This is a genomic window from Bdellovibrio sp. BCCA (assembly GCF_037996825.1).
In the GTDB taxonomy this organism is placed as follows: Bacteria; Bdellovibrionota; Bdellovibrionia; order Bdellovibrionales; family Bdellovibrionaceae; genus Bdellovibrio.
In genome coordinates this window covers 3,716,653-3,804,024 of record NZ_JBBNAC010000001.1, presented here as the reverse complement: position 1 = coordinate 3,804,024, position 87,372 = coordinate 3,716,653, and the positions used below count along the sequence as shown (strand labels likewise).

The 87,372-nt window shown below is 44.2% G+C and carries 84 protein-coding genes; 51 read left to right on the top strand and 33 right to left on the bottom strand.

Features of this window, described 5'->3' with window-relative positions:
• Positions 1 to 185 precede the first annotated feature (185 nt).
• The 8 genes from rpmH to rsmG all read left to right on the top strand — a co-directional run bounded on the left by rpmH (position 186) and on the right by rsmG (position 7,328).
• Complete coding sequence (gene rpmH, locus AAAA78_RS18455) at positions 186 to 335, top strand: 50S ribosomal protein L34 (RefSeq protein WP_011166211.1); 150 nt, start codon at positions 186 to 188, stop codon at positions 333 to 335.
• Positions 325 to 684 (top strand): ribonuclease P protein component, encoded by a 360-nt coding sequence (rnpA, locus tag AAAA78_RS18450; protein ID WP_340593617.1) that lies wholly within the window; start codon positions 325 to 327, stop codon positions 682 to 684. The genes rpmH and rnpA overlap by 11 nt, the downstream gene beginning before the upstream one ends.
• A 10-nt stretch (positions 685 to 694) precedes the next feature.
• A complete protein-coding gene (gene yidD / locus AAAA78_RS18445) occupies positions 695 to 916 on the top strand; it encodes a membrane protein insertion efficiency factor YidD (RefSeq protein WP_340593616.1) in 222 nt (73 codons plus the stop codon).
• A complete protein-coding gene (gene yidC, locus AAAA78_RS18440; RefSeq protein ID WP_340593615.1) occupies positions 900 to 2,525 on the top strand; it encodes a membrane protein insertase YidC in 1,626 nt (541 codons plus the stop codon). The genes yidD and yidC overlap by 17 nt, the downstream gene beginning before the upstream one ends.
• A 128-nt stretch (positions 2,526 to 2,653) precedes the next feature.
• Positions 2,654 to 3,214 (top strand): Jag family protein, encoded by a 561-nt coding sequence (locus AAAA78_RS18435; RefSeq protein WP_340593613.1) that lies wholly within the window; start codon positions 2,654 to 2,656, stop codon positions 3,212 to 3,214.
• 137 nt (positions 3,215 to 3,351) lie between these two features.
• The gene (gene mnmE / locus AAAA78_RS18430; RefSeq protein ID WP_340593612.1) at positions 3,352 to 4,782 is read left to right on the top strand and encodes a tRNA uridine-5-carboxymethylaminomethyl(34) synthesis GTPase MnmE; all 1,431 of its coding nucleotides are present in this window, start codon (positions 3,352 to 3,354) and stop codon (positions 4,780 to 4,782) included.
• 1 nt (position 4,783) lies between these two features.
• On the top strand, positions 4,784 to 6,712 hold the full coding sequence (mnmG, locus tag AAAA78_RS18425; protein ID WP_340593611.1) for a tRNA uridine-5-carboxymethylaminomethyl(34) synthesis enzyme MnmG: 1,929 nt from the start codon (positions 4,784 to 4,786) through the stop codon (positions 6,710 to 6,712).
• Positions 6,663 to 7,328 carry a 16S rRNA (guanine(527)-N(7))-methyltransferase RsmG gene (rsmG, locus tag AAAA78_RS18420; RefSeq protein ID WP_340593609.1) on the top strand — a complete coding sequence of 222 codons (666 nt, stop codon included), beginning with the start codon at positions 6,663 to 6,665 and terminating at the stop codon, positions 7,326 to 7,328. The genes mnmG and rsmG overlap by 50 nt, the downstream gene beginning before the upstream one ends.
• A gap of 16 nt (positions 7,329 to 7,344) precedes the next feature.
• On the opposite strand, the gene AAAA78_RS18415 is transcribed toward rsmG, so the two are convergent.
• On the bottom strand, positions 7,345 to 7,845 hold the full coding sequence (locus AAAA78_RS18415) for a hypothetical protein (RefSeq protein ID WP_340593608.1): 501 nt from the start codon (positions 7,843 to 7,845) through the stop codon (positions 7,345 to 7,347).
• Between the two features lie 121 nt (positions 7,846 to 7,966).
• Here AAAA78_RS18415 and AAAA78_RS18410 point away from each other — a divergent pair, with 121 nt between their 5' ends.
• From AAAA78_RS18410 to atpC, 10 genes are all read left to right on the top strand, one after another.
• Complete coding sequence (locus AAAA78_RS18410; protein WP_340593607.1) at positions 7,967 to 8,800, top strand: ParA family protein; 834 nt, start codon at positions 7,967 to 7,969, stop codon at positions 8,798 to 8,800.
• Complete coding sequence (locus AAAA78_RS18405; RefSeq protein WP_340593606.1) at positions 8,793 to 9,806, top strand: ParB/RepB/Spo0J family partition protein; 1,014 nt, start codon at positions 8,793 to 8,795, stop codon at positions 9,804 to 9,806. Before AAAA78_RS18410 ends, AAAA78_RS18405 begins: the two co-directional genes overlap by 8 nt.
• A complete protein-coding gene (locus AAAA78_RS18400) occupies positions 9,797 to 10,162 on the top strand; it encodes a bactofilin family protein (protein WP_295901217.1) in 366 nt (121 codons plus the stop codon). The genes AAAA78_RS18405 and AAAA78_RS18400 overlap by 10 nt, the downstream gene beginning before the upstream one ends.
• 91 nt (positions 10,163 to 10,253) lie before the next feature.
• Entirely contained in the window at positions 10,254 to 10,685 is a 432-nt protein-coding gene (locus tag AAAA78_RS18395; RefSeq protein WP_340593604.1) for an ATP synthase F0 subunit B, read from the top strand.
• Between the two features lie 11 nt (positions 10,686 to 10,696).
• On the top strand, positions 10,697 to 11,260 hold the full coding sequence (locus tag AAAA78_RS18390) for an ATP synthase F0 subunit B (protein ID WP_340593602.1): 564 nt from the start codon (positions 10,697 to 10,699) through the stop codon (positions 11,258 to 11,260).
• A 3-nt stretch (positions 11,261 to 11,263) separates the two neighbouring features.
• Positions 11,264 to 11,809, top strand: a complete 546-nt coding sequence (gene atpH, locus AAAA78_RS18385) for an ATP synthase F1 subunit delta (RefSeq protein WP_340593600.1) — start codon at positions 11,264 to 11,266, stop codon at positions 11,807 to 11,809.
• 2 nt (positions 11,810 to 11,811) lie between these two features.
• A complete protein-coding gene (gene atpA / locus AAAA78_RS18380) occupies positions 11,812 to 13,338 on the top strand; it encodes a F0F1 ATP synthase subunit alpha (RefSeq protein WP_295901213.1) in 1,527 nt (508 codons plus the stop codon).
• A gap of 11 nt (positions 13,339 to 13,349) precedes the next feature.
• Positions 13,350 to 14,234, top strand: coding sequence for an ATP synthase F1 subunit gamma (atpG, locus tag AAAA78_RS18375; RefSeq protein ID WP_340593598.1), 885 nt, complete (start codon positions 13,350 to 13,352; stop codon positions 14,232 to 14,234).
• Between the two features lie 12 nt (positions 14,235 to 14,246).
• Complete coding sequence (atpD, locus tag AAAA78_RS18370) at positions 14,247 to 15,653, top strand: F0F1 ATP synthase subunit beta (protein WP_295904289.1); 1,407 nt, start codon at positions 14,247 to 14,249, stop codon at positions 15,651 to 15,653.
• A 26-nt stretch (positions 15,654 to 15,679) separates the two neighbouring features.
• A complete protein-coding gene (gene atpC / locus AAAA78_RS18365) occupies positions 15,680 to 16,096 on the top strand; it encodes an ATP synthase F1 subunit epsilon (protein WP_295904287.1) in 417 nt (138 codons plus the stop codon).
• 66 nt (positions 16,097 to 16,162) lie between these two features.
• Here atpC and AAAA78_RS18360 read toward each other — a convergent pair whose 3' ends face one another.
• Positions 16,163 to 17,707, bottom strand: coding sequence for a glycoside hydrolase family 3 protein (locus tag AAAA78_RS18360; protein WP_340593597.1), 1,545 nt, complete (start codon positions 17,705 to 17,707; stop codon positions 16,163 to 16,165).
• Positions 17,708 to 17,887: 180 nt separating this feature from the next.
• Here AAAA78_RS18360 and AAAA78_RS18355 point away from each other — a divergent pair, with 180 nt between their 5' ends.
• Positions 17,888 to 18,649, top strand: a complete 762-nt coding sequence (locus AAAA78_RS18355; protein WP_340593595.1) for a hypothetical protein — start codon at positions 17,888 to 17,890, stop codon at positions 18,647 to 18,649.
• 58 nt (positions 18,650 to 18,707) lie between these two features.
• Here AAAA78_RS18355 and mfd read toward each other — a convergent pair whose 3' ends face one another.
• Complete coding sequence (gene mfd, locus AAAA78_RS18350; protein ID WP_340593594.1) at positions 18,708 to 22,250, bottom strand: transcription-repair coupling factor; 3,543 nt, start codon at positions 22,248 to 22,250, stop codon at positions 18,708 to 18,710.
• Positions 22,251 to 22,349: 99 nt separating this feature from the next.
• Here mfd and AAAA78_RS18345 point away from each other — a divergent pair, with 99 nt between their 5' ends.
• From AAAA78_RS18345 to AAAA78_RS18300, 10 genes are all read left to right on the top strand, one after another.
• Positions 22,350 to 22,718, top strand: a complete 369-nt coding sequence (locus AAAA78_RS18345; protein ID WP_340593592.1) for an NADH-quinone oxidoreductase subunit A — start codon at positions 22,350 to 22,352, stop codon at positions 22,716 to 22,718.
• Positions 22,719 to 22,728: 10 nt separating this feature from the next.
• Positions 22,729 to 23,880, top strand: a complete 1,152-nt coding sequence (locus AAAA78_RS18340; protein ID WP_340593590.1) for a complex I subunit 1/NuoH family protein — start codon at positions 22,729 to 22,731, stop codon at positions 23,878 to 23,880.
• Between the two features lie 10 nt (positions 23,881 to 23,890).
• Positions 23,891 to 24,427, top strand: a complete 537-nt coding sequence (locus AAAA78_RS18335; RefSeq protein ID WP_340593588.1) for an NADH-quinone oxidoreductase subunit J — start codon at positions 23,891 to 23,893, stop codon at positions 24,425 to 24,427.
• Positions 24,417 to 24,740 carry an NADH-quinone oxidoreductase subunit NuoK gene (gene nuoK, locus AAAA78_RS18330; RefSeq protein ID WP_295904275.1) on the top strand — a complete coding sequence of 108 codons (324 nt, stop codon included), beginning with the start codon at positions 24,417 to 24,419 and terminating at the stop codon, positions 24,738 to 24,740. Before AAAA78_RS18335 ends, nuoK begins: the two co-directional genes overlap by 11 nt.
• Positions 24,741 to 24,768: 28 nt before the next feature.
• Positions 24,769 to 26,682: an NADH-quinone oxidoreductase subunit L gene (nuoL, locus tag AAAA78_RS18325; RefSeq protein WP_445292008.1), complete on the top strand. Its 1,914-nt coding sequence runs from the start codon at positions 24,769 to 24,771 to the stop codon at positions 26,680 to 26,682.
• A gap of 3 nt (positions 26,683 to 26,685) precedes the next feature.
• Positions 26,686 to 28,239, top strand: coding sequence for a complex I subunit 4 family protein (locus AAAA78_RS18320; protein ID WP_340593585.1), 1,554 nt, complete (start codon positions 26,686 to 26,688; stop codon positions 28,237 to 28,239).
• Positions 28,239 to 29,699, top strand: a complete 1,461-nt coding sequence (locus AAAA78_RS18315; RefSeq protein ID WP_340593584.1) for an NADH-quinone oxidoreductase subunit N — start codon at positions 28,239 to 28,241, stop codon at positions 29,697 to 29,699. Before AAAA78_RS18320 ends, AAAA78_RS18315 begins: the two co-directional genes overlap by 1 nt.
• A gap of 146 nt (positions 29,700 to 29,845) precedes the next feature.
• A complete protein-coding gene (locus AAAA78_RS18310; protein WP_340593583.1) occupies positions 29,846 to 30,760 on the top strand; it encodes an AAA family ATPase in 915 nt (304 codons plus the stop codon).
• A complete protein-coding gene (locus AAAA78_RS18305; RefSeq protein WP_340593581.1) occupies positions 30,696 to 31,508 on the top strand; it encodes a DUF58 domain-containing protein in 813 nt (270 codons plus the stop codon). The genes AAAA78_RS18310 and AAAA78_RS18305 overlap by 65 nt, the downstream gene beginning before the upstream one ends.
• Positions 31,505 to 33,430 (top strand): transglutaminase TgpA family protein, encoded by a 1,926-nt coding sequence (locus tag AAAA78_RS18300; RefSeq protein WP_340593580.1) that lies wholly within the window; start codon positions 31,505 to 31,507, stop codon positions 33,428 to 33,430. The genes AAAA78_RS18305 and AAAA78_RS18300 overlap by 4 nt, the downstream gene beginning before the upstream one ends.
• Positions 33,431 to 33,474: 44 nt before the next feature.
• Here AAAA78_RS18300 and AAAA78_RS18295 read toward each other — a convergent pair whose 3' ends face one another.
• Positions 33,475 to 34,674, bottom strand: a complete 1,200-nt coding sequence (locus tag AAAA78_RS18295) for a patatin-like phospholipase family protein (RefSeq protein WP_295901838.1) — start codon at positions 34,672 to 34,674, stop codon at positions 33,475 to 33,477.
• A 363-nt stretch (positions 34,675 to 35,037) separates the two neighbouring features.
• Between AAAA78_RS18295 and AAAA78_RS18290 the strand changes: the two genes are divergently transcribed.
• On the top strand, positions 35,038 to 35,460 hold the full coding sequence (locus AAAA78_RS18290) for a hypothetical protein (RefSeq protein ID WP_340593579.1): 423 nt from the start codon (positions 35,038 to 35,040) through the stop codon (positions 35,458 to 35,460).
• An 82-nt stretch (positions 35,461 to 35,542) separates the two neighbouring features.
• The gene (locus AAAA78_RS18285) at positions 35,543 to 36,163 is read left to right on the top strand and encodes a L,D-transpeptidase (RefSeq protein ID WP_340593578.1); all 621 of its coding nucleotides are present in this window, start codon (positions 35,543 to 35,545) and stop codon (positions 36,161 to 36,163) included.
• Between the two features lie 28 nt (positions 36,164 to 36,191).
• On the opposite strand, the gene AAAA78_RS18280 is transcribed toward AAAA78_RS18285, so the two are convergent.
• The 8 genes from AAAA78_RS18280 to hemW form a co-directional block, all read right to left on the bottom strand.
• Positions 36,192 to 37,571, bottom strand: coding sequence for an HD domain-containing phosphohydrolase (locus tag AAAA78_RS18280; RefSeq protein WP_340593577.1), 1,380 nt, complete (start codon positions 37,569 to 37,571; stop codon positions 36,192 to 36,194).
• Between the two features lie 212 nt (positions 37,572 to 37,783).
• Complete coding sequence (lon, locus tag AAAA78_RS18275; RefSeq protein ID WP_340593576.1) at positions 37,784 to 40,189, bottom strand: endopeptidase La; 2,406 nt, start codon at positions 40,187 to 40,189, stop codon at positions 37,784 to 37,786.
• A gap of 141 nt (positions 40,190 to 40,330) precedes the next feature.
• Positions 40,331 to 40,702 carry a TraR/DksA family transcriptional regulator gene (locus AAAA78_RS18270; RefSeq protein ID WP_340593575.1) on the bottom strand — a complete coding sequence of 124 codons (372 nt, stop codon included), beginning with the start codon at positions 40,700 to 40,702 and terminating at the stop codon, positions 40,331 to 40,333.
• Between the two features lie 91 nt (positions 40,703 to 40,793).
• Positions 40,794 to 41,165 (bottom strand): TraR/DksA family transcriptional regulator, encoded by a 372-nt coding sequence (locus AAAA78_RS18265; RefSeq protein ID WP_295901818.1) that lies wholly within the window; start codon positions 41,163 to 41,165, stop codon positions 40,794 to 40,796.
• A gap of 108 nt (positions 41,166 to 41,273) precedes the next feature.
• Complete coding sequence (locus tag AAAA78_RS18260) at positions 41,274 to 42,944, bottom strand: penicillin-binding protein activator (protein ID WP_340593573.1); 1,671 nt, start codon at positions 42,942 to 42,944, stop codon at positions 41,274 to 41,276.
• Positions 42,941 to 43,948, bottom strand: coding sequence for a DnaJ C-terminal domain-containing protein (locus AAAA78_RS18255; RefSeq protein WP_340593572.1), 1,008 nt, complete (start codon positions 43,946 to 43,948; stop codon positions 42,941 to 42,943). Before AAAA78_RS18255 ends, AAAA78_RS18260 begins: the two co-directional genes overlap by 4 nt.
• Before the next feature lie 11 nt (positions 43,949 to 43,959).
• Positions 43,960 to 44,469, bottom strand: coding sequence for a nucleotide exchange factor GrpE (locus AAAA78_RS18250; RefSeq protein WP_340593571.1), 510 nt, complete (start codon positions 44,467 to 44,469; stop codon positions 43,960 to 43,962).
• Positions 44,470 to 44,544: 75 nt separating this feature from the next.
• On the bottom strand, positions 44,545 to 45,717 hold the full coding sequence (gene hemW, locus AAAA78_RS18245) for a radical SAM family heme chaperone HemW (RefSeq protein WP_340593570.1): 1,173 nt from the start codon (positions 45,715 to 45,717) through the stop codon (positions 44,545 to 44,547).
• Positions 45,718 to 45,733: 16 nt separating this feature from the next.
• Here hemW and AAAA78_RS18240 point away from each other — a divergent pair, with 16 nt between their 5' ends.
• The gene (locus AAAA78_RS18240; RefSeq protein WP_340593569.1) at positions 45,734 to 48,334 is read left to right on the top strand and encodes a M16 family metallopeptidase; all 2,601 of its coding nucleotides are present in this window, start codon (positions 45,734 to 45,736) and stop codon (positions 48,332 to 48,334) included.
• Here AAAA78_RS18240 and AAAA78_RS18235 read toward each other — a convergent pair whose 3' ends face one another.
• Positions 48,335 to 48,913: an HD domain-containing protein gene (locus AAAA78_RS18235; RefSeq protein WP_340593567.1), complete on the bottom strand. Its 579-nt coding sequence runs from the start codon at positions 48,911 to 48,913 to the stop codon at positions 48,335 to 48,337.
• 416 nt (positions 48,914 to 49,329) lie between these two features.
• Positions 49,330 to 50,391, bottom strand: coding sequence for a hypothetical protein (locus tag AAAA78_RS18230; RefSeq protein WP_340593566.1), 1,062 nt, complete (start codon positions 50,389 to 50,391; stop codon positions 49,330 to 49,332).
• A gap of 131 nt (positions 50,392 to 50,522) precedes the next feature.
• Between AAAA78_RS18230 and AAAA78_RS18225 the strand changes: the two genes are divergently transcribed.
• From AAAA78_RS18225 to AAAA78_RS18205, 5 genes are all read left to right on the top strand, one after another.
• A complete protein-coding gene (locus AAAA78_RS18225; protein ID WP_340593564.1) occupies positions 50,523 to 51,158 on the top strand; it encodes a hypothetical protein in 636 nt (211 codons plus the stop codon).
• Between the two features lie 18 nt (positions 51,159 to 51,176).
• Positions 51,177 to 51,482 carry a Sec-independent protein translocase subunit TatA/TatB gene (locus AAAA78_RS18220; protein WP_340593563.1) on the top strand — a complete coding sequence of 102 codons (306 nt, stop codon included), beginning with the start codon at positions 51,177 to 51,179 and terminating at the stop codon, positions 51,480 to 51,482.
• Complete coding sequence (tatC, locus tag AAAA78_RS18215) at positions 51,479 to 52,240, top strand: twin-arginine translocase subunit TatC (protein ID WP_340593561.1); 762 nt, start codon at positions 51,479 to 51,481, stop codon at positions 52,238 to 52,240. The genes AAAA78_RS18220 and tatC overlap by 4 nt, the downstream gene beginning before the upstream one ends.
• Positions 52,241 to 52,311: 71 nt before the next feature.
• A complete protein-coding gene (locus AAAA78_RS18210; protein WP_340593560.1) occupies positions 52,312 to 53,004 on the top strand; it encodes a hypothetical protein in 693 nt (230 codons plus the stop codon).
• A 219-nt stretch (positions 53,005 to 53,223) separates the two neighbouring features.
• The gene (locus tag AAAA78_RS18205) at positions 53,224 to 54,177 is read left to right on the top strand and encodes a hypothetical protein (RefSeq protein ID WP_340593559.1); all 954 of its coding nucleotides are present in this window, start codon (positions 53,224 to 53,226) and stop codon (positions 54,175 to 54,177) included.
• A gap of 76 nt (positions 54,178 to 54,253) precedes the next feature.
• Here the strand turns inward: AAAA78_RS18205 and AAAA78_RS18200 are convergent, their stop codons facing one another.
• From AAAA78_RS18200 to deoC, 7 genes are all read right to left on the bottom strand, one after another.
• Positions 54,254 to 54,781 carry an acetyl-CoA carboxylase biotin carboxyl carrier protein subunit gene (locus tag AAAA78_RS18200; RefSeq protein ID WP_340593558.1) on the bottom strand — a complete coding sequence of 176 codons (528 nt, stop codon included), beginning with the start codon at positions 54,779 to 54,781 and terminating at the stop codon, positions 54,254 to 54,256.
• A 2-nt stretch (positions 54,782 to 54,783) separates the two neighbouring features.
• Positions 54,784 to 56,286 (bottom strand): acetyl-CoA carboxylase biotin carboxylase subunit, encoded by a 1,503-nt coding sequence (accC, locus tag AAAA78_RS18195; RefSeq protein ID WP_340593557.1) that lies wholly within the window; start codon positions 56,284 to 56,286, stop codon positions 54,784 to 54,786.
• 32 nt (positions 56,287 to 56,318) lie between these two features.
• A complete protein-coding gene (locus AAAA78_RS18190; protein WP_340593556.1) occupies positions 56,319 to 57,887 on the bottom strand; it encodes an acyl-CoA carboxylase subunit beta in 1,569 nt (522 codons plus the stop codon).
• A gap of 137 nt (positions 57,888 to 58,024) precedes the next feature.
• Positions 58,025 to 59,257, bottom strand: coding sequence for a S8 family peptidase (locus tag AAAA78_RS18185; protein ID WP_340593555.1), 1,233 nt, complete (start codon positions 59,255 to 59,257; stop codon positions 58,025 to 58,027).
• A gap of 192 nt (positions 59,258 to 59,449) precedes the next feature.
• Positions 59,450 to 60,304, bottom strand: coding sequence for a purine-nucleoside phosphorylase (locus tag AAAA78_RS18180; RefSeq protein ID WP_340593554.1), 855 nt, complete (start codon positions 60,302 to 60,304; stop codon positions 59,450 to 59,452).
• A complete protein-coding gene (locus AAAA78_RS18175; protein ID WP_340593553.1) occupies positions 60,304 to 61,623 on the bottom strand; it encodes a thymidine phosphorylase in 1,320 nt (439 codons plus the stop codon). Before AAAA78_RS18175 ends, AAAA78_RS18180 begins: the two co-directional genes overlap by 1 nt.
• Positions 61,623 to 62,285, bottom strand: a complete 663-nt coding sequence (gene deoC / locus AAAA78_RS18170; RefSeq protein ID WP_340593551.1) for a deoxyribose-phosphate aldolase — start codon at positions 62,283 to 62,285, stop codon at positions 61,623 to 61,625. Before deoC ends, AAAA78_RS18175 begins: the two co-directional genes overlap by 1 nt.
• Before the next feature lie 59 nt (positions 62,286 to 62,344).
• Between deoC and AAAA78_RS18165 the strand changes: the two genes are divergently transcribed.
• Positions 62,345 to 62,716, top strand: coding sequence for a hypothetical protein (locus AAAA78_RS18165; RefSeq protein ID WP_340593550.1), 372 nt, complete (start codon positions 62,345 to 62,347; stop codon positions 62,714 to 62,716).
• A gap of 4 nt (positions 62,717 to 62,720) precedes the next feature.
• Here AAAA78_RS18165 and AAAA78_RS18160 read toward each other — a convergent pair whose 3' ends face one another.
• A complete protein-coding gene (locus tag AAAA78_RS18160; RefSeq protein WP_295903473.1) occupies positions 62,721 to 63,824 on the bottom strand; it encodes a type IV pilus twitching motility protein PilT in 1,104 nt (367 codons plus the stop codon).
• A 142-nt stretch (positions 63,825 to 63,966) separates the two neighbouring features.
• Here AAAA78_RS18160 and AAAA78_RS18155 point away from each other — a divergent pair, with 142 nt between their 5' ends.
• The 7 genes from AAAA78_RS18155 (at position 63,967) to AAAA78_RS18125 (ending at position 70,794) form a co-directional block, all read left to right on the top strand.
• Complete coding sequence (locus AAAA78_RS18155) at positions 63,967 to 65,484, top strand: Rne/Rng family ribonuclease (protein WP_340593548.1); 1,518 nt, start codon at positions 63,967 to 63,969, stop codon at positions 65,482 to 65,484.
• Between the two features lie 201 nt (positions 65,485 to 65,685).
• Entirely contained in the window at positions 65,686 to 67,092 is a 1,407-nt protein-coding gene (locus AAAA78_RS18150; RefSeq protein ID WP_340593547.1) for a hypothetical protein, read from the top strand.
• A gap of 207 nt (positions 67,093 to 67,299) precedes the next feature.
• Positions 67,300 to 67,866 carry a 50S ribosomal protein L21 gene (gene rplU / locus AAAA78_RS18145; RefSeq protein WP_340593546.1) on the top strand — a complete coding sequence of 189 codons (567 nt, stop codon included), beginning with the start codon at positions 67,300 to 67,302 and terminating at the stop codon, positions 67,864 to 67,866.
• Positions 67,867 to 67,896: 30 nt separating this feature from the next.
• Positions 67,897 to 68,157 carry a 50S ribosomal protein L27 gene (rpmA, locus tag AAAA78_RS18140; protein ID WP_284607521.1) on the top strand — a complete coding sequence of 87 codons (261 nt, stop codon included), beginning with the start codon at positions 67,897 to 67,899 and terminating at the stop codon, positions 68,155 to 68,157.
• 104 nt (positions 68,158 to 68,261) lie between these two features.
• The gene (gene obgE, locus AAAA78_RS18135; protein WP_340593545.1) at positions 68,262 to 69,293 is read left to right on the top strand and encodes a GTPase ObgE; all 1,032 of its coding nucleotides are present in this window, start codon (positions 68,262 to 68,264) and stop codon (positions 69,291 to 69,293) included.
• Entirely contained in the window at positions 69,290 to 70,321 is a 1,032-nt protein-coding gene (gene nadD / locus AAAA78_RS18130) for a nicotinate (nicotinamide) nucleotide adenylyltransferase (RefSeq protein ID WP_340593544.1), read from the top strand. Before obgE ends, nadD begins: the two co-directional genes overlap by 4 nt.
• Before the next feature lie 2 nt (positions 70,322 to 70,323).
• Entirely contained in the window at positions 70,324 to 70,794 is a 471-nt protein-coding gene (locus AAAA78_RS18125; RefSeq protein ID WP_340593543.1) for a 23S rRNA (pseudouridine(1915)-N(3))-methyltransferase RlmH, read from the top strand.
• Positions 70,795 to 70,826: 32 nt separating this feature from the next.
• Here AAAA78_RS18125 and AAAA78_RS18120 read toward each other — a convergent pair whose 3' ends face one another.
• Complete coding sequence (locus tag AAAA78_RS18120) at positions 70,827 to 71,636, bottom strand: protein-glutamine glutaminase family protein (RefSeq protein ID WP_340593542.1); 810 nt, start codon at positions 71,634 to 71,636, stop codon at positions 70,827 to 70,829.
• A 743-nt stretch (positions 71,637 to 72,379) separates the two neighbouring features.
• Between AAAA78_RS18120 and AAAA78_RS18115 the strand changes: the two genes are divergently transcribed.
• Both AAAA78_RS18115 and rimO read left to right on the top strand, forming a co-directional pair.
• Positions 72,380 to 73,030, top strand: coding sequence for a LolA family protein (locus AAAA78_RS18115; RefSeq protein WP_340593541.1), 651 nt, complete (start codon positions 72,380 to 72,382; stop codon positions 73,028 to 73,030).
• Complete coding sequence (rimO, locus tag AAAA78_RS18110; protein WP_295902391.1) at positions 73,027 to 74,400, top strand: 30S ribosomal protein S12 methylthiotransferase RimO; 1,374 nt, start codon at positions 73,027 to 73,029, stop codon at positions 74,398 to 74,400. Before AAAA78_RS18115 ends, rimO begins: the two co-directional genes overlap by 4 nt.
• On the opposite strand, the gene AAAA78_RS18105 is transcribed toward rimO, so the two are convergent.
• Entirely contained in the window at positions 74,397 to 75,620 is a 1,224-nt protein-coding gene (locus AAAA78_RS18105; RefSeq protein ID WP_340593540.1) for a tetratricopeptide repeat protein, read from the bottom strand. The two genes, rimO and AAAA78_RS18105, sit on opposite strands and share 4 nt — an antisense overlap.
• A gap of 100 nt (positions 75,621 to 75,720) precedes the next feature.
• Here AAAA78_RS18105 and AAAA78_RS18100 point away from each other — a divergent pair, with 100 nt between their 5' ends.
• The 3 genes from AAAA78_RS18100 (at position 75,721) to AAAA78_RS18090 (ending at position 78,617) form a co-directional block, all read left to right on the top strand.
• Positions 75,721 to 76,512: a hypothetical protein gene (locus AAAA78_RS18100; RefSeq protein WP_340593539.1), complete on the top strand. Its 792-nt coding sequence runs from the start codon at positions 75,721 to 75,723 to the stop codon at positions 76,510 to 76,512.
• A 123-nt stretch (positions 76,513 to 76,635) separates the two neighbouring features.
• Complete coding sequence (locus AAAA78_RS18095; RefSeq protein WP_340593538.1) at positions 76,636 to 77,001, top strand: DUF2203 domain-containing protein; 366 nt, start codon at positions 76,636 to 76,638, stop codon at positions 76,999 to 77,001.
• Positions 76,998 to 78,617 carry an NAD+ synthase gene (locus tag AAAA78_RS18090; protein ID WP_340593537.1) on the top strand — a complete coding sequence of 540 codons (1,620 nt, stop codon included), beginning with the start codon at positions 76,998 to 77,000 and terminating at the stop codon, positions 78,615 to 78,617. Before AAAA78_RS18095 ends, AAAA78_RS18090 begins: the two co-directional genes overlap by 4 nt.
• Positions 78,618 to 79,041: 424 nt before the next feature.
• Here AAAA78_RS18090 and AAAA78_RS18085 read toward each other — a convergent pair whose 3' ends face one another.
• A complete protein-coding gene (locus AAAA78_RS18085; RefSeq protein ID WP_295902377.1) occupies positions 79,042 to 79,662 on the bottom strand; it encodes a 3'-5' exonuclease in 621 nt (206 codons plus the stop codon).
• Between the two features lie 69 nt (positions 79,663 to 79,731).
• Here AAAA78_RS18085 and AAAA78_RS18080 point away from each other — a divergent pair, with 69 nt between their 5' ends.
• Positions 79,732 to 80,049 carry a 2Fe-2S iron-sulfur cluster-binding protein gene (locus tag AAAA78_RS18080; RefSeq protein WP_340593536.1) on the top strand — a complete coding sequence of 106 codons (318 nt, stop codon included), beginning with the start codon at positions 79,732 to 79,734 and terminating at the stop codon, positions 80,047 to 80,049.
• Here AAAA78_RS18080 and AAAA78_RS18075 read toward each other — a convergent pair.
• From AAAA78_RS18075 to AAAA78_RS18040, 8 genes are all read right to left on the bottom strand, one after another.
• Positions 80,039 to 81,247 carry a hypothetical protein gene (locus AAAA78_RS18075; protein WP_340593534.1) on the bottom strand — a complete coding sequence of 403 codons (1,209 nt, stop codon included), beginning with the start codon at positions 81,245 to 81,247 and terminating at the stop codon, positions 80,039 to 80,041. The genes AAAA78_RS18080 and AAAA78_RS18075 overlap by 11 nt on opposite strands.
• Positions 81,244 to 82,560: an ArnT family glycosyltransferase gene (locus tag AAAA78_RS18070; RefSeq protein ID WP_340593533.1), complete on the bottom strand. Its 1,317-nt coding sequence runs from the start codon at positions 82,558 to 82,560 to the stop codon at positions 81,244 to 81,246. Before AAAA78_RS18070 ends, AAAA78_RS18075 begins: the two co-directional genes overlap by 4 nt.
• Before the next feature lie 2 nt (positions 82,561 to 82,562).
• Positions 82,563 to 83,708, bottom strand: a complete 1,146-nt coding sequence (locus AAAA78_RS18065) for a helix-turn-helix domain-containing protein (RefSeq protein WP_340593532.1) — start codon at positions 83,706 to 83,708, stop codon at positions 82,563 to 82,565.
• Complete coding sequence (locus AAAA78_RS18060) at positions 83,708 to 84,478, bottom strand: tetratricopeptide repeat protein (RefSeq protein WP_340593531.1); 771 nt, start codon at positions 84,476 to 84,478, stop codon at positions 83,708 to 83,710. The genes AAAA78_RS18065 and AAAA78_RS18060 overlap by 1 nt, the downstream gene beginning before the upstream one ends.
• A gap of 23 nt (positions 84,479 to 84,501) precedes the next feature.
• A complete protein-coding gene (locus AAAA78_RS18055) occupies positions 84,502 to 85,683 on the bottom strand; it encodes a class I SAM-dependent RNA methyltransferase (protein ID WP_340593530.1) in 1,182 nt (393 codons plus the stop codon).
• Between the two features lie 25 nt (positions 85,684 to 85,708).
• Complete coding sequence (gene ndk, locus AAAA78_RS18050) at positions 85,709 to 86,134, bottom strand: nucleoside-diphosphate kinase (RefSeq protein WP_340593529.1); 426 nt, start codon at positions 86,132 to 86,134, stop codon at positions 85,709 to 85,711.
• Between the two features lie 12 nt (positions 86,135 to 86,146).
• On the bottom strand, positions 86,147 to 86,449 hold the full coding sequence (locus AAAA78_RS18045; protein ID WP_340593528.1) for a hypothetical protein: 303 nt from the start codon (positions 86,447 to 86,449) through the stop codon (positions 86,147 to 86,149).
• A gap of 85 nt (positions 86,450 to 86,534) precedes the next feature.
• Complete coding sequence (locus tag AAAA78_RS18040; protein ID WP_340593526.1) at positions 86,535 to 87,299, bottom strand: hypothetical protein; 765 nt, start codon at positions 87,297 to 87,299, stop codon at positions 86,535 to 86,537.
• Positions 87,300 to 87,372: the final 73 nt, after the last annotated feature.

Sequence of the window (87,372 nt, the reverse complement as noted above, 5' to 3'; positions counted from 1 at the left end):
CAGATTCCCCTCAAGTGCAGGGTCCTCTTAACAAGGGGAGCTGAAGTTTTCAACAGTTGACCTTCTTGCCGCAACGTGCTTTATTAGTGCCCCACGTATCTAGTTGTGAACAACTTTGTGGGGATACATATATAGGTGTCACTGACGTCATTTAGCGTCGTAAAAATATTCCGGGGAGAAGAGTAATGAAACGTACATACCAACCATCAAATAAACGTCGTAAAACTACACACGGTTTCCGCGCTCGTATGGCTACAAAAGCTGGCCAAGAAGTTCTTAATCGTCGTCGCGCTAAAGGAAGAAAGCGTTTGACGGTTTCTACAGGTGGAAAATAGTTCTCCACACGTAATTAAGCGAAGCTCTGAATTTCTCTCTCTAAAACAAACGGGAAAAAGATATTGGCCTACAAAATGGTTGCTTCTGAATTATCAGAAGAACTCTGTAGGTCAGTTGCGTTTTGGAGTAACTGCAAGTCGTAAAATCGGCTCTGCTGTTGTTCGAAACAAATTGAAACGTTGGGCGCGAGAATATTTTAGGGCTTCTCTAGTAGCGGGAAAAACTATTGAAGCCGACATCAACATCATCTTTAAACCTATGGATGCCAACTTTTACAAAGGCCTCGCGCATGAGGAATTTGTCAAAGCTTTGGATCGGGGTTTGGAAGTTCTACGAAAAAACATTTAAGACTGTTCTTATGTTTTTCGTAGCGGCTTACCGAACCTTGGGGACTACTCATTTGGGTGGTTCTTGTCGCTTTGAACCCAGTTGTTCTGCCTACGCTGTTGAAGCTATCAAAACTCATCACACACATAAAGCTCTGTGGTTAATCACCAAAAGAGTATGCAAATGTCGTCCGGGCGGGCCTTATGGTTACGATCCGGTCCCTGGAGGGAAAATCGATGCAACAAAAGAATGACAACCCATCCTTCTTTGATCCGAAAACAATCATTGCTGTGGCCGCGGTCGCTCTTATTTATTTCGGATGGCAAACGTACTTAGGAAAAAAATATCCTAACTACAACAAACCAAAAGACGCGCAAACTCAAACAACACCAGCGTCAGATGCTGCAAACCCTGCAGCTGCTTCAAGTCCCATCGAGACAAAATCTTCTGACGTCGCTACGGCTCCTGCCGCTCAAGAACAAAGTTTCAATTTCTCTAACGATAAAGTTTCTTTCACTCTTACAAATCGCGGAATGGGTCTTAAAAACTTCACCGTGAATAACTACCAAGATAAAGAAAAGAACAACATCAAGCTTGGCGCTTCCGATGTTGATGGTCTTTTTGAAATGCGTTGGGCAGGGGATGTTAAACCTCTTCTTTTCAATGTGACTGAGCAAGCTCCAGGTCACTTTGTTGGAACGGCTCAAGTTGGTGAGACAGTTGTAAAAAGAGAATTAAAATTCAACGCGGAAAATTCTTCTTTCACAAACACTGTGACTGTAACGAATCCAACAGAGGAATTTAAAAAAGGTTTCTCTTTGATGATTCCAGAAAAGATCCACGTTAAAGGTTCTTCTTCTATTTTCTTTCCTTCTTATGAACACCAAGATTTCTTCGTGATTCACAATGGTGGAAAGCACGAAACTGTGAACTTTAGCGGCGCTAAAGAAAACGTTTCTAAAGATTTCACTTCGACCTCTATTCTTTCTGTAAGTTCTCAATATTTCGCAGCGGCGATTCTTGATAAATCAGATATTATTCCTGACGTTAAAGTGGCTTCTTCTGTGAATGACAAAACAGCTTTGGCTGAGTTGGTTTATAAACCTGTGCAAGTAAAACCAGAGATGAATTTCTCTGAAGTTTTCTATGCGGGTCCTAAATCTATCGATGCTTTGAAATCTGTAGACCCTGAACTTGCGAACATCATCGACTTTGGTTTCTTCGGATTTATCGCAAGACCATTGTTGTACGTGATGAAGGCCTGCCACTCTGTTGTGGGTAACTGGGGTCTTGCAATCATCATGTTGACTCTTCTTGTTCGTCTTTGCGTTCTTCCTTTTAACATCATGTCTTTCAAGTCAATGAAAGCGATGCAGAGGGTTCAACCAATCATTCAGTCTTTGCGTGAAAAGTACAAAGACGATCCAATGCGTTTGAATCAAGAGATAATGGCCGTGATGAAACAAAACGGAGCAAACCCTGTTGGTGGTTGCCTTCCGATGTTGCTTCAAATTCCGGTATTCTTTGCGTTGTACCGTGTGATCGGTTCTAGTATCGAGCTTTACAACTCGCCATTTGCGGGTTGGATCCACGATCTAAGTGCGCACGATCCATTCTATGTATTGCCGATCTTGATGGCGGTCTTCATGTTCATCCAACAAAAGATCACTCCATCAACAATGGATCCTACTCAAGCAAAAATCATGGCGTTCTTGCCAGTGGTCTTCTCATTGTTCATGTTGCAATTGCCATCAGGTCTTACACTTTACATGGTTGTGAGCACTTTGTTCGGTATCATTCAACAATACTTGATCATGAGAGAAAGAAAGCCGTCTGTGCCAGTAAAGGCAGCGAAGGCTTAAGCCGCGCACGCGGGCAGTGCGCGCGTGAGCGCAGGATGCTGGAGCGCCTGTGGTGCGCAAGCTGGACTAGTTCCGGTTTTATAAAAGTCTCCAGAGTTTGATTTAATTTTTAATACCTAGGAGGTAACATGGGTTTTTTCAGTAAGCTTTTCGGGGGGAAAAGCAAGGGTGCTAATAGCGAAGTAGAAGCACTTGTTCAAAAGACCTTAGAGGGGATCATCGAGAAAGCGCAATTCGATCTTACTTTCGATATCAAAACTGAGAAAGAAGAAGACGGAAGTGCGACTTTGGCTGTTGAGTTCAACGGTTCTGACGAAGAGATCTTGAAAGATAAAAAAGGTCAAATGTTGGATGCTTTCCAACTTTTCCTTAAACGCGTTATCCAACACAACTTCCCAGATGACAAAACAAACGTCACGGTGGATTGCGGTGGTTACCGTGATGAATCTGCAAATGCTTTGATTGAGCGCGCAGAAAACCTAAAAGCAATTTGCATCGAACAAGGTAAGTCTGTGTACTACCGCGCTTTGCCTCCAAAAGATCGCAAAGTTGTTCATCAATATTTGGCAAAAGATCCACGCGTAAAAAGCCGCTCACTAGGTGATGGCCTTTACAAAAAGATCAAAATTTATCCAGCAAAAGGACAAGCTCAAGGAAACTCTTCCGAAGAGACTATGTCGAACGACTAAAAACAACGGGCATATCTTGAAAAAAGGATATGCTTTGCTCTGACGCCCAGGAAGGGCGGCAGAAAGGCCGCACAGGATGGCCACAATAGCTCGATTACCAGAGCTGCTGTGCGAAGCCGATAATAAGGAAAGTTACTATGTATCGTGGAGATCGTGATCAAGACACTATTTGTGCGGTCTCCACTCCTCACGGAGTGGGTGGAATCTCTGTTATCAGAGTGAGTGGTCCAAAAACTCTCTCTTTCGTTTCTCAAATCTGCAAATTTTTGCCTGAACATCCTGAATCTCATAGAGCGTACTTTGGATCTCTGAAAGATCTTTCGTCGCACGATGAAATTGACGAAGTTTTAGCAACGTACTTTAAACACGGAAAATCTTTTACCGGAGAAGAAGTCATCGAGATTTCTTGTCACGGAAGTCCGGTGATTTGTCAGAGTATTTTGCATCAGCTTGTTCAATTAGGAGCGCGTCCCGCCGATCGCGGTGAATTTACTTATCGTGCGTTCATGAATGGAAAGTTAGATTTGGTTCAAGCTGAAAGTGTTCTTTCATTGATTGAAAGCCAAAGTCAGCAAGCGGCTAAACTCGCTCTTCGCCAGCTGAAAGGTTCCGTCTCTCAAAAACTTGAAGATATTGAAAATGATATGACTTGGATTTTGGCGCACGCTGAAGCCGGTATTGATTTTTCAACTGAAGGAATCAAGGTTGTTGAAAACGACATCGTTTTAAATCGTCTCGATAAAATCGAAAAAAGCCTGGAAGAATTGGTAGGCACTTTTAAAGTGGGCCGCCTTTTGAAAGACGGTTTTCGCGTAGTTTTGACGGGTCTTCCAAATGTGGGTAAATCCAGTCTTCTAAATCTTTTTCTAGAAGATGAAAGAGCCATCGTTACAGACATTCCTGGAACCACTCGCGATGTGATTCACGGGGATACAAGCTTTAAAGGTGTGAAGTTCACATTCTTAGATACAGCAGGTCTTCGTGAATCCGTGTCAGATCTAGTTGAAAAAATCGGAATCCAAAAAAGCCGTGAGGCGACTGGGGAATCAGACTTTGTTTTCTTCGTTTTTGACGTGGAAAAAGGTCTTTCAGCAGAAGAAATCGCGATTTTAGACGGATTAGACCCGCAGAAAACGTATATATTGGCCAATAAAACAGATCGTTTAGCTCAGACTCCTGAGGTTTTCGCTGTCGAAGAGGCTTTACAAAACAGTAAATTTTTCCAAAAAATCGGGGACTTAGAGAGCTTCCGCAAAAGAAGAGTGTTCTTTGTGAGCGCTCTTGATAAAAAGGTGCGTTCTCGTGTCCTTGAAGATCTAGTGAAGGAATTCGGCGATTTGCAGTTGGAAAACACCGTTCTTATTTCCAACTCTCGTCATCTTGAAAACCTTACGCGAGCTCTTGAGAACACACGCCGTTCAAAGTCAGTCGTGGAAGATGGATTGGGCGAAGAATTCTTAGCCATTGAATTCAAAGAAGCCTTGATCGCTATCCAAGAAACTTTGGGCAAACGATTCGATGATCAAATCATGGATCGTGTTTTTAAAGAGTTTTGTATCGGGAAGTAATATGAACACAAAAAAGTATGATGTGATTGTCGTCGGGGCAGGACATGCAGGCGTTGAAGCTTGTTTGGCTTCCGCTCGCCTGGGTCTTCAAACTTTGATGGTGACTTCAAACATCAGTCGTATTGCTTACATGAGTTGTAACCCGTCTATCGGTGGACTTGCTAAGGGTCACATGGTTCGTGAGATCGATGTGCTTGGCGGTCAAATGGGTATCGCCGCCGATGAAACTTGCATTCAGTATAAACGTTTAAATTCTTCTAAGGGTCCCGCAGTTCGCGGAACTCGCGTGCAAAACGATAAACATCTTTATTCGCAATTTCAAACGGACGCTCTTAAGAACCAACCAAATCTCGATATACTAGAAGGCGAAGTAAAACGTCTGATCCTAGAAAAAGATTTGTGCGTGGGTGTGGTTCTTCAAGATGGTTCAGAAATTTTCGCAAAAGCGACAATCATCACTACGGGAACCTTCATGAACGGAGTGATGCATATCGGTCTTCGCCAAGAGGCGGGTGGCCGTGTCGGTGATAAACCTTCTATCGGTTTGTCAGATCAATTGGCGCAATTTGGTTTTGAAGTAAAAAGACTTAAAACGGGAACTCCGGCGCGTCTTCATAAAGACAGCATTGATTGGTCAAAGACGATTCCTCAAGGTGGCGATGAAAAAGTTTATCCTTTTAGCTATCGTTCCTCTGAGAAATTAAAACTTCCGCAAGTTCTTTGCTATCTCACTCGCACTTCAGAAGAAACGCATGAGATTATTCGCAACAACTTAGATAAATCTCCAATGTTTTGCGGAATCATCGAAGGCACGGGTCCTCGTTATTGTCCTTCGATCGAAGATAAGATCACTCGCTTTGCTGATAAAACAAGTCATCAAACTTTCTTAGAACCTGAAGGTCTCAGCACAGACTTGATTTATCTTCAGGGGATTTCGACAAGTCTTCCGGAAGAAGTTCAGGATCAATTTCTAAAAACGATTCCAGGTCTTGAGAACGTGAAAGTCGTTCGTTACGGTTATGCGGTTGAGTATGACTATATCGAGCCGACACAAATCTGGCATCGCTTAGAAACTCGCACGATCCGTCAGCTTTTCTTGGCTGGACAAATCAACGGAACTTCTGGTTATGAAGAAGCGGCCGCTCAAGGTTTTGTTGCCGGAGTAAATGCCGCTCACAGTATTTTGGGTCGTGACGAATTTATCTTGGGTCGCGATGAAGCCTATATTGGTGTGTTGATCGATGATCTTGTGACAAAAGGAACTCGTGAACCGTATCGCATGTTCACGTCTCGTGCAGAACACCGTTTGGTTTTGCGAGAAGATAATACTATCGACAGGTTAGGTGCTATCGCACAAAGAATTGGTATTGTTTCTGAAGCTTCAATGGAAATTCTTGCGAACCTTCAGGCAAAACGTAAAAACTTGCTTGAAAGACTGCGCACAGAGAAGATTTATCCAACTAAAGATGTGCAGGAGTTGCTCGCAACAATTCCGACTCCAGAACTAACAAAGTCGTTAACATTCGAAGAGTTGCTGCGCCGACCTGAAATTTCTTGTTCGCACTTAGAGATGTTTAAATTCGCCGTTGATGCCGATCCAAACATCAATGAACCTGTCGAAATTGAAGTGAAGTATTCAGGCTACGTGAAAAGACAGATGGAACTCATCAATCAATCCAAAAGATTGGAAGAAATGGTGCTTCCGGAAGATCTTATCTATGCAGATATCAGAGGCCTCTCTAATGAAGAGCGAGATAAGCTGCAACGCGTTAAGCCACGTACCTTAAGCCAAGCTCAACGCATCAGTGGTGTTAATCCTTCTGCAATTCAGGCTATAATGATCCATCTTAAAGGTCATAAAAAAATCAAGGAGATGGGGCTTGAAGGACAACAAGGAACAGGAAGCGCCGATAATATTTTACCGCATTGATGAGTGGTTCCCGGATCTAAGTCCTGAGGTCAAAACTCGACTTAAGACCTATCACGAAGATTTGATTAAATTTAATCGTACGGTGAATCTCATCACACCAAAAACAGTTTTTGTGGCTGATGCTCTTCACTTTGCGGATTCTATCTTAGCATCTCGTACAATTTATAAATCCAATCCCGGCATGGACAAGATCTACGATCTTGGAAGTGGTAACGGTTTTCCGGGCCTGGTGTTTGCTGTCCTTTACCCGCAAGTGCAAGTGGTCCTTGTTGAGGTCGATCAAAAGAAGTGCGAGTTCCTCCGTCATATGGCAGGGATTCTAGATCTTAAGAATGTGACGGTCGAAAATAAAAATGCCGATGCTTTTCCAGACGGATCTATGAAATTCGTCATGGCTCGGGGACTGGCTTCAATTTCAAAAGCTATTATGCTTGCACGCAAAACTGTCGCTAAAGGTGGTGTTTTCTATCATCTAAAAGGGGAAGAGTGGGGTATTGAGGTGGGAGAAATTCCAACACAGCTTTGTTCTATCTGGAGCCCCTCGCTCGTGGGAGAATATAAACTTCCAGTGGGTGCTGTGAAGTTTGCGGTAGTGAAAACAGACAAAATTGCCTAATGTTCCACGTGGAACATCATTCATGGCCCCCGGCCGACGGTGCGGGGGTTTTTTCTTGCCCAAAACCTGTTTCTTTCAGACGTTCTTTAACATCCCAGGTTCTTTTTGCATTTCTAAGCTTCTTTTCTGTCTGATAGGACTCCCACTCTTTGGGATCAGGCCAGGTTTCGCCCTTTTTGAAAGCCTGCATATAGGATTTCTTCGATAGTTTCTTGCGGGCTTCAATTTTCAATTCCAGATATTGTTTTTCTTGCTCAAGGCGAGTGATTTTATCTCTGGATTCATCGACACGCTTTTGTGCGTATTTGATTTGTCCTGTTTGGGGAACAACATCTTTCAAAGCTTGCTCGTGACCCGCGAGAGTTTTCTTTTCATTCTCCAAAGCAGAAGATGTCGCTGCAAGCGAGGCAGTAAGATCAGAATATATAGGATCTTTGAGCTCCGGATGTGGATCGGGCTTATTGCATGCAGTGAGTGCGAATAGAATGATGGTTACGCTGAGTAGTCTTCTAAACATAGTTGTTCCACGTGGAACATCGGCAAAATGAGCGAAAAACATAAGGTGTGGCGCGAAAAACTGGTCTTTATTCTTGCAAGTTTTTCGAAAAAGGCAGATTTTTGAAACTCAAGGAGGAAAAATGGCAAAAACGATCTGCATAGCTAACCAAAAAGGTGGTGTTGGTAAGACAACGACGTCTGTAAACCTCTCCTCAGCGCTGGCTACTCTCGGGAAAAGAGTTCTTTTGATCGATATGGATCCTCAAGGTAACGCTTCCAGCGGCTTGGGTATCAAAAGATATGAAAGCCAAGATTCGAATAGCTACCACGTACTCATCGGCGAAAAAACATTGACCGAGGCTACTCAAAATACAGCAAATCCAAATCTGAAAATCTCAACGGCGAATCCTGACCTTGTTGGTGCAGAGATTGAGCTTGTTGATATGCCGCAGCGTGAATATCGCCTTAAGCAAGCGATTGCAACAGTGGCTGATCAATATGATTTCGTATTGATTGATTGTCCTCCGTCTTTAGGTCTTCTGACTTTGAATGCATTGAATGCGGCAGACAGCTTCCTTGTGCCTCTTCAATGTGAATACTATGCCCTTGAAGGTTTGAGTCAGCTACTCAACACAGCAGGGCTCATCAAGAAGAATTTGAATCCTCAATTACACATTGAAGGAATCGTTCTTACTATGTTTGACGTTCGTAACAACCTCAGCCACCAAGTAGTGACTGAGATTAAAAATCATTTTGGCGATAAAGTTTTTAACGCCATCATTCCAAGAAACGTACGCCTCAGTGAGGCACCAAGCCACGGTCAATCCATCCTCGAATACGACAGCAAATCCGTTGGCGCGGTTAGATACTTGGAGCTAGCAAAAGAAGTTGTCGCTCGTTCAGAGCAAAAAACAACGACTGAAGCGGCTCCGCAGACACAACAAAGCGCTTATGAAGGGGAAGTAAATGTCTGATTTTGCTGTTGAATCTTCGAACAAAAAGAAAGGTCTTGGCCGTGGATTGGGTTCGCTTTTAGGTGGACCAGCTCCGACGGAAATTCCTACCAAAGCTCCTTCCCAAGCGGCAACTAATAATAATGTTAATACAGCGTCGGCTCCTACTGTTTCAGCGAGCTCTCAACAAGCGACACCCGTCGCCCCTCCCGTAGATCCTGAGAGCAAAATCTGGAAAGTAGGAATCGATAAACTTTCTCCGGGCCAATATCAGCCGCGCCGTCAATTTGATAAAGAGCCTCTACAAGAGCTGGCTCAGTCTATTAAAGAGAACGGAATTCTTCAGCCGATCGTGGCTCGCCGTACGACTTCTGGAAAATTAGAAATCGTAGCCGGTGAACGCCGTTGGAGAGCAGCTCAACTTGCGGGCCTTCATGAAGTTCCGGTTATCCTTAAGAGTTACGATGACAAACAAGCGTTGGAACTTGCGATTGTTGAGAATATTCAACGTGAAGATTTGAATCCCATTGAAGAGGCGGAGGGTTATTCACGCCTTATTTCTGAATTCAAATTGTCGCAACAACAAGTGGCTGAAAAAGTAGGTAAGGACCGTGCGACGGTAGCGAATGCCGTTCGTCTTCTTTCTTTGCCAAACGAAATCAAAGAAATGATTTCTGGAAATGAATTGTCCGTCGGTCACGCGAAAGTTCTTTTGGCTTTACCTGAACCGAAGAAACAAATCGAATTTGCGAAAAAAGTGATCAACGAAAAGATCGCAGTTCGTAAACTCGAAAAAATGGTGCAGGCCGTTGTAAAAGGTCACGAGGATAAAGAGGAAGAAGCGGCAGGCTTTGACTCCAATGTCACTCAGCGCCTGATCTCAGGTCTAAGCGATGAGCTTCAAAAAATGCTCGGCACCAAAGTGAACATTGATTATTCCAATTCAAAGGGTAAAATCAGTATTCATTTCTATTCTGACGACGAACTTACAAATTTAGTAGATAGGCTTAAAGAAGGATGGCAGTAGCATTTCCTCCCTCATTACAAGAAGATCTCCTCTCTGGTCACGTAACAGCGATTCTTGACCAGGGAACGCATTTCGAAGGAAAGCTCAGCTTCGAAGGCACCGTGCAAATCGGCGGGGACTTTAAGGGAGAAATCTTTACTAAAGATACCATCGTGATCAACGAGGGCGCGTCTGTGACAGCCCAAATTGAAGCCGATACTATTGTTATTTCCGGCCGGGTGGAGGGAAATCTCTTTGCCCGCCGCAGAGTTATCATGCACCCACCCGCTGTGTTTAAAGGCACAGTAACATCTCCTAGTTTACGTATTGATGAAGGGGTTGTCTTCGAGGGTGCGTCCTACATGCCTAAGTCTTAGGCAGCAACATTATCAACTAGAAATTCGCCTTGACCGTCCATTGCCCAGCAGGTAAATCCGAAGCTCAAAAACTAGTAGGGATTTCAACTAAATGGACATTTTTGGACAATTAGGTATTAATACCACCGCAGCCTTTCAGTTCGTACTATTTGCTATCGCTTTGATCTTTTTGAGCAAAGTTGTATTCGCTCCGTATGCGCATGCACTCGATGAGAGACAAAGAAGAACTAAAGGGGGCGAAGACCTCGCTCTTGAATATCAAAATAAATCCGTAGAGTTGCACAGCGAATACGAGGTTAAAACTCGTGAACTCAACAGCCAAATTAAAACGGTTGTTGATGCTGCAAAATCTCAAGCCAACAAAGACTATGAAACTATGGTTTCTAAGGCTCGCACTGAGGCAGAGAAACTTGTTCAAGACAATCGCACAAAAATCACTTCTGCAGTTCAAGCAGCATCTGCTGATTTGAAATCTCAAACAAATGCAGTCGCAATGGCGATCACAACTAAGTTGTTAAAATAAGAGAGTAAGACATGAAGTTGCTTTTGAATCTATTTATTATCTTGGCTCCTGCGCTTGTGATGGCGGCAGGTGGTGAGCATGGTGCTGCACACGGTGAAGCAGGTGTTCCTAAAGTTGTTCTATATCAATTGATCAACGTGACGATTCTTGTTGTGGGTCTTGTGTACTTCACAAAAGACAGCATCGTGACTTTCTTCTCTGGAAGAAAAGCAGCTTATCTTGAAGCAGCTCAAAAATCTGCGTTTGCTCGTGAGCAAGCAGAGAAAGAATTCGTCGATATCAAGCAAAAGATTTCTAATCTCGATGCCACTCGTGAAGAAGCTTTGAAGAAAGCTCACGCCCACGCAGAAGACATGAAAAAACAAATCTTGGACGAAGCTCAAGACGTGACAAAACGTATTCGTGAAGATGCTGAATTGACGGCAAAGCTTGAAGTTCAACGTGCGCAAAAAGAACTTCGCGCGCAACTTTTGAAAGACTCAATGGAAGCCGCTCGCATCGTGATGACGAAAGATCTTGGCTCTGCTGATCAACAAAAACTTCAAAAAGATTTCGTAAACAACGTGGGAGTGTAGGCCATGGTAAGTGAAGTTTCTAAAAGATACGCGAAGGCCCTTCTCGCTGTAACAAAACAAAAAGGCATCCACGCTAAAGCGTTTGCAGAATTGCAAACACTTGCAAAAGGTTTCACTGAAGATGCCGCTGTAAGAAATTATTTTGCTAATCCAATGATTTCTCCGGACCAAAAAGTAGCTGCGGTTAAAGCGGCTTTGTCTGGCAAAGGAGTTTCTGAAGAAGTTATCAATACATTGGTTCTTCTAGGTGAAAAAGGTCGTTTGGAAATCCTCGATCAAGTTGCTCTTGCTTTCAGAGATCTTTTGGATCTTGAAGAAGGTGTAACTCGTGGAGTGGTTCGCTCTGCTCAGCCTCTGTCAGCTGATGCGCAAAAAGAGATCGAACAAAAGATCAATAAGGTTTTGAACAAGAAGATCGTATTGACTTACGAACAAGATCCGAAACTTTTGGGCGGCGTTGTTGCTCAAGTGGGTGGATGGACTTTCGATGACAGCATCGATACGCATTTGAAAAAGTTAAATGAAGAATTAAACAGGAGAGCCAACTAACAATGGAAACACAAATTCGTGCTGACGAAATCAGTCGTGTTCTCAAAGAACAAATCAATCAATACAACAAAAAGATTGAAGTAAGCGAAACAGGTAGCGTTCTTTCCGTAGGGGACGGTGTTGCCCGTATTTACGGTCTTGAAAATGCAATGGCGGGTGAGCTCGTTGAGTTCCCAGGCGAAGTATTCGGAATGGTATTGAACCTTGAAGAAGGTCACGTGGGCGTGGTTATCTTCGGTGAAGACCGTCACATTAAAGAAGGCGACACTGTTAAGAGAACAAAGAAAATCGTTCAAGTTCCAGTTGGTGAAGCTCTTCTTGGTCGCGTAGTTGACGCTCTTGGAAATGCAATCGACGGTCGTGGTGCTATCAACACACCTCACAGCCGCGTCGTTGAATTGAAAGCTCCTGGTATCGTTTACCGTCATCCAGTTGAAGAACCTCTTCAAACAGGTATCAAAGCGATCGACGCTCTTGTGCCAATCGGCCGCGGACAACGTGAGTTGATCATTGGTGACCGTCAAACTGGTAAAACTGCTATCGCGGTTGACACTATCATCAATCAAAAAGGTCAAGGCGTTCATTGCTTCTACGTAGCTATCGGTCAAAAACAATCGACTGTGGCTCTTGTGGTTGAAAAATTGCGTGCAGCTGGTGCTCTTGAGTACACAACTGTTATCGCAGCGAATGCATCTGACCCAGCTCCACTTCAATTCTTGGCTGCTTACTCTGGAACAGCAATGGCTGAATACTTCCGTGATACTGGCAGACACGCATTGATCGTTTACGATGATTTGACGAAACAAGCTCAAGCTTACCGTCAAGTTTCCTTGCTTCTTCGCCGTCCTCCAGGACGTGAAGCGTATCCAGGGGACGTATTCTATCTTCACAGCCGTTTGCTAGAGCGTGCATCTAAATTGTCTGCGGATAAAGGTGGCGGTTCATTGACTGCTCTTCCAATCATCGAGACTCAAGCGGGTGACATCTCTGCTTACATCCCTACAAACGTGATCTCTATCACTGACGGTCAGATCTTCCTTGAATCAGACTTGTTCTATAAAGGTATCCGTCCAGCGATCTCTGTGGGTAAATCAGTATCGCGCGTAGGTGGTGCGGCTCAAATCAAAGCGATGAAACAAGTTGCCGGTTCAATGAAGCTTGAACTTGCTCAGTTCCGTGCGATGGAAGCTTTCGCAGCGTTTGCTTCTGACTTGGATAAAGCAACTCAACAACAATTGGCGCGTGGTCGTCGTTTGGTTGAAGTTCTTAAACAAGGTCAATACTCTCCAGTAAAAGTTGAAGAGCAAATTGCGATGATCTTCGCAGCTTCTAACGGTTTTGTTGATGCTTACCCAGAGACAGACGTTAAGAAATACGAAAAAGAAATGATCGAGTTCTTGAAGAACAAGCACTCTGAAATTCTTAAAACTATTTCTGAGAAAAAAGCGATTGCTGACGATACTAAAAAGGCGCTTTTGGCGGCTCTTGAAGAGTTTAAAGCTGTATTCCAACCTTCTACTAAGAAGTAATTTGGTGCTAAATGGCTAGCTTAAAGGATATCCGGGCTCGAATTGAGTCCACTAAAAACACCCAGCAGATCACAAAAGCTATGAAGCTTGTGTCTGCTGCAAAGTTACGTAAGGCGCAAAATCAAATTGTGAATATGCGTCCTTACGCTTTGACTTTGCGTAAGGTGATTGCGGATATCGCTGTGACAAACAAAGTGTCGCATCCGTTGATGGAGAAGAAAGAACAAGTAAAGAATGTTTTGCTTGTTGTTATCACTTCTGATCGCGGTCTTTGCGGCGCTTTCAACAGCAATATCAACAAATTCACTGAAAACTATATTAAAGAAAATAAAGCGAAGCTCGAGAAAATCGACTTCATCTTTATCGGTCGTAAAGGTCATGACTACTTTGCGAAGAGAGATATCAAAGCCGTGGATTACATCACGAAGCTTGATAAGGATATCTCTTACGAGTTGGCTTCGAAAGTCGCTAACCGCGTGATGGAAGATTACCTTGAGGGCAATTACGACGAAGTTCGTATTGTTCATAACCAATTCAATTCCGCGATTTCTCAAACTGTAGTTTGCGAAACAATCTTGCCAATCGATATCGGCTTGACGACTTTCAAAACTGAAAATGAGAAAGCGAATGAATTTGCTGTCGACATGATTTTCGAACCGGCTCCAGAGAAGATCATCAAAGAACTTCTTGAAAAGCATTTCGATCTTCAAGTTTACAGATGTATGTCTGAGTCTGTTGCCGGTGAACATGGTGCTCGTATGAGCGCGATGGAGAACGCGACAAACAATGCGCGTGACATGATCAATAAGCTCACGTTGACGTACAACAAATTGAGACAAGAAAAAATTACTACAGAATTGACTGAAATCGTATCTGGCGCTGAAGCGCTTAAATAGGGGAGCTGAATAATGGCATTCGGTAAAGTAAAACAAGTAACTGGTCCCGTAGTGGACGTAGAGTTCGAAGGCGGAGAACTTCCTGCGATCAACTCTGCTCTTCGTGTAACTAATAAATTTATCTCTGACGCTGAAATGAATCTTGTTCTAGAAGTTGCTCAACACTTGGGTGACAGCGTTGTTCGCACTATCGCGATGGACCAAACTGAAGGTTTGGTTCGTGGTGAAAAAGTAAAAGCGACCGGCAACATGATCACAGCTCCTGTAGGCCGTGAAGCTTTGGGCCGTATCATCAACGTTATCGGTGAACCGATCGACGAAATGGGCCCAGTAAACGCAAAAGAACACTGGGGCATTCATAGATCCGCTCCGAAATTCGAAGACCAAGCAACTTCTGCAGCGATGTTGATGACTGGTATCAAAGTCGTTGACCTTTTAGCTCCTTACGCAAAGGGTGGTAAGATCGGTTTGTTCGGTGGTGCGGGTGTTGGTAAAACGGTTCTTATCCAAGAATTGATCCGTAACATCGCGACTGAGCACGGTGGTTTCTCTGTATTCGCGGGCGTTGGTGAACGTACTCGTGAAGGAAACGATTTGTGGCGTGAAATGAAAGAATCAGGCGTTATCTCTAAAACTGCGCTTGTGTTCGGTCAGATGAATGAACCTCCTGGAGCACGTGCGCGTGTTGCTTTGACTGGTTTGACAGTTGCGGAATACTTCCGTGACGTAGAAAACCAAGACGTTCTTTTCTTCGTTGATAACATCTTCCGCTTTACTCAAGCGGGTGCCGAAGTGTCTGCACTTCTTGGCCGTATCCCATCTGCCGTTGGTTACCAACCAAACTTGGCGACTGAAATGGGTGCTTTGCAAGAGCGTATCACTTCTACCAAGAAGGGTTCTATCACTTCCGTTCAAGCGGTTTACGTACCAGCGGATGACTATACGGATCCAGCTCCAGCAACTACATTTACTCACTTGGATGCAACGACGAACCTTGACCGTGATATCGCTGCTATGGCGATCTTCCCTGCGGTTCACCCGTTGACTTCAACTTCTCGTTTGCTTGACCCTCAAGTTATCGGTGAAGAGCACTATAAGTGCGCTCGTGACGTTCAAGCCTTGTTGCAACGTTACCGTGAGCTTCAAGATATCATCGCGATCTTGGGTATGGACGAGTTGTCTGAAGACGATAAACTTGTTGTATCTCGTTCTCGTAAAATCCAACGTTTCTTGTCTCAACCGTTCTTCGTTGCTGAGCAGTTCACTGGCTTGCAAGGTAAATACGTTGATATCAAAGACACTGTTAAAGGTTTCCGCGAGATCCTTGACGGTAAACACGATGCTCTTCCTGAGCAAGCGTTCTACCTTGTTGGAACTATCGAAGACGTTATCGAGAAAGCTAAGAAGCTACAGGCTTAATTGCCGTAGCTTTGAGAGGTTAGCGTATGTTTAAACTGACTATCGTGACTCCAGAAAGACGTTTACTCGTCAACCAAGAGGTTGAAGAAGTAACTGTTCCTGGCTTCAAAGGAGAACTCAACATTCTTCCTGGTCACGCTCCATTGATCACAACGCTTGAAACAGGCGTTATGAAATGGAAACTAAAGGGTAAAGAAAAGCAAGACACGGCTGTTATCAGCTGGGGTTATTGCCAAGTGAGCCCTGAAGGCGTGAACGTTCTTGCGAACATCGCAGATCTTCCAGAGGAAATTGATATCCAAGCTACGAAAGAATTCTTGGCTGCTTCTGAAAAGCGCATCATGAATGAGCTTATCACTGATGAAGATTGGACAGAATTCCAACGCGAGTGGGCTCGTGCAAGAGCGAAACTCGATGTGGCTGAAGGCCAAGCTAAGAAGTAATTCTTAGATCCATTTAAAAAATATTGAAAAGGCTCTCTGTAAAGAGGGCCTTTTTATTTTTATAATCTATTGAAGAAAAGCGTAAGAATTGGAAGAGTCGTTGAGGATTTCTTCAAGATGTTGGGCGATCTTTTTTCCTGAATCGGCATGATTGAAATACAACTGAATCACTCGTAGATAGCCTTTTTGTTGAGGCATCAAACGAGGAGCACCTAAGTTTACGACGATTAAATTCTTCTTTTCTTGAGCAGGTAGGGATCTTAGCAGTGCCGCTGTTTTTGGACCTGTGATGGCGGCAACGGTGAGAGTGCAATTTTTCTCACGCATCCATTCTTGAACTTGTCCTTTGTCGAAAGTGCCTGTCAGTAATTTCGCATCGACGTGTTTATTCGAAGATTTTTTAAATGAATCGATGAAAGCTTTTGAAGGAGCTGCGACACAAACACGACTGATTGAAGAGGGTTTACGCTTTTTCGTTTCCTTCCCAGGAAGAGATTTTGGCAAAAGATTTGTTTTTAAGTTTTGATCTAAAATATTGGATTCAAGTTCACTGTAATCTTTTGATGTGAGTCTTGGACCTTGCAAAAGAGACAGCTGTTTTGGATCGCGGCGATAAAGATTGGCGAAAGCTTTTACAGTAAGAATGCGGTGAAGCTTTTGATTCAATTCACTTTGTGAAAGCTCGCCTTTTTGTACGGCGCTTTTTACAAATTCAAAGGCTCTTCCCTGATCGGCAAAAGACCACGTGAGCATCACGATATCGGCTCCAGCCTGAAGAGCGCGCAGGGCCGCCACTTCCGGTCTTAGAAGTTGTTTTGATCCCTGCATTTGTAAGTCATCAGTGACGACAAGGCCTTTGTATTTTAATTCTCCACGTAAAAGTTCTGTGGATATCTTTTTGGAAAAACTCGCAGGCTCGCGAGTATGATCTAGCGCGGGATAGATCAAGTGGGAAAGCATCACGGCCACGCGGTCTCCCAATGAAGAATATGCTTCGTAAGGTTTTAAATCTTTTGCTTTCAGTGATTCAAGTGATGAGGTGTTTTGAACAACACTGACATGTGGATCGGCTTTTAAGTTTCCAGTTCCTGGAAAATGTTTTGCTGTAGGAATCACGCGGGCTTTGAGAAGTCCCTTTGAATATGCAACACCAAGCTCTCCAACCAAATGAGGATCTGCACCGAAAGATCTAACACCAATAAAACTTGTGCCCAGAGGATCTGTGACATCCAACACGGGTGCGAGATTCATGTTAAAGCCTACTTCGCGCAAAAAAAGACCTGTTTGATAACCCATTTCTTCTGCGAGAAGCGGCGACTGCGTTTGCCCCAATGCTAAAGCATTCGGCGGAGCTGGCGTAATAGGAAGACGAGAGACCGAGCCGCCTTCTTGATCGATGGCAATCAATGGTGGAAGTTTTGTGTGCTTATAGCTCGTACGGTAAAGCGCAAGGTTCAGGTCACGGATCTGCTCACCAGAAGAAATATTTCTTTTAAACAACAAAAAAGAACCAGGCTTGTAGTCAGCAATAAATTTTTCTAAGTCAGGCGAGATGTTCTTTTGGGGAAAGCCCACGATAAAAAGTTGTCCGACTTTTTCTTCCAAGGTCATGTTGGCAATTTTTTGGTCGATAATTTGCGGGAGGTTGGTCGGGGCAGCTAGCACAAGGTGGGGAAAAACAAATATCAGGAGAGTTATGCTCAAAATCTTAAGAATTTCCCTGATATAATTGCTCATATTGGTAGAATATCATTCGGCCCTTTGCGGGGTAGACGAGATTTGAGAGACAGCATGAAATTGCACCAAAGTCTTAAATCAAAAGTTTGTATTGTTTTAGTGAGCCTGTGTTGCTCGTGCGCTTTTGCGCAAGACGAAGACACAGAGGGCATGGTGGCTGTTCCGCCAGAGCAAACACCTCTTGTCGAAGTTCAAGTTCGTCAGGATAATTTGGCTCCCTATAAAGAGCGCAGGGAAGATCACGGAATATATTTCGGTCTCGACTATGAAGGCCTTGATCTAAAAAACTATATCTCCACTTTAGATAACAAATCTTATGAAGAGCTTTTTGGAACAGACCCTGTTCCTCTTATTCATTTGAGTTTGGACTACAAATACAACTTCATGCTGGGCTCACTGGCATTGGGCGTGGATTTCGGTAAAGGAAGTATTTCGGATAATGTCAGTGGCAGTGATCGCACACTAGATATAACCAAATACGGTGTTGGACTGAAATACACTATGGACATGCTTTTTAACGAACCGTATGTCGCTCCCTATGTAGGAATTAATTTCTGGCAAATGGGAATTTCAGAGTCGTCACCGACAGATTCTTTTTCCGCTACGACCCAAATGGGTTACAACTACACGATTGGATTCTTACTCCAGTTAGATTGGCTCGATTACGACACGGCTAAAAACACAACGTTCAATTGGGGCCTTGAGAATACTTTCATCGACGTCTACGCCACTCAATACGCTAAAACAAGTGCGGAAGACGATCCCAATACAGAGACAGATTTCCTGTACGGCGCAGGCCTTCGCTTAGAGTTCTAGAAGGTACGCCGTACCTTTTTGTATTGCGGTGTAGCCAGAAAAAAGAAGCAGGCACCTTTTAGATAAGTTTCAGGAGTTGTTCTAGCTCATCGTGGACTGCCGACCAGGTGATGTTGCTGAGTTTGATGTTTAGGCGATTGTCTGGTGTAAGAGAGTATTTTTTGCTTTCACGAACTGCCAGTTGAATCACAGTTTCTGGTTTTAATTTTGTTTTTTCTGTAAAGATCAACGAGATGGATTTTACTCCGGCGCTGATGTCGCGGACACCGAGTTCTTTACACTGGCGACGGATGAGCATGAGTCCCATCAAGTTCACAGTTGGTTCTGGAATTGGACCGAACTGATCGCGCAACTCTTCTTCGATACGATCTAAGTCATCTGCCGAGGTGATATCTGCCAAAGCTTTGTAATAACTTAAACGAATACGAATATCGGCGATGTAGCTATCAGGAATCATCGCAGGGATTCTTAAGTTGATTTCCGGATCGAGATCCATGTCTTCTACTTTTTCACCCTTAGCTTCCGCTAAAGCTTCGTTGAGAAGATCCATGTACAATTCATAACCAACAGAGTTGATATGACCTGATTGTTCTTCACCTAGAATATTTCCGGCACCGCGAAGTTCAAGATCGTATTGAGCAATTTTAATTCCGCTACCCAGTGCTGTGTTTTCTTGAATGATCTTCAAACGCTCTTGTTGTTCTTTGTCGAGCTTGCGACTTCTTGGCATCATCAAATAGCAATATGCGCGAGTCTTGCTTCGACCCACGCGTCCCCGCAATTGATAAAGCTGTGAAAGTCCAAACATGTGAGCAGAATCAATGAACATGGTATTTGCACGAGGGACATCCATTCCGGATTCTACAATGGCTGTACAAACTAGAACGTCAATTTCGTGATGGAAGAACGCGAGCATAGTTTTTTCGAGTTCATGTTCTTCCATTTGCCCGTGACCGACACGGATGCGGGCTTCGGGAACGATACTGCGAATCTCATCGACCAATCCATAAATGGACTCAATACGATTGTGGATAAAGTAAACTTGTCCACCGCGAGAAATTTCAGCCGTGATCGCTTTACGAATTGTTTCTTCATCAAACTTCGTAACGAAAGTTCTTGTTGGAAGACGATCGACGGGAGCCGTATTGATAAGACTCAAATCTCGAATTCCCACAAGAGCCATGTTTAAAGTTCTTGGAATGGGTGTCGCAGATAAAGTCAGCGTATCAACGCTTGTTTTAAGCTTTTTAATTTTCTCTTTATGAGTAACTCCGAACTTTTGTTCTTCGTCGACAATCAAAAGACCTAAATCTTTATACTGAATTGAAGAGCCTAAAAGTTTATGAGTGCCGACGATGATATCGACTTTTCCGTCTTTAAGATCTTGCAGAGTCTTTTTCACTTCAGACGGAGTGACAAAACGGTTTAAGACACGAATATCAACAGGCCAACCTTCAAAACGTTTTTTCAAAGTTTCAAAGTGCTGGAAAGTTAAAACGGTTGTCGGAGCAAGAAGGGCGACTTGTTTTTTTGCCTGAACGGCAAAGAACGCTGCACGCATCGCCACCTCAGTTTTTCCGAAACCCACGTCACCACAAACCAAACGATCCATAGGTTTTGTCGATTTAAGATCCGACAAAATATCATTGATCGCGCGCATTTGATCTTCAGTTTCTTCGTAAGGGAAACTGTTTTCAAAAAGTTGAATCTCTTCTTCTTTAAAAACAAACGGGGGTCTGTGCATCTCGGCGCGCTTTGCATAAAGCGCCAGAAGATCGGCCGCGATATCACGAACGTGGGCTTTGACTTTAGCTTTGGTTTTTTCCCAAGCCGTGCCGCCAAGTTTATCAAGAATAGTTGTGGTGGCAGCTCCCGAAAATTTTTGAAGCTGTCCCACGCGATAAACGGGTAGATAAAGTTTATCTTTATCTTTATAGCCAACCTGAATGTATTCAGACTCAACACCACCGATGTTCATGATCTTAAGTCCCTCGTACTGACCCACGCCATGTTTGACGTGAGCAACGAGATCCCCAGGTTTTAAGTCACCGAAGGCTAATCGCTTTGCTTGTTTTTGAAAGTCTTGAGCACCTGAAGATTCACGCGAGCGCTGTTTTTTTCCATAGAAGTCTTCGTCGCGAAGAAAAATAACTTTCTCTTCATCCAGACGAAGGCTTTCAGAAAGATAATGAGGAATGACGTGAACTAAATGCGGATCGCCATCTTGCTCCATCAGCCAAGAATCCCAACGGTATTCATCTTCCGCAGGGCGCGCGACTTTCAACCCCAGTTTATCGAAAACAAGTTTCAATCTTTCAATGTGTGATTGATTTTTAGTTCCGATAAAAATTCTGTAGCCGTCGTCTTTCCACTTGTGAAGTTTGTTCGTTGCAGCCTGCAACCACAATTCAGAACCCACAGGATTTGTAAGGCTTAAATTCGTAAAATCCTGAGTGAGGAATGTGCGGTACTCAACTTGTGCATTTTCAGAACTTTCCTCTTCCAGATATTCCAAAGACGAAAAATAAATTTGGCGAGAGTTTTGTGGAAAAGAAAGCTTCTCAAATGGCGAATAGAGTAAATCTAAATCAGGGCGAATAACGTGAGTTTCGCTTGTCGCAAGATCTGCTTTAAACTCAGCCCACGTTTCATCCGCGCACCGGGAAATTTCAACCGGATCTAGGAACCATAAATTCACGGCTCCCGAAAAATGATCAGCAGGACTTGAAAGCTCGCCGTAAAAATACGGAAGCAAAAATTCAATTCCAGGAAATGAATTTTTTAAAACCAAAGAACGAAGCATCTCTTCAGCGTCCGCTTTATCAACAGGGCGACCTTCTAAAGTTTCACGAACTCGCTGTAAAAGTCTTTCGTGATTTTCATCGCGGAAAAGAATCTCGCGCGCAGGAGTTAATACAAATGAGGTCAACTCATCCGTGCTTCGTTGATCTGAAATACTAAAGTAACGAATGGATTCAATCTGATCACCGAACAAATCCAGACGCACCGGCTGATCTTCCGTCGGCGGAAAAATATCGACGATTCCTCCGCGCAAGGCGTACTGACCTTTATCCTCCACCATCGGAGCTGACACATAACCAAGAGAATTTAAAAACTCCGCGATGTCTTCTGGAAGTTCGTCAGCGGGCTTCAATGTTCGCGAATAATCCTTCAGGATTTTCATCGGCAAGGTTTTCTGCATCAGCGCGTCAGAAGGAGATATGAAGATTTCTCCGGCTTTGGCCGACTGAGCTTTCGCGAGAAATTGAATTCGATCCGAAGCAACTCTCGAGTTTGGATAAAGACCCGAGTAAGGAGAAACATCAAAAGGAGGCAGAATATGTGCTTGACGAGATGGGTCGAAGAACTCAATCAACTGCTGAAGTTTGTTCGCATCTTGCAGACTTCCAACAATAACTAAGTGCGGCAAGCTGTTGATTTTTTTAGAGTAAGTCTGCGACAAAAAGTAAGCAAGCGCGAGCGGAGAAGAAGCTCCGGTCACTTGAATCTTTCCGCGAGTTGTTTCAAAGGCTCTTTCCAGGATGGTTTCAAGCCTTGTGTGAGTCATTTCCGCTTTCATGAAGTGGAATGATCTTGCCACGCTTATCGCCTTGTTTCCATTCATATTTCTTGGATTTCAGTGACGACGCATATATAACTAATTGAAATCCAAATAATAACGACAACTTTGGAGGGTCTAGTGCCACTCGGTGGAGTCATATTCATCGTCATTTTCATTGCTCTTTTTGGAGCTTTTTTACTGTGGGTTGCAAGCAAAACTGGCGGCAAAGCCATCTATCATCCCATCAAATACGAACCGTACGAGTGCGGTATTCCTGCTCTTGATAAGAAAGATACAAAAGTATCAGTGAAGTATTACCTCACTGCCATTCTTTTCATTCTTTTCGATATTGAGATCATCTTCATGTATCCGTGGGCAATTTCTTTCCGCGAATTTATCTCCACGGGTGCGGGTGCGTTTGTGTTTATCTCGATGATGGTTTTCATCGCGGTCTTCATCTTCGGACTTTTCTGGGAAGTAAAATCAAAAGCATTGGAATGGGACTAGATCAATGGGCATGGGTAAAGATATTTTCGAGATAACCGTTAACGGTTTAAAACTTGTCATCATCTTTTTGATGATGGTTCAAGCAGTTCCTATTCTTGTATGGCTTGAGCGTCGTGGATCTGCCTTCATCCAAAATCGTTTGGGACCAAACCGCGTTGGACCTTTGGGTTTAATGCAGCTTTTGGCCGATGCGGTGAAATTCTTGACGAAAGAAAACTTCGTTCCTGATACAGCAAAACCATTGTTGTACTACGCAGCTCCGGTGTTTGCGTTGATTCCAGGTGCGGTGGCTTTCTCTGCAATTCCAATGTCGACACCAATTCAAGTGGGCACGTTTGAAATGTTCGGCACGACTTGGGGTCCATACTCTTTCCTAGTTCAAGGTTACGATATCGGTGTTGGTATCGTTTTCATCTTGGGTGTTTCTTCTTTGGCTGCTTACACATTGTTGATGGCGGGTTGGGGATCAGGAAATAAGTATTCTTTGATGGGTGCTCTTCGCGCTTCAGCGCAAACGATCTCTTACGAGTTGGCGCTGGGTCTTTCAATCGTTGGCGTGATCATGCTTTACGGAACGTTTGATTTGACAGCGATGACGATAGCTCAACAAGGTCCTTTGACTTTTTCGTTCATGGGTTACACGGTTTCTTCTCCGTACATCCCGAACTGGGGTATCTTCTATCAACCTCTTGCAGCTTTGTTGTTCTTTACAACGACATTCGCAGAATCCAACCGTTTGCCATTCGACTTGGCAGAGGGTGAGTCTGAGCTTGTTGCCGGTTTCCACACAGAGTACGGCGGCTTTAAGTTCAACATGTTCTTCATCGGTGAATACGGTCACATGATGATTGCATCGGGCTTGATGGCTTTGTTCTTCTTTGGTGGTTACAGCATTCCTTATGTTTCTGTAGCGCAAGTTCAAGAGTGGGCAGCATCTGTGACTTCTTCGCCTTCATGGGCAAGTGCTTTGGTCGCTCTGATTCACTTCTTGGTGTTTAACATCAAGTTTGCATTCTTCCTTTGGGTGTTCATCTGGGTTCGTTGGACTCTTCCACGTTTCCGTTACGATCAGCTGATGGATTTTGGTTGGAAGACACTTCTTCCATGGGCGTTGGGAAACACTATTTTAACAGCGCTTATCATCTACATCGCATCTTTGTGAGGAGTTTAACGTGACAGCAGATGCTTTTCTATTTTGGTTTCTAGCGATCGTCACTCTGGTCAGCGGCCTGAGTGTGATCCTTATGTCGAACCCGATCTACTCGGCTCTTTGCTTGGCAATGACGATGGTGGGTGTGTCGGCTTTGTTTGTAACTTTAAACGCTTACTTTATCGCCGGTGTTCAGTTGATTGTTTACGCCGGAGCGGTCATGGTCCTCTTCGTTATGGTGATCATGCTCTTTGACTTAAAGAAAGATCTTCAAGCGTTTACGCGCGGTAAGTTCACAGGAGCTGTGAAAATTGCCTCTGTCGGACTTCTTGCGGGACTTGTTGTTGGTGCGATTGCGATGTCAGTCGGTCTTTTGACTGAAAAAACGACGGACAATCCAGTGACAACGGGAACAGGAATGGAAGCGACGAAACAGTTGGGCCATATCTTGTTCACAAAATATATCTTCGGATTTGAAGCTTTGGGCGTTTTGCTTCTTGTAATCGCTGTCGGAGCTGTTGCCCTTGCGCGCAGTAAAGGTGGAACACATGAACACTGAGATCATCAACAACATTGGTCTGACTCACTATTTGGTTTTGGCAGCTCTTTTGTTCGTCACGGGAATGGCCGGAGTTCTTCTTCGCCGTAACGTGATCGTTCTTTTGATGTCGATTGAATTGATGTTGAACTCTGTGAACTTAACGTTCGTAGCATTCAGCAAATTCTTGGGTCTTTTAGATGGACACATCATGGTGTTTTTCGTCATGACAATCGCTGCGGCGGAAGCGGCAGTAGGTTTGGCTTTGGCGGTGTCGATCTTTAAACGATTCAACGAAGTTAACATCCGCTTCTTTGAGCACTTGAAAGGATAAGGGAACAGCCGTGACTCACTCTCTTTTAATGGCCCTTTTGATCCTCGCTCCGTTTGTAGGTTTCCTTATCAACGGAACTCGTTATAAAAAACATTCTGCCAACGTGGCAGGTGTGATTGCTACAGTCGCTATCGCAATCTCTTTCATCAGCTCAATTTTGTTGGTGTTGGATCTTGTCGCGATGCCTGAAGAGACTCGCAGAATTGCCGTGAGCTTCTTTGAATGGATGGCGGTTGATAAGTTTAAAATCAACGCGGGATTTGTGATCGATCAAATCAGCGCGATCATGATCTTGGTTGTGACAGGTGTGGGTACTTTGATCCACTTGTTCTCAATCGGTTACATGCACCACGATAAAGGTGCCGCGAAATACTTCGCTTACCTGAATCTTTTCATCTTCAACATGTTGTTGCTTGTTCTTGGTGACAGCTTGCTTGTGATGTTTGTGGGTTGGGAAGGCGTTGGTCTTTGCTCTTACTTGTTGATCGGTTTCTGGTTTACAGACAAAGAAAAAGCAGCAGCAGGTATGAAAGCCTTCATCACGAATCGTATCGGGGATGCGGCTTTCCTTCTTGGTATGTTTGTTCTTTTCATCACATTCGGAACTTTGAACTTCCACGAGTTGAATGCTTTAGCACCAACAGTGGCTGAGTCTTCTTGGTTGGGTGCGGTGACTTTGGGAACATTGTTCTTGTTCATCGGTGCCACTGGTAAATCTGCACAGATTCCATTGTACGTTTGGCTTCCAGACGCGATGGCCGGTCCAACACCAGTTTCCGCGTTGATCCATGCGGCAACGATGGTGACTGCCGGTGTTTACATGATCGTCCGTCTGAATCCGTTGTTTATCATGGCTCCTAACACAATGATGGTGATTGCCGTTATTGGCGCGGCGACAGCGGTTTTTGCGGCGACAATCGGTATGACCCAATGGGACATCAAAAAAGTTTTGGCTTACTCTACAGTGTCACAACTTGGTTACATGTTCCTTGCTTGCGGAGTTGGTGCTTTCGGAGCAGCGATGTTCCACTTGATGACTCACGCTTTCTTTAAAGCGTTGATGTTCTTGGGATCTGGTTCTGTGATCCATGCAATGCACGAAGAACAAGATATTCGTAAGATGGGCGGACTTAAAAAGTATATGCCGATTACGCACATCACGTTCCTTCTTGGTTGGCTCGCGATCATCGGTATGCCTCCATTTGCGGGTTTCTTCTCTAAGGATGAAATCTTGGCTTACGCCTTCAACTCACCAATGGGTTCTCCAGTGTTGTGGGCTGCGGGTGCTTTGGGTGCGACTTTGACGGCGTTCTATATGACTCGTTTGATGGCTTTGACTTTCTGGGGTAAAAGCCGCGTTCCGAAAGAAGTTCATCCTCATGAATCTCCGGCGTTGATGACGATTCCTTTGATCGTTCTTGCGGTTCTTTCTGTGATCGGTGGGTGGATTGGTATTCCGCACGTGATCGGTGAAGGTTTGGGACATATTCCAAACGTGTGGGAGCACTGGTTGCACCCACTTATTTCTCCGATCCCTGGATGGCAGCCGATTGAGCACACGACTGAATGGACTTTGATGGGCGTGTCAGTTGGATTGGCTTTGATCTCTGCGATCGTGGCTTATCAGTTCTATGTGAAATCTCCGGAAACTCCGAAGAAAATCGCAGCGAGCATCAAGCCTGTTTACAACCTTGTGTATAACAAATACTTCGTTGATGAAGCGTACTTTGGTTTCATTATCAATCCGCTTGTGAACATCAGTAAAAACACTTGGTACTATATTGATGTGAACTTCATCGACAAGATGACTTATTGGGCCGGAGACCTTGCGCGTGGCATGGGTTCAATGGTTCGTTCTATCCAAACCGGCAATATGCAACAGTACGCGATGTACATCGGCATCGGTGTTGTTGTCGCTCTTTCATTTGTGATCATGAGGTAATGTATGATCCTGAGTAGCATTGTTTTTCTACCTCTTTTGTTCGCTCTGATCGTAGCAGTATGGCCTAAATCCAATACGATTCGTCACTTGGCTTTAGGTCTTTCTGTGATCGAATTCCTTGTGAGCTTAGTGCTTCTGCAAAGATTCAATCCAAGTTCTGCAGGACTTCAAATGGTTGAGAAGTTCATGTGGATCGAGAGATTCGGCATTCAATACTTCATGGGTATTGACGGGATTTCTTTGTGGCTGGTTCTTCTGACAACGTTCTTAACTCCGATCATTATCTTGGCGAGTTGGACGGCGATCACTGAGCGCGTAAAAGGTTTCCACGTTGCTTTGTTCATTTTGCAAACAGCGATGCTTGGAACTTTCCTGGCGATGGATGCGATCTTCTTCTACGTCTTCTGGGAACTTTCTCTTGTACCGATGTACTTCATGGTCGGTATTTGGGGTGGAGCTCGCAGACTTTATGCGACAGTTAAGTTCTTCATCTATACGATGGCAGGTTCCGTGTTGATGCTCGTTGCGATCATCTACATGATGTACCTCACTCAAGAAGCGACTGGTCACATGAGCGCAAGTCTTTTGGACTTCTATCAATTGAAGATTCCATTTGTTGGCGGAACATTCTTCAGCCTTCAAACTTTGTTGTTCTTTGCGTTTGCTTTGGCATTCTCTGTGAAAGTTCCGGTATTCCCACTTCACACTTGGTTGCCTGATGCCCACGTTGAAGCACCAACTCCAGGCTCTGTGATTCTGGCTGGTGTGATGTTGAAGATGGGTACTTACGGTTTCATGCGCTGGGTTCTTCCTTTGTTCCCAGAGGCTTCTGAATACTGGGCGTGGTTGTTTATGCTGATCGGTGTTGTGGGTATCATCTACGGCGCTTTGGTTGCGATGGTTCAACCGGATGTGAAAAAACTTGTGGCGTACTCTTCTGTATCGCACATGGGTTACATCTTGTTGGGTCTTTTTGCTTTCAACGCTTACGGTATGTCAGGTGGTTTGTACCAAATGTTGAACCACGGTATTTCAACGGGCGCTCTGTTCATCTTAATCGGTATGATTTACGAAAGAACACACTCTCGTGAAATTGCGAAGTACGGTGGTTTGGCAAGTGTGTTGCCACTGTTCACGATCTTCTTCTTTATCGTGACTCTTTCTTCTATCGCGGTTCCATTGACGAACGGATTTGTAGGGGAGTTCTTCATCCTTCTTGGAACTTACCAAGCTCAGCCAGTATTCGCGTACTTCGCGGTAACGGGTGTGGTTCTTGGTGCAGTTTACATGTTGTGGATGTTTAAACGTGTGTTCTTCGGTGAAAAAGGGGAGCTTGTGAAAGACGAGCATCATCCGCTTCATGATTTGAATGCGCGTGAAATCGCGGTTCTTGTTCCGATGGTTATTATGGTGTTCTGGATGGGTCTATTCCCGAACCACTTCTTGAATTACTCCAAGGCTAGTATTGATTACTTGGTGAACAACAGAAGTAACTACAACCTGACAATTGTTCAGCCTGGCGATGCCTCGACTCAGCAAGCGCAAGGAGGTAACTAATGAATACAGCTATTGGTCTTAGTGACATTCTTCTGATTTCGCCAATGATTGCGTTATTTTTGGCGAGTATCATTCCCATCACAGCGAAAGTTTTGCGCGGAAATCGTGAACAACATCCTGTGATCACTTTGTCTCAAGGTTTGATCGGTATCGTGGTTGCAATTGGTTTGCTTGTCGTCTTTGGTGGCGCAGGTAAAACGGCTTTCAACGGCGGATTGATCTTTGACGGTGTGACTCAGTGGATGGGCGTGATTGCTCTTGGTGCTGCTGGTGCTGCGATGATCATGATGTATGAAAATCCATCAACGACAGGAAAGCAGTTTTCTGAACTGGTGTTCTTGGCTCTCAGCTCTGCGATTGGGATGTTGATCCTTGTTTCAGCAGTGGATCTTTTGATGGTATTCATTGGTCTTGAGTTGATGTCTTTGGCATTGTACTTGATGATCGCAATGAGCCACGAAGAAAAACTTTCTAAAGAAGCGGCGTTGAAATACTTCGTTCTTGGATCTTTTGCTTCGGCTGTCTTCTTGTACGGTGTGGCTTTCATTTTTGGATCTACGGGTGGAACAAACATCCTTGGCTTCATGGAAAACGCAGCGGAACTTGTGCAAACGTCTCGTTTGTTCTTGTTCGGTATCACGTTTGTGATCTTGGGCTTCTGCTTTAAGGTTTCAATCGCTCCATTCCATGCATGGACTCCAGACGTTTACCAAGGAGCTCCTACTCCGCACTCTGCTTTCATGGCGACAGCGGTTAAGACAGTTTCTTTTGCAGCTTTCTTGCGCGTGATTGCAACGAAGTCTTTGACGGGTTCTGATCACTTGTTTGATATCTTGCAATGGTTGGCCGTGATCACAATGATCGTGGGTAATACCGCAGCGATCATTCAAAATAACTTTAAACGTATGATTGCTTATTCTTCTGTAGCGCACTCTGGATACCTTTTAATCGGTATCATCACTGCGGGCGTGAGCGATAACGGTGCTTTTGGTGCTTCTGGCGTGATCTTCTATTTGTTGAGCTACGCTTTGATGACTTTGGGGGCGTTTGCAATTGCGAGCATGCTTGAAAGATCTGAAAACCACATCGTGAATATCGATGATCTTGCGGGCTTCGCGAAACAAAGACCGATGTTGGCGTTGTGCCTAACAGTGTTCTTGTTGTCACTTGCGGGTATCCCACCAACATTGGGATTCTTCGGTAAATTCTACTTGTTCAACGCCGCTGTCGGCGAAGGTCTTTTGTGGCTCGCTGTATGGGGTATGGTGAGCTCTGTGATCGGCGTTTACTACTACCTAAGACCGATCGTTGTGATGTACATGAAAGAGGGCAACGCAGAAGTCGCTGGCCACTCTTTGAATGCTACAACTGTCACTGCAGTTGTGATGGCTCTAGCGATTGTTGCGATGGGATTTGTATCAGGCCCTATCTTTGCAGCGGTAGAGAAAAGTTTGTTCTAAGATTTAAATTCTTAGTCACAAAAAAACAAAAGCCTTGGGATTTCCCAGGGCTTTTTTATTCTAATGAGCGACACATGCTGGGCTTTCATCGGGCCTGAGAGATTATAACTGGTTCGTAAACTCGTGAGACATTATTCTTAGTGAGCATGAATCAAAAGTTTCACGAACTCATCTCTGAAGCGTCGAAAGTTGTTCTGGATAAGAATGTGGAAATCCGTTTAGCGATCACTTGTCTGCTCGCTGGTGGAAATCTTTTGATTGAAGATTTGCCGGGAGTGGGGAAGACCACTTTGGTGCAAGTTCTTGGAAAACTTTTAGGTCTTAAAACTCGTCGTATTCAATTCACGATTGATCTTCTTCCGGCTGATGTCATCGGCGGACAAGTGTTTCATCCGCAAGAACATAAATTTGTTTTTCATGAGGGACCACTGTTTTCACAACTTGTTATGGCCGATGAATTAAATCGCGCGAGTCCTCGCACGCAGAGTGCTTTGCTTCAAGCAATGGAAGAAGGCGAAGTATCTGTCGATGGAAATACGTGGGCGCTACCTCGTCCTTTCTATGTGATTGCGACACAGAATCCGCATCAGCAGATGGGAACTTTTCCATTACCTGAAAGTCAGCTTGATCGTTTTCTAATGAGTTTGGAATTGCATCACGCTTCAAAAGAAACCGAAGTGCGTATTTTGCAAGGTGAAGATCCACGTCATCTTTTGCAAAACGTGAAAGCACTTTTTTCTGAGAATGAAATTTCAGAAGCTCTTTTGCAAGTTCAAAAAGTCCAAGTTTCACAAACTGTTGCGAACTATATCGCGGACCTTTTAGAGAAATCTCGTCGCGCAGGATTCGAAGGGACACCTCTTTCTACTCGTGCGGGAATGGCTCTGGTAAAAGCGGCCAAAGCTTGGGCCTTCATGGAGGGTCGCAACTATGTGCGCCCTGAAGATGTTCAACAAATTTTAGTTCCTGTATTAGGTCACCGTCTGGGAGGAAATCATGGCATCAAGCGAGGCCGTGAATGGGCAGGGGCTTTACAAAAAAGTACGCCAGTTCCTGTCTAGGAAAAGAACGAGAACTTATATTGTTCCAAGTGCTTTTGGTTTCGCTTTCGGAGCCATGGCGCTGGTATTATTCTTTTTAGCCGTCGGTTACGCGAATAATCTTATTTACATCTTTGTCTTCTTTCTAATTTCTGTCGCTCTTACCAGCGTACTTATTACGAATAAAAATGTGGATGGAGTTGAAATAGAAAACATTTACGGAGAAAATCTATTTGCAGAAGAAAGAAGCGCGCTAGTCGTCCATTTAAAGAACCATTTCACGGCACCAGCTTGGAATCTTGTTGTCTTCTTTGAGAAAACAGAAGAGCGAGCGGAGCTTTCTTCACTAAACCCTGCCTCTTTGGTTTACCCTGCAAAAAAAGGGGATCCTCAGTTTCCGCAAAAATCTTACGGTTCCGAAGATCTCAAAAATTCAGGTTTGTTTCGCGATCACCGGGAATATCAAAGCTCAGACTCCACGATGCGCATTGATTGGCGGGCGAGCGCAAGACGACAGGAACTGTTGGTAAAAAACTTTGAAGAGATGGAAAAGCCTTCATTGAGATTTTCGTGGGAACAGACTTCGCACCTTACAGATTTTGAATCGCGCATCTCGCAACTTTGTCTTTGGATAGATGAAGCTGAAAAACGAGGACATGCCTACTCTTTGGATCTAAATAATATTAAGACACCTCTTGAGCGTGGACCTTCACACTGGAAAACATGTCTTGAGTCTCTGGCGATTTTAAATTCCGGAGATGTGTCGTGATAAGAAAATTCTATTCGCAAAAAGCCCTGGCAGCATCTTTTGTCACAGCGATGGCGATGGTGGCTCTTGAGGTCTCAACATGGATTGCGATATTTAGTTTTGTCATGCTCTTTTGGAAGTGGGGCGTAGAGAATTTAAATTGGAAGCCACTTTCAAGAAAAGTCACAGGCGCACTGAGTATTTTACTTCTTGTACAAACATTGATTCAGTTCCGCACACTCATTGGACAAGAACCGTCTTATACATTCTTACTGGCGCTTTCAGCATTAAGGATTATGGATTATGAAACTGAAAGAGATCACAAATTCGTGGTTCTTTTGGGATTCGTTTTAATCTCGGTAAAATCTCTTTTCACTCTTGATATCTATTGGATTTTTCCCTCAGCGCTCGCCTTCGGAGGACTGTGGTATTCACTTTTACCTTCGGGACTTCCAGCAAGGTCAAAGGCGCTGTTAAAAATATTTGTACTCTCTATTCCTTTAGCAGTGATCCTCTTCTTCGTCTTTCCGCGTTTTGTTTTACCATGGGCCATGTCGCGCGGAGGATCTCCTTATGGAGAAATTGGATTCACAGATGAAATCAATCCAGGCAGAGTTGCAGAGCTTGCCGCAAATCCCGCCGTTGCATTTAGGGCAAAGATTTCGGATTTGCCGCTAAAGAAATCGTCGGATCTTTATTGGCGGGGATCTGTTTTAACATCTTCTCGCGGATTAAGCTGGAGACCCGGAAGACCTATTCTTCAAACACATGAAGAAAGAAAAACTGAAAAGGAATACACATATGAAGTTGCGATGGAGCCTACATCGCAGACGTTCTTGTTTGTTTTGGATGGAACGAAAAATGTCCAACTTGAATCCAATACAGTTCTGCCTCTTCATCAATCTATCTTTAGAGCTTCACGTCCGATTTCAAAGCCATCGGTCTATCGCGCAATTTGGGCGGAGGCTGGAATAAATAAAGAATTTCCAGATGAAGAATTTCTTAAAGCACCTCCGGTGCAAGGCCGCGTATCCGAATGGGTTGAAAATATAAAAAAGAAAAACCTAAGCGAAGAAGATCGTCTTAAAGAAATTCAAAAACTTTTCGCAGAGAGTGGATTCGTTTACACGTTAAGCCCTGGAATTTACGGACCCAATGACTTAGAAAAATTCCTTTTTGAAAGAAAACGAGGATTCTGCGAACACTTCGCGGGAGCTTATGCAACTTTAGCAAGATCCCTAGGTATTCCTTCACGAGTTGTCGTGGGCTATCAAGGCGGCAGATACAATCCGCTCGGGGATTTTTGGAAGATTGCCCAAAAAGACGCTCATGCGTGGGTTGAGGTTTATACAAATAAAACCTGGAACCGAATAGATCCAACAATGTGGGTGGCACCATTAAGAATCATTATCGGAGCTGAAGAGTTCTTCGGCCTTTCGGAAGAAGATCAAAGAGCTTTCGCAAGATCCATTGATTGGCGTCCTCCGGCGAAAGAACAATTTCTTTTGTGGGACGAAGTAAGCTTTTGGGTTGAAGACTTGAACTACCGATGGACTTACTTCCTCATCGACTTCGATAAATCTTCTCAACAAAGTCTTTGGAAAAGTTTTACGGAATATAAAGCAGGTCTGTCGTTCGCTCTTTCCATCGTTCTTGTTCTCTTTGTTTTTATTTTCCGCAGTCTTTTTAAGCAGAAAGGTTTATTAACGGAAGAACAAGTTCTAATGCATGCAGTGGAAGCATGGGCCCAGAATCAGAATTTTCCGCGAGAGCTTTCTGAGCCACCTTTAAGTTTCCTTGAGCGCCTGAAAAAAGAGTTTCCTCAAGACAAAGATATACTCAGCCGCATAGCTCATTTCTATGACCAAAAAATTTATGCGCGAATGAGCCCGGAAGAAGACGCGAAAAAATTATTGCAGTTTTGGCGAGCCAACCATCGCTAAAAAATAATAACGCAGCGTAGACCCAAAAAAGAAGCAGGCACCTTTTAGATGTCGAACTGGCGGAGGGCGTTGATGCCGGATTTGAATCCGATACGTACGATGCGCGCTAGGATTTCGGGATTTAAGCTGAAGTGATCTACGAAGAACATTTCGTAATTTTGAGGGCGTGGAGAGATGTAAATGTAATCTACTTCTGGACGGTAGTTTACGCGATTGCGAATGATTTCAAGCAGTTTATCACGATGCTCTGGAGGCAAGTTCATCTGTTTGAAGTAACCATCCACCGCATTGTAGATGCCGCGAATGTCGTTTTTGTACTGAATATGACGAGTGATCTTTTGCTGAACCACTTGGTAAAGAGCTTGGTTGGCGATGAGCGGAATTCCGTAGTCATGCAGCGAACCCATCTCTTTGGTGTAGTGGTAAGGCTGAATCGAGTAAGAAGAAATAACTAAATCAGCTCCATAGTCGGCCGCGACGTGAGTTGAAAGAGTGTCGCGGATTTCTCCGTCATAATAGAAAATCTCTTTTCCATCAGGGCGAGTGATTCCGTAAGGCGCAAAAACTGGCGGCAAAGAAGTTGAACAAGCAACTGCGTCGCTGATGGTCGCATAGTTGATGTACTTCGTGCTTTCGTTTTTATAAGACTCTGGAAAATTCCCGAAGATGGCCTTGCGGGTATGATTCAACTGTGTGCCGATAATAAAAAGTCCCACACCCAAACGAGCAAAGTCGTTATCAAGCAGGACCTCTTTACGTAGATAACTTTCAATTCCCTTGGTTGAGAAAAGACCGTTGAGCTTCAAACCGTTTTTCAAAAGCGATTCAAGACCTCCGGTGACCAAAGCTTTTTCCATCAAAGTGCGAGGAATGAACTTCAAAAGACCACTTGAATTGAGGTTGAAAATATCGCGATAAGATATCGGCTTTAAATAGCGGAGATCCGATTTATCAAAAGTAGGTGTGGTTCCTGAACCGATTTGAAAAGCGTTGATCAAAGACTCAACGGAGTAGCCGGCAGCAAGAATCGATGCGACGAAAGCTCCGGCACTGGAACCTACGTACAAACGGATCGTAAAAGGATCATCGTCCTTAAAGTTCTGACGCACCATCTCTTTGGTTCCGCCAGCAAACTTAAATCCTTTTTCTTGTAAAGCTAAGCAAACCCCAATGTGAAAAGCCGCAGCTTTAATGCCGCCACCGCTCAATACTAGGGCCACTTTTTTCTTATCACGAATCCGCATATTGATACCTCTAGTATCGGACTTTCATCGCAAAGGAGCAAAGAATTCTTTCAACCCTAAGAAAATCCATGACTTAGGGTTGCGTAGTCAGACCAAGGTCCAGTGAATAGGCAGCATTTGACACATGATTAACCAGATCAAGGTCCTGAATTTCCTTGAATTTGAATAACTACTCACACAAACTTTGACAGACCGAAGTCGTGTGATAATGTTGGATACGCAGGCTGAGTAGGGCTGACCACCTTCCCGAAAAGACTGAATGTTTAGCACTCCGGCGTTGCCGGAGTAGAGGATTTAATGAACGTAGAGCAAGTTGGTTCTTGGTTACCGCTAACGGACTATTCCACTAAGTACAAAATTAGTGTGAGTACACTCCGCCGTAGAATCAAAGCTGACGACATTAAGTTCCGATTTGAAGACGGCAAGTACTTCATCATGGACGAACCGATGGGTACCCATCAACGAGTACATCGCCCCTCCCAAGAAAGCGAAAGCGCCTTGGTGGGTGCTCATCATGGAATGATGAAAGGTAACGACACTATGTCAGCATCTTCAAAAGACGAAATGAAGGCTCAGGACCTAGACAAAGCCATGAAGGCAAATAAGGATGAGCCCATTTTGACTGCCGCCAACAAACTTCTGAACGAACTCAAAAAAGCCTACACACAAATCCTTCAGGAAAAAGAAGAGCAAATCTTCCAATTGAAGGATGAAGTCACGGACCTAAAAACATTGGTCCGTGTTCTTGAATCCGAGAACGAACGTCTTAAAGGCTTCAAACAGTAGAGCAGCGCGTTTCTTACGATATCTTCATTGCCAAAAGTTAATGCAACCGATATTTGACCCCTGACATGAAGGGGGTTCAGTCATGAAATCATTTGCAGCAGCGCTTTTCCTCGTTTTGGCCACAGCGTTTTCAGCTCACGCACAAACTCAAACAGTTGAGACATCCGACAACGTGATGGATGAACTTAATCCTTTTGATCCAAACATCGAACAGACTTTGGAAAACTTGGACAAAATCTATCAAGAGGAAACGGGATCTTCTCCGTTCATTGAAAACCTTTTGCAACCATTCGGGAAAGGCTGTTTCCGCGCGGCGTGCCCAGTGTGGGTGCAAGTCTCTAGATCAAGACAAGAACTTTATCTTCACTTGAATGGTGTACATTCAGCGACATGGAAAGTTTCAACAGGTGCTCCAGGTCACGGAACTCCTGACTTTGATACAAATCCAAACGGCCGTATTTACGATAAATATTCTTCAACAAAATATCCAGGTGGAGACTACAAAGGTTTGGGTAACATGCCTTACGCAGTTTTCATCAGCGGTGGATTTGCCATTCACGGAACGGCAGAGAGCAACTGGAAAAAACTAGGCTCACGCGCTTCTCATGGATGCATCCGTGTTCATCCTGATAATGCTTATTACTTTAATCGCCTTGTAAGACAGCAGGGCATCTACAACGTATGGATCACGGTTCACGAATAAAGGAACAGGGAGCGATAAGCTCCCTTTTTTATACAACGATAACATCATCGTTACGAACCTTCGGCTTCAAGAATCTCGACATTTTCATTAAAAAACCAACCGAATAATTGCCAGTTTCGTTGGTGATCGTCTGAGCAAGTTGAGCTTTCACGGTTTCAATGTTGGGGCGAGCTTCACCCATGCGCACTTGTGTTCGCGTATCCAAATCCCAACAAAGACGAACAAGCATCGCCGCTTCCGTTAATTTATCTGAGCGAGGTTTATTAGGAAAACCTTTTTGATCCACGCGCTCATGACTTTGCAGAATAATATCTTTAATACTTTCTGTTAGAGGAAGTTTTCGCGAAAGGCATTGGTTTAAACTATAGATAGGATGCTTCTGATACTCCATTCGCTCTTCGGCATTCATGTCCGCATAATGATTATTTCGAATCTTTTGGGTCGTTGAAGGGCTTAGATCTAAATACCCAACGTCAGAAAGCAAAGCTCCAATCATGATTTCTTTGGCATCTCCGGTTTTTGATTCTGAACTTAAAAGACCTGCGTACGCTGCAATTGCGGGAGCCCTCTCGACAGAACCGAAATCACCAATGGCAGAATTGCTAATCACGATCCAAGGATCTCCTATGTGAACCAGAGACTCTAAAAGATCGCCGGCGAATTTTTGGCAAATATCGTAAAGATCTTTTCCTTGCGCGAAAGAAGCACCCGAACTTTGATCCGTCACCAGAAGTATAAGATTTAAAAAAGACTGGTTGAGTTGTAAAAACTTAAGGCGACATTTCCGAATCAGACTGTCATTGTCTTCGGCACTAAAACTATTTGTGTATTCAACCCATGCATCTAAATCTGTGCGCCGCAAATAGAGTTCGCCAATCTCTTTATACTTTTCCAAAAAATCGCGGCGAATGGTGTTTCCTGGTTTTCCGACTTTCAAAAACTTTTTATTGATTGGCATCAAATAATATAACGGAAACGGGGGTTCGGTTCCTTCAATCAGATCCACAGTTTTAATCGGAATGTAGGCGGATCTGATCACTTGGCTTAAAATAAATTCCAGCTTGCTTGAAGAGACATACTCATTTTCCATCATCACCAGCGAAGCGCCGGATGTTTTTATAACTCGCGCATCCTCCGCCTGAAGTTTTGAACTTGCGATCGCCAAAATATAACTGTCAGGCGCACCTTGCCTTGCAACTTGCACAAGACCTGCGATTTCGTTGGGTTTCGTCAGATGACTGCAATCTAGCAACACACAAGTGATAGCTTTATATGTCTCTGACTTCGTAAAAAAATCATCATCACTTTCAAAAGATTGAAACTCGAAATCAAAAACGCGGGCGCTGTTTTCGGCACGCCGACGAAACTTTTCCTGAGGAGACACAATGGCTAAATCTAAAACTCGCATAGATCAACACCTCGGCATTGATCGTACTCTTCAAGATTTGGTCAAAGTAAGGCCAGCTAATCACAGTAACTAACAATTAATTTTTCTAAATAGGTCTATGTGGAATGTTATATGACGAAAGTACAGATGCTTTTGAAAAAGAAAAAGGACCAGATTTCTCTAGTCCTTTTTCTTTCATCGTTTTGGGAGGGGCGATGGGCTTGGGCTACAGATTAAGCAGCCAAGCTCTTTGATTTTTTCGGATCTTTTTTCGCAGCAGGCTTTTTGTCTTGGCCTTTTGCACTCTTATCGAATGCCACCGCGAAGACTTCATCAAGATTTTCAGCCAGGATGAAGTTGATTTTGTCTTTGAAGATCTTAGGGATGTCAGCAAGATCCTTTTGGCAAGCCAATGGGATGATGATGTTTGTAATTCCTAAGTTCAAAGCCGCTAAACACTTCTCACGAATACCACCGACAGGAAGCACGCGACCTTGGAGAGTCACTTCACCTGTCATCGCGATATCGTGACGAACAGGAGTTCCAGTCATCAAACTTACAAGAGCGGTCGTAAGTGTGATACCAGCAGAAGGACCATCCTTAGGGATTGCACCCGCAGGCAAGTGAACGTGAACATCATACTTATCAAAGAAGTCCTCAGGGATTCCAAGTTCTTCTTGGTGCGCACGAGCGTAAGACATCGCAGCGTGAGCGGACTCTTTCATCACATCGCCAAGTTGACCTGTGAGTGCAAGATGTCCTTTACCTTTCATTTTCAAAGCTTCGATAGTGAGAACTTCACCACCAGCTTGTGTCCACGCAAGACCTTGAACAACACCGACTTGAGAGTCAGCGATCTTGTCATCGCGTTGGAATCTTGGAGGACCGAGCAATTCAGGAACTGTTGTTGGAGTTACTTCAACAAAGTTTGCTTCGCCCATCACAACCATTTTCGCCACTTTACGGCAAACTGAACCCACTTCGCGCTCAAGGTTACGAAGACCTGCTTCACGAGTGTAGCCTGCGATCAAGTACTTGATACCTTCATCAGTAAACTTGATGTTTTCTTCAGTGATACCGTTGGCTTCAATTTGTCTTCTGATCAAATGTTTTTTCGTGATCAAAAGTTTATCGTTTTCTGTGTAACCAGGAATATTCAAAATTTCCATACGGTCGCGCAATGCTGGTGGAATATTTTCCAACACGTTGGCAGTTGCGATGAACAACACATTTGAAAGGTCGAAGTCGACGTTCAAGTAGTTGTCACGGAAAGTTGAATTTTGTTCCGGATCCAAAACCTCAAGCATTGCTGCTGAAGGGTCACCGCGGAAATCAGAACCCAATTTATCAACCTCATCGAGAACGATAACTGGATTGTTTGTTTTCGCTTGGCGAAGAGCTTGGATAATTTTACCTGGCATTGCGCCCACATAAGTACGGCGGTGACCACGGATTTCCGCTTCATCCTTCACGCCGCCCAAAGCGATACGGAAGTATTCACGGCCCATCGCGCGAGCGATAGATTTACCCAAAGAAGTTTTACCTACACCTGGGGGACCACCGAAGCAAAGGATTGGACCTTTAAGATTTGGCTTAAGTTTACGTACAGCCAAGAACTCCATGATACGGTCTTTTGCTTTTTCAAGTTCGTAGTGATCTTCGTCCAAAATTTCTTTGGCGCGTTTAAGATCAATATGATCTTCAGATTTTTTGCTCCAAGGAAGATCCGCCATCCAATCAAGGTATGTGCGAACCATTGTTGCTTCAGAAGCATCTGGATGCATACGCTCCAAACGTCCAAGCTGTTTCAACGCTTCGGCTTCTACATTTGGTGGCATGCCGGCGTTCACTAGTTTCTCGCGAAGTTCATCCATCTCTTCAGATTTAGAATCACCTTCACCGAGTTCATTCTTTATAGCTTTCATTTGCTCGCGCAAGAAGTATTCGCGTTGTGACTTCGACATATCTTCTTTGCCGCCAGCGCGATTTTTTTGTTGAGCTTGCATCACTTCAAGTTCAGCAGCCAAGATTTCGTTAACTAGACGAAGTCTTTCTGTTGCATCTGAAGTCTCAAGAACTTTTTGTGCGTCTTGAACTTTGATACCCAAGTTAGAAGCGATCAAGTCAGCGATACGACCTGGATCAGAAACATCATCCAACACCAACAAGATGTCTGGAGAAAGAGGGCGACCTAGAGCGATGATGCGCTCGATGTGCTCTTTTGCTGTTCTGATCAAAGCTTCATTCTCAACAACAGTTTTTTGTGTTGGGATGTCTTCGATTTTTTCAACGGCAACTTCAAAAGAAGGAGCTGTCTTCGTGAAATTTTTCACGCGGCCTTTTGCAACACCTTGGATAAGGATTTTTACACGGCCGTCGGAAAGTTTTCTCATTCTCATGATCATCGCCACAGTTCCCACTGTGTAGATGTTGTCAGGAGATGGATTTTCTTCCGTGATATCTTTTTGTGAAGCCAAGAAGATCAGGCGATTCTTTGCGAGTGCTTCTTCAACTGAGCGGATCGAAGCATCGCGCCCTACGAACAATGGAATAATCATGTAGGGAAATACTACGATGTCTCTCACAGGTAACATTGGCAATGACTGTGGGATTTCTAGAACTTTATCGTCAAAACTCATACCGCTCCTCCGCGTAATGCGGGAATATTTGTTTTCTCGTATGAGTCTTCTCGGCGTGAGACAGTGGGAGCTTAAATCAAATTTAAAAAATTGGACTGACATCCATGTCAGTAGACCTCATCCAATGAGATTTACTGAGCATTATTGGAAAAGATTAGAATGGCTCTCTTGTTCTTCCATGCAATCAATACAAAGGGCCGTAAAAGGACGAGCCTGAAGTCTGCGTGCGCTGATAATTTCACCGCATGCTTCGCACTGGCCGTAAGTCCCCTCAGCTATTTTTGAAAGAGCTCTTTCGATCGCATAAAGCGCTGTGCGATCTCTTTCATGAAGATGAATGGAAATGTTGTTAGAGATATCTAGAGATGCAACCTCAGCTTCATCTGCGACAGATGTGATGCTGGATTGCTCCGCTTTGAATTCATGTGTCTTGTTCAGAATCGAACTCTTTTGGAAGAGCAAAGATTCTTTCAAGTTTTTCAACTCTGTTTCACTGAGTTCGGTTACGTTCATCTCACCCCCCGATATGATGATCCTGGCCGAAATTGGATCTCTTATTACGGGGGAATGAAAAACTGTCACTAAAAAAGCGGCGCGTGATTATTTAGCGTGCAAACTTACGACCGACCGCTTCTCGAAGCTCTGCACCTTCGATACTGAGGCGTGTCCAAGGAATTGCTAACAATCTATCAGCCTCAATCATCTCTTCCGTCTCTTCACAGATTCCGAAAGTGCCTTGCTCGATGCGCGCTAAAGCCATTTCGATTTCTACAAGTTGATTTCTCATGCGCTCTTGGGAAACCAAGAATGAATGTTCAGCAATGTGTGCGACGGATTGATCCGCTTCGTCGCCACCTTTTTCCACATGCACAAGTTCGCGTTGGGCTGTTCTGAAGCGATTCAAAACATCCTGTTTTGCAATTAGAAGTTTCTTTCTGCACTCCATCACTAAGTTTTCAGAGATACGACTTGTCATAACAACCCCCTTCTTTAGATTTTGCGACTCTCATCGTCGCTGGTGTTCCTTAGACAGGACACCCAAAGTCGGGGGTTAAAAAATCGTCATAAAAAATACTTATGGGAGCTATTTTACAAGCTTAGCGGGAATAACCTCGCCCTTTTCAACAGTTAGCGGGGTGACGGGACGTTCAATTTCGCGCTCAGCATTCATAGAAAGGGTTCCCAGGGCTCCAGGGAAGCGGCTGAGGGACGTCAGTTTTTGAGTCAATTCTTCACGAGAGCTCGCGCCTGAAGCGATCAACTGGCGCAAGATTAAACCTGCATCATAGGCTTGAATTTCAATAAGAGAAGGTTCCTCGTTATACAAAGACTTGTACTCGCTCATGAAGCGAGATCTGTTTTGCGCTGTCGGAGAAATGCTATCAACGAAGAGCAAATTGTTCGCGAAGTTTCCTGCGCGACGGGCAACATCTTTTGTATTCCACAAGTTTGTGCCCAAGAGTTTCACGTTGCGGACATCGTTATAAGAAAGCATCGCAGAAATTTGTCCCATCGCTTTCACGCTATCAGGAATAAAAATCGCATCGAAATCTGTGATGGGCGGTAGAACCGTTTCAAGATTTGATTGGCGCACAGATCTTTTTTTATCACTGTGTTGCAGCTCTTTAAGACGCACAGAGAACTCGTCTTGGCGTGCTTCGCCGAAATAAGTTCCGACAAGTCTTTGAATGACAAGACGGAAATCCGTTTCTTTCGTTGAATACGTTTGCACGGCAGTAATTTGTCCGCCGCGCGCTAGAACTTCATCCCAGAAAATATTTGTGAACTCGATTCCATACGGATCATTGGGATAAAGAATGGCGAACTTCTTCATTCCCATGTCTTCCATCGCCGTGCGAACCAAGGCGCGCACTTGCATGCCGCTTGTTAGTGAATTTCTGAAAACTGTTGGACCAATTTCTGTAAGACCTGATCTTTGAGAAAGAGCAACAGTGGGAACACCAAGCTCGTCCGATTTTGCAGCGACAGCAGGAGCAGTTTTACTTAGCAAACTTCCCACGATCGCAATCACATTGTCTTCTTTAACAAGACGTTCAACACCGCGACGAGCAGAGTCTGGATTTCCTTCGCTGTCCATCACGGCAAGCTTGAAGCTTGAGCCTGGAATATGAAGTCCTAAGCCCATCTCAAGACCACGCAAAGCACGTTGTCCCACAGGAGCGTTCTTGCCACTTAAAGGCAGAACAACACCTACTGTTTGCGCTTGTACGTTTTTAGAAGCTTCAAGCTGTTGCAAAATATCTTGCGAACGAACAGCCAAATCACTTCCTGGCATATAGTCAGTTACGCCAGAGAAGTATTTTTTCGCTGTGGAAATATCCTTATGATCCAAAGCCATTTCACCAAGGCGATACATCGCGTGCGCGCGCAAATAACCGAAGTCAGAACTTTTTGCGACGTCATCAAGCTGATCTTCATTCAGCTTATTTTCGACGATGTCGATCGCATGAAGACGATAAGTTTCCTGGTCTTGCTTGTTAGGAGCTTGAACAGACTGTGCGACCAAGCCCTTAAGATATTCCAACGCATCTTCTGTTTTTGGCGCTTCAGGTAACGTCAAAGTTTCACTTTGAATTTGCTCTGGCGTTTTTCCGGTTGTCATGCCGCTCATCGCTTTTGGTTTTTTTGCAGCTGCTGCGGTTGGAGGCCTGTACGGAGGACGTTTTTTTGTAGCTACCGTCGTGCAAGAAGCCAAAAGGCAAGCTGTCAGCAAAAGCGCAAATCGAGATGTCATTTTCTATTCCTCATAAGATGAGAGACTTTTTCTTGGAAAGCTTTCACAAGGGGAGTGGTTTCAGTAGACTTCGCAAGTTCTTCGACAAGTTCTTTTTGCCTTGCTGAAAGATTATGAGGCGTATCTACAAGAACGCGCACAAGCATGTCGCCGGAACCAAATCCACCAAGCTTTGGAAAACCTTTTCCTTTGAGTCGGAAGGTTTGTCCCGAGTGAGTTCCCGGAGGAATGCGAATCATCGCTTTCCCTGTGAGAGTTGGAACTTCTATGTTTGTTCCTAAGATCGCATCCGTGTATGTGATCGGCAGATCCAGAGTCACATCATTTTCGTGTCGTTTAAAAAGAGGATGTTCCTGAATGTTGATGATCACATAAAGATCACCAGCAGCACCGCCACCGGCTGCGGAATCTCCTTCGCCGGAAAGTTTTAGACGCTGGCCTTCTTTCACGCCTGCAGGAACATTCACAGAAAGTTTTGCAGATTCTTCTTTGCCGCCTTTTTGACGAACAAAGCTGATGATTTTCTCAGTTCCCAGAGCGGATTCTTCAAATGAAATATTTAATGTGTAGCGAAGGTCCGTGCCTTTTGCTTGTTGACGTCGAGCGCGAGCGCCCGCAGCGCCACCGGGCCCGCGTGCATTTCCAAAAATTTCGCCAAAGACATCACCGAAGATATCCTGGAAGGGATCTCCACCGTTACTTCCCGCACCGTGTGTTCTGCCGAAACCGCCAAAGCCACCTGCCCCGCCAAAAGGACCCCCGGCACCACCGAAACCTTGTTGGGCTCCGGCGTGTCCGAATTGATCGTACATTTCGCGTTTTTTTGTGTCGCTTAATGTGTCGTAGGCTTCACTGATCTCTTTGAATTTTTCTTCGGCCTTTTTATCGCCGGGATTTTTATCCGGGTGAAACTGCATCGCAAGCTTGCGATAAGCTTTCTTGATCTCCTCTGCCGTCGCAGTTCGTGAGACACCCAAAATGGAGTAGAAGTCTTTTTTAGACAATCAACACCCTCTTACTCTGGTTTCTTCGCGACAATCACTTGTCCTGTGCGAATAACCTTGTCGTGAAGTTTATAAGGCTTTTTAAATACGCGTGCGATGTGTCCCGGAGGCACTTCGTTTGTAGGTTCAGCACCTAAAGCTTCGTGCACGGCAGGATCAAACGGCGCACCTTGAGAAGGAACTTCCTGAACAGAATTGCGCTGCAAAAGAGATTTCAATTCTTGTGCAGTCATCTCAACGCCTTGTTTGAAAGTTGAGAAGTTCTCAGGACTCACGTTCGTGGAAAGAGCACGTTCAAAATTATCAACAACCTCTAAAAGCTCGCGGATAAAACGTTCGCCTCCATATTTTATGAGCTCAGCGCGCTCTTTGATGGCGTTACGTTTATAGTTTTCAAACTCCGCACGAAGGTAAAGAAAATCGTTTTTGAATTTCTCAGCTTGTTCTTGAAGCTTTTGAATTTCTGAAGCGCCTTCACCAGATGGAGGATTGGAGTTTTGAGAGTTGTTTTCTTCAGACATGACACTTCCTTTCGCAATACTTAAGATTGTGTATTGATTAGGGATTGTCAATGCGGGCTAGGCCATAAAAACCGTTTAGATTTCGCCCTCTAAAAACGTCAATTCTTGGAAAACTTTATTGCTTAAAACAAGGCCGTCGCGCGTGAGCGACCAATGCCCGTTGTCATGTTGAACCCATGCTTTTTGTTTAAGGCCTTTCAGAAGGCTTTGAACTTTTTCGCTAACGTGAGCCGGAAACTTTTGCGCCAATTGCTCAACATTGAGTCCGCGCATTAAACGCATTGAAGTATGACAAAAGTCCGTAAGAGCTTGATGCATTTCAAGAGCTTCATATTGTGCAGGCGGTAAATGTAAAGCCGGCGAAGTGAACTTTTGTCCTTCAAACGCCAGGATTTGTTTTTGATATTCTCCAATGGAATTGATATTCCAATAGCGCGTACCCCAAGCGGATTCTTTTGTATAAGAATGGGCACTGAGTCCCAATCCCCAATAAGGTTCATCCACCCAGTACAACAAATTGTGTCGCGATTCATATCCAGGAATTGCGAAGTTGGAAATTTCGTATTGCTTGAAACCTTTTGCCGTCAGTTCATCGGCGATAATGTCAAACATCTCCACTTGTTCATCATCAATGGGGCGGCCTTTTGAAAGTGGATGTCCATCTGGGACAGTGAGGCAATAAGGACTGATGTGTTTTGCCCCTTGTTCGATTGCAATCTTCACGTCGTTCTTGAGTCCCTCAACGGTCTGTGATGGAAGAGCAAAAAGAATATCAAAGCTGAAGTTCAAATTGTGAGCCCGCAAAAGGTCCAGGGTCTCTAGTGTCTGCTTTGCGTTGTGTTCGCGGTTCACCATTTTTAACAAACGATCATCGAAAGTTTGAGCACCTACAGAAAAACGATTTACTCCGTGGTCCAAATAGATTTTCAATTTTTCTTCATTGATCGTCGCTGGATTGATTTCAATGGTGATTTCAGTGTCGGGTCTAGTTGTGTACCCATAGCTACCCAGCTCTTTGATAATAGCTACAATGAGAGGAGCAGGGATCAAGCTCGGTGTTCCGCCGCCAAAGTAGATCGTATCAAGACTTTGCGGTTTGTAATACTGATGCTTTTGGCGAATTTCTTTAAACAGCAATTCGACGTACTGATCCGGCGGCAAAATTTTGCTTTGCTCGTAGGTCGCGAAGTCACAATACGTGCAACGCTGAATGCAATAAGGGATATGAACGTAGACGCCAAATGCCATGGGAGTTATCTAGAGTATGTCTAAAAAATTTCAACTAAAAAACGGTCTGAAAGTCCTTTTCTTAGAAAGCCACAAGTCTCCAGTGGTCTCAGTTCAAATGTGGGTGAAAACAGGCTCCGCGGATGAAAAAAAGAACGAAGAGGGGATTTCTCACTTTATCGAGCACTTGGTCTTTAAAGGCACTCGCAAATACGGCGTCGGAGAAATTGCTGCCACTGTCGAGGGTTCTGGCGGGGAGCTCAATGCTTACACCTCTTTTGACCAAACTGTTTTTTACGTCACGATTTCAAAACAATTCTCGGATGTCGCTTTAGACGTGATTAGTGAAATGATGGGCTTTCCAACGTTTGACCCTCAAGAAATAGACAATGAGCGCGAAGTCGTCATTGAAGAAATCAAGCGGGGGCAAGACAGCCCGGGTCGCCGCGCCTCGCAGCTGTTGTTTACAAATGTTTTTAAGAAAAGTCCGTATGGAATTCCTGTCATTGGTTATGACAAAGTCGTGCGTAAAGTCTCTTACAAAAAAATTCGTGAGTACTACCAATCTCGCTATGTGCCTTCGAATATGTTCCTAGTTGTAGCTGGCGATTTTGAATCTAAGGAAATGAAGAAAAAAGTGGAGCAGATGTTTGGCGCCTTTGAGCCGTTCAAACTTAAAAAAATCTCTCGCACTAAAGAACCGGCGCAAAAAAATATCCGAATCAAGGTGGAAGAAACTAAGTTTGAACAGACGACAGGTTATCTGACGTGGAGAATTCCTAACGTCAAAAACAAGGACATTGCAGCTCTTGAAGTGATGTCAGCTATTTTGGGACAAGGGGATTCGTCTCGTTTGATGCAAAGCCTGCGTATTAAAGAGCCCCTTACTAATTCCGTAGGTTCTTTTAGTTATTCCATGCAAGAAGATGGGCTCTTTGCGGTGTCATTTAATCTTGAAAAAGAAAATCTGGCGCAAGCGCTTGCGAAGATCACACCTGAACTTACGCGCCTTATTGAAACTCCGCCAACGGCAGCAGAAATGCAAAAGGCGATTACGAATTTTGCAAGTCATGAAGTTTATTCTGTAGAAACTGTGGATAATATTGCGAGAAAAGCCGGGAGCAATGAGTTTTATTACGGCGATCATGACTACTACAAAAAGTACATGAAGCAGGTTTATGCTCTGAAACCTGAGGATATCCAAAAAGTTGCAAAGAAATATTTTAAAGCAGACACGTTCGGCATTTCTTTAATGACGAACATGGAGAAAAAAGAAGCGGAAAAAATTCTTAAGAATTATGCCAAAGATCTTAAGAAAGCTTTATCGGCAGCGAAAATTTCTAAAGAAAAAGAAAAATTTACGGCGAAAAAATTCAACATCAATACAGAAGCCGTGAAGCACATTCCGGAAACAGAAAAAATCGTTCTGTCTTCAGGCGCGACACTTTTAATTCGCGATCAAAAAGACACGCCGTATGTGGCGATGAAGGCTGCTTTTATGGGCGGCGTTCGCGTTGAAAAAGAAAATCAGAATGGATTAACAGAACTATTTTCTCGTAATTGGCTTTCAGGATCTAAGAACTTTACAGAAGATGACATCAATCTCAAAGTGGATGAAATGGCGGCGGGTCTTGGTGCCTTTGGCGGAAGAAACTCCGTGGGTCTTTCTATGGATTACCTTTCTCCGTTTGAAGATCGCATGCTTGAAATCTATGCGGATTCTCTTTTGGCTCCACAGTTTCCCGAAGCGATTTTAGAGCGCGAAAAAGTCGTGATTAAAAATCAAATCAAATCGCGCAATGATAACCCGGCGCAGATCTGTGTTTTAAACTTCATGAAAGAAATTTTTAAAGGACATCCTTATTCCCGTGATCTTGTGGGAAGTGAAGAGTCTATATCTGCGATCACTTCAAAAGAACTGCATGATTACTACAAGAAAGTCGTACAGGCGAAAAACCTTACGTTCTGTGTAGTGGGTGATGTGAATAAGAACAAGTGGGTGAAGGCTCTAGAAGAGATCACGAAAGAACTTCCACGCGGAGAGAAAATCTCTAACAGCTTCCAAGCGGCCCCTTTGACGGAAAATAAAAAACTTTTCCATGAGCTAAAAAAAGAACAAAGTCATATCATTGTTGGTTATCGCGGTTTGACGTTGAAAGACTCGGATCGTTTTACTCTTGAAATTATTCAGTCGATTTTAAGTGGGCAGGGCGGGCGACTGTTCTTAGAACTTCGTGATAAAAACTCTTTAGCTTATTCTGTTTCTCCAATGCATATGGAAGGCATTGAGTGTGGATATTTTGGTGGATACATCGGATGTTCTCCTGAGAAAGCGGAAAAAGCGATTTCGATGCTTAAAGCGGAGTTTCAAAAACTAGCAGACACAAAGATTTCTGAAGAAGAACTGACCCGTGCGCAAAGATACTTAATTGGACGCCACGATATCGAGCTGCAAAGAAAGAGCACGATCTGTAACGCGATTCTTTTCGATGATATCTATGGACTTGATTATCGTGAGAGCCTGGATGTTGCCGAAAAATATTTTGCAATTACGCCGGAAGATATTCAGAAATTAGCACAGAAAATCTTCTCGCAGCCCACAGTGATCAGTCTCGTGGGCCCTACAGACGTGAAATAATTAACGAGCAAGGTGGCCGGCCGCAACGGATTCTTCCAACATGCGTTCGGTCACTTTCCAAAGTTTTGGCAATCCTTCTGAGATTGGCGGCTGACATTTAGCCACAACTTTATCCACAGTGACTTTGTGGTTTTTCCATGAGTAACCTTCGTTCAGATAATTGGAAAAAATCGGCATAAAGCGATCGATCGCGGAAACAAACTTCGCTTCCGGTGAAACGCCTTCTTCAAATTCATTCCACAGAGATTTAAATTCGTTCGCAATGGTCTCAGGCAAAAGACCCATGATTCTTTCTAGAGCCGCGGCTTCGCTGTCTTTTTTATTGGAAAGATCTCCATATACCATTGTATCGCCAGCATCAATTTCGACGATGTCATGAAGAAGCGCCATCTTCACGGCTTTTGCGATATCAATTTTTTCCGGAGATGTTTTTTCTAAAACAAGAACCGTCATCGCTAAATGCCATGAATGTTCCGCCGAATTTTCACGACGACCACCATTGTGAATGAGCGCTTGTCTTTCGATTTTTTTAAGACGATCAATTTCTTTAATAAAAGGAAGTAGGCTTTCAATAGTCATGAACGAATACTATGTTCAAGAACGCTCACTGTCCAGACTCGTGGAGTTTTTTCATTGGTGGCCTCAAAGCCCGCTTCGTCCATGATGATTATCCCCGAGTTTTAAGCTCGGCTCGCCCACAAACCAGAACTTATCGAATTATGTGCCTTAAGCCTGAAGTTAAGGTTGCTCCTAACTACATGAACTGATTAATAAAAATAAAATCAGCAAAAGCAGCTTTAGGAAATTCCAAAAACTGACGAAAAGGATACTGGTGAGGTATCTTTTCATAAGAATTCTCCTTTGGCTAAGGGGAATTCTAGTCCTTAGAAAGCGGTCTTTGAGGCCGCTTCTTTATTTCTGCAAATTTGAGATTCTGTTGAAAACCAATGAGAGCGAAGAAGTGAAACTTATCTGTCTGAGTTCCGGATATTTTTTTAAAGCTCGCGACGGAAGTCTTCGATGATTTGCTGATTCATCTTCCGCAAATCCTTGAATCCATTGCCAAGAGTTTGTGGATCTTTTCCAAAAGATTCGGAAAGATTTCTTTCTAAGATTGAAAAAACTTTGTAAGGCAGAGCTTTTCTATAATTGTCGCTCTTAATTTTATTCTTTGTGATTTTCCAAAGTTCCCAACGTGCGGGTAAGAAAGCATAATAAACGTCACCTAAAAATCCTGAGAACAAACCATGCTCTTTTTCCCACCGCTGTTCATTCAAATGATGTCTTCCGTCTGAAAAATCACGCATGTTGATATCGTTAGAAGAGTGTTCTTTCACCTTCGCATCTTTCTCGCGAGAGGTAAGAAGATCACTCACGGCTTTTGGATCGCGAGTCATTACCAAGGCAATTGTGTCAGCAAAGAGTTCATGATGAGCACTGCGGATCAGCCAATAGCGACGCATACTATGAAGCTTCTCAGACATAGCCTTGGCTTCATAAGCTTTATCTATAGCAAGATTTTCTAACTCCGCTTTCTTCTCTTTATTGTGAAAAGTCACTTGTGAGCGGTAAGCAAGCTGCTTTGCCTCTTCGACTTTTTCCTGAAGACGTTTTTCAAGAGTGAGAGCATCTTCTTTGATGCCTTTGTAGCTTTCCAAATCTTTCAATAAATTATGTTCAAAGATCGCATGACCGTATTCATGTGCCAGTGTTGTTTGATTAATTTTAGGGTGTACTTTCCCCATTGAATCGGGTCGCAGTCCCACGTAAATTTCAAAATTTTCGGCGTTAAAACTGGAAGCTCTAAACGCTGTTCCTACTCGTACTTTTGACTGCGACGGAATTTCCAGAGGAGAAAGTAAAGATTCAATCTCAACGAGGGTTTTCGCAAAATCTTCAGCCTTGGGACCTTGAAGAGCCGTACTTTCCACTTCAACTCGTCCCTTCAGGGCATACTCAGAAGAGAATAAAGATTCGCATCGGCTTTGAGCAAAAGCAGAAGAAGCGCAAAAAACGCCAAAGCATGACAAAACAATAGCCAATCGCGAAGCCTTCATTTGAAGCTCTCCTTAATGCTAAAATACTGATTCAAAAGGCATACCTCAAAAAAGCGTCTCATTGTGAGACTTAGGCCCAGGAACTAAAAAACATTAACCGAAAAACGTCTCAGTTTTGTTAAACTTAAAGTATGAGGGAAAAGGCGTCGAACGGATCAGTAGAGCTTTTTGTAAGTCCCGAAGGTTTCTTTCAAGAGCTCGTTCAAAAAGGACTCTCCCAAAGGAAAATTCAAACTTATCCTTTGGTGGAAAATTATCTCGTCAATCTTCTTCAACACTATTTGGATGCGCGCAATCTTTTTGAGAGCGAGTACGCTAATGAAAGTGGACAAAAAAATCCCACAACACTTGCGGAGATGTATTTAACCGCTCAAAACGCAGAGCCCGCTATTCGCACCGAACTTCTGCGCAAGCTCGGGGATCGTACGCTTTACATTAGCGGCTTTTTCGGTGACTCCTTGTCGCGAAAAATTGTCGACATTGATTATTATGCGGAGATCGGCGGAGCAGCCTATGCCTCTTTGGCCCATTGCACGCGTGAAGACACTATGGTCAAAGTTTATAACACGTTCTCCCGTCAGTTTTTGGACTTCGTGGACGTTTTGACTTATATCAGCCATCACTCGTTTATTAAAAGCGATGAGAGCATTCTTCGTCTCTACGACCGCTATATGAGAACCGGATCAGAATTGGCTCGGGAAAAGTTGGTGGAGATGGGTGTTTTAACTCTGCCGCAAGACCAAGTAAAGCTTGGCAAGCAGGGCTGATTCCTCTATGCTGACGCCATGTTCGGCTTAGGCATGTCAGAAATTATTTTCCTTGGTATTTTAGCCCTGATCGTGATTGGGCCTAAAGAGCTTCCTGAATTGGCTCGAACTCTTGGTCGTTTTATCAATGAACTAAAAAGAAGCACGAACGTTCTTGGCGAAGAGTTGAAACAACAAGCTCGCATCGATCGTATTGATTTTAATTCTCCACCGGAAAAAAATCATATTCCTCATCCGGAAGAAAAAGCCTCGCAACCAGAACCTCAGCAGATGGAACTGACGGAAGCCGCCGCCGATAAAAAAGAAGAGCACAAACCATCATGAGAAGTGAAGAACTCGATTCAAAAGCTCAGTCTTTGTATGAACATCTTGCTGAACTTCGTAAGCGTTTGATCAATTGCATTTACATTTTGGTTTTGGCGACAGGTGTTTGCTATGGATTTAGCGAAAAGATTTTTAACTTCGTCAGAGCACCCATCGCGCCGTATCTTCCTGGTGGAGGTTTGATCTACACAGGACCTCTGGATAAATTCATCGCGCATCTTAAACTTGCGTTTGTGTGCGGGATTTTACTTTCTTGCCCTTTCTGGCTTTATCAAATTTGGAAATTTATTGCTCCAGGTCTTTATGCAAAAGAGCGTAAATACACAATGAGCTTCATCATTTCAGGAACTGTGCTTTTTCTTTTGGGCGCGGTGTTTTCCTACTACGTTGCTTTGCCGATGGCCTTCCAATTCTTGATGACGTTTGGTGGGGACATCGATAAGCCGATGATCTCCATTGATCAGTACATGGGCTTCTTCACACAAATGTGTCTGATGTTTGGTGTGGCCTTTGAACTTCCGCTAGTGATTGTTGTCTTAGGAATGCTTGGAATCGTCAGTCAGGGATTCTTAAAAAAGAACCGTCGTTACGCGGTAATGACAATTGCCGTGATTGCAGCGGTGATCACACCACCAGACCTCCTTAGCATGGTGATGATGTTGGTTCCAATGCTTTTGCTTTTTGAGGCCGGTGTTTTCATCGTCGGTATCTTTGAAAAGAAACGCGAAGAAAGTCTTCGCGTTAATGAGCGCGAATAAATAACACTGTTGACCGAACATCCTGAGTGCTGCCAAGCTTATAAGCAGAGATTTGACTCAAGGAGGGGTTCATGTCTTTTCTTATTGGTCTATTGATGATGACCGGAGTGGCTCGTGCTGTTGATTCAGCGAAATGTCCGGACATTGTTGAACGTCGTGACGGCACACAAATCCAACAAATTTGGTCAAGCAGTACAGAATCTTGTTTCTTCTCAATTCATCCATTGGATGGATATGTTGATCTGACTTATCGAGACTACATGCTGGGAAATGATGGCCTATTTATGGTCTTTAATTCCTTCGGCCCTGGTGATGAATCAAAAACAACGGCGGCTCGTGAATTCTTTATGTTCCCTCGAGCGAGTGAGGCTTACTCTTACAAGTGGGATGACAATGCTCGTGAGCTGGAAGTCACACACGTCACAGGTGACAAGTTTGTTTTCGATACAAAGAAAGCCCGCCTCAAAAGCGTCACGCGTGCCAATGTTAAAGTGGCAGACTACATAGAGCCAAACAATCGTGGCGGAGTTGAAGTTTCAAACTTCCAAGGTCTTTTGGTCGATAGTGGTTTTCGAGTTGGCAATTCGCCAACAAGTAACTCTAACGGCAGCTCTTTAATTAAAGATGCCGCAGGAAAATCTTGCACGGTGAAAAATTACGAGCTTTTTAAATATACAAGCGACGGTGATGTGATCTTTAAATTTGATGACAAAGCTTTGTCAGCATTCTTGCAAAAACGTTGTTCCCAATTGAAATTTCCGTAAATAGGCTTCAATAAAAACGGCTCGCCAAGAGCCGTTTTTTGCTCGAAACGGCACAAAGAATAAATGTCTTTCCAAATAAAAATGGTTTTTTGAAAATTTAGACATCCTAAGAGGTCTAGTTTTAAATTACACATTTTTTAAGCTGTTCTGTTAGAGGGCAAAATACAATAGGCTAGTCTTGTTCAGATTTCCAAAACTTCAAAATAAAATGGAGCGAAAATGATTAAAGCGGTCATTAGCCTTATCCTTATGACAAGCTCAGCTTATGCGGCCATGCCTTATCCAGGAATGGCAGATAAATGTACACTCGCTGCAAACGCTGCAGTGATGGATTTCGGAGGAATGGGCGTAGATCCTGACGGAGCCGCTATTTCCTTTGATCCGAATGGTACAACTCAAATCGCGAGACCTGAGAACATCGTCTCTCGTGAAAATAAAAACGGCGTTGAAACGATCACGTATAAAACACGTCAAGTTAAAATGGGTGCTGTTTGGAAACCAGGCCAGCCATTTGAATACGAAACGGTCCAAAAGACAGTCACAATCAAACGTGAAAACGGCAAGATTGTTTCTGTGAATAAAGATATGGATATCCCGGGGCAAATTAAAATGCGCAAGCAATGGGAAAAAAACGGATTCAAAGGAAATTTCCCGTATACAAAATCCATGGAGACGACATTCGCACACAATGGGTCTGATTGTGAAATCAATCAGACGTTGAGCTATCAAATGGCGGACGAAAAAGCCAAAGTTGAAGGCAAAGTTATGTACGATAAAGAGTTCTGCGATAAGCTCGCTCCCATCGTGAAACGCATGGGCTCTCAAAATGCAAGTCAATGTGTGGGTCTTATCAGCTCTGCACAAATGACTTTTGAACAAAGAAACAAAGAGCTTAAAAAAGATAACAAATCTTTCGCGATTCTAGATTGGCCAGGAAAAAAGCACGCAGATCCGATGGCCAATCTTGATGTCGGTATGTTCATTCAATCTTGTGCAATGGCCGATATGAACGGCATGGGACCCTGGGGAATGCCGGGTGGGCTTATGGCTTCCGGAGGTATGATGGGCATGATGGTGAGTGGTGGTGGAATGATGGGGAATTCCCCAGAATCATCTTCAGCGCCGAAGTCGAGTAAGCCAGTGAAAGCATCCACCCAGCAAGGTGCAAAATAATTTGAAAATCTAAAAACAAATAAAAAAGGCCAAGGGTTAAACCTTGGCCTTTTGTTTTTCCGTGAACAAAAAAATCTTACGGCTCTTCAAATTTAATCAAAACAGCGCCTGACTCGACAGAATCACCCTGTTTCACTTTGATCTCTTTGATTTTTACATCGCGAGAAGCGCGCATTTCATTTTCCATTTTCATCGCTTCCATAATAAGCAATGGCTTATTAGCTTTCACGATTTCGCCTTCTTTGGCGAAGATCTCAATAATCTTACCAGGCATACCTGATTTCAATTCTTGATCTCCACCGAAGCCGCCCCCTTTTTTCAAAGATTCATGCAAAAGCATTTCATCATTGAATACTTTGATCGCGCGGAAAGAGTTACGAGTGAAAACCGTGTACTCTGTATCTTGCCCGATCACGTCGACCAGATAAGATTTTCCTTCGAACAAGAAACTGATGTACTGCTCGGCTTGTTTGTAATCGTTTTTAGAAATGTCGTAGTGAATCCAGTCTTTGCCTTCTTCTTGCAAAGAAACTTTCCAAGCGCTTTTCTGCTCGGTCACATCGACTTTAAATTTTTTACCTTTGAGTTCTGCTTCAAAGTACATGGTTACGTCCTTAACTGAAGTTTGCGGCCCACACGCTTCCAATTGGAAGTCAGATTGAGCTGGCGAACGTCTTTGGATTTACGATCATTGTAAGCCGTAATAGCGGCAGCAATGAGGAATACAGGATCTTCAACTTCTTTAAAGAGCTGAGGTTCGATAACCTCAAAGTTTTTCTCAATAAATTGAGTTGTGTAAGAACCATCGCGGAATTTTGGATGATCCAAAATCGTTTTATGAAGAACGATATTGGTTTTAATTCCCGTCAATACGAACTCAGACAATGCACGTTGCATTCTATCAATCGCTTCCTCACGAGTTTCACCCCATGTGATAAGCTTTGCGATCATTGGATCGTAATAGATAGGCACTTCGTAACCAGGATATGCGTAAGAGTCCACACGCATGAAAGGTCCTTGTGGATGACGGCAAGCGCGAATCACACCAGGATGCGGTTTATATGTCACAGGATCTTCGGCACAGATACGAGCTTCGATAGCGTGACCTTTTTGTTTGATGTCTTCTTGTTTGAAAGACAAAGGTTTGCCAGCAGCCACGTAAATTTGCTCTTTCACCAAGTCGTAACCAGTTACGATCTCAGTGATTGGATGTTCTACTTGAAGACGAGTGTTCATCTCCATGAAATAGAATTCCTTAGTCGCATTATCGAAAATAAATTCAATTGTTCCCGCGCCAACATAATTGATTTGTTTTGCCGCGCGAACTGCCGCTTCACCCATGCGCAAACGAACTTCGTGAGGCACAGAAGGGGACGGACATTCTTCGATGATCTTTTGGTGACGACGTTGTACAGAGCACTCACGTTCAAACAAGTGAACATGGTTGCCGTGTTTATCGCCGAACACTTGGATCTCAATGTGTTTTGGATCGTTGACGAATTTTTCGATGTAAACAGTCGGATCTGCGAAATAGTTCTGACCTTCAGAGCGGCAAGCGCGGAATGCACTTTCAAGCTCTTCCATCTTACGAACCACACGCATCCCTTTACCACCACCACCGGCAGAGGCCTTGATGATAACTGGAAGACCAATTTTCTCTGCAATCGCAAGAGCTTGCTCAACCGTATCAACGCCACCGTCAGAGCCAGGAACCGTTGGAACGCCAGCTTTTTTCATCAAAGCTTTTGCAGAAAGTTTGTCACCCATGGATTCAATGTTTGAAACCGTAGGGCCGATGAATGTGATGCCAGCTTCTTCAAGAGCTTTTGCAAATGTCGTGTTCTCAGAAAGAAAACCATAACCAGGGTGAACGGCGTCCACACCCGCTTGCTTAGCAACTTCGATGATCTTTTTATAATTCAAATAGCTCTCTTTAGAAGGAGAAGGCCCAATATGATAAGCCTCATCCGCCAAAAAGACGTGAAGACTGTCGCGATCCGCATCAGAGAAAACCGCCACAGACGCGATACCCAACTCACGGCAAGCGCGAGTGACACGAATGGCGATTTCTCCACGGTTTGCGATCAGGATTTTTTTAAATAATGCCATAATCTTTCCTTATTCCAGTTCAGAGACACTTCCTAAAGAGGAATGTTTCCGTGTTTCTTCGCTGGAGTGATATCGCGTTTATGTTTAAGCATTTCCAAAGAATCAATGATGCGTTTGCGAGTCATCGCAGGATCAATCACTTCATCTGTGTAGCCAAGCTCAGCAGAAACGTAAGGATTGCTGAATTTCGCTTCGTACTCTGCCGTCAAACGAGCTTTTTCTGCTGCTGGGTCTTTTGCTTTATTGATCTCTTCACGGCTGATGATGCTCACAGCACCTTCAGCACCCATCACTGCGATTTCCGCAGAAGGGTAGGCCAAGTTCACATCAGAGCGCAGAAGTTTAGAACCCATCACGATGTAAGCACCACCGTAAGCTTTACGAGTGATCACTGTGATTTTAGGAACTGTTGCTTCAGCGTACGCATACAACAACTTCGCACCGTGCGTGATAATTCCGTTCCACTCTTGATCTTTACCAGGCAAGAAACCAGGAACGTCGACGAAGGAAACGATAGGAATATTGAAAGCATCACAGAAGCGGATAAAGCGTGCTGCTTTACGAGAAGCTTCGATGTTCAGGCAACCTGCCAAAACTTGCGGTTGGTTTGCCACGATACCCACAGGGCGACCGTTAAAGCGTGCGAAACCAACAATCACGTTTTGTGCAAAGTGTTTGTGAACTTCCAAGAAATAACCTTCATCCACGCACTCTGTGATCACAGAAAGCATGTCGTAAGGTTTCTTAGGATTTTCAGGGATCAATGTATTCAACGCTTCTGTCACGCGATCTGGGCGATCGTTAGTCGGAAGAACCGGAGCATCGTCCAAGTTGTTAGAAGGAAGGAAGTTCATCAACTCACGAATTAAAAGCAAGCAGTGCTTGTCATCTTCAGCAGCGAAGTGAGCCACGCCGGATTTTGCAGAGTGAGTTGTTGCTCCACCCAATTCTTCTTTTGTTACTTCTTCATGAGTCACTGTCTTAATAACATCAGGGCCTGTCACAAACATGTAGCTTGTGTTCTTAACCATGAAAACAAAGTCAGTGATTGACGGAGAGTAAACCGCGCCACCTGCGCATGGGCCCATGATTGCAGTGATTTGTGGAACCAAACCTGAAGCCATCGTGTTGCGAGTGAAGATGTCAGCGTAACCGCCAAGAGATTCAATACCTTCTTGAATGCGCGCGCCACCGGAATCGTTGATAGAAATAAACGGAGCCCCGTTCTTCATCGACAAATCCATGACCTTGCAGATTTTGTTAGCTTGTGTGCGCGACATAGATCCACCGATAACAGTGAAATCTTGTGAAGAGACATAGACAAGTTTGCCGTTGATACGACCGTAACCAGTGATAACACCGTCACCAGGAACAACTGTTTTATCCATTCCGAAGTTTGTGCAACGGTGAGTGACAAAACGATCCATTTCCACAAAGCTGCCTGGATCAAGCAGGACATCAACGCGTTCGCGAGCTGTTAAGCGTCCGCCTTGTTTGTGTTTTGCAATACGGGCTGCGCCCCCGCCAGCCATAGCGGCTTCATTTCTTTTTTCAAGATCGTTAAGACGAGCCTGAATGCCAGATGAAATTTCTGTGCTCATATGATTCCTTTTTTGAGGGATAGACCCCTATAAAAAACAAGGGACCAATCTATCACGAGGATGTAAGGAATCATCTAAAATGAGAGACGCAGAGCATAGATATTATGCTCTGCAATAATTGATCTATCTTATTGAATTTATGGAACTAACTGCTTCAAGACCTGAAGAGCTCTATCGACGTTGAGGCGTCCTCGAGTATTTACTTTAAATTCGTGTCCTGCGGACACGTCGACGGACTGCAAAATCGCCTGCTTAATTTGCACAGCTGTCGCATTAGGACGGGCACTCCAAAGAAGGGCTGCTGCACCTGTAACAAATGGAGCGGCCATGCTTGTTCCATCCATATAAGCCGTCGTGTTGCCAGGCACGGTACTCAAAATTCTTTCGCCTGGAGCCGCAAGATGAACAAAGTTAAATCCGCTGTTTGACCATGAAGTCATGAAGTCACTCACAGAAGAAGCTGCCACCGTGATTTGATTTGAAAGATTAAATGAAGCAGGGAATTCAGGATACACATCGATATCTCGTCCATCATTTCCCGCAGCAACAACAACTAAGATTCCTTTGCTTTGCAATTCTTGGAATGTGTTGCGAAGTGAAGCCACACAAGGTGCGCCACCCCAGCTTGCATTGATGATTTTAGCGCCGCGACTTGCAGAGTATTGAAGCGCAAGAACCGCATCGCCTAAGGAACCACCACCATCATTGGCGATAAACTGCGCAGGAATAATTTGTGCCTGCGGAGCCATACCCTCGACAGATCCATAACGAGAATCTGCTGCGATAATTCCAGCAACGTGAGTCCCGTGTGAACTTGGAGTTTGGTTGTTACTTGGAACGGAGACGAAGCTCGCTCCATAGTAGTCATCAACGACACCATTGCCATCGTCGTCTTTTCCATTGTTAGGAATTTCACCAGTATTGATCGCAATTCGCGGAGCAATTTGTGGATGAGTGTAATCGACGTAAGCATCAACCACTGCGACTTTCACGTTCTGTCCGTAAATACCTTGTGCCCACACATTGCGAACAGAAACTTTGTCCTGCCCCCAACTGTCGACGAAACCTGTTGTGCGAACCTCATCTGTTTTTTCAACTTGCAGACGACGATCGTATTCAACGTAACGAATGTTTTCTAAATTAGGCTCGATAAACTTTTTCGTAAATTCATCAGCGTCTTTGGCAGACTCCACAGTGAATTTTCCATCTTCCCACTGCACGATGAATTTATTTTGAATCGCTTGACCCATGCAAGCGCTTGAATCCAGGGCTCCATTCTCCGGAAACACCGAACTGCTCGACTTTTTGTTGCCACAAGATGATAAAACTAAGACGCAAGCAACCGCCGAGAGAATATTCTGAACATCCATGTTCACTCCCTATGCGGGCCTTACAGGTCCCATCAATAGGACTCCGCGAAACGGCCCAACCGGTTAGCTCTTCGGTCATTATATGTCTTATTTTGAGGCTAGAAGGACGAAACTAGACCTAAAATACTCTTAAGATTCCACTATATTGGATCTGAAGGATTTTCAGAAATTTTTGAAAGACGAGGCCAAGGACTAAATTTGGCCAATGAATTCTTTTAAGAAAGAGATGAATTGAGATTCCACTCTTTTAGCAGTTTCTGTAACCTCATCGTGCGAAAGTTTTTGAGAAGAAACACCTGCCGCCAAATTTGTAATGCAGCTTAAAGCCGCTACACGAAGGCCCAGATGATTGGCAGCAATGGTTTCTGGCACTGTACTCATGCCGACAGCTTTACCGCCAATGAGTTTCAAATAACGAACTTCCGCAGGAGTTTCATAAGTAGGACCACTCACGCCACAGTAAACGCCTTTGTGATAGCGAGTGCCTTGTTTCAAAAGCAACTCTTCCATCACTTCGATCAAACGCTTGTCGTAAGCTTCCGTCATATCAGGAAAGCGAGGACCGAGTTCTTTGATGTTCGGTCCCATCAAAGGATTCGTGCCCATAAGATTAATATGATCTTCGATGATCATAAAATCTCCGGCTTGCATGTTTTCACCGAAGCCGCCCGCAGAGTTAGTCAAAATCAAAGTCTCAATGCCCAACATCGCCAGTGTTCTTGTTGGGAACACGACAGATTCCATGCTGTGACCTTCGTAGTAGTGATTGCGACCTTGAAGAATCACAATGGATTGGTTGCCGACTTTTCCGAAAATCAAATTTCCAGAATGGCCTTCCACTGTTGGTGGAGAAAAATGCGGAATTTCTTTGTAGGGGAGTGTGCACTCCACCTCAACGTCTTTAACAAAAGCGCCAAGTCCCGAGCCCAATACAACACCAATCTTCGGCTTTGCCGATGTCTTTGTGCGGATATAGCTGACAGTTTCTTGAAGCTTATTGAGTACCAAAATACGTTCCTTTTTTTCTCGTGCGGACAAATCGAGCATTAGCTCAATGTCTTGAGTATCAAACTAGGCTTTGCAATTTTTGGCAAGGAAATAGTGATTGCTGATTTCAAGAGTGGAACTGCTGACATCAACAAGTCTTTATCATCGCCGTGCAGTGTGAAGACGGTGTCTCCCGCTTTCACTTCATCACCCACTTTCACATGGAATTCAATGCCCGCCGTGGGAGCAATAATATCCGTTGTCTGAGCGCGTCCCGCTTTGATGATAATGCCAGCAACGCCAATACTTTCTGTATGGAAAGCATGCACGTAACCAGGTTTATCCGTGGTTATATTCACGTTATATTTTGGTTTAGGGAGCGCTTTTAAATTTCCGCCGTGGATGGAGCAAAGCTCTTCAAACTTCGCCATCGCTTTTCCGGAAGTGAGCATCTCACTTGCAACTTTGTAAGACTCTTCTTCATTTTTACCAACGCCCGCTAACAACAACATGTGAGCAGAAAGTCGCAGACTGAGTTCGCGCGTGTCTTCGTAAAGATCATAACCGCCAGGTCCCATGAATTTTTCGTTCTTCATGATGGCGACACACTCTTCAACTTCCAAAGAGTTTCCGGCAAAACGACCCAAAGGTTGATCCATGTTCGTTAAAAGCGAAGTGACTTTTTTACCGTAACCGCGAGCAATCGCCATTAAGTTCAAAGCCAACTCTTCTGCCATCGCAGGAGTTTTCATGAACGCCCCTGAGCCGTACTTCACATCAAGCACAAGTCCATCAACACCTTCTGCTAATTTTTTTGACATGATCGAAGCACAAATCAACGGCAAACTTTCAACAGTCGCTGTCACATCACGAAGTGCATAGATTTTTTTATCAGCAGGGCAGATCTCTTTTGTTTGCCCGATAAAACAAATCAAATGTTTGCGAACAAGATCCACAAACTCCGTCAAAGATTTTTGCGTGTTAAATCCAGGAATGGATTCAAGCTTATCCAAAGTTCCACCCGTGTGACCAAGGCCACGACCTGAAATCATCGGCACAGGAACTCCGGCAGCGGCCACGATAGGACCCAAGATCAAACTTGTTTTATCACCAACGCCGCCTGTGGAGTGTTTATCAACTTTAAATCCCGCCACAGAAGAAAAATCCACGACTTCACCTGAGTGAAGCATTGCTTTTGTTAAAGACAAAGTTTCTTCCGTCGTCATTCCACGGAAATAAATCGCCATCAAAAGAGCTGACATCTGATAGTCAGGAATTTGCCCGCGAGCATAACCCAAAATAAATTCATTGATCTCGTCATAGTTCAGAGATCCGCCATTGCGTTTTGCTTTAATAATTTCTGCTGGAAGAAAAGCCATTAGTAACCTCCTTGAACAGTGCCACCTTGAACAATCGTGACACCTGAGCTTGTGCCAAGGCGAGTGGCACCGGCTTCAATCATCGCGCGCGCTTGCGCGGCATCTTTAACTCCGCCGGAAGCTTTCACTTCCATTTTGTCGCCGACAACGGACTTCATTAATTTGACATCTTCGATAGTGGCTCCGCCGCCGCCAAAACCTGTGGATGTTTTTACGAAATGCGCCCCAGCTTCAAGAGCCGCTTTGCAAGCCAGAGTTTTGTCTTCTTGATTTAATAAAGAAGTTTCAATGATCACTTTCACGGTGCGACCTTGAGCCGCTTTCACAACAGCTTTGATATCGTCGCGAACGTAATCCAAACGACGATCTTTCAAAGCGCCGACTTGAATCACCATATCGATTTCATCAGCACCGTTCTTGATCGCTGTTTCGGTTTCAAAAGCTTTGCTGACTGTATCCATCGCGCCCAAAGGAAAACCCACAACACAGCAGACCTTCACAGAAGAACCCTTAAGAAGTTGTGCACACGTTGAAACGTAAGACGTATTCACGCAGACACTAAAAAAATTGTTCGTTTTAGCTTCCGCACAGAGTTTTTCAATTTGCGCTAATTGCGCTTCCGGCTTCAAAAGAGTGTGATCAATATAACGACTTAGTTGCACAGGGCACCTCGGGGTGTTTAAATAAGAAAAGTTATCTTAGTTCATTGCAGGAGGCAATCATGACCCCACAGAAGTGGACCTCAGTTTTACTAGCGGCACTCACTATTTTCACTTCTCAAGCCTCTTTTTCACAGACCAACAGAACCGTTAAGCGCAATGTCGCGACGGTGCTTTTTGCAAGCTTGGGCGGCGCAATCCTAGGCCTGAGCACGCTTTCCTTCTATGGAGAGCCCCAAGAACATACAAACAATATCACATTAGGGGCCTTGTTAGGATTCGTCGGGGGAGTTGGATACGTGCTTTATGACTCTTCGCAGCCTGCGCCACCGACTTACGAATACTCACAATTTGATCAAGAGCTAAAAAGTCGAAGGGCCTCAGCATCCTATGCCAAAGCCCCTCCATTGATTCAACTTACATACAGCTTTTAAATTTCTATCCCACTTTCGTTCTTGGACCTGCTGAACTTCCAGCAAGAGTTCCGCCTTGAACGGTTGTATCTCCACCGCCGGCCTGGCCCAGGAATGTTTTTGCATCGGCGGCAGAAACTTTCCCTTTGCGAACCAAGTCTTCGATGTATTTTTCGAAGAGCACCATACCTTGGCTGGAGCCTGTTTGCATCGCCGAAGGAATTTGGTGGACTTTACCTTCACGAATCAAGTTCGAGATGGCTTTGGTATTTCTCATAATTTCGTAAGCGGCCACACGACCTTGTCCATCCGCGCGAGAGAAAAGTGTTTGCGCAACAACACCGCGCAAGCTTTCCGCCAGCATCGTACGGATTTGTTGTTGTTGTCCCGCCGGGAAAACGTCAATGATACGGTCAATGGTTTTTGCAGCACTGTTCGTATGAAGAGTACCAAACACGATGTGACCTGTTTCCGCCGCAGTCAGTGCCAAAGAAATAGTTTCTAAGTCACGCAACTCACCCACGAGCAAGATATCCGGGTCTTCACGTAACGCCGCTTTCAAAGCATTTGCGAAACTCTTCGTATGACTTCCGACTTCACGTTGGTTCACCAAAGCTTTTAAGTTCGGATGAACGAACTCGATTGGATCTTCAACCGTGATGATATGCGCTTCACGAGTCATGTTGATTTGATGGATCATCGCAGCCAAGGTCGTTGATTTACCGGAACCCGTTGGACCCGTTACAAGGATCAAACCGCGATCACAGTCGATCAAATCCATTACAGAAGGTGGCACGCCCAACTCTTGCGCTGTTTTAATTTTTTCTGGGATGATACGCATAACGGCGCCAAGCCCTTTTCTTTGCATAAAGATATTGCAACGAAAACGACCTATGCCTGACAAAGTGTAAGCGAAATCCAATTCCCATTTTTCAACGAAGGCTTTCTTTTGCTTTTCAGAAAGAATTTCGAAGAGCAGACCTTGTACGTCTTGATTTGTGAGTTCGCGATAGTTCAATGGAACCATGTTTCCATGAAGGCGAAGATACGGAGGCGCGCCGCTTGTAATATGCAAGTCGGAAGCTCCTTGTTCCACCATGAGTTTAAACAGTTCATCAATTGTTGCCATCGTTACTCTCCGTAAAGGCTCTATTTCCATGATCTTTTCGGTCAGATATGCTTCAATATTAAATAATATTTGCTATCGGTCTTGTTTCTGGACTAATGAAGTAGATGTAGTGTGTGTTCCTTAGTGTTTTCAGGAGGATCTTGTGTCTGCAGAAATTCTCATCAACGTTCGCCCTCAAGAGACTCGTGTTGCTTATGTGGATACTGGGATTCTTTCAGATCTAAAAATTGAACGTAAAACGTCTCCGACTTTGGTCGGGTCTATTCATCGCGGCACTGTCATTCGTGTTTTACCCGGAATGCAAGCAGCCTTTGTAGACATTGGTCTAGAAAAGGCCGCATTCCTTTATGTTGGCGATATTCGCGAAGACGTCGATGATAATTTTCTTTCCGATGTGGATCGTGAGGAACCCTTGGATGAGGGTGATGACGATAAAATTCCTACGCATCACAACAAGACACCTATTCAAGATCTTCTTAAAGAAGGTCAGTCCATTTTAGTTCAGGTTGCTAAAGATCCTCTCGGCACAAAAGGAGCCCGACTCACAACACACTTGTCTTTGCCAGGTCGTTTCGTGGTCTTTCTTCCAACAGTTCGTCACTTGGGAATTTCTCGCCGTATTGAAGATGAAGGTGAAAGAGAACGTCTCCGCCAGCTTGTTCAAAAAATCAATCCTTCCGGTGGTGTGATTGTGCGTACCGCAGGGGAGGGCGCCTCTGAAGAAATGTTGAAGGCCGATATTGAGTATCTTGATCGCCTCAGCAAAGAGATCTTCAAAAACTATGAAAAGAAAAAAACACCGGGCAACGTGCACACGGAATTAGACGTCGAACTTCGCGCTTTGCGTGATCTTATGAGTGAGGACGTCACAAGCGTGTGGGTGGATAACGTTGAGATTCACAAAAAAGTTGTGAAATTCGTTTCGCAATTCATGCCGAAGTACAAACAAAACATCGTGCTTTATGAAGAGCAAAAACCATTGTTTGATTTGTACGACATCGACATTGAAATTTCCCGCTCGATGGAAAGAAAAATTTGGTTGAAATCCGGTGGTTATATCGTGATCGACGAAGCGGAAGCTTTGGTGGTCATTGACGTCAACACAGGTAAGTTCGTCGGCAAAAAAGATTTAGAAGACACAATCTTAAAAACCAATCTGGAAGCGGTTCGCGAGATCGCGCATCAGCTTCGGATTAGAAACTGCGGTGGAATTATCATCATCGATTTCATCGATATGGAAAAAGAATCTCACCGCGAAAAAGTTTTAGAAACTTTAGCAGAGGAACTGCAACGGGATCGCGCACGTACGAACATCGTTTCAATGTCGCAGTTAGGTCTGGTTGAGATGACTCGTAAACGCATTCGTCCAAGCTTGATTAAAACACTGTGCGAGCCGTGCTCGTACTGCGACGGAAAAGGCTACATCAAACGCAAATCCACTGTAGCAAATGAAATCTTCCGTGAGCTTGAGCGTGATGCTGATATGCTGATCAATAAAAAAACCAACGTCGTTATTCACTGCCACAGTGAAGTCGTCGATTGGATTTATGAAGTTGAAGGCGAAAGCTTAGAAGGTATCGAGAAAAAACTCGGCCGCTCTGTCGCCTTCAAAATTGAACCAAACTACCATTTGGAACAATACGAGATTTTCTTTGTTTAAAATTCATCGAACGGATTCTTTAAAATAGTCCCCGGAAAAAGAGGTTTTTCTAGACCTATTTCCGGGCCGCATCTTGAATTTAAAAATATCAACTCTTTAGAATGGCAAATCAGTTTCCGATTAGAAATTATGCGGAATAGTTTGCTCATCCTTATTATTAGTTTTTTTCTTCCAATGCTGTCCTGGTCGCAGAGTTTGCCAATGGCATGCTCGCAACTTCTTGGAAAATGCGACAAGGTTCCTCAACCTTTACAGCTTGCTTCAGAGGCGTGCAAGTGGGAGCAAAAAGCCGTGGGCTGTGAGGATCTGGCGAAAGCGGATGCAGACGCTGCAAAACACATTCGCTCTTGTGATCCAAAAGCGTTGTGTGATGGCGCAATTTCCTCTCCGCTCGATCAACTGCGCGGGTGTTTTTCCGGCGCTGTGGATGTCGGTAAAGAATTTTGGGAAGCTATTGCTTCTGTTCCTGAGCTTGCTGGAAAAGGCGCTGAAGCGATTAAAGCATGTTGGACGAATGTTGAATGTCGCAACAATGCACTAAAGACGTCTCTTCAGAATGCGCCTCGTAACATGATGCTCTCGAATCCAATTTTAGCTCCGATGGCTTATGCCTATATGTATATGAAGGGCGATCTGACGAAGAACGATCTCGATAAAGCGTTGGAAGTTTCTAAAAGCCTTCTTGAAAAAGGAAAAGATTATCTTAAAAAACAAGGTGTGAAGCTTGCGTGCTTTGATACAAAAACTCAGGCCGAAATGATTTGTTATGGAGTCTTCTCTGTCGTAAATCCCGCGGGAGCGGCGGGTCTTCTTGCAAAAGCACCAAAGCTTGGAAAATTATTAAAAGCGGCAGGTATGGTTGCAAAAGAAACTAGTGTCGCTACAAAAACTACAGAAGTCGCCGTGGATCTTGGGCGTATGGCGAAGCTTTCAAATCCACAGCGTGTGGCAGAGGCTGAAAAATTATTAGGTCGAAGTCTTTCTGAACAACAACGCCAAGCCTTGATCAAAGCCCACGAAGTCGGCGCAGAGACAGGACGTGGTTACGGAACTTATTCAGCAACGGATCTAAAACAAAAAGCAGATATCTTAAAAGCCGCAGGGTTTTCGGATGCCGAACGCAGCACTCTTATGCGCCAAGGGGTCGCCGGTCTTTATAGTGACACACAAAAAGCGCGCAACTTTGCCAATGAAGCTCGTCTTGAAGCCGATAAACTGCGTGTGGCGGGTAATGTGAAAGATGCAACAGCTCGCTACCGCAACTCAGCGGACTCTTATGATGTCTTTATGAAAGACACCAAAGCTCCGAAGTCCGAGCGTGACTATTTGGTGGGAGCAGAACTCAACGCCCGCGCTGAAAGATACGAGCAAGCGGCCGATTACTATATTAAGAGTAAGGCCTCGTTGCGTTCCAATGAAAAAGCTGAGGTGATTTTTGAAACCCTTCGTCGGGAAAGAGACGAGCTGCGTGTCATCGCCGCCAAGAACCGCGACAAACCGGGCGTGCAAAAAGCATATGAAGACCATAGAAAGCTGATTGAAGCGGTCGTCAATAATAAGAACTTTCAGCTTGGTGATGCCTGGAAACGCGAACTTTTGAAGCCGTGATTTTAAGCTAAGGTGCTGAAAAGTAAGGCTTTTATCTAAACACTGGACCTTCCTAAAATTTAGCAAATTTGTTTGCTTTTAGGGGGTCTTCCGTTTAACCTCTTTTTCTCCCTGAAAAAGCTGAAAAAAATAGCATGTATTAGGTTGACAAAACCTAGTGCGAGGTGGCATTTACCATCTTCTTAATTCGGGTAGCTGGAGGTTCTCATGTACGCGATTATTCGTACAGGCGGTAAGCAATATAAAGTTCAAGCTGGTGATGTAGTTCAAGTAGATAAGCTTGAGCAAAAGCTTGGTGCAGAGTTTGATATCAACGAAATCTTGATGGTTGGTGGTGAGTCCACTCATGTTGGTCAACCTCTTGTAAAAGGCGCGAAAGTAACTGTTGTTGTTACTAAGCAAGCTAAAACAAAAAAAGAAATCGTTTTCAAAAAGAAACGTCGTCAAGGTTACAGAAAGTTCGCAACTCACAAACAAGAGTTCACAGAGCTTTTTGTTAAAGCAATCACTTCTCCAGATGGAAAAGTTGCTAAGACAGACGAATCTGCAAATGTAGTAGACGTAGCAGCAGTACGTGCTGAAAAAGCACAAGCTCGCGTAGCAGCTCGCAAAGAGCGCGCTGAGAACAAAGGCACTGCAGAAGTTGTTAAAAAAGCCGCTAAAAAAGTAGCGAAGAAGAAAGTTGCTAAGAAGGCAGTTAAAAAGACTGCTAAAAAAGCGACTAAAGCTGGCGCGAAGAAAAAAGCAGCAAAGAAAACTTCTAAAAAAGCTTAATTTTTAAAAATTTCTTAAGAGAGGTTCATCATGGCAAGTAAGAAGGCCGGTGGTAGTACAAAGAACGGTCGTGATTCACAGAGTAAACGACTTGGCGTAAAAAGATTTGGTGGCGAAAAAGTTCTTCCAGGAACAATCATCGTTCGTCAACGTGGAACAAAATTCCACTTGGGCAACAATGTTAAAATGGGTCGTGACTACACGATCTACTCTGTTATCGAAGGTCTTGTTAAATTTGAACGTTTCTCTAAAGAGCGTTTCAAAGTTAGTGTTTATCCTAAAGCTGTTTAATCTGCGTTCGTAGATTAGCTCTTCCTGATAAGCACCAAGAGATTTTTTCAATACATAAAAAGGAGCCATCCAAGGCTCCTTTTTTGTTGTATACGGTGCTGTAAATGAAATTCATCGATGAAGTTAAAATCACATTAGCGTCTGGTCGCGGCGGTCCTGGCTGCGTAAGTTATCGCCGAGAATCTATGATGCCTCGTGGAGGTCCCGATGGGGGCGACGGAGGCAAGGGCGGTGATGTTATCATTCGTACATCTCGTCATATCAACTCTCTCGTAGATATTCGTCAGAATAAAAGATACGCCGCTCAAAGTGGACAAATGGGCATGGGCCGCCAAAAAGCGGGTCATGACGGAGAAGATTTTGTTTTGATCGTTCCTCAAGGAACCATCTTCCGTACACTTGAAGGTGAAATCATCGTCGATATGACGGACATTAACGAATACGTTTTGCTTAAAGGTGGTCGCGGTGGAAAAGGAAATGAATTTTTCAAAACCAGCGTGAACCAAGCTCCTGATTATGCTCAACCGGGCGAAGAAGGCGAAGAGATCGAAGTTAAGTTAGAACTCAAATTGATCGCTGACGTAGGAATCGTTGGATTTCCGAATGCTGGAAAGTCCACGTTGATTTCTCGTATCTCTGCTGCGAAACCAAAAATCGCAGATTATCCATTCACGACACTAACTCCAAATTTGGGAGTCGTTAAAGCTGGCGATTACTCGTCATTTGTTGTTGCCGATATTCCGGGTCTTGTGAAAGGCGCGCATGAGGGTGTGGGTCTTGGTATTCAATTCTTGAAGCACGTTGAGCGCACGCGCTTTTTCATTCACTTAGTGGATGCTTCAGGATTGTCAGGCCGTGATCCGATTCAAGATTTTCAAGATATTAATTATGAACTTGAGATGTACGATAAAAACAATCAGGACAAAGAGGGTTTCTTCCCTCTTGCCACGCGTCCTCAGTTTGTTGTGCTCAATAAAATCGACACCTTGGGTGAAACTCAACTGATCAAGCTTAAAAACAAATTCAAAGAAATCACAGGAACTGAACCTTTTGCGATTTCTGCCGTCACAGGTAAAAACATCAAAGAACTTGTGCAAGAGCTTGCTCACGAGATTTTAGAAGAGGAATCAGAATGAAAATAGGTATTTTTGGTGGAAGTTTTAATCCTCCGCACATGGGTCACATCAACGCCATTCAGACAGTGGCGAAAAAAGTGGGCCTTGGTAAAGTTCACGTTATCCCAGCAGCACAAAATCCGCTGAAAACTCCTGTCGAAGGTCCAACACCGGAACAGCGTCTGGAGTTGACTCGTTTGGCTTTTGAACAATACGGCGAGACTTACTTCGTTGATGATCAAGAAATCAAACGCGGTGGCATGAGCTACACAATCGATACGGTTATGAATCTTCGTAAAACCTACGAAGCTTCTGATTTGTACTTGATTGTAGGAGCTGACAAATTTGAAGAGTTGGCTCAGTGGAAAGACTATCAAAAGATTCTAACTGAAGCGAATTTGATCGTTACAACTCGTCCTGGTTATGAAACTCCAGAGTCACTTGAAGAAATGCCGGGTTATTTGAAGACCCTCGTTTCTGACTTTGATTTCAACTTTATCGAGCTTTCAACTGGCAGAAATATTCAGTTCATCACTTTACGTGACGTAGAAATTTCTGCGACTGAACTTCGTAAATGGCTTCGCACAGGAAAACCTGTTGAGAAGTACTTGCCACTCGCTGTTGAGTCTTACATTAAAGAACACAAGCTCTATAGAAACTTGGGCGATCGTATCGGTGACTTTACAAAATTCACTGAATTCTGCGGCGACGTTTTGTTCTCTAAAAAAGGTATCAACGTTCGTGGTTTTGATTTGCGAGGTATCGCAGCTCCAAGTGAATTCACTTTGATTGCGTCGGGTACTTCAACTCGTCATGCGGCTGCGATGGCGGAAAACATCGTGCTTGCGGTGAAAGAAGAATACAACGTGCATCCACAGAGTGTGGAAGGTATCGACGAAGGCCGCTGGGTTCTTGTGGATTACGGTTCTTTGATCATTCACATCTTCTACGATTTCGTTCGTCAAGAATACAGCCTTGAGAACTTGTGGAGAGAAGGTAAAGACCTAGGCCTTAAAGATCCTTACGTGGGAAAGCCTGAGGCTCACTAATTATGAAATTCGTTTTGTACAACCTCGCCACTGCAAAAGAGGCGTGGGCCGATGAGGTGAGCGAGTTGTACAAAAAGAAAATCTCCTTCTTTATTCCTTTCGATATTCAGTCTTTAAAAGCAAAAAGGTCAGCGCGCGAAGACGCGGACTTCAAACGCAACGAAGAATCCGAACTCATTTTAAAAAATATCAATAGTGATGATTACGTCGTGCTTTTCGATGAACGCGGTTCCGTTCTCGATTCGATTCAGTTTTCCAAAAAAATTGAGAACATTTTAGGAAGCTCCAAGAAGCGGGCGGTATTCATTATTGGTGGTGCCTTTGGAGTGAATGAAGACGTTCGTAAAAGAGCAGACTTAAAAGTGGCTCTATCGCCGATGGTGATGAATCATCTGATGGCTCAGGCGATGAGTCTTGAGCAGATCTATCGCGCGTTCACCATTATTAAGAAAATTCCCTACCACAATATTTAAAAAGCGGCTTGTGGCCGCTTTTTAAGAAGTAACTATTTGTTCAACCAAGGTGGGTTGTTACCCAACTCTTCTTCTGGGTTGCGCTTAAGTTCAACAATGCGGTCCCACTCGTATTGCAAGAAAGATTTTTGCTCATAATAAGCGTCGTTCTTGCTTTGTGGAGTTGGATGATAGCAGTCGCCTGATGGATCATAAGTTTCGTGATCGCAAATAGAATATTGAACGTAAGCGTTGTCTCCGCCTACAAGTTTATTCCACTCTGCCAATTTCAAAGGACGTTGTGGTTCAAGTGCCGGATCGAAAATGTAAACGTCAGCACCTACGCGGTAAGAAACAGCGACGTGGTACCACCATTGAACAGAGCCTGTTGGTGAATTGTCTGAAAGCGCAGAAAGATTTCCGAAGACGAAAACTTTTTTTGGAGCCGGGAAGTTGTGATTTTCTAATTCAAACTTCGCGACTTCAGCGCGAGCGTAGCAACCGTCATCCGGATACATCCAAGTCAAACGGCGCGGGAAGTTTTTGTCTTGAGTGGTTAAGAAACGAGTGTCGCGAACATAGAAAAATTGATTTTCCATATCCGCGTAAGAACCAACGTCAGGGATTTCTTTGATGTCTAAATTCTTAAGCGGTTTTTTTGCTCTTTCAGCAGAAACAAAACGAGTGGCCGCATCGGCGGACATGTCTTGCATTTGAAATGGAACATCAAATGTTTTACCAAAAAAATGTCTGTTGCGGGCAGTTTCATAAGTCTCATTCGCGTGGCGGTGAGAAGAAAGACCTTTAGCAAAAACCGAAGAAGACAAACCTAGTGACAGCAAAAGTGCGAACAAGAATTTCATAGACCCCTCTATAAGTTCGTTCTAGGCCCGTAACAAATGACTGTCAAAGATTTTGCAGTGAGGCATTATCATGAAATCCTTGTTACGTTTAATGCAAAACCACTGTTCGTGCTGTCTGAATTGCGGATCTTTCATGATCTCGGAAAGTCTGCTCTGCAAACCGTGTGAAGACCGACTGAAATATCTGGAGCAACATGAACCGCGGCAAGCTCCGCCACTCACGGTGAGGTCGCACTACTACTGGTATCCTGGTCAGAGTGATTTACTTTCAGGATTGGTGCTCGCGCTGAAAGGTTCCGGACGTCCACGCGCTTGGGAGCACTACGCTCAACAGTTCACAAGAAAACTTTCCCATTCATTACACCATCGACGCGTTTGTGTGGTTCCTGCTCCGGCAAGGAAAACAAATCAGGTCGATCATGCCTATCTTTGGGGAAAGGCTTTGGCCGACTCCTTGGGCGCCGGATTTTTGCCTTGTCTTGAAAAGGTCTCTTCAGGTTCCCAGCGGGGAGCCGGCCGGGGAGAGAGGGCCTTGGTGGAGATGGAGGCCCATGTAAAAACTTCATCTAGTGTGGACTTCTCGACGGAAACACTCTGGATTTTTGCAGATGACGTCCTAACTACGGGGGCTACAGCGAGAGCGGCACACCTCGCACTTGGGAGTCCTCCTCACTTTGAAGTTTGGGTGCTGGCCCAAAGGGGCCTCTCTTGCGGAGCGTCCAAGGATCTGCTATAAAACCCAAATGTTTAAAAAAATCAGTGTCTTGTTTTTCGTATTGTCGTTTTCAGTGGGCCTTATGGCAGCTGTTGCTGGAAACGGAACACTTCAAAAAGTAACAAAAAAATATCGAGCTTCCAAACTTGTGGAAATGTCTGTGGTTAAGACGGTGAAGTCAGAACTTCTTGGCAAAGAAACAAAATATGACGGCAAAATCTATCTTGCGAACGGAAAATTCCGCTGGGAAAACACGACTCCGGAAAAAACACTTTTGGTTTTTGATGGAACAACGATTTGGAGTGAACAAACCCCACCGAAAGAATTTGGTGGCCCTGTTCAAGTCGCTAAAGGAAAAGTTGATAAGAAAAATCGCTCACAGATTTTGATCTCTTCTTTGTTGGGCGCGGATCTTGAGAAAAACTTTAAGATCGTGAAAGAAGAAAAAGCGGGCGACCTCGTAAAGATGGACGTGACTCCGCTTTACGATGATCTCACAGTGAAGTCTTTGCAAATCACGATTGATTCTAAAGACAGCACTATGAAAGAGATCTCGTACAAAGACGATATCGGCAATCTCACAACAATGAGTTTTTCCGATGTGAAGTTTCAGAAAAAAGAAAAAAAGAATTTATTTAAATACCAACCTCCCAAAGGCGCACAGGTGACTGATCTATGAAACAAGAGACAAACCAAAACAACAAAGTTCATTTTATCTCTCTTGGTTGTCCTAAAAACTTAGTCGACAGTGAGATCATGGCCGGTACTTTGATGAAAGACGGCTATCAAGTTGTTGGTGAAGCGGCGGAAGCGGACACTGTCATCGTCAACACTTGCGGCTTTATTGAAGACTCTAAAAAAGAATCCATCCAACGTATCTTGGACATGAGTGACCTTAAACAAGAAGGCAAAATCAAAAAAGTCGTCGTAGCAGGCTGCCTTACTCAACGCTACAAAGATGAACTAGTGGAAGGTTTGCCAGAGGCAGATCTTTTCGTGGGTTCAGGTGAATTCCAAAACATCGCGAAGATCTTGAAAAACTCAGATGCTGGCGACAAGAAGAAAACATTCTTCAATTTGCCGACATACTTGCAAGAAGAAGAAACTCCACGCGTAAACTCTCAACCAGGCCACCGTGCTTATTTGAAAATCTCTGAAGGTTGCATGAAGCGTTGTGCATTCTGCGCGATTCCTTTGATCCGTGGAAACCTGCAATCTCGTTCTATCGACGCGATCGTGGCGGAAGCTCGTCTTCTTGTGGCTGGTGGGGTGAAAGAGTTGATCATTATTTCTCACGACTTTACTGACTACGGTTGGGATATTCGCCGTAAAGATCCAACTCGCAAAGAAAGTCCGGTTGAGTTGTTGAAAGCCTTGGATCAAGTTGAAGGCCTTCAATGGATTCGTTTGATGTACTTGTATCCAGATGGAATTACTCCGGAGATGGTTCAAGTTATCAAGAACAGCAAAAAAATCGTGAAGTATTTCGATATGCCTTTGCAACACATCAACGATGCTGTTCTTAAGAGCATGAACCGCAAGATGACTCGCGATGAAATTGAAACCGCTTTGATGAACATTCGCGAATACATCCCTGAGGCTGTGATTCGCACACAATTCATCGTTGGTTTCCCTGGTGAAACTCAAGAGCAGTTTGAAGAACTTCTTCAGTTCGTGGCAGATCAACAGTTCGACCGTGTCGGTTGCTTTAAGTATTCTCCTGAAGAGAACACTCCAGGCGGCCGCATGGAAAATCAGGTTGATGAAGAAACAAAACAATACCGCCACGATGCCTTGATGGAAGTTCAGCAAAATATTTCTCGTGAAAAACACCGCGATTTCGTAGGTAAAACTATCGAAGTGATCGTCGAAGGTTTCAGCGAAGAAACAGATTTGTTATTGCAAGGACGTTTCTGGGGACAAGCTCCCGACATCGACGGCGTTGTTTTAATCAACGATGGCCAAGCGCAAGTCGGTGACATGGTGAAAGTCCACGTCACAGACAGCTTGGAATACGATCTTGTCGGCGAAATCGTTGTCGAGAACTAGAAAGTGCAAGTTTCGGATTCGTGTTCGAACTTGCCGATCCATTGAGAATTTTTAGCGTTTCTTAAGACTGTGGTGGCTCTTCTAAAGGCCACCGCATTTTTTTTGTCGAACTTGCACGCGTTTTTAAAAGCGAGCAATGACAATTCATACTTTCTAATTTCAAAGGAAGAAGTCGCAAGGCCCAACCATGAGCGCGCCGCTTTTGGATCGGCTTCTGTGCCGGCTTTATACACCTTCATTGCGTCGACATAGCTCTTTTGCTCCTCAAGAACCTTCCCGTAGTGGTATTGCGCAAGCTCCGATTTCGGGAAGTCGATAGACGCCTTTTTAAGAGCTTTTAAAGCCTTTTCGTCTTCACCCATGCCTTTGTAGCAAACGCCCAAATAAACGTAAGGGTCGGCGTTTTTAGGATCTTTCTGAATGGCGTCTTTACACATCTGTATTGCAGGTTCATAAGTGCCGTCCAAAGTGTTGATCTCGCACAGTTTGCGCAAGTAAATCGGGCGTGGTCCGATGCTATCGATCATGTCTTGATAAAGAATCCGGAGTTCGTACAAGTTAGGTGGTTCGCGATCTTCGTAAAGAGCGATCAAACCGTCATAAGCAGGTTCGTATTTGTTGTTAAGCTCAACGGCCTTTTTATAAGACTCCATCGCGTCCTTGGTTTTTCTGGCAAGAACGTAGGCGTTACCCATTAAGCTGTAGGCTTCGTAATCTTTTTCATCTTTACCGATAAGCACATTCAACGCGCGAATCATTTCATTCGGCTCTTTGCGTTTTTCGTGAGCTTTCGCGAGAAGCACTAAACCTTTGCGATCAATTTTATCCACGTGCTTCCACAAAAGCAGAGTGACCTTTTCGTACTCCTCTTTTTTGTAAAGTTCTTCGGCAAGCTCTCCAATAAGACCGACATTCTTAGGGCTGCTGCGAATTTCTTTTTTGAGACGCTCAATTTTTTCGTTCGCTGTTTCTGCGTGGCTAACGACCGGAGCTGCCACGGGTTCCGCGGACGCAGCTGGTGTTGCAGCAGGAGTTTGAGTTTTTTTAGCTGCCGGTTTTGTGTCTTTTTTAGGAAGGTCTTTAAGATCTTCTTCAAAGAGAGAGAACTCATCCTTACCCTGTCCCGAAGTCTGGGCAGAAGCCGTCCCAACGACCAATAATGAGACAAAAGACAAGAACAGAATAAATAAGGAACGATTGAAATTCAGTCCATTCATCATGTGTTGTATTATGACCTAAATGCTCTCGCGAGTGAAGAAATCTCAATTTACAGCTAGACTAGAGAATAATCAGGGACAGGCTCTTATAGAGTACATCCTGATGCTGGTTATTACGGTCTCTTTGATTCTTGCTTTGATGAATCAAATCTTTAAGCCGTTCGGGGAATTCGTAAATAATTACATGGGAAAATACGTGGGTTGTCTTCTTGAATACGGAGAGCTGCCTTCATTTGGTTCTGAAACTCCCTCCACTGTTGATGAAGATTCTGAGTGTGAAAAGAAATTCCAAAAAGGTTCGATGACCGCAGGACGTCCTCCCATTAACAACGGCGGAAAAGGTTCGTCAGGCGACGGTAAAGATTCTTCAAAAAATGGCGGCAATTCCAGTTCTGACAGCTCTTCCAGTGGCGGCTCCTCCAGCAGTTATGCGGGCTCGGCGTCGCGTGGAGGAGGTCGTTACATAGCGAGCCGACGTCGTGCTTCTCGCGGAATGGAAACCAGCGATAGCGCTGGTGGCGGCAAAGTTGTAGAAATCGCGCTGGAGAACGGTGGCGGCGGGAGTTTCTTTCGCAGTAACAATGGCGGAAATCGTGTCGTACAAATGCAAAAGCGTCGAGCTGTGGCCATTACCGGACTCACCGAAGCTGAAAGAAAGAAGTTAGAGAAAAAAGCCGAAGGAACGTCCCACATTATGTCTGCGGGAGAGGGCTTAGCGAATCCTCCTAAAAAAATTGCAGTCAAACCCCCTGAAAAAAAGATCGAGATAGAAGATGCACCGCCTCTGACCATTGGAAATTTTATACGTTATTTATTTATCGCCGGGATCGTGATCGCGCTTGTGATTTTCATTGGTGGTCAAGCGCTACAAATGTCCAAAAGTGGCGAGAAATAATCTGTGCATTGCGTTTAGAAATTCTTCATAGAAATTCTTAAGTTGTCTGTTATCGATTTAATTTCTTGAAACACGCCCGCCTTTAATGGATACAGCCTCATCGACATTGATGGGGGATGGTTCGTGCTAGAGAATGTGGTTGAAATCAATCGCAAGAAAACATTTACGTTGCAGGAAGCACGTCTTCTTTTGCCCATCATCTATCGCATGACGGAAGAGTCCAGCCGCGAAGTCAAAGTTCACTTGAACAGAATCGAGGCTTTCTCGGACAAGTCTCATCCATCCGTGGCTATTATCGAAGAGCAAATCAACGTCATTATTGATCGTTGGCAAGTGAAGGTCCAAAAGTTGGGGGCCGAGCCTAAGGGCCTTTGGATGGCCGACTTTGATAATGCCGAAGGATATTATTGCTGGAAGTTTCCAGAAACGGAAATTAATCACTGGCATGGCTACCAAGACGGCTTTTCTGGGCGTATATTGGTTGAATGAGAATCGCCTTAGCACAAATCAATCCGACCTTAGCTGATTTTGAATTTAATAAAGAAAAAATTCTAGAGTTCATCCATCTAGCGCAACAACGCAAGTGCGAGCTTGTTGTTTTCCCTGAGTGCGCACTTTTTGGTTATCATCCTTTTGATCTTTTGGAGCGTTCGAAACTTGTTGCGAAACAAGAGGCGGAACTCAAAGCGTTGATTAAAAAAATTCCGAAAGACATCGGCGTTATTTTTGGTCTTATCACAAAGAACCCTAAAAAAATGGGTCGACCTTATTACAACAGCGCTGTCTTTGTAGCTAAGGGACAAAAACCTCGTTTCTTCCACAAACAGCTTTTGCCGACGGGTGACGTGTTTGATGAAGCCCGCTTCATTGAGCCCGGTGATTTCTCTAAAAATTATTTCTCGTGGAAAGGGAAAAAGTTTTTCCTGACGATCTGCGAAGACATCTGGGCTTGGCCGGATGCTAAAGGGCACTCTCCTTACAGCGAAAACCCGCTGGCGAAAGTAAAGAGACAAAAGATTGATATGGTTATCAATCTCAGTGCTTCTCCTTACTTCGTCGGAAAGATGAAGCAACGCGAATATGTCGTTGGAAAAACCGCAGCATATTTCAAGGCACCGATGATGTATGTGAATATTGTGGGCGCTCAAGACGAGATCATCTTTGATGGCGGAAGTTTTGTTGTCGATAAAAAAGGAAAGAAAATTTTAAACTGCCAACAGTTTGAAGAAGACATCAATGTGATCGATCTCGATACTCTTGAAGTTTGGAATAAAACGGCAAAACTCGAAACGGTGGAAGAGCTTCGCCGTGCACTTGTTTTAGGTATTCGTGACTTCTGTAAAAAAACGGGCCTTCAGAAAATTCATTTAGGTCTTAGCGGAGGCATTGATTCCGCTGTGGTCGCGGCGTTGGCGGTTGATGCCTTAGGGCCTTCACAAGTTGTGACCTTGGGGCTTCCGGGACCTTACAATGCTCCACAAAGTTTGACGTTAGCGAAAGACTTGGCAAAAAACCTTGGTGTTGATTTCAAGGTTGTTGAGATGAAATCCATGTATGAAAACGTGGTGACGGCTCTTGAAAAAGGCATTGACCTTTCAGGATTCGGAATTGTTCACGAAAATCTGCAAGCACGTCTTCGTGGAATCACGCTCATGGCTTATTCCAACAAAGAAAACAGCCTGCTTCTTACAACAAGTAATAAGAGCGAATATGCCGCAGGCTATTCGACGTTGTACGGAGATATGTGCGGAGGCTTAGCTCCGCTTGGAGATCTCACTAAAGAACAAGTTTATGCTTTAGCAAAATACTACAATCAACAAGGTGAAGTGATTCCGCAAGAGATCATTGACCGTGCACCTTCAGCAGAACTTCGTCCGGATCAAAAAGACGAAGACACACTTCCACCGTATGTGAAGTTAGATAAAGCCGTTCAGCATTTGGTGGAAGACTCTGGCGTTGCAAAAACAGAAACCGACAAATGGTTACTGCCTGTGCTTATGCGAACAGAGTTTAAGCGTTGGCAAGCTCCACCGATTTTGAAAGTGTCGAAGCATTCTTTTGGACGAGGACGACGTTATCCGATTGCGCACAAAGCGAAGGAATAAATAGTCGATTGCCATCAGCGTCCGAAGTTCAAATAAGATTATCAACCTATTAGGAACTATTAAGATCTGATTTTGCGATGATCATTGCAAATAAAGAAAGCGGCCCTAGGACCGCTTTCTTATGGATGAGAGTTTTCCTCTGCAAAGGAGACTCTTATGAAAAGGCTAAAAACACATAGCTCTTTTCGGCAGTTTAAGGAATTTCTTAAACTACTTATACTGATTTTGTTTTTACTAATCAGTTCATGTAGTTAGAGAATCCATATAACCCCATAGGACTTAAGACGCAAAAACGGACAAGTATCGCTAGTGGGTGAGCTGAGCTTAAAACTCGGGAAATCATCAAGGACGAGGCGGTCTTAGTGCCACTCAATCTAAAATAAAGCCTGCCGAAAATCGCGCAGGCTTTTTATTTTTCTGAAAACTAAACAAGGCTTCCGAAAAGGTCCATTTGTTTTGGTTGTCTGACGATTTGTGGGAAACGAAGTTCTGGTTTTCCAGTCAAAGCGACAAGGTTTGCTACTTGCGGAGGTTGGCCTCCGATGGAAATTCTTTTCATCATTTGGAAGAACAAGTGACCGCAGTAAGAAGCATCTTCTTCGGCTCTGTGGAAATCCGTAGTTGGAATTTTCAAATGCTGAACAAGAGTTCCCAATTTGTAGTTTGGAAGACCCGGGAATACTTTTCTTGCGATCGGAAGAGTATCGAGGATCAAACCTTTTGGTGCGCTTGTTTCATACTTTTTGATATCAGCAGTTAGGAATTGCGCATCGAATGGAGCGTTGTGAGCGACAAGAACGTCGTCACCGCAGAACTCTGCCAATGAAGGAAGAAGGCTTTCAATAAGCGGCTTACCCTTCACCATTTCATCAGAGATACCATTGACCGCAGAAGCGCCTGGTGGAATCGGACGTTGGGGATCTACGAGTGTGGCGAAGATCGCTTCAGGTTGACCGTCGATGAAGCGCACGGCTCCAATTTCAACGATTTGATCTACTCCGGGAACAGTACCAGTGGTCTCTAAGTCAAAAGCTATGAATCTCATGAAAATATTGATACAAAATGGAAAGGGGTGTTTCAACTAAAGAGTGCCCTTTTGAAGGAGTTCCCTAGCGTGAATGCGACTAAGTCTGGAAAATATATCAACTTTTTACCAGAGCACCCCCATGTCGTAGTGAGTCAAAAAGACCATAGCATTCTGGATGTGGCTTTGCGAGAGGGAATTGAGATCAACCATACCTGTGGCGGGAATGGGACTTGTGGAACTTGCCTTGTTCACGTCGTCGAAGGACTAGAAAAACTAGGGCCGAGAACCGAAATCGAAGAAGAGATGGCCCAAGACCGTGGCTTTAAAGCGCACGAACGTCTGGCTTGCCAAAATCAGCCAGTCGAAGGCTTAAGCGTAGAAATTAAAAAAGACCCTATGGAGTGACATAAAAAGGATTCGTGTAAATCCATGTGATCCATTTTTTAGCGTCAGGCAAAGGAAGCATCGGGCTTACACGCACTTGCACTCGATAAGTTCCCGGCTGTGTGATTGGAAAAACAGTTTCAGGGTCATTGATTCTTGCGACAATCTCACCGTTCTTAAAGATGATGATCTCAAAAAAATCTTTGGGCTTTGAAGGCAGGCTTACTTTCAAAGACATGTTCTTAGAAAGCTTCACGGCAGAGCCCATCAGGTGCGACTTGTTTTCTTCCTCAAGCGTCGCCGTAAAACCTTTTGGATCACCCAGCATATCGAGTGCCATATAGAAGTTTCCGTTTTTGAGCGCATTAAAAACTTTCACACGGTCACTGTTAAAACTTCCAGTAAGTTCTGATTTGAGCAAAATATGATTGCTCATAAATTCAAAAGATCTTTTGTAGCTTGGAAAACGAATAAAATAATTCGCAAGAGGGATCACACGCGCAGAGGCTTCTGTTCCCGCATACACAACAATACGACGGTGTTGGCTCAGTTTATCCAGAAGTGCAATCTCGTCAGTTGGTTCTGTGTAAAGACGAATAAAAGAAAGACGCGGATTAAACGGATAAATCGCAAGACTCCAGATCGTTGAAATCTTCGACTCTTCCCACGCGCGATTCACAAGACTCTTCATATTGAGAAGTTCAAAACCATCAAGGCCCGAAGGAATCTCACCGTTCCAAGAATAACCGGCTTTGTAGGGATGAGTGAGAATTGTCAGAGTGTCTTTGCTTGCACCTGTTTTCTGCGAAAGAAGATCGGCGAGTTTAACTTGTGCATCGCCAAGATTATTTCCGATGCTTTCTTGATTGAGCGAATAATAAATCAATCTTGAATCAAGATAGCTGTACTTTCCCGCGGAAAAGACCAAAAGATTTCCGTGATAGGACTCAAATGTTGTTGGCATATTAAAGATGTTCAAATCCGTGAACATCAAAAAATCCAAGTTCGCCAATTTTGCAGAAGTGATAACGAAGCTTGAAGTCGCTGAACCGCTACTTAAATCGGTGTGGACATTCATCACACCTTTATAATCATTCAGAAGTCTTGAATGCTCGCGTGTGATCTGCTGAGGAATGACTGAAACCTCGTACTGATTTATGTAAAATCCGTACAAGAAATAAGTGACGAGCAGAAATGAGATGACTCCAATTGCTTTCATGGTCGAGTGAATTCCAACAATACAAAATCCGGAGAGATCTTTTTGATCTCTTTCATTTGCCATTGTTGTTCGGAAATCCACTTTGGTAAACCATTTCTCTCGCGCTTCACCAAATAAAACTGTTTTCCATTGGGCATGGCTTCAGGAAGTGTGTCAAAGAAGTCATAGCGACTGATTCCTTGAAGCTTGAACGTCGGAACTTTGCTGAAATACCAAATGGATGACGCCATTTGATAAGAGCTCGCATAGAGGGGCTTGTATTCGTGAGCAATAGAGCTGATTTCTTGAAGTACATAGGGCTCTTGAACTTTTTCACTGAGGTTGCGAAGTGCGGGTGTGAAAAGTGTTGCGATCACGATAACAAAAATTAGTCCCCAGAATCCAACATAGTATTTAAGCCATTTCTGTGTTCGAGAATAAAAAAGAGCCAAACCAAGCACAGCCGGATAAGCAATGATCGGCCAATTCGCTTCCACTAATGCCCTAAACGAAGTGTAAAGGAAAAATAGCAGTGGTCCCCAACCGAAATAATACAGCCAGCGCATGTTCTTAGGAACTTTGGCGCGAATAGCGGCCCAAAACACCAAAGGAAAAAGAATCAGGATTTGTCCTAAAACATATGAAATCGTCCACTCAGGATTGTAAGAGGTTTTCTCCAAACCGTGCTTTAGCTGAAACTCAAAAGAAGCAAAACCATTTTGCGCATTCCACACAATCACAGGCGCAGAAAAAAGAAGTCCTGTGATGATTGTGAGAAGAACACCACTCCACTTGACGTCTTTCCATTTTTTTTCGACAAAAAGAAACACAAGCAGGCAGGGAACAAAAAGAACAATATGATATTTCGAGCAAAATCCTAAACCAAGAGCTGCGCCCAAACCCAAATACGCGAGCAAAGATTTTTCTTCCAAAGCTTTCAAAGCGAAAAGAATCGCCAGTGACCAAAAGAACATCACAGGCAAATCAGGTGTCACGATCAAAGAGCCAAAACCAAGAAGGGGAGAAAATAAAACCAGGTAAGTCCACGTTCTGATTTTCGCAAAATCCACGCGGTCTTTCAGAATCAAGTACCAGACGGCCAACATGCCATGACCTAAAATCACAGCCGGCCAGCGAACAGCATTTGCAAAGGGCTCAAGGAAATGTCCGATGGAAAACAACCACGCCACCATTGGTGGATGATCGAAGTAACTTAGTTGCAGGCGCTGCGCCCACACCCAGTAATAAGCTTCATCGGCACTCAAAGGAATGAGTGCCGCAAGGATCAGTTTAACGAAAAGGCTTAAGCCCCAAATGCGACGGAAATCTTTCAAGCTTAGTAGCTCAACTTGATAGGTTTACCAAGGTCTCCCGGAATGCCGACTTCTTTTCCATTCAGGATCAAGTTTACGGCACCACCGTTAGAGAAATTAATTTTTAAACCACTCTTACTTTTGAAAGTATGAACTTGTTCCGCCGAAAGTTTGATTTTTTGCGGTTTACCAGTTGGAGAAGCGTATTCAATCTCCACTGTATCCAAAGCTTCCACAATCAACTCAACAGGTTTATTGCTTTCCTCTTTTGGAGTTGGCTTCGGTGTTGGTGTTGGCGATGGACTTGCAACAGGTGTTGCTGAAGGCGTTGGAGAAGGTGAAGGACTTGCCACAGGTGTTGGGGTTGGACTTGGTTTGGTCACCGGAGTCGGCGACGGAGTTGGAGTCGCAACTGGAGTGGCTGCCGTCATTGGTTTTACCGGAGTAGGTGTTGGCGAAGGCAATGAAGCCGGAGCCGAAGGTGTTGGAGCCGTTGTCAAATTGCCAAGAGGGCTTGTTGTTTCTTTTTTGTCTGCGGATTCATTTTCAACCAGAGTTGGAGTTTCCTCAGTAACTGGAGTAGCACCTTCAATTGTTTGCGCCACCTCGCCACTTGGCACTTCAGCTTCTTTTGAATACTTATCGATCATTTTCTTAGTGAAAAGGATCAGACCAACAAGGACCACACCAATCACCGCAATGATAATCGTTTTGCTCGATTTATTTTCACGCAAAGACTGCATTCCATCAGAAGAACTTGGCGGAGGAGTCGCTTTGCGAATCGGAGTCACAGTGGCTTCAGAAGTTTCTGTTTTCGCAGCAGGTGTTGCAGTGGATGTGGAGGCCTGAGCCGACGTTGCTGTCGTTGTCGCAGCTTCTTCTTTTACTTCCGCTTTTTCACCATCGTGAGGACGGATGTAAGGCTTCGGACGAGTCGAACCCATCTCTTCATAAAAGACCTCAAGAACTTTTTCGGAATCAAGATGAAGGAAGTTTGCGTAACTTTGTACAAAGCCACGTAAAAAAGTCTTCGCCGGAAGATGAGCATCGTCGCCCTCTTCGATGGCTTTTAAAACCTTGCTGTTAATTTTTAAAGAAAGACCAATTTCATGAAGAGAAAGGCCTTTTTCCTCGCGGGCTTTCTTTAAAATTTCACCAGTCTTTTTCATCAATGTCCCTTTCGAATCAAGCTGAGCATTCCTTTGGCTTTCTCACGGTACTTCCCATCCGGATAGTACTTAATCAACTCTTCAAAGCGAGCCACCGATTTCGATTTTTCGCCAAGACGGTAGTAAGCCAAGGCACTGTAGTAGTGAGGTTCATCGTACAAATTCTTTTGGCAGAAACCGATTGCGCGATCCAAAGTTTCTGCCGCTCTAGAATAATCTTCAGTCTCAAAAAACGTGCGACCGAAGTATGTGCTAGAAATACAATCATCAGGATTTTTGTTCAGCACTTTTGAAAAAGCATTGCGAGCAGCGACGTAATCTTTTTGATTAAATTTCGCGAGCCCCAAGTTGATGTACGCTTTGTCGGGACTTGGATAAGTGAGGTCGTTTAAAACAACGCGCAACTCTTTTTCAGCTTCCGCGTATTTAGCTTCTTCGATCAAAACGCGCGAAAGGTTGTTGCGGGCTTCCGTGTACTTTTCATCCATCGCGATCGCTTTACGAAGATGCTTCTCTGCAAGATCATAGCGTTCGCGGAAAAAGTAGACGAGGCCTAGGTTGTTTTGCGTGACCGGATTTTCTGAATCCAATTTTTCGGCTTCAAGAAGCTCGCGAAGAGCGTAGGGATAGTTGCCACTTTCGAGTTGAGAAGTTCCCAAACGAAGGTGAAGATCGGCTTTCTTTTTATCTTCTCCCCAAGTGGCACAGCCCGATAAAACGGCGCAGCTCAGCATGGAAAGTGTGCACAGTGCGAGAATCCATTTACGCATGCTAAAAAGGTATCATTTGAAGACTAAGAGTCAACCCTGAGCTCTGCAATAGTCTCAACATGGTCGGTCTGCGGGAACATCTCGAAGGCTTGAACCCGAGTGAGCTTCATTCGAGTGCCCAGTTTCTGTGACCAAGCAAAGAACCAGTTAAGATCACGCGCTAAAGAGACCGGATGGCAGCTGATGTAGATGATCTTTTTTGGCTGAGCCGCTGCGAGTGTACGCATAATAAGCTCGCTAGCTCCAGCGCGAGGCGGATCGAGCAGGACCAGGTCCTGTTTTCCGATAGAAGCCCTGCGCATGTAGCTTTCTACGTCTGAAAGGAAATACTTCACACGCTGACTTTGAATGCGAGATTTTGCTCGTTCGACAAGTTTAGGGTTTAATTCCACACCCGTGATTTGAGCTTCGGGATATTTTTGAGCAAAAGGAAAAGTGAAGTTTCCGGACCCGGCATAAAGATCGAACACCTGCTCGTACTTTTCCTCACCCGCCCACGATAAAGCCGTGTGAATTAGGTCTTCATTTTGGAAGCGATTGACCTGAGAAAAGCCGATTCCGTCATCATCTTCGTTGATAAGCCCATAACGAACAGGACCTTCCTCCGAGATGTACATCTCAAGACGTTGCAGATCCTTAGAGTTTTTTTCTTTCAACCACGCCTTCACTTCGTCGAACTTATCAGTGAGCGCACTTTCCGTAATTGGACAATCGTTGATCTCAACAATGTCGTGAGAATTGCGTGCAAAAAAACCAAAACGGTTGTGTTTAAACTTTGGCTGAATGCGGTTGCGGTATCTTAAAACACGCGGACTTTCCTGAATCGGAAGATATTCAAACTCAACCCCACGGTTGAATTTTTGAATAGTCTCAAGAACAAGTTTTTCTTTTTGTCGGCGCTGTTCATCTTCAGTGATGTGTTGCCAGTTGCAACCGCCACAGACATTGGCGACAGGGCAAGGCGGTTCACGACGAAAAGGACTGGGTTTTAAAACTTCAACGAGCTTGGCTTCGACGAAATTTTTTTTGACCAAAGTCACTTCGGCAAGAACTTCTTCATTGGGCGCTGCTTGAGGAACGAAGACGACCATGCCCTCGTGTCGAGCGACTCCAGCACCACCAATGGCGAGTTTCTCAATATTCAATCTGATCTTTGAACCAAGAAGGGGAGCTTGCGCTCCCCCCTTGTTTGATTTTGCAGACATTTAATATCGCAATTTCAGTTTAGAACTATACGTTGCAGATTTCTTGTTTTTCGAAGAACAAAGCAAGTTCGCGAGCTGCAGAAGCTGCAGAGTCAGAACCATGAACTGCGTTCTCACCAACGTTGTCACCGAATTTAGCGCGAACTGTTCCAGGATTAGCTTTCTTAGGATCAGTAGCACCCATGATTTCGCGGTTTTTCAAAACTGCGTTTTCACCTTGCAAGCACATCAAGCAAACTGGGCCTGAAGTCATGAAAGAAACAAGCTCACCGAAGAAAGGACGCTCTTTGTGTTCAGCGTAGAACTCTTCAGCTTTAGCTTTAGAAAGGATAGTGATTTTTGCAGCAGCGATTTTCAAACCGTTTGCTTCAAACATGCTGATGATGTCGCCGATCGCGTTTTTCTTCATTGCGTTTGGCTTAATGATTGAGAATGTTTGTTCGATAGCCATGGTATCTCCTTGTTAATTACAATCTGTTTCTGAAACTTTAAAGAACGTGGGAGTTTTAACGAATTGAGTGACACATGTCCACTCTTGGTTTGTTCCATCTTGGTTAGGAACAACGATTTCCGTTTTCACCGCTAGATCGCGACCTGGAGCCGCTTTGGTGAAATCTTGGTACTTAACTGTGAACGGAAACTCAGGACCGCCTGCAAGACCCAAAGTGGCCTCGACACTTTCAAGCGTCATGATAACAATTTCGTCCATTCTACCAGCCATTGCTGGACTTGCCGCAAGCAGGGCAAAAACCAATAATTTCTTCATCTTAGATCTCCCGGAGGAGATTAAATAAAGGCTCGCTAGGTCGACTGTCAACGACTATTGCTGCTGCGGGCTATATATGCAAATTTTAGAAGCGAATTGTGACGCTTAAACCGAAGCCGTAACCGTCACCGTTGGGACAAGGACCTGTGTCCTTGCGGCACGTCTTAGGTGGCATGAAAAGGTTAAGAGAGGCGCGATCCGTGTTGATGGCGTCCTGAATGGTGCCATTGATAGAATCCATAATACTTGCGGCCTTTGTTGCCTGAGAACGGTACTGAGATTCGTTCATATCAAAAGATCCGCGATTAAAAACTAATCTCTTACCCACTGAAGACGCGATCTTTTTTGAAGTCTGTTGACTCGAATTCGATTTTAAAAGGAACGCCAACAACAAAGCATTCTCGCGGCGGAAATCCATATCGCCGAAATCACTTTGTCTAAAAATAGTGATGCTGGCTTTTTCTCGACGGGACATCACGTGGAAGTATTGATCCGTATAATGAGCACGCGGATAAATAAACATTGTTCCCAATTGCGGGTTGTTGATGGCTGTTAATGAAACCTTCGCACCAAAGGCAGGCGATGTCGCATTTGAATAATCGAACTCGCTCATAGGTACTGTGATAATGATCACCGCATAAGGATTGCGACCGTCTTGTGCACAGACTTGAGTGACCTTGGCCGTTGTCATACCTTGCACAGTTTTTTGCGCCATCTCACACTGCGCATGATCGCGAGTGTCTACGGCGATAATGAGACCGCGAGAGTATTGGTTTTCTTCAGCCGCAAGGGTCGTCAGAGAACCTAAAAAAAGCGCAGCTGTGATGATAAAGGCGAATGTCTTTGTCATATGGGAGGTTTTATCACAACCGCTGATAACGGTGGGCCTCCGAAATATTTTCAGAAAAGAATTCTTAGGCTGT

Coding starts and splice junctions, on each gene's coding strand:
- rpmH (WP_011166211.1), top strand. CDS start 186: ATGAAACGTACATACCAACCATCAAATAAACGTCGTAAAACTACACAC.
- yidD (WP_340593616.1), top strand. CDS start 695: ATGTTTTTCGTAGCGGCTTACCGAACCTTGGGGACTACTCATTTGGGT.
- yidC (WP_340593615.1), top strand. CDS start 900: ATGCAACAAAAGAATGACAACCCATCCTTCTTTGATCCGAAAACAATC.
- AAAA78_RS18435 (WP_340593613.1), top strand. CDS start 2,654: ATGGGTTTTTTCAGTAAGCTTTTCGGGGGGAAAAGCAAGGGTGCTAAT.
- mnmE (WP_340593612.1), top strand. CDS start 3,352: ATGTATCGTGGAGATCGTGATCAAGACACTATTTGTGCGGTCTCCACT.
- mnmG (WP_340593611.1), top strand. CDS start 4,784: ATGAACACAAAAAAGTATGATGTGATTGTCGTCGGGGCAGGACATGCA.
- AAAA78_RS18415 (WP_340593608.1), bottom strand. CDS start 7,845: ATGTTTAGAAGACTACTCAGCGTAACCATCATTCTATTCGCACTCACT.
- AAAA78_RS18410 (WP_340593607.1), top strand. CDS start 7,967: ATGGCAAAAACGATCTGCATAGCTAACCAAAAAGGTGGTGTTGGTAAG.
- AAAA78_RS18405 (WP_340593606.1), top strand. CDS start 8,793: ATGTCTGATTTTGCTGTTGAATCTTCGAACAAAAAGAAAGGTCTTGGC.
- AAAA78_RS18400 (WP_295901217.1), top strand. CDS start 9,797: ATGGCAGTAGCATTTCCTCCCTCATTACAAGAAGATCTCCTCTCTGGT.
- AAAA78_RS18395 (WP_340593604.1), top strand. CDS start 10,254: ATGGACATTTTTGGACAATTAGGTATTAATACCACCGCAGCCTTTCAG.
- AAAA78_RS18390 (WP_340593602.1), top strand. CDS start 10,697: ATGAAGTTGCTTTTGAATCTATTTATTATCTTGGCTCCTGCGCTTGTG.
- atpH (WP_340593600.1), top strand. CDS start 11,264: ATGGTAAGTGAAGTTTCTAAAAGATACGCGAAGGCCCTTCTCGCTGTA.
- atpA (WP_295901213.1), top strand. CDS start 11,812: ATGGAAACACAAATTCGTGCTGACGAAATCAGTCGTGTTCTCAAAGAA.
- atpG (WP_340593598.1), top strand. CDS start 13,350: ATGGCTAGCTTAAAGGATATCCGGGCTCGAATTGAGTCCACTAAAAAC.
- atpD (WP_295904289.1), top strand. CDS start 14,247: ATGGCATTCGGTAAAGTAAAACAAGTAACTGGTCCCGTAGTGGACGTA.
- atpC (WP_295904287.1), top strand. CDS start 15,680: ATGTTTAAACTGACTATCGTGACTCCAGAAAGACGTTTACTCGTCAAC.
- AAAA78_RS18360 (WP_340593597.1), bottom strand. CDS start 17,707: ATGACCTTGGAAGAAAAAGTCGGACAACTTTTTATCGTGGGCTTTCCC.
- AAAA78_RS18355 (WP_340593595.1), top strand. CDS start 17,888: ATGAAATTGCACCAAAGTCTTAAATCAAAAGTTTGTATTGTTTTAGTG.
- AAAA78_RS18340 (WP_340593590.1), top strand. CDS start 22,729: ATGGGTAAAGATATTTTCGAGATAACCGTTAACGGTTTAAAACTTGTC.
- nuoK (WP_295904275.1), top strand. CDS start 24,417: ATGAACACTGAGATCATCAACAACATTGGTCTGACTCACTATTTGGTT.
- nuoL (WP_445292008.1), top strand. CDS start 24,769: ATGGCCCTTTTGATCCTCGCTCCGTTTGTAGGTTTCCTTATCAACGGA.
- AAAA78_RS18320 (WP_340593585.1), top strand. CDS start 26,686: ATGATCCTGAGTAGCATTGTTTTTCTACCTCTTTTGTTCGCTCTGATC.
- AAAA78_RS18315 (WP_340593584.1), top strand. CDS start 28,239: ATGAATACAGCTATTGGTCTTAGTGACATTCTTCTGATTTCGCCAATG.
- AAAA78_RS18310 (WP_340593583.1), top strand. CDS start 29,846: ATGAATCAAAAGTTTCACGAACTCATCTCTGAAGCGTCGAAAGTTGTT.
- AAAA78_RS18305 (WP_340593581.1), top strand. CDS start 30,696: ATGGCATCAAGCGAGGCCGTGAATGGGCAGGGGCTTTACAAAAAAGTA.
- AAAA78_RS18295 (WP_295901838.1), bottom strand. CDS start 34,674: ATGCGGATTCGTGATAAGAAAAAAGTGGCCCTAGTATTGAGCGGTGGC.
- AAAA78_RS18285 (WP_340593578.1), top strand. CDS start 35,543: ATGAAATCATTTGCAGCAGCGCTTTTCCTCGTTTTGGCCACAGCGTTT.
- AAAA78_RS18280 (WP_340593577.1), bottom strand. CDS start 37,571: ATGCGAGTTTTAGATTTAGCCATTGTGTCTCCTCAGGAAAAGTTTCGT.
- lon (WP_340593576.1), bottom strand. CDS start 40,189: ATGAGTTTTGACGATAAAGTTCTAGAAATCCCACAGTCATTGCCAATG.
- AAAA78_RS18270 (WP_340593575.1), bottom strand. CDS start 40,702: ATGAACGTAACCGAACTCAGTGAAACAGAGTTGAAAAACTTGAAAGAA.
- AAAA78_RS18265 (WP_295901818.1), bottom strand. CDS start 41,165: ATGACAAGTCGTATCTCTGAAAACTTAGTGATGGAGTGCAGAAAGAAA.
- AAAA78_RS18260 (WP_340593573.1), bottom strand. CDS start 42,944: ATGACATCTCGATTTGCGCTTTTGCTGACAGCTTGCCTTTTGGCTTCT.
- AAAA78_RS18250 (WP_340593571.1), bottom strand. CDS start 44,469: ATGTCTGAAGAAAACAACTCTCAAAACTCCAATCCTCCATCTGGTGAA.
- hemW (WP_340593570.1), bottom strand. CDS start 45,717: ATGGCATTTGGCGTCTACGTTCATATCCCTTATTGCATTCAGCGTTGC.
- AAAA78_RS18240 (WP_340593569.1), top strand. CDS start 45,734: ATGTCTAAAAAATTTCAACTAAAAAACGGTCTGAAAGTCCTTTTCTTA.
- AAAA78_RS18235 (WP_340593567.1), bottom strand. CDS start 48,913: ATGACTATTGAAAGCCTACTTCCTTTTATTAAAGAAATTGATCGTCTT.
- AAAA78_RS18230 (WP_340593566.1), bottom strand. CDS start 50,391: ATGAAGGCTTCGCGATTGGCTATTGTTTTGTCATGCTTTGGCGTTTTT.
- AAAA78_RS18225 (WP_340593564.1), top strand. CDS start 50,523: ATGAGGGAAAAGGCGTCGAACGGATCAGTAGAGCTTTTTGTAAGTCCC.
- AAAA78_RS18220 (WP_340593563.1), top strand. CDS start 51,177: ATGTTCGGCTTAGGCATGTCAGAAATTATTTTCCTTGGTATTTTAGCC.
- tatC (WP_340593561.1), top strand. CDS start 51,479: ATGAGAAGTGAAGAACTCGATTCAAAAGCTCAGTCTTTGTATGAACAT.
- AAAA78_RS18210 (WP_340593560.1), top strand. CDS start 52,312: ATGTCTTTTCTTATTGGTCTATTGATGATGACCGGAGTGGCTCGTGCT.
- AAAA78_RS18205 (WP_340593559.1), top strand. CDS start 53,224: ATGATTAAAGCGGTCATTAGCCTTATCCTTATGACAAGCTCAGCTTAT.
- AAAA78_RS18200 (WP_340593558.1), bottom strand. CDS start 54,781: ATGTACTTTGAAGCAGAACTCAAAGGTAAAAAATTTAAAGTCGATGTG.
- accC (WP_340593557.1), bottom strand. CDS start 56,286: ATGGCATTATTTAAAAAAATCCTGATCGCAAACCGTGGAGAAATCGCC.
- AAAA78_RS18190 (WP_340593556.1), bottom strand. CDS start 57,887: ATGAGCACAGAAATTTCATCTGGCATTCAGGCTCGTCTTAACGATCTT.
- AAAA78_RS18185 (WP_340593555.1), bottom strand. CDS start 59,257: ATGGATGTTCAGAATATTCTCTCGGCGGTTGCTTGCGTCTTAGTTTTA.
- AAAA78_RS18180 (WP_340593554.1), bottom strand. CDS start 60,304: ATGCTCGATTTGTCCGCACGAGAAAAAAAGGAACGTATTTTGGTACTC.
- AAAA78_RS18175 (WP_340593553.1), bottom strand. CDS start 61,623: ATGGCTTTTCTTCCAGCAGAAATTATTAAAGCAAAACGCAATGGCGGA.
- AAAA78_RS18165 (WP_340593550.1), top strand. CDS start 62,345: ATGACCCCACAGAAGTGGACCTCAGTTTTACTAGCGGCACTCACTATT.
- AAAA78_RS18160 (WP_295903473.1), bottom strand. CDS start 63,824: ATGGCAACAATTGATGAACTGTTTAAACTCATGGTGGAACAAGGAGCT.
- AAAA78_RS18150 (WP_340593547.1), top strand. CDS start 65,686: ATGGCATGCTCGCAACTTCTTGGAAAATGCGACAAGGTTCCTCAACCT.
- rplU (WP_340593546.1), top strand. CDS start 67,300: ATGTACGCGATTATTCGTACAGGCGGTAAGCAATATAAAGTTCAAGCT.
- rpmA (WP_284607521.1), top strand. CDS start 67,897: ATGGCAAGTAAGAAGGCCGGTGGTAGTACAAAGAACGGTCGTGATTCA.
- obgE (WP_340593545.1), top strand. CDS start 68,262: ATGAAATTCATCGATGAAGTTAAAATCACATTAGCGTCTGGTCGCGGC.
- nadD (WP_340593544.1), top strand. CDS start 69,290: ATGAAAATAGGTATTTTTGGTGGAAGTTTTAATCCTCCGCACATGGGT.
- AAAA78_RS18125 (WP_340593543.1), top strand. CDS start 70,324: ATGAAATTCGTTTTGTACAACCTCGCCACTGCAAAAGAGGCGTGGGCC.
- AAAA78_RS18120 (WP_340593542.1), bottom strand. CDS start 71,636: ATGAAATTCTTGTTCGCACTTTTGCTGTCACTAGGTTTGTCTTCTTCG.
- AAAA78_RS18115 (WP_340593541.1), top strand. CDS start 72,380: ATGTTTAAAAAAATCAGTGTCTTGTTTTTCGTATTGTCGTTTTCAGTG.
- rimO (WP_295902391.1), top strand. CDS start 73,027: ATGAAACAAGAGACAAACCAAAACAACAAAGTTCATTTTATCTCTCTT.
- AAAA78_RS18105 (WP_340593540.1), bottom strand. CDS start 75,620: ATGATGAATGGACTGAATTTCAATCGTTCCTTATTTATTCTGTTCTTG.
- AAAA78_RS18100 (WP_340593539.1), top strand. CDS start 75,721: ATGCTGGTTATTACGGTCTCTTTGATTCTTGCTTTGATGAATCAAATC.
- AAAA78_RS18090 (WP_340593537.1), top strand. CDS start 76,998: ATGAGAATCGCCTTAGCACAAATCAATCCGACCTTAGCTGATTTTGAA.
- AAAA78_RS18085 (WP_295902377.1), bottom strand. CDS start 79,662: ATGAGATTCATAGCTTTTGACTTAGAGACCACTGGTACTGTTCCCGGA.
- AAAA78_RS18075 (WP_340593534.1), bottom strand. CDS start 81,247: ATGAAAGCAATTGGAGTCATCTCATTTCTGCTCGTCACTTATTTCTTG.
- AAAA78_RS18065 (WP_340593532.1), bottom strand. CDS start 83,708: ATGAAAAAGACTGGTGAAATTTTAAAGAAAGCCCGCGAGGAAAAAGGC.
- AAAA78_RS18060 (WP_340593531.1), bottom strand. CDS start 84,478: ATGCGTAAATGGATTCTCGCACTGTGCACACTTTCCATGCTGAGCTGC.
- AAAA78_RS18055 (WP_340593530.1), bottom strand. CDS start 85,683: ATGTCTGCAAAATCAAACAAGGGGGGAGCGCAAGCTCCCCTTCTTGGT.
- ndk (WP_340593529.1), bottom strand. CDS start 86,134: ATGGCTATCGAACAAACATTCTCAATCATTAAGCCAAACGCAATGAAG.
- AAAA78_RS18045 (WP_340593528.1), bottom strand. CDS start 86,449: ATGAAGAAATTATTGGTTTTTGCCCTGCTTGCGGCAAGTCCAGCAATG.
- AAAA78_RS18040 (WP_340593526.1), bottom strand. CDS start 87,299: ATGACAAAGACATTCGCCTTTATCATCACAGCTGCGCTTTTTTTAGGT.